This window comes from Paenibacillus brevis (assembly GCF_018919145.1).
GTDB lineage: Bacteria > Bacillota > Bacilli > Paenibacillales > Paenibacillaceae > Fontibacillus > Fontibacillus brevis.
This window is the reverse complement of the sequence record NZ_JAHLQJ010000020.1, coordinates 1-82,392: the sequence shown is the minus strand read 5'-3', so window position 1 is coordinate 82,392 and position 82,392 is coordinate 1. Positions and strand designations below refer to the sequence as shown.

The window sequence follows — 82,392 nt, the reverse complement described above, 5'->3', positions numbered from 1 at the left end:
AGGAGTCATCTCTTGGCCTGCTAAATAAAAGGCTGCTTTTAATCAGAGTCCACAAACCGGGTCACAGTTCATCCGATCAGCGACGGGCTGTTTCTATTTCTTCATGTTATAGAGCGGTATCCCGGCTCTTTTCCTCCCCGGGCTTTCTCCGCATCCGCTGCCGGTACTCGGTCGGCTGCATCCCCATGACCTCACGGAATGCCCGGGTAAAGCTCTTGTAGCTCTCATAGCCCACCATAGCAGATACCTCGATTATCTTGTGTTCAGTCTCTGCAAGCAGCTTCCGGGCCTTATCCAGACGGACATCGCGCAGATATTCGGCAAATCCCTTGCCGATGTTCTTCTTGAACAAATTTGAAAAGTAGGCGTAGTTCAAGGACACATGGTTGGAGACCATCGCCAGATCCAGCGGCTTGTGGTAATTTTCATGGATATACCGGATAGCCTCGTTTAAGTCCTGGGTATTTCGATAGCTGCACTTAAATTCATAATAGAACTGGTTCAGCCGAAGCATTTGCTGCTGCAAAGCCTGGATATAGTCCCGAATGCCCGGATAGTCGAACAAGTTCCGCAGGCATTCCATGTCCAAGGCTTCTTCTCCCATATAAGGACGAATCACACGTTCATATTCCTCCAGCATTTGTACCATAGCACGGCATAGCTGCTGGGTGTAGCGGATGTGATAACGCTGCAGCACATCCTTGTGGAATAGCCGGGAGATGCCCTCGGTCATTTTGCCGCTATTTTGTGTACCAATTAAGTGGAACAGCATATAAATCTCTTCATGGGGGAGCTCCCATTGCTGCTCTAGACCGGCAATATGTGCCGGCAGGAGGCAATGCCGATCCGGAAACAGGTAGCTATGATGATACAGCTCCATCACCTGCTCATAGCTGTTAGGGAGCTCGGCCAGTCCCTGCTGGGGATCGGTCATTACCATAATAGCTCCCATCTGCTGCTCCTTCAACATCGCAGGCAGTACTTCCGTGCTAATCGAGGCATCCACGGCCAGAATGAATTGAGGCCGGTATTGAAGACAGATGCAGCCGCTCTTGCCATAGACCTCATAAGCGATCGATTCCAAGCTGTGGGAGCTGACAGCACCCGGTTTATTAATCAGAAGATCTTCCCGCAGCAGGCACAGGCGATAATTGCGCCACAGCTCTGAATGATGCTGCTCGGTCTGTTGAATCCAGGTCTCGTCGGTAGCTGCCCCCTGCATGAACATGCGCAGCTCCTTGCGATCGGTCTCCCGGGCACGACGGGATAAATGCTTCATATTTTGCGAGAGCGCCTGACGGGTTCGAACCTCTTGCATGACATGCTCTACCGCTGATTGCAGATCCTCCCGCTTTACCGGCTTCAGCAGATAGCCCTTGGCGCCCAAAGCGATGGCCTTCTGGGCATAGGCAAAGTCGCTATATCCGCTGATGATCAGATAATCGACACTGATGCGCTCCTCCTTGGTTCGACTCATGAGTGTCAAACCATCCATATCAGGCATCCGAATATCTGTAATCACAAGCTGGATGCTCTGCTCCCGCAAAATCTGCAGTGCTTCAATTCCATTCACGGCGCAGAAAATATGATCCATCTGCATAGGGAACTGGTGCAGCATCGCCTGTAGTCCGTCACGAATATTCTTTTGATCATCCACAATCAAAATATTCATCATTCTCTACCATCCCCCCAGATTCACGTTTTCCCATGGCAAACGGATCGTTACACAGGTATAGGAGCCCTGCACGCTGTCAATCCAAAGACCGCAGTCCTTGCCATAATGAAGCTGCAAGCGTTTATGAACATTTTCCAGCCCCAAACCGTTCTTGCTGGCAACAATCGGCGTATCCGAATCCCCCTTCAAGGCCGCTTGCAGCGCAGCCAAGGTTCCCGGATCGACACCAATCCCGTCATCAAAAATCTCAATAAACAGCAAATGATTCTGTTCTACCCATACCGTAATCTGGATGCGTACATTTTTCCTCTGAGGTGCCGCATGATGAATGATATTCTCGACGATTGGCTGCATGCACATTTTCGGAATCGCATACCGCAGCACCTCTTGAGGAAACTCCGCCGTCAGAGCAAAGCTGCTGCCCTCCATAAAGTTAATAAATTGAACATAACTCTGGATATTGTCCAATTCCTCCCGAAGCGCGACAGTATCCCCGTTCCACTTCATGCTGTAGCGAAGCAGGGCTCCGAGCGATACAACCGCATCTGCAATCGCAGCCTGCTGCTGAATCTCCGCCTTCATCCGGATTGCCTCCAGCGCATTATACAGAAAGTGCGAGTTGATCTGCGAATGAAGCGAATGGAGCTGCGCGTTCTTGGCAATCAGTTGCTTATCCACTACCTGAGTCATTAAGCCTTGAATCTCATCCAGCATCTTGTTGTAGGTCACCGCGACTTCATCAATCTCATCGCCGGTCTCATCGGCTTCTAAACCGGTGTCGATCTTCGCGTCAAGCTGCCCCTTTCGCACCTGTCTCATCGAGGACAGCACGCTGTCCAATCGGCGGAACAAACGATGGGTCATCTGCGAGACCAGCACCATCATAAGCAGCAGCACGCACAACGTAATCGTTACGACGAGCACATACCAGCTCCGCGGACCTTCCATCAGTGCCTGATGGGAGGCGATATCCACCACATAGGCGTCCAGCGGAGAGATATAGCGGTATACCGCGTAATAGAGGTGATCTCCGGCCTTGACCTGAACCGGATTGTCCTGATCAAGCGGATCCAGGTACCGGTGGACACTGGCAAGGATATCATCCAGATTCTCTCCGGCTGTCTGGGCGAAAGAATGCTTCGGATTATATACATATCGCGAGGGACTTGTTCCTTCCATCACCACGGAAAAGAAATCCCCCTCGGTCTCTTCCAATAAATCGCTGAAAAATGCACTGTGCGAGGTGCGAATCTCCATAATGGTGGGCCGCTTTTGCTGCCCCCCCTGTAGCCGGACCAGCCGATAGTAAGATAGCGTGTGCTCCCCATTTTGGAACGCAAAAATCCGGTAGGCCGCACCGCCTTCATCCCGCAGCGTCTCCCAATAATCCTGCGGGAAGAACTTGTCATACTGATAGATTTCCGGCCAAATCTCATGCAGATTCGGATTGTCCACATAGAAGCTTAGCTGGCTGATCATTTCGTTGCTTTGAATGATATTATGCATTTGCTCATATTGATTTTGTCTAAACCTTACTAGTCCCAAGCCATCCGAGCGCATATTAGAATGGATAAAATCAATAAAGGCCTTCTGTGTCAGCGCAGTGGAGGAAGCGTTTTCAATGATGTTCATTTTACTGCGCAGCTTTTCGTTGATTTTGGTCACATGGCTGCTGCCGTTTGCCATCGCATCCTTATAGAGCTGATTCTCCTGAATCCGGATGAACAGAAAGGATACGATAATGGCAGGAACCGCGATCAGGATGCTAAAAGCCAGGAACAGCTTTTGTGTAATACGGGAATTGCGGTAAATCTTCCTCATCTTCTTCAGCAAGACCATCATCCCATTGCCTCCCTACGTTTGTAATATACCATATATTACAATCGGGCCGGCAGATATTAAGGAAAAGCAGGGATACCGGTCACCTTATTGGTGACCGGCAGCCCGGTTCTGCTATTTAAATTTTATTCAGCCATCTTCGCTTTCCGTACATCCAGCTCGGCCTGACGGAATTCCATCACTTGCTCGAAGCCATAGGCATCGCGACGGGCTTGGAAGTTCTCGAAGATCTTGTCGAATGCCGCCTCATCCTTCGCGGTAATCAACTCGGGCAGCACTTCCTCCCAGTTCTGCGAAATACGGGCAAAGGATACGGCTACATCCGAGTCGCCCAACGGATCAAGACCCTTATAGATCCCGCCGTCAATGTCGGCTTGACCGTTCGCAAAGTCTTCCATTTGCTTAATAACAGGCGCTTTCTCCGGTCTCCATTGGTTCACGATAACCGGGTTACGCATCATCCAGTACGTATCCATAATGCCGACTTCTTTTTCCAGCTTCTCTATGTCGTTCTCGAGCAATTGCTGCATCTCCGGCTTGAGCTGCGGCTTGCCGTCAACTGTCTCCCAAGTCTCGCCTTCTTGACCCAGGAACAGATCCTTCTGCCCTTCTTCGCTCGCCAGGTATGTCAGGAAGCGGATTGCACGCTCAGGGTTTTCACAGGATTTGCTGATCATCGTAACCATCCAGCCATCCATGTTGCCAGGGAACAGCTTGGCTGTATCTCCATTGCTGTTCTGTGGCCCATCTACAGCTATATAGTAGGAATCCGGATTGTCGCTGGCTGCCAGCATCGGATTGACAGCCGTCATTCCCGTCCACTCCCGTACCATCATGAAGTAACGGGCATTATTCGTCTTCTCTTCCACTTGCGTATCGGAATCTACGAGGAAGTCTACATTAATCAATCCGCGCTCGTAAGCTGTGCGGAAGGTCTTCAACCAAGTGACATAATCCGGGTCTGTAATACGGTCATAGACTTTACCGTCTTTCTCATGCGGTACGGCAAGCAGGTTCTGCAAATATTCCGTCATCCCGTAAGGCACGTTCCCTTGAGCGAAAAATGGGCTCATCGGCTGTCCTTTGTACTCAGAATATTGATCCTTCAAGAGCTGCAATGCGCCCAGGAAGCCTTCCGGTGTCGTCAGATCCGGACTGCCCATGTCTTCGTACAGATCCTTACGTACCAGGAAGGTCTGGTTCGCTGCCGTCATACCCGTCTCATGCATCAGATTCGGGCTATAGGAGTCGTTCGGAATGCCATAGGTATTGCCATTCTCTTGCTTATACCATTTAAGCGTACCGTCACCAGCCACCTTGTAGAAGTACGGATCATATTGATCGGCCAACTCGTTCAGCGCATACACATGGTCGCCTTCCCACAGCTTTTTGACAGCGGTTTCCCAAGAACCCATGCTAATGATATCCGGCAGCTTTCCGGAGGTCATCATCAGAGTAATTTGCTCATTCGCCTCACCCGATGGCACTTCGATCTTTACATTTACGCCTGTCTTCTCCGAGATATACTTGGAGTTCAAGCTTTCTCCCCAAGTGCGTCCATACCAGGAAGCGCCTACGAACCAGGTCAGGTCTACCGGGCTGGTGTCCAGCTTCCAGGCAGCCTCATCCGGATTCAGCGTAACTGCCGGTATCTCCGTGTTTTGCGTATTGTTTGCAGGGGTGTTCGTCGATTTGGCGTTGTTGTTACTTCCAGAGCATGCAGCTAGACCCAGCATGAGGACCATAGCCATAATGATGGCCATGCTTTGCTTCAAATTGCGTTTCATTTCCTCATCATCCTTTCTTGTATCTCTTTTGGATTTTGGTACATTGGTGCATTATTTCAATCATCCGCCTGTAAGTGCGTGTTCAAAAGTCAACTTTTCAGCACCGAGAAGGTTACGTGAACCCGGAGAAGGAGGAGCCGAGTGTAGGTGAACCCTACATGAGCGAAATACTTCCAAAGGAAGCATCCCTCGTAAGCATCCGCTTGGACTTCAAGGTGAACGCAAGATTCGATGCCGAATCAACCTCTTGAACCACTTCGTGATCCAAGATGACTTTTTGAACTACCTCTGTAAAAGATAGTATTTGAGCATGGTCTTTCAGGCGGATGAGACTTACCCTTTAATAGCTCCAATCATGACGCCTTTGACCAGATAGCGCTGAATGAAAGGATAGAAGGCCAGGATCGGAAGCGTAGCCACCATCATGGAGGCGAACTTGATCGAGTTGCCCGGCAGCTTGGCCCCAAACTGAGCCATGGCTTGCTGCTGCATGAACGACATCGAGTTCTCTGCAATAATCTTGTACAACATTGTCTGGAGCGGAAGCTTATCCTGCGAGCGGATGTACAGGACGCCTTGATAGTAGTCGTTCCAGTGATAGACGGCTGCAAACAGGGCAATTGTAGCGATAACCGCCATACTGTTCGGCAGCACAATCCGGAAGAAAACACCGTAATCGGAAGCGCCGTCCACCTTGGCCGATTCCTCCAGCCCCTCGGGAATGGTGCGGAAGAAACTCATAAAGATAACCATATCGAAGAAGGTGTACATGGCCGGGATGATGAAAACAAGGAAGTTATCATACAGCCCCAGCTTGGTCATCAAAATAAACGTAGGAATGAGACCGCCGGAGAACAGCATCGTGATCAACGCGATTTTCATATAAATCTTGCGGCCAATCAGGTTTGTCTTGCTCATTCCGTAGGCTACAATCGCGGTAAAGAGCACGTGCACAACAGTTCCGATCACCGTTCGGAGCGTCGTAATCAGGAACCCGTTCATCAGGTTATCGTCATCAAATACGACGCGGTAGCTGTCCAGCGAGACGGCCTTCGGGTACCAGTTGACCGTCCCAAGAATGGCTTGCTCCGGTGCATTGAGCGAGTTAATAAACACGAAGTACATCGGGTAGAGCGTAACGAAGCACACCGCCAGCATAAGCAGGGTATTGCAGATATCGAATATTCCGATGCGTCTCAAGCCTCTGTATTTGCCCATAGGTATCTGCCCCCTTTCTTAGAAAATGCCCTCGCCATTTAATTTTTTCGATGAGAAGTTAGCCAGGAACAGCAGGCCTAGCGCTACAATCGAGCGAGCGAACAAGGCAGCTGTTGAGAAGGAGTAGCGCCCGGATACCAAGCCCATGTTGTAGATGTAGAGGTCGATGCTCTCCGCCATCTTCATGTTCATATTGTTCTTCAGCATAAAGATCTGCTCGAAGTTACTGCCAAGCAATCCGCTGACGGCCAGAATAAACAGAATCGCGATGGTCGGCCGGATACTCTGCACGGTAATGTGCCACATCCGCTGCCAGCGGTTGGCTCCGTCCAGTTCCGCCGCTTCATACAATCCGGGATCAATGCCGGAGATAGCAGCTATGTAAATAATGGCGCTCCACCCTGTCTCCTTAAGCGTGTCGGAGAAGAAGGTGATCCACCAGAAATATTTCGCATCACTGTTGAACAGAATCTCCCGATCCTGAAGTCCCAGCCCCATCATTAATTGATTGATCACTCCGCCCTCGCCAAGCCAGTTCAGCATGATGCCGCCGAAAATCGTCCAGGCAATAAAGTGCGGCAGATACGAGATCGTCTGCACCGTGCGCTTGAAACGCAAGCTGCGTATTTCGTTGAGCATCAGGGCGAATAAAATCGGAATCGGAAATCCGAGCACCAGCTTGATCGAGCTCATCCCAAGTGTATTGCGAATAGAACGCCAAAAGCGGTCATCGGTTGCAAAGTCATGAAAATGCTTCAGCCCCACAAAGGGCGATTCCAGCAGCGGCTTCGCAATGTTATAGTCCATAAAAGCAATGATCAGCCAGATCATCGGAATATAGCAGAAGATGAACATCCAGACGATGCCTGGAATGACCATGCTTTGCAATTGCCATTGGCGCATAAAACTTTTGACGAGTCCATTTTTCTCTGAATTCATAGGCTGTGCCTCCTTCTCTATCATCGTAAGAAAATGCGCATAGGAAAAAAAGGCCAGGATTTTTGACCCTATCCCATTTTTTTGGATTCGTTTGACCGGGCATGTAAATCCGCTATGCTGGGAGTATGAAGAAGGGAGTGTGCATAAGGATGGATAAGCTGATCTGGCATCAGGACTATTTACATAGCAGTGCCGACCTGAGCTCATGGAACGTTCGTCTGGGCAATGATCTGCTAGATGACCAGGGCAATGCGATCTTCCCGGGCTGGGGAAACGGGGAACAGCAATTTTATACGGGGAATCCCGGAAATTTGTATCTAAATGAAGAGGGCTTGAATTTGTGCGCAAGACGTGAAGCCGTGGAGACGGTGGATGGGCGTAAATTCGCCTATACCTCTGCCCGTATCGATACTCGGGATATCTTCTCCTTCTGCTATGGGAAGCTGGTCGTTCGTGCCAGATTCCCGATAGGACAAGGCATGTGGCCGGCGATCTGGCTTCTGCCGCAAGACAAGAAATACGGCAACTGGCCGGCCTCCGGGGAGATCGATATGATCGAGGCCAAAGGTCGGCTGCCGCAGCAGGTATTTGGAACGCTTCACTTTGGATCGGATTGGGACCATAAGGTCACGGACGAGTTCTCCCATCAGCTGGAGTCCGGCACGATTAATGAATTTCATGATTATACGCTGGAGTGGAGTGAAGAATCGATTCGCTGGCTGGCAGATGGCCATTGTTTTGCAGAGCGCCGCATGGAGCCGGGAGTCACGCCGTTCGACGTGCCATTCTATCTTTTGCTTAATCTGGCTGTAGGCGGTTTTTACGATCATGTTCCGGTGGATGAGGAAGCACTGCCTGCCGTGATGACGATCTCAGGGATTTGGGTGTACCAGTAATCTGGTGTGCCAATAGGAAGGGAATGTACAAGAGGGTGTTCCGAAATCATCGAAGCAGATGATCAGGGACACCCTCTTGTATTGAGCTACGCCGTATGATGCGGCAAGTACGATAATAAGTGCTGATAAAACAGCCCGATCGATGATTGCGGGGAGGCGAGGTAGACAGCCTCCCGACTATCATGCCCTATCATCGATTAGCTACATCAAGGGTGCCACATTGGCGCACTGTCCGAGTTCGACCCGGTTGCGTCCCTTCTCCTTGGCTTGATAAAGAGCCTTATCTACGGCAGAGAAAAGCCGAACCAAATATTCCTCCGGACTCTCAGCCGGATCTTCCTCGCTAAAAACATCAATCGCTACAACACCCATACTGATCGTAACCGAAACCTCCTCCAACGCTTGTCCGAGCTCCACAGGCACCTGATTCAGCTCTACTGACAGCCTTACTCGTTCTGCCAGCTGCATGGCAAGCTGCTGCTCGGTATGCGGGAGATAGATCATGAACTCCTCTCCGCCGTATCGGGCAAGAATATCCGTGCTGCGAATCGCCTGCTTGACGACTTGTGCAGTCCGTAAAAGCACTTCATCTCCAACGACATGTCCGTAACGGTCATTCACGTTCTTGAAGTGATCAATATCGAACAGGATCAACGAGAAGGGGATCCGATACCGGGTATTGGTGCTCACCTCATGCGTCAGCTGCTGCGTCAAATACCGCCGGTTATAGCAGTCCGTCAAGCTGTCGGTCAAGACCAGCTCCTCCAGCTTTCGATTGGCCTCGGACAGCTCGGAACGAATATGATCGAGCGATTGATTGCGTTCCTGAAGTATTTCATTCTGCCGGTTCAGCTCATGCACCAGGAAGCGCTCTTGCGTTACGTCCTGGAAGGTCAATATCGATCCGAAGAACGACTGATAAGTATCCACGATCGGCGAAACCTGAAGGATAAAATGTCGCTCCGTCAGGCTCTCCACCTCGATCTCAATCCGGAAGGGCCGATATTCCTTCTGCTTGTATTGCTCCAAAAATGTCCCCACATCTCCAGTTACCTTAACCGTCTCCAGAAAGGAGGCAAGCTCAAAGCGATCCCCGACCCGAAGGTCCCGAATCAAAGATAAGGCTTTGTTGACCTTCATGATCAACCCTTGCTCATCCAGAACCAGGATACCGTAAGGAATTCGATTGATAATATCCTCTTGGGCGATCGATACAAGGTCAAACACATTAAATTTTTTAATAACGTAAACAAAAAATAGGCAGGACAGAAAAATCCCTAGGGATGTCAATCCAGGGATAATCGGGAGCCATTTGCCGAGCACAACGTTCAGAAAGCTATCCAGGCACGCAAATCCGGTTAGGACATAGATTCCCCATAGGGTAATCTTGACCTGCTTTCTGACCTCTGGCGATGTATGAGGGGAACGCATTGCCCGGAACAAGATGAAGAGGGAGGCAAAAAAGTAGCTTAACAGAACCGCAGTGACAACCCAGAACCAGGGACCATACGTCCGCTGGACGAAGCCCCCCTGGACCGGGAGCGCAAAATCACCGCCGATATTCAGAACCACGCCTGCGGCTGCAATAACGGCTGGGGCCAGAATCATAACGGTCTGGGACTTGCTTAATTGCGCTTCCGTTCGTGTCAGGAAGAAGGTAAGCAGGAACCATCCTCCCCCCACCAAAGATATGGCAACGAAGGATATCGTGACGAACAGCCGCTGCAGATCGGGGTTTCCCGTCATGCCCATGGCAAATTGACTGAACGGCCACAGCATCATCAAGCTATGAAACAAGAAGTAAACCTTATGTAAGTTCGTAACCCGGACGGAAATAAAGACATAGATGAACAGCACGAACAGCAGGATGAATAGAGCGAGGTCAAACCATCCTTTAGGGCTCATATTTAAACTCCTTTTTTGATTCCAGAAAGGCGACTACTATTGCTAAAACTGTAAAATTAATCACATCTTATCACAGAGGAACAAGCGTGAGTAGTCATATAATCCCATTTTATTCTGCTATTCACAAAAATATGGAGTCCTTATACCCGGAAATCTCCAAAAGCTTCCCTGCTTACAAAAGGTGCATCTTGGCTTCCGCCTCCTCCCAAGGCAAGGAGTAACCAGCTCCCTTGGCACAGAAAATCGAGGAGGAGGTGTAGAGCGGGTCGGCCTCCTTCCGGTAGCCTAGCCGTTCTATCACTTCCTCCGGATTATGGCACCGGTCGTAACCGCCGAACACACAGCGGATACTGCCCCGCCCATGTGTGAACGATGCAAATTCCGTGCTGTAGCTCATGAAGGTGGAGACGGGTACCCTCCCGGTGATGACCGCTTGACCCTCCGATGTCTGCGGCGGTTCAAAGGTGCCTGAAGCCCGCTGGATATCGGAAAGAACCCTGCCCATCTCGTCAATGCTCACTTTGATTTTGATATTATAAAAAGGCTCAAGCAGCACATTCTCTGCCTTCTCCAACCCTTGGCGCAGCGCGCGGAACGTTGCCTCGCGGAAGTCGCCTCCATGGGTATGCTCCTTGTGCGCAGCGCCCCGGAGGAGCGTAATCTTCAAATCCGTCACCGGCATACCGGTCAGCAGTCCATGATGCTCCCGTTCATACAGATGGGTTTGGATCAGGTTCTGGTAATTATAGCCTAGATTATCCGGATGGCACACGCTGGTGAACCCGAGACCGCTGCCCCGCTCTCCGGGCTCCAGCAGTAAATGCACCTCTGCATAATGCCTGAGCGGTTCGAAATGACCGTATCCTGTAACTGAGGACTGAATCGTCTCTTTATAAAGAATTTCCGGCTGGCCGAACGTGATGGCAAATCCGAACCGTTCCTTCACAAGCTGCTCCAGCACTTCAAGCTGAATCAAGCCCATTACGCGAATATGAATCTCCTGCAAGCTCTCGTTCCAGACAACATTTAATGAAGGGTCCTCCGCATTCAACAGACGGAATGCTCCCAGCACTTGCTGGACATGAAGCACAGCAGGGAATTCCACCTTCGCCTGCAAGGTCGGCTCCGAATCGTATACCAGCTTATCTTCAACCTGTCCCAGTCCTTGCCCGACCTCGGCTGCAGACAGACCAAGAACAGCAAACAAATCACCAGCCTCCGCCTGCTCTACCGTCTGGGTTTTGGCTCCATTCACCCAAAGCAAGCGAGTGATCTTCTCTTCAACCCGCTGTTCACCGGTAGCATAGACCAACAGGTCGCGAACTCGCAGCCGACCGCTTTCCGCTTTAATGAACGTGTGCCGTACCCCAGCTTCGTCGTGCTTGATCTTGTAGATTCGGCCTCCGAATGGAGCATCCCCATCATAATCAGCAACCGTAAGCAAATGCATCTGTTCAAGGAATTCCACAACCCCTGTATCCTGAAGCGCTGAGCCGTAGGCATACGGGAACAGACGGCCATCCCGGATCATTCCCCGTAAGCCGTCCAGCCAGAAATCAGGATCGTCTTTTCCCTCCAGAAAGGCTTCTAGCAGGGATTCATCCCGCTCCGCCATCATTTCCCTTAGCGGCTCAGCGACCCTGCCATCCACAAAGCCTTCCGTGAGACTGCCGATATCCCCTGTAAGCTGCTGGCGGATATCCTCCTCCACCTGCGAGATATCTGCCCCCACCCGGTCAGCCTTATTGATGAAGAAGAAGGTCGGGATTTCATGCTTTCGCAGCAGCTGCCAGACGGTCTCCGTATGACCCTGGACTCCTTCCACCGCACTGACAATCACAACCGCATAATCGATAATTTGAAGTGCCCGCTCCATCTCCGGAGAGAAGTCGACGTGTCCGGGCGTATCGATCAAATGGTACTTGTCGCCTTTATATTCCATAATCGCCTGGTCGGCGAACACCGTAATGCCCCTTGCCCGCTCAATTTCGTGGCTGTCCAGATAGGCATCCTGATGATCCACCCGCCCCCGCGACCGGATACTGTTCGTATGGTAGAGCAACTGCTCCGCAAAAGTTGTCTTTCCTGCATCCACATGGGCAAACAAGCCTATCGTTAGTCGTTTCATCTCTTCCGTTATCCCGCTTTCGTAAATCTCTGTAAAATTAGAAAAATGCCCCTAGTTTATCATAAGTAATGCGGATCATCCTTGGAAATCGTAGTTAAGGTGTGCCTGACATCTTCTCCCCTCCCCGATCTAGCCGAGCTCTGATGCAGCTTGACTCACCAGCGGGGACAGGAGATCACGATCCGCTTCCTGGCCCTTCTTCAATTTGAGCGTCTTACGCTCCGGCGGGCCTTCGAAGCCTTCCGGCAAAGTCATATTCACCGTATTAAAAAGGGTGAAGCTGACGGCATCCTTTGATGTAGAAATAACCGCCGCATACTTTCCGTTTTTTAGAAAATGAGGCTTCTTATATTGGATTCGCTCCTGGACATCGGGAATGGCCGAAATAACAATCTCTCTAAGCGTCGTGCACAATTGCTGTTGCCAAGGTTCCCTCACCGCATCAATAAATTCGATGACTTCTTGATTCATCCTAAACATCTCCTTATATTTAAACGCTTCATATCCTTTTCCCTTTAATTTCGACTTGAAAAAGATACGGCGAACCAAGGTATTAGACGCATTAGAAGCATCCCCCCATTCGCCGCTTGATATTTCTGTCATTTCTTCAATATATCCGCGCCGGCTATGCCGGGATGCGTCATCTCGAACGGGTCCAGAATCAGATCCAACTGCTCGCCGGTCAACACGTTATATTTTAGGCAGAGATCGCGGATCGAGGCTCCGGTGGCTATGGCCTCTTGAGCAATCTTTGCAGCAGTCTCATATCCGATATACGGGTTGACCGCCGTCATGATCCCTACGCTCTGCTCAACATACTCCCGCAGCTTGTCTTCATTGGCCTGGATGCCCTTGAGGCAATAATTCGTAAATGAGCGAAAGCCCTGAATCATCATACTGATGGATTGCAGCAGGTTAAATACAAGAACGGGCTCCATCACATTCAGCTCCAGTTGTCCCGCCTCCGAAGCCAGGCAGATGGTGTGGTCATTGCCGATGACCTGAAAGGCGATCTGATTAATCATCTCCGGCATGACCGGATTCACCTTGCCGGGCATGATCGAGGAGCCGGGCTGACGGGCAGGCAAGGTGATCTCGCCAAGTCCCGCTCTCGGACCGGAAGCCATCAGGCGCAGGTCGTTGGCGATCTTGGACATGTTGATCATGCTGATTTTGAGCGCGGCAGATACTTCCGTATAGGCGTCCGTATTTTGCGTAGCGTCCACCAGATGCTCGGCCTGTTCCAGCGGCAATCCGCTTAACGCCTTGAGCTGCTGCACTACGGAGGTCATATACCGGGGATCGGCATTCAATCCGGTTCCAACAGCGGTAGCCCCCATATTCAACTCATATAAATGCTTGCGGGACTGCATAATCCGCTTCATATCCCTTGCCACTACCCGGCTGTAGGCCTCAAACTCTTGTCCAAGCCGAATCGGCACGGCATCCTGCAGATGAGTTCTTCCCATTTTGATGACGTGACTGAACTCCTGTCCCTTCTGGTGAATCACATTATGCATATCTTCCATCACGGTAAGCAGCTTCTCCAGTTGCTTCAAGACGGCAATATGAATGGCTGTTGGAAAGGCATCATTGGTGGATTGCGACATGTTGACGTGGGTGTTGGGACTACAAAGAGAATAGTTGCCCTTCTCCCTTCCCATCAATTCAATCGCCCGGTTGGCAATGACCTCGTTTACGTTCATGTTGATGGAGGTTCCCGCTCCGCCCTGGATCGGGTCGACGATGATCTGATCCTGCCACTTCCCCTGAATAAGCTCCTCAGCCGCCTGGACGATGGGCTCGCCGATGATCGGGTCAAGACGGTTCGTCTCCATATTCGCCAGCGCGGCCGCCTTCTTGACCATCGCCAGTGCCCTGATCAATTCTTCATGAATTCGATAACCGGTAATCTGGAAATTTTCAACGGCCCTGAGCGTCTGAATTCCGTAATATGCATGGCCGGGAATCTCTTTCGAGCCTAGAAAGTCCTGTTCGATCCGCATGGCACCCATTCCGCAACTCTCCCTCCAACTGAAATCGCTTTCATTATATATTATATTTTAACCTTTTAAAACCGCGATACCTCCAAATTCCCATTCGACCTCAAAAAATTCCTTAATCAATAAACACCTATGTACTCCCTATCCATAAAAAAAGCGCTCCTCGAAAGGAAGCGCTAGGGTCCGCTTTAATGAAAACCTTGCGTTCCCGGCATTTGCGGTTGGGTCGGGCAAGGGGCATAACCATTCTGCATGATCTGCATGTCCTGTTCCGCCAGTTGCGGCACCTGATAATAACCATGCTTATTCTGGTAAAGCGAGATTTCATAAGCCATTTCGATGCAGTTGGGAAGCGAGTCAGCCAATACACGCCGAACCACCGGGTTAGTCACTTCCATCGCCGCGCTTGTCTTGATCGCGGCCCCGCCTTTCACGGCATTCAGCATACTTAAGGCAATCGTTCCGTCGTTGATTTCCGCTATGGACTGCAACGGCTTTTGCGGCGGGCTGGGCTTCATCCCGTAGGTGAAGTCGTTCCCCTGCTTCATGCTGTAGCTTTGTGTCGGTACGGCCGGATCTTGTCCTGTCTTGAAGCACTCCAGCGTGGTGTTATACTCGGTTGTCATGAATTGCTTCTGCCGCTGCAGAATGTCGCGAAGCTCAGGATCTTGAACGTGTCCGCTTAACATGGTGTAGGTGTTTATCGTGTTAATCGCGCCGGCCAGAACTTCATGAACGTCGAACATTTCATGTCCGCCGTGATTCAATTGCGGAGGAACGATGCCTGTATGAAGGTTCTGGTGATTTTGGGGCTGTTGGGATTGCATTGGATGGCCTCCTTCAATATTGATTGATTATACATCCGCCCTAGTTTGTACAGCCCGTTCTAAACTATGCATATTGCTTCACCATTTCACCAATCGCTGTCACAGCTATCCCTCCCTTGTCGTCTTGATTATTAGGAAAGAATAACAGGAGGTGTACCTTATGACTCACACTTGGGATGTTGTTATTGTCGGCGGCGGCCTTGCGGGTTTAGTGGCGGCTAATTGCTTGGCAGGAAACGGCTTATCCATTTTAGTATTGGAAAAAGGAGCTGAGGTTGGCGGAAGGGCGAGAACACAGCGGATCGGACATCAGTATTTCAATCTGGGTCCTCATGCGCTGCCCCAAAAAGGAAAAGCCGTATCCATTCTCGAAGAGTTGGATATAGAGTTCTCGGGCAAGCCGCCGAAGCTGGGCGGTCAGCTCATGAAAGAGGGGTTGGCTTATGCAGCCCCTTTCACGCTATCGGGCCTGGCTACTACACGTCTGCTTCAGGCAAGGGAACGCATGGAGTGGGCCAAGGTGCTGCTCCAGATAAGTTCAGCTGATCCTGGCAAACTATCGCATCAGACCTTTGAACAGTGGGTTCGGCGAATGACCGGCTCCGCCCCGGTGCAGTCCTTGCTCTATTTACTCGGAAGACTCGCTACGTATTGCCATGCTCCCGATCTGGCAAGCGCGAAGGTCATTGTATCCCATATCAAGACAGTCCTAAGCGGGGTGCTGTATCTGGATCACGGCTGGCAGAGTCTGATCGACCAGCTTCATAATCGGGCGGTGATCTCGGGCGTGCAGGTGCAATCGCAGAAGTGCTTTAAACAGATGAATACCGAACAGCACGGCCTTTTCAAAGTCATACTCTCCGATGACGAGAAGGTCTGGGGGAGAAATGTGTTATGGACAGGAGCCCCTCTTGAGCTGAGCCGCGTCCTAGCCGAACAACCGGCCAATTTCCCGGTGGATCCCTTGCCTGCCTTCGTTCCTGTGAAAGGAGCCTCCCTTGATGTTGCTCTCTCCCGGCTTCCGAATCCGAAGCAGCTATTCTCCATGAGTTTAACCGAGCCGGTCTATTTTTCTGTACACTCGAATTACGCAAGGCTTTCTGATGACGTATCAAGTGCGGTTCTGCATGTGTTGAGATACTATCATCCGGAGGAACACCCTGATCCGAAGCGGATTCGGACCGAGCTTGAGCAATTCCTCGAGCAAATGCAGCCTGGATGGAGGAATTACGAGCTGAACAGCCGTTTCCTCCCTCAAATCGCAGTGAATCAGCGCTTGCCGCAAATCGGAGACGAGCAGAGATTAGCCCGGTTCAAAAAGAGCATCCCGGGTTTATATATTGCCGGAGATTGGGCTTCTCCGGATTTCATGCTGGCGGAAGGAGCCCTTACCAGCGCAAAGCAAGCGGCCGAGGATATCATGGCCAAGGAAAAGAGGCGCTATCATGCAGATTAGTAACGAAGAATACCAACGATTCAAGCCGTTGTTATTTTCCATAGCTTATCGAATGCTAGGCTCCGTCACGGACGCCGAGGATATTGTACAGGATACTTTTTTAAAAGCGTACCAAATGGATGCGCAAAAAATAGAGAACAAGAAAGCGTATCTCTGCAAGGTTGTAACCAACCGCTGTCTTGATGAATTGAAATCGGCCCGGCACAGGCGAGAGCAGTATGCGGGGCCCTGGAATCCTGAACCGCTGCTGCTTGAGGAAGCAGACGGCACCGATCCGTCTGAAATTCTGTTGCAAAAAGAAGGACTGAGCATTGCCTTTTTACGAATGATGGAGCACCTGGCGCCGGATGAACGGGCTATTCTTCTATTGAGGGAGGCACTCGGCTTCTCTTATCCGGAAATTGCCGCAATCATGGATAAGAAGGAGGATAACTGCCGTAAGATACTCAGCCGTGCCAAGCGGCGAACCTCGCGGATCGAGGATGAAAGCTTGAGCTATGAGCGGAACAAATCCTTGGTCGAGCGCTTTATCCATGCCTTTCAAAAGCAGCAAACGGATATTCTGCTGGAGCTTCTATCTGAAAATGTCACTCTGTACTCCGATGGCGGAGGGATCGTCCGGGCCGCTCTTCGCCCAGTCATATCCTCCTCCAACGTGCTTTCCCTGCTATACGGCGTCATTAATAAGGCCCCGCAGGATTTCCGCTTTGAGATTAAAAATGTCAACCATCAACCCGCTATCGTGGTGGAACAGAAGGGCGCCCTCGCAGGTATCCTGAGTTTTTATATCTGTGACGATAAGATAATTGAACTGTATCTGACGATGAATCCCGAGAAGCTGCCTTGAGATGTTTTTCATAAAATTCCTTTGACACTTTAACACATAGACGCTAAAATGATTGAGAACGATTATCAATTTCATCACTCTGGAAAGGAAATGATTATGAGAACACATCGCAAAACCTCATTACTCACCCTGATCTTTGCCCTTGTCCTTGTAGTGGCATTGGTCGGATGCTCTAGCCAGACCAACAATTCAACTACGCCTGCGGCGCAAAACAACGCGGAGAACACACAGACTCCAGCAACCGATGAGCCTGCTGCTCAAGAGTCTGACGGAGCGTATCCGATTGTCATCAAGCATGCGCTTGGCGAAACTATAATCGAGAGCAAGCCGGAACGTATCGTGACCATTCAGTGGGCCAATCATGACGTCCTTCTCGCGATGGGCGTTGTGCCTGTAGGCTTCTCCGCTGCAAATTTCGGGGTACAGGATGACAGCGGGCTTCTCCCTTGGACAGCTGAAAAATTGCAAGAGCTTGGCGTAACCGATCCGAACGTCTTTCAGGATACGGACGGACTTGATTTTGAGGCGATCTCCGATGCGAATCCAGACGTAATTCTGGCCGCATACTCCGGTATCACCCAAGAAGACTACGATCTTCTGAGTGAAATTGCTCCGGTAGTTGCTTACCCGACATCTCCTTGGACTACGACCTGGCGGGAGCAAGTGCTGCTGAATGCCGAAGGTGCGGGAATGAAGGCGGAAGGCGAACAGCTGATTAAGGATACGGAATCCCTGGTGGCTGAAAAATTAAGTGCATACCCGCAAATCAGTGGTAAAAAGGTTGTATGGGTGAACTTCTCTGCCCAAGATATGTCCCAGCTGCATATTTACACACCAATCGATTCCCGCGTCTCCTTCTTGTACGAGCTGGGTCTGGAATATCCGGAGAGCATCACCTCCCAAATTACCGACCCTACAAGCTATTCCTTGAAGCTGAGTGCTGAAAATGCAGAAGCCTTGAACGATGCGGACCTGATCGTAGGCTACGGCAATGATGAGCTCCTGAAGGCACTGCAAGCAGATTCCCTGCTTGGCAAAATTCCTGCCATTCAAAGAGGCTCGGTAGCCTTTATTGACAGTGATACGCCGCTGGTTGCTGCCGGTACACCCAACCCGCTTTCGATTGCCTACACGATTGATGAATATTTGAAGCTAATTGGAGCAGCCGCTGACAAAGTAAATGAATAATTTTTCAGATATTTCAGAACAAAAATTAATTTCATCTGTACCGAAGAACTTCAAAAGAGTGCTATTTGTCTGCCTGGCTCTACTTGTGCTCTGCGCGATAGCCTCTCTGGTACTAGGCTCCCGGGTGGTGAGGCTTCAAGAATTACTTGACGGCCTCTTCCACCCGGATGTCGAGTCCTACGGCGCGAATATCGTCCGCAAGCGGGTTGCCCGTACTGTGTTCGCCTTATGCTGTGGTGCGGCTCTCGGGGTATCCGGCTCGTTGATGCAGTCCGTCACCCGTAACCCGATTGCGGATCCCAGTATTCTGGGCGTCAATACGGGCGCGTCGGTGTTCGTCGTCAGCGGAATTGCCTTCCTGAACATCAGTGCCGCTCACCAATACATTTGGCTGGCACTGGTCGGGGCTGCAATAACGGCAGTGTTCGTCTTCGGTATCGGCTCAATGGGGCGTGGCGGCGCTACGCCCATTAAGCTCGTTTTGGCAGGTGCAGCCACTAGTGCTGCCCTGTCTTCTGTTGTATCTGCCATCCTGATTCCGCGCTCCTATGTCATGGATCAATTTCGCTTCTGGCAAGTGGGCAGTGTCGGCTCAGGCAGCTGGAGCGTCGTGCTGACGCTTGCTCCGTTCCTGGTCATCGGCGTAGTGACGGCGATCCTCACAGCCCCGGCGCTGAATGCGCTTGCGCTAGGGGATGATGTGGCGACGGGGATGGGCGTGCGCACAGGTGTGCTGCGGCTGATCTCGGCTCTGGCCGGCGTGATTCTATGCGGCGCTGTTACAGCCTTAGCTGGTCCGATCGGCTTCATCGGATTGCTGGCGACGCATGTCATGCGGCTGGTACTGGGCCCGGATCTGCGTTTTGTCATCCCGATGTCCGCCCTTTCAGGCGCTATTATTCTTACGATATCGGACATTTTAGGCAGACTGCTCGGCAGCCCCGGCGAGCTGGAGGTCGGTGTGGTTACAGCCTTTGTAGGAGCTCCACTTCTAATATTCCTAGCGATTAGATCGAAAGTGCGTTCATTATGAGAAATGATACGATAGAATTCATTATGTCAGGCCGGCGTCAACGCCGTCGCCGCTGGGTACTTGTCACATGCAGCCTTGCCTTGCTGGCCGTGCTGCTCTGCTGCGCCATGCTCCTCTTAGGGAATACCATCTATCCGGTCAAGGAGATTGTCCGGGCACTGTTCGGAGAGCAGGTCAAAGGCGTCTCCTTCGCCGTCAATACGATCCGCTTGCCGAGAATGCTGGCCGGATTATTCTCCGGCATGGCCTTCGGGATGGCCGGGATCGTCTTCCAGACGATGCTGCGCAACCCGCTTGCGAATCCGAACATTATCGGTATTACCTCCGGTTCCAGTGCAGCTGCTGTCTTTTGTATAACCATTCTGCATTCCACCAATGCTGTAGTATCGGTCGCGTCCGTGGTGGCCGGATTGATTACGGTCCTTATTATGTATCTGCTGTCCCGAGGAAGATCCTTCTCCATTGGACGGCTGATTCTGATCGGTATCGGGATGCAGGCTATGCTGGATGCAGTGGTGTCCTATCTGATTCTGATCAGTGCGCAGCAAGATATCCCTTCTGCTCTCAGATGGCTTACGGGCAGCCTGAACGGCTCCCAAATGAAGGAACTGCCTCCGCTCTTGATCACGGTGATCATGCTGGCACCGATTCTGATTGCCCTCAGCAAGCATCTGAGCTTGCTGGAGCTCGGGGAGCAATCCGCTTCATCGCTTGGCCTGAATACGGACAAGACAAGAATCGTGCTGATTATCAGCTCTGTCGCCATGGTTGCTATTGCTACCGCAACGACCGGACCGATTGCCTTCGTCTCCTTCCTTGCAGGACCGATCGCAACCCGATTAGTCGGGGCCGGCCATTCCAATGTGGTGCCCGCCGGTCTTGTTGGAGCTAATCTGGTTCTGGGCGCGGATCTGATCGGGCAATTTCTCTTCGAGGTCAGATATCCTGTCGGGATTATTACAGGATTGCTCGGAGCGCCTTACCTGATCTTCCTGCTTATCCAAATGAATCGGAAGGGAGAGTTATGATGCCAGCCACACATCTGTTTCAAGCCGAGCAACTGGTTGCCGGCTATGACCATAAGACGGTAATTCACGGGATCGATCTTGTGATCCCCAGCAACAAAATCAGTGTCATTATCGGAGCGAACGGCTGCGGCAAATCGACGCTGCTCAAGACGCTGGCAAGGCTGATCAAGCCGATCTCCGGCCAGGTTACTGTCGATGGCAAGCCGATCAGCAAGATTCCGCCGAAGAAGCTGGCCCGTGTCATCGGAATGCTCCCGCAGTCTCCGATCGTCCCGGAGGGCATTTCCGTTGCAGACTTGGTCGGACGCGGAAGATTTCCGCATCAATCCATGTTTAGCGGATGGTCCAGGAAGGATTATGAGGCCGTCGCGGAAGCGATGGAAATTATGAATATCACCGAGTTCGCCAACCATGATATCGATGAGCTGTCCGGCGGCCAGAGACAACGTGTCTGGATTGCGATGGCCCTGGCGCAACAGACCGATATCCTGTTCCTGGACGAACCGACGACCTTCTTGGATATTACCTATCAGGTCGAGATTCTTGATCTGCTTACCGATCTAAACCGCAAGCACGGCACGACGATCATGATGGTGCTTCATGATATCAATCTGTCGGCGCGGTATGCGGACCATATCTTTGCGATGCATGAAGGAAAGCTGGTCACGGAAGGAACACCTTCAGAGGTCATTACAAGCACCATGGTCAAGGATATCTTCGGACTGAATTGCACTGTCATTCAAGACCCGCTGTGCGGTTCGCCCATGGTAGTTCCAAGAGGACGGCATCACGCTATCCTGTAGTGGGACTTGAATATAGAAAACCCGGTATCAGGGAGGCTTTGGCCTTCTCCCCCTGATACCGGGTTTTCTCGTTTTATCGGACTCGTTTGATATAGGAGAGCGCAAACAGCAGCACAAACCATAAAGGCGTAAGCAGCAGGGCCGGACGCGTCTCGTCAGCAATGAGCATAATGATAAGGATGATAGCGAACAGAACGAGGACCGCATAGTTGATGAACGGTGTCCACGGCGCCTTGAATTTCGAGGCTGCATGTAGCTGAGGCTGCTGCTTCTTGTACCGGATATGGCTGATCAGCACAACTCCCCACACCCAGATGAAGCAAATCGCGCTGATAGTCGTCACTACGCCGAAGGCTTGCTCCGGGATGAGCTTGCTTAAAAGCGCTCCCCCCGACAGGATGAGCGTTGAGATAAGCAGGCCGTTGCGCGGCACGTGATTTTTGTTCAGCTTGCCAAAGGATTTCGGCGCCTGATTCTTGTTCCCCAAATTGTAGAGAATCCGGCTGGTCGAGAACATTCCGCTATTGCAGGCAGAAGCCGCCGAGGTCAGCACGACGAAGTTGATGATCCCGGCGGCGACCGGAACCCCGACCAGGGCAAAGGTCCGTACGAACGGGCTCTCCCCTGCGGTAAGCTGAGTCCAGGGATTGATGCACAGCAAGGCTAAAATCGCTCCCACATAGAAGAACAAAATCCGCATCGGAATTTTGTTGATGGCAGACGGGATATTTTTCTCCGGATTGGAGGTTTCCGCCGCAGATACCCCTACCAGCTCCACTCCAACGAATGCAAAGACGACCATCTGGAAGGATAAGAGAAACCCGGTGATCCCATTGGGGAAGATGCCTCCATGGTTCCACAGGTTGGTCACTGACACGGCTCCCGCCTCGGTCTTGAACCCGATAACCAGCAGCACGATGCCCAGTCCGATCAGGGCCAGGATTGTAATGACTTTAATCAGGGCAAACCAGAACTCCAGCTCCCCGAAATTTTTGACTGTTAACAAATTCAGCCCGAGCAGCACGATCAGACAGATCAGCTCCGGCACCCATTGCGGGATATCGAACCAATATTTCACGTAAATGCCTACGGCAATGACGTCGGCCATCGCCGTCATAATCCAGCAGAACCAATAGGTCCAGCCGGTGATAAAGGCCACCCGCTCTCCCAGATAATCCTGGGCAATATCGGTAAACGACTGGTAGCCCGCCTTCGACAGCAACAGCTCTCCCAGCGCTCTCATCACAAAGAATACAGCGATCCCCACAATAAGATACGTAAGCACGATAGATGGACCGGCCTGTTGAATGGCCTTTCCGGACCCCAGGAACAATCCTGTTCCAATCGTTCCTCCTATAGCAATGAGTTGTACATGACGGTTCTCTAAATCCCGCTTTAATTCCTGCTGTGCCATAACTAAGCTCCCCCTTAAGATTGTTTCGCTCTCTGCAGTGAGGGGCAACAATGTCAACCAACAAAAAAAGAGATTGGATCACTCCAATCTCCGGGCACAAAAAGTAATACGAATCCTCTCTGCCCTGCCGCATCCCCGAATAAAGAGGGTCAACTGCGGTATGCAGATTTCGTTCGTTTCTACTCTTCTGTCCTTTTGCCTGAGATTGTGAACCCTTCGGCGCCGCGACATCCGCGGTCTCTCCAGAAGCTGCTCCTGCTATAGTGTGATCCATAGCATTCAAAGCACGCTGCGTATTGAATTATTGATACTATGCTAGTCGGATTGATATTGTTTGTCAATGATCTTTTTTTCACATACGCATTCGTCCACAGCTCAACGGCTCCTCTTTCACGGCCGCCAAGCAAGTATATTCCACGATTTGCTAAGAGAAATACAACGTAACTGTCGTGCCTTTGCCAAGCTGGCTGGCCACGGCAACCTTCCCCCGATGCGCGCTCATAATTTTCCTGACATAGAACATGCCCAGTCCAAAGTTATGTCCCGACTTATGTTTGGTGGAGAAGAACGGCTCAAACATCCGCTTGACCTGCTCCTTGTCCATTCCCTTGCCTGTATCGGAAAAAGAGACCTTCACCTTATGTTTGATCCTCTCGACCGTTACTGTCAGTGTTCCCTTGCCCTCCATCGCTTCCACGGCATTGCTGATCACATTCGAGAAGCACTCCGCGACCAGTGTCCGATCAAGCTCCATGATTGCGGGAGTAAACCGAGTCTCAATGGCAACCGCCGGGGTTGTCCACTGATCCAGCACCTCCCGAAGCAAGCCGGAAATGTCCAGGGTTTCCAGCTCAAGCGAGATGCGGCTGCGGGTCAGATAGGACAGCTTGGACACCATGCTCATTAGATGATCATTGGAGTTTAGCAGGTTGTTCAGATGATTTCCAGCTGCCTCATACTGCTGCGCCTCCAGGCTGCGCTGCATATTCAGCGCGTGGAGCTTGTTTTTGGATATGGCGTTCTTGAAGGCATGCTGCATCATGCTGGTCCCTATTTGCATCTTCGTAAGCACGGTAGCGGATTGAAAGCGGGCGAAGACATTGTAGACATAGAAGATCAACCCGAGCAGCAGGCTGATCAAGCATAAGATAGGAATAAAGGTCAAGATGGCTATAGGGAGCTCAAAATAGATGCCCTCCAGCTGCAGCAGCAGCAAAAAAACTTCGGGAATCAGGACGATCATCCCGATCCCGAAGTATTGGAGACGCTTATGCTTGATATTCTCGACCTTCAGCAGCCCAATCGCAAATAATGCAGCCGACGCCAGCATATAGGGAATCGCCCAGCTTAAAATATACGAGTAGTTCATCCTGGCCGCGGGGTATACATCGCTGAAAACAAAGGTCAGCAGAGCCGGAACGAGCAGCAAGCCAGTAGCAAGCGCGGTGGAATAGCCCGAGAAATACATGAAAAATACAAGGATCAAATAATAGGGAAAAGCATGGATAATGATATTTAAAAAGGCGGTGACGATATAGATCGCGTTAATCCAGGGATCACCGGCTCCGCTGGATTCCATAAGGGGAAGCGCCAGCTTCTCCAATCCGACCTGAAGGCCGCTTAATCCCACTGTAAGGATGATCAGGGCTCCCCAAAATAGCAGCCGGTTCTCTCTTTGCTTCACAAGCAAATAGATGCTGGTCGGCATCATGACTACAAACAGCAGCAAGAAGAACGCGATGATCATACGTCCCTCACTTCCTCAAACAGCCCCCACTTTTGGCATTTATCCGCTAATTCCTTGGTGGAGCGGCTCCATTGGAACTTATCCAGCACTCTGCTAACATGCTTCTTCACCGCGGACAGGCTGACGCAGTTCATATCCGCAATCTCCTGCTGCGTCTTCCCTTCGAGTATGAGCTTGAGCAGCACAACATCGTACGGGTTCAGCAGCTTTCTTTTCTTATCATAGACGAGCTTCTTCAGACGGGGACCATATTTGGTCTCCTGATCTCTTAACGCATTTGATATCACCGCAGGAATCTGTTCGAATTCATTCTTATATACAAAATCATAGGCGCCGTTCAGAAAGGCCTCGTTAAACACCTCATCATCGTTATCCAGGGAGCTGAGCATAATGACTTTGACCGCAGGATGTCTGTGGGCAATCTCCAGAGCGGCATCCAGTCCGGTCGCACCGGAGTCTCCCAGTATGATATCCATAAGCACGATATCCACGCCCAAATCATCGAGTGCAGCCAGACAAGCCTCCTTGCTGTCCACACATGAAATAATCTCGAACTCGGGTTCGTTGGCGAAAAAATTCCGCAATCCGCCGCTCCAGTCCAGGTCGTCCTCGACCAGCATCACCTTGGCGCGATTCAAGCCGCCCACTCTCCTTTTTCGATATATAAGGCTATTATCCTATACCGGAGCACAGAAAGGAAAGTGGACAGTTTCAAGTGTACCAGGCGCTTACTTGATGACTGCGTACTCCAGGTTCACCAGCTTGGCGTAAGTCACAATTTGATCCGTTGTCAGATTAAGAGATACAACTGTATGATGGCCGCCGCCGTTCTCGATCCAGGCCTTCACCCCGTCCTGGAAGTTCGGCTTCACCTTCCACAGCACGCGGGCTACCGGCAGCTTCGGAGCGGGAACCGTCGGTTCGAACGCTTCAACCTCGTTGATCAGCAGCTTGTAATGCGTACCAAAATCCGCCATCGATACGACGACGCCTTCTCCCGCCTTGCCGTCGAACACGAGACGGGCCGGATCTTCACGGTCGCCGATGCCCAGAGGGGATACGACAATCTTCGGTTTGTTGCCTGCCAGACTTGGATCGACCTCTAGCATATGGGATTGCAGGATCGCTTCCTGCCCTGGCGCCAGCTCATAGGTGTAATCCTCCATGAAGCCGGTGTTCCGGTTATGGCTCATCACCTTGAGCAGACGATCCAGCGCTGCCGTCTTCCAGTCTCCCTCACCGGCGAAGCCGTAGCCTTGAGCCATCAGGCGCTGTACGGCAAGCCCGGGCAGCTGCTTCATGCCGTGCAGGTCCTCGAAGTTGGAGGTGAAGGCATTGTATCCCCCATTGTCCAAGAAGCGCTTGATAGCAATTTCATAGCTAGCCTGCACCTTCACGCTGGCTTCCCAATCTTCCTTGCTGTAATCGCCATAATCGAAGTCGTACAGCTCGGCATATTCAGTGAACAGTGCATTTACCTCTTGCTCGGTCACGGCCTCTACGTACTGCACAAGATCACCGATGCCGAAGTAGTCTACGGTCCAGCCAAATTGAATCTGAGCCTCTACCTTGTCGCCTTCCGTCACGCCGACATTGCGCATGTTATCTCCAAAGCGGGCTACTTTGATATGGAAGCTCTCGTTGTAAGCTACCGCCACATCCATCCAGTCCGCGATTTGCCGCTGAACCTCCGGACGCTCCCAGTAGCCGACCACAATCTTGTTCTGCTTGTTGAGCCGGGCATTGATGAAGCCATACTCCCGGTCGCCATGGGCAGCCTGGTTCAGGTTCATAAAGTCCATGTCAATGGTGGACCATGGAATACTCTCGTTATACTGCGTAGCCAGATGAAGCAGCGGCTTCTGCAGAAGCTTCGTTCCGCGAATCCACATTTTTGCCGGGGAGAAGGTGTGCATCCAGGTAATTACTCCTGCCACCTCGTCCCGGTAGTTCACTTCCTTCATGATGGAGGTGATCTTATCCGCACTTACAGCCAAATCCTGCAACACCAGCGGATACGGCAGTACCCCGCTTCCGTTCAAGGCATCGGTCATCTTCTGAGCGTGGGCCTTCACTTCGGCCAAGGCTTCTTCTCCGTACAAATGCTGCGATCCCACTACAAACCAAAATTGCTTCGCTGCTGTCATTTTACTCATCCTCTCTTTTATTGAGAGTTCAAAAAGTCGGCTTTTCAGCACCGGGAAGGTTGCGAGAACCTGAAGAAGGAGGAACGGAATGTAGGCAAAACCTACATGAGTGAAATGCTTCCGAAGGAAGCATACCTCGTAAGCATCCGCTTGACTTCTAGGGTGAACGCAAGATTCGATGTCGAATCAACACCTTAAAATACTTCGTGATCAAAAGATGACTTTTTGAACAACTTCCCTTTTATTGTGAATCGGACTATTTTTGTCCGTAGTACGCATCCTTCCCGTGCTTGCGCAAATAGTGCTTATCCAGAATGCGCTGCGGCAATTCATCGGCAAAATGGTTCAATTCGCGCGCAAACAGGTTCATCTTCGCGACCTCCTCCAGCACCACACTGTTGACTACGGCCGAATTGGCATCCTTGCCCCAGGTAAACGGCGCATGCCCCTTGAGCAGCACGCCGGGGATAGCCATAACATCCAGTCCCCTCTGCTCGAATGTCTCGATGATCAGTCGCCCGGTCTCGATTTCATAGCCGCGGTCAACCTCCTCCTGCGTCAGAAAGCGGGTACACGGTACCGCCCCGTAGAAGGTATCGGCATGCGTCGTGCCCATCACAGGAACGTCCAGCCCGGCTTGAGCCCAGATCGTCGCCCAGGTGGAATGGGTATGCACGATGCCGCCTATTTCCCTGTAATGCTTGTAAAGCACAGCATGGGTCGGCGTATCGGAGGAAGGTCTAAGCTCTCCCTCGACCACATTCCCGTCCAGATCAACGACCACCATGTCGCTCGGTTTCATCTTGTCATAGCTCACCCCGCTGGGCTTGATGACGAACAGACCGCTCTCGCGATCCACCGCGCTTACATTGCCCCAGGTGAATTTGACCAGTCCATGTCTGGGCAGCTCCAGATTCGCCTCATAGACCTCTTCTTTTAATCTCTCAAGCATCTCAATCCCTCCCGTTCTCTACAAAGTAGTCAATGGCCGCCTGTTCGATAGGCAGTCCTTTGCTGTAGCGTTCCATAAACACTTCGAAGCCAGTAACGTCGGATAGATCCGGTTTGATCTCCTGCCCTTGCGCGTTCTTGAACACCTGCTCCGCAAGGAAGCTGTCCAGTGGCTCTTTTGTGTCCTTGTTCGTCATATATGAAGCCAAGATCGCCATGCCCCAAGCACCGCCCTCGCCTGCTGTGTCCATGACGGATACCGGAACATTCAGCGCCGCCGCTACAATCCGCTGGCCGACCTTCGGTGTCTTGAATAAGCCGCCATGGGCCAGAATACTGTCGATGGCGACATGCTCCTGCTTCGTCAGAATATCCATCCCCAGCTTCAAGGCCGCAAAGGCTGAGAATAGATGAACCCGCATAAAGTTAGCCAAGTTGAACCGGCTCTCCGGCGAGCGGACGAACAGCGGACGTCCCTTCTCCATGCCGGTAATATTTTCTCCGGAAAAATACCCGTAGCTGAGCAACCCGCCGCCGTCCGGATCAGCTGCCAGCGCTTGGTTGAACAAGACGCTGTACAATTGATTCTTGTCTGCCTTCTGCCCCATGGCGGTATAGAATTCCTGGAACAGTCCCAGCCAGGCATTAATCTCGCTGGAGCAGTTGTTGGCGTGCACCATGCCTACCGGGCTCCCATCCGGGGTTGTCACCATGTCGATCTCCGGATAGACGGCAGACAGCTCCTTCTCCAACACAATCATGGCAAATACGGAGGTCCCGACCGAGATATTGCCGGTGCGCTTCTTCACGCTATTGGTCGCCACCATCCCGGTTCCGGCGTCGCCCTCCGGAGGGCACAGCGGAATTCCGGCCTCCAAGTTCCCGGCTGGATCCAAAATTCTAGCCCCTTCAAGACTCAAGCTGCCTGCCTCAACGCCTGCAGTGTATACCTTGGGAAGAATGTTCCGCAGCTTCCAGGGATATCCCTTTTCTGCCACCAACTCTTCAAATTGCTGTACCATCTTCGCGTTGTAATCCTGTATCGTCTCATCGATCGGGAACATGCCCGAGGCATCGCCGATTCCCAATGCTTTGGTGCCGGTCAGCAGCCAGTGAATATACCCGGCTAATGTCGTCATATAATCAATCCGGGGCACGTGCTGCTCCCCGTTCAGAATCGCTTGATACAAATGCGCAATACTCCAGCGTTCAGGAATGTTGAACTGGAACACATCCGTTAATTGCCGGGCCGCCGCACCAGTCGTCGAATTGCGCCAGGTCCGGAACGGAACCAGCAATTCACCGGTACTGTCAAAGGCCATGTATCCATGCATCATGGCCGAAAATCCGATAGAACCGATTCGGGTAAGCTTGACTCCGTATTGCCGCTCCACCTCCCGGCTTAATTCGCGATATGCTTCTTGAAGACCCTTCGTAATGTCGGTCAGGTTGTACGTCCAGTATCCATCCACCAGCTGGTTCTCCCACTCATAGCTGCCGGAGGCGATCGTCTCGAATTGGCGGTTAATCAATACAGCCTTGATCCGGGTCGACCCTAGCTCAATGCCAAGCGAGGTCTCGCCATCAGTTACCGCTAGCTTGAGATTATGGTCATGGTTCATCAGCACGTAACTCCTCTCTATAGATCATCATTAAGTAGTATTGAAAGAATGCGCTTTCCTTATTATCAGCCCTAGTATAGTTTTTTGTTCGTACATTTGTCAATATTAATGAGTAGATATGCTTACAAATACCATGGGATATTTCCATCGTTAGTATAAGGATTCTGTGAACGGGGGAAAAATAGCCCGCTTACCATTTACGACATCCTCCGACTTCTCTCAACCTTTATTTGTTTATATTGCCGTATCCTCTTTACTTCTGGGGCTTAGGCGGTTCAATCTTCCAAGAAGATGGACAATCGATTATAATGAGAGTATTATTTAATTACAATATGTACGTACAAATTATAGTTTCCTATAAATTCGTATGAGGACAAGCAGGAAAGAAGTGAACCAGGTGAAGCCAAAGTATCAGATGATCCTTGAGGAGATTAAGAGTGATATTTTATCAGGCGTCTACAGTGTGGGCGAACAAATTCCGACGGAGTTAGCGTTGCAGGACAAGTACAAGGTGAGCCGGCAGACGGTACGCAAAGCCATTCTTGAACTGGCTAACGAAGGATTCCTGAGAAGCGAGAAAGGCTCCGGCACCTACGTAAGCCATCAATACCGTACCCGATCGGCAGGCACGACCGGCAAGAGGACGATCGGCGTTATTACCACCTATATTTCCGACTATATCTTTCCTTCTATTATTCGCGGCATTGAGGGGCGGCTGAACGAAGACAACTATTCGCTTCTGCTCGCCAGCACGAATAATGATGTTGAACAGGAAAAAAAGGCGCTGGAGATGATGCTGTCCTTCGGGGTTGACGGACTGATTATCGAGCCGACGAAGAGCAACTTTTACAACCCAAACATTGCCTACTATCTGGCGTTTAAGGAGCAGGATGTCCCGCTGATCATGATCAATGCGTATTATGAGGAGCTGGATGTGCCTTTCCTGTGCCTGGATGACGTTCAATCGAGCTATCTGGCGACCCGCGAGCTGATTGCCAAGGGCCATACCCAGATCGGCATTATTGCGAAAATGGACGATTTGCAGGGCAAATATCGGATGAAGGGATATATCAAGGCTCTAGGCGAAGCGAAGCTGCGGTTCGATCCGGCACAGGTACTCTCGTTCGATACCGAGACGAAGCCGGACCTGTCATCCCGCCTGCGGACATTCCTTACCGAGCACCGCGAGCAGCTTACGGCTATCGTCTGCTACAATGACGAGGTCGGACTGGAGGTCATTCAGGTATGCCGGCAGCTGGAGCTGTCGGTGCCGCAGGATCTGTCCGTCATTGGACAGGACAACTCCTACATCGCCAAGAATGCCAACATTAAGCTGACAACCCTGACGCATCCCCAAGAGCAGATGGGTCGCGATGCCGCAGATTGGATCATCAAGAAGCTGCAGGGCAAGCGGGATTTGAAGAACAACACCTACTACCAGCCTGTCTTGATCGAAGGAGAAACGGTGCAGGAGCTGAACTCTTAATAGATCCGTTTGCGTTGAGGAAATAAGTGCAGAAAGGCACTAAAATTGCGAATGTGGGAGCCCATGCGGTATCCCCCGCCTGTTCCCTGTAAAAGCGAATAACCTAAGATAACCGTGCAGAAAACATTAGGTTTTCCGCACGGTTTTTTAAAGAGCTTATTATTAGACAGCTCCGCTACCGCTTAGAACGGGTTCGTAGCAAGGAAGCCCGCCGATTTAATGTACACGCGGGGGTGCAGCTTCAATTGGCTGACGATGAATTCCGCAAGGTCCTCTGACTGAATGAACTTGACATCATTATTTTCCTTGATCAGATTCAAATCCAGGGCCAGATCGGTTGCAACCGTGCTAGGCGTCAATGCCGATACACGGATATTGTTGCGGCGCACCTCCTGGGCCAGGGATTCCGTGAACCCTATCACCGCAAACTTTGAGGCACTGTAGGCACTTGCAGTTGCGGCTCCGTTCAGTCCGTTAGTGGAGGAAATGTTGATGATGTCTCCCCCGTTCTTTTCAATGAATTGCGGCAGTACGGCGCGGGTAACATAGTAGGTTCCCAACAAATTAATATCGATCATTTGCTTCCATTCTTCCGGGTCCATCTCCATGACAGTACCGAAGGTAGCCACCCCGGCATTATTGATCAGAATATCGGCGGTGCCCAGCTCCTCGGTGATCGCCGCAATACCAGCCTCCACTTGCTCTTGGGAGGAGACATCCACAACCGCATAGGCCGCTTTTACACCAAGCTCTTGAAGCTCGGCAGCGACCTCCTTCAGTGTAGCCTCCGTTCTTGCCAGCAGACCGATATGTACGCCCTCCCTCGCCAGCGCGACTGCTGCCGCTTTACCGATTCCTCTTGCAGCCCCGGTGATGATGGCTACTTTTCCTTGCAAGCTTTGTCCCATATTCAAGCTCCTCTCGAATTAATGAATCTGTTCCTATTATAAACCCTGAGAGAAGATGTATCCTACTCGTTATGTTCCCTTTAAACCCGCCTTATATCACTTCAAACGATCAACATATTAATAAGCACGCGATAAAGGATCCCGTCTGCTCTTCGCAGAACGGGACCCTTTAGGCTTTGATTCGAGGATCAGATACGAACGTCAAAGCGGCCTTCTTCGTTCGTAGTCGTTGTGTTCGAAGCTGCAGAGGCAAGCACTGTGCTCAAGCTGCCGGAAACCTGCTGCGAAGCACTGCTGTTGTCTGACGCGGACGCAGTTTCCTTGCTTTGCTGCAGCTTGGCGATTTGAGCCTCAATTTGCTTGAGTTGCTGCTGAAGCTGCTGCTCTTGGGTCTGCTTGTCTTCACTACTGGAGTCCAGCCTGTTGATCTGGCTCTCAATCTGCGCCTTCTGCTTCTCCAGCGCTTTAACCTGGCTATCTGTGCTGCTCGAAGAACTGGTTGATCTGCTATAGGAAGCCGCACTGCTTCCGGAGATTGAAGATATGGACATCATAAATTCCCCCTGCTGGATTGGTCGGATACCTTCACTATAATCCTTTTTCCCAACAGGAAGGTTAAACCAGGCTGAAAGTTTGCTTAATGCTTGTCTAATCCCCGATTCATTTACGACGCTTCCTATATGTTCTCCGCTACATTCTTCGCTTGATCCTCCAGTTTCTCGGAGAAGCGGACAATATTATCGAAATCCTCCATCGTCACGCGAATCTGCCGCTGGCTCTCTTCGACAGAAGATTGTACACGGGTAATTCCTTCGGAAATTCCGAATATATCCTGAGTAATACCAAGAACGGTGCTTTGAATCTGAGCAATGGATTCCGATACCTCGTTCGACAGCTTTCGCACCTCTTCCGCTACGATGTTAAAGCCTCTGCCGTACTCGCCAGCATGGGCTGCCTCGATGGCCGCATTCAGCGCGAGCAGGTTGGTCTGTGAGGCAATATCGCGAATGGTCTGCACAACACCTTGAATCGCCTTGGCCTGTCCTTGCAGTTCTTCTAGGGCAGCCGTATTATTCTCCGATACCTCTGCGATCCGGTCCACGCTGTGCAGCAGCTCCCGGCTGCGTTCGACACCAGACTCCGCCCGGCGGTTCAAATCCAGAGAGGTCGAGCTCAACTCCTCAACTACTGTGGAAAGGCTCTGCTGACGCTTCGTAATATCCGTGGACACCTTCGACACACCGACTATATTAGTATGTTGCTCATCATAGATCGGCATATAGGTAGCCTCAAGCCACACCGTCTCGCCACGGGCATTCTTCCGCTCCACCTTATCCTGAAAGCTCTGTCCAGACAACAACGAGAACCAGAACTCCTCATACGCCGGCGATTTGCTAAATGAGTCAAAACAGAAATCGCTATGCTGCATATTCTGTAGCTCTTCCACGGAATATCCCATCGTGTTGGCAAAAATCTCGTTGACATATGCCACCTTTCGATCTATTCCAAACCGGATAATCGCCAGATTTTGGTTCAACGCTCTTAGCATTTCTTCATCCATCATGCTTCAACCTCCTGAGAAAAATAAAGAGGGCATCCTTCAGTAATAATATCTAGTTCAAACCCTTTAACTAACCTAGTATAACGCTATTTCGAGCTTATACCTAATCTTACAATTTTTCATGCTTATATCCCCTGAACATCTTAAAAAGGCGCCCCTTCCGGGCGCCTCAATAAGTACTATCAAGCTTGTGCTGTCTGCTGAAAGTTCTGGGAGGCTTCATCGAAGGCAACGGTGATTTCCGTTCCCTTTCCAAGTACGCTTTGGACGTGAATCGTTCCTTGATGCAAATCGATGATTTTTTTTACGATGGACAGCCCCAGACCGCTTCCTCCGGAATTGCGGTTTCTTGACGGATCCGCCTTATAGAATCGCTCAAAAATATGCATAAGATCCTCTTGCTCCATACCGATTCCGGTGTCTTTTACTTTGATAACGAGAGTACCGTCACTCTCCTGGAAGGCATGAACCGCAATGACTCCTGCCGCAGGCGTAAATTTAATGCTGTTATGAATCAGATTCATCCATATCTGGTCCAGCAAGTCCTCATCCGCAGTAATCGATAATGTCCCGAGGGAAATATCCATTTGTATTTCCTTCTCCGCCCATTGCGGCTCAAGAGCGAGGATCATGCGGCGAAGCTGGCGGTCTAACCGGTAATTTTTGCGTTCGAGGGTGAGGTGATCCGCTTCCAGCGAGGTAAGCTTCAACAGGTTTTCACTCAGCTTGGATAACCGGATGCTTTCTTCCTCAATAATCTGCAAATAGTGATCGCGTTCCTCCGCGGTCAGTTCATCGCTTCTTAACGCATAGGCAAATCCATTGATGGACGTTAGCGGAGACTGAATTTCATGTGAGACATTGGAGATGAATTCTTGCCTCATTTCCTCCATTTGTCCAAGCTTATCCGCCATTTCATGGATACTATCGATAATTTTGAAATAGGGGTGCTCGCCCCGGCCGCGCAGTTGAGCATCGTAGTAAGAAAGATCAATGTTGAAGTTCCCTTCGGCAATCATTTTTAAGGCATGAATGATGGGATGCAGGTTTTTGTCCTGCTGTCTCTTAAACCGGCCGATTCTTGTGATCAAGAATATACAGCATCCGAACAGAAGAAATCCCAATATCGAATTGATTAGCTGCCTGGCTAACTCATGGGGACTATATTCAATTGCCGTATATAACTTCGAAGTAAGCCAATAAGCCAGAGACCAGGCTGCCAGCAAGGAGACCATGACCGCCAGAGTGCCTAAAACGCGTTCCATGAATTCCTGAAGCTGAGGCTTCAATTCAGCACCTCCAAGCGATATCCCAATCCTCGAATCGTCGTAATTTTAAAAGGGCACTCCTCGTAAGAAAACCGCTGTCGCAAACGTTTAATGTGCACGTCGATTGTTCGTTCATCACCTTCATAATCAAACCCCCAGATATCCTCGATCAGTTGTTCTCTGGAGAACGTCTTTTGCTGATGGGTGGCCAGCTTGAACAGGAGTTCGAACTCTTTCAAGGGCAAAGTGCTGTCCTGTCCTCCAATGGATACGGTATAGGAAGCTCGATCAATGACGATATTTCCAACCTCTATTCGGTTGGACACAGCAATTTGATATCTCCTGAAGAGCACCTTTACACGGGCTACCAGTTCATCTGCGGCAAACGGCTTCACCATGTAATCGTCTGCACCCAGACCCAATCCTTTTACTTTTTGGGCCGTTTCGCCTTTTGCCGTTAACATTAAGATTGGAAGCGCGTCGGAATAGTAAGTTCGAACTTCCCGGCAGAAGGACCAGCCATCCATGTTAGGCATCATGATATCGAGGATAATCAAGTCTACTTTTTCCGTCTCCATGATGGATAATGCTGCTTGCCCGTCCGCTGCCGCTTCAATTACAAGGCCTTCCTTTTGAAGGATCACCCGAATCAATTCCTGAATATGCGGATCATCGTCGACTACCAGGATTTTCGCCATATTGTCCCTTCCTTACGTTCTTCTCATATAGGCACGCACTGTAATAGGCGCAAAGATGGCCACAATGACCAAGGCCCCGATCAGGGAAATCATAATGTCCCATCCTATCGTACCGGAATTGGTCAGCTCTCGAACGGCAGTTACAAGATGGGAGACCGGATTGATTCTCACGAACCATTGCAGCCAGTCTGGCATCGTATCTGCGGGTACGAAAGCATTCGACAGGAATGTCAGAGGGAACAGCACGATCATTGAGATACCTTGGACGCTTGAAGCCGTGCGCGATATGACACCAAAAAATGCAAAGATCCAACTGACCGCCCAGGAGCAGAACACGACAAGCACCCCGGCCAACATCACATAACCTAACCCTCCCTCCGGACGATAACCCATAATATAGCCCATGGTAAAGGTAAGTGTTGTTGCTATCGTATACCTTAACGTATCTGCCAGCAAGGCCCCGGCTAAGGGAGCAATTCGGGAAATCGGCAAGGACTTAAATCGGTCGAACACCCCTTTGTCCATGTCCTCCCGCAGCTGAACCCCGGTAACAATGGAAGTCGTGATCACCGTTTGGACCAGAATCCCGGGAATGATCACCGGCAAGTAGCTAAGAACATCACCCGAAATCGCCCCTCCAAAAATATAGGTAAACATCAAGGTGAAGAGAATCGGCTGAAGCGTGACATCAAATAATTGCTCCGGCGTACGGCGTACTTTTAATATTCCGCGATAGGCCATCGTTAATGAGTTCCTTATGGCTTGACGCAAGCTCGATTTGTTCGTTAATTGACTTTCTGCAATCTGCATATCGGCAGAAGTATTCATCCTCTTGCCCCCTCTTCTTTATGTCCGGTAATGGTTAAGAAGACCTCATCCAGGGTCGGCTTCTGCACGCTTACCTCCGCCAAATGGATGTCCGCTTCTCTCAGCACGATCAGCAGGTCCGCGACCTGGTTCGTATCGGTCAAGGGAGCCGTGATCTTGCCCCCTTCTGCGGAAAGTGCCGACTTCACCTGCAGGACTTCCTCTACCCGTCTCCGGGCATGCTGCACATGCTCCGAATCCCGGATGCTCAAGTGCAGCGACGAGGTCCCGACTGACTGTTTCAGCTCATCCGCAGTTCCTTCCGCGACAACCCTTCCCTGATCAATCACTGCTATGCGATCGGCAAGCTCGTCGGCTTCTTGCAGATATTGGGTCGTTAGCAACACGGTCGAGCCTGACTTCACCAGCTTTCGAATAGTGTCCCACATTTGATTGCGGGTTCGAGGATCGAGTCCTGTTGTAGGTTCATCCAAGAAAATGAGCGGAGGCTGAGCGATCAGGCTTGCTGCCAGGTCCAGTCTTCGCCGCATCCCCCCGGAAAAATGCTTCAGCGGACGCTTGGCAGCCTCGGTCAAGCCGAACTCTTCAAGTAATTCCATCGCCTTCTCCCGCGAAGCTTTCCTCCCTAAACCCAACAGGCGGGAGAAAATGATCAGGTTCTCCATCGCACTCAGCGACTCGTCGACTGATGCGTACTGACCGGTTACCCCGATCAGTTGACGAATGAGCTGAGGTTCCTTGACAACATCATGTCCAAATATTTGCGCTGTTCCCGAATCCGGCCTTAACAGAGTAGCAAGCATCCGAATCGTAGTTGTCTTCCCCGCCCCGTTAGGACCAAGCACGCCATAAATCGTTCCGGCTTTCACCCGAAGGTCCACACCGTCAACAGCACGGTTGTCACCGAAAACTTTGATAAGACCTTGAGCTTCAACTGCCCATTCCCTATTCATCATCTGTTTCTTGCTCATTGTTATCCACCCTTTATGAATCAATATGTCCTTCATTCATTAGGAACTATAGAGGGTGTTTATGAACTGAATATGAACAGCACGAAGTTGACATAACATGTATAACCTAGTATCTTGAATATAAAGAATCTTGATCATCAAGATTTATAGGAATATTATTTAAGGAGGACCCCTCGTGTCCACAGATCGACCAAAGCAAACTACCGAGCAGCAGGAAATCCTGACGATGAGCATGCGTGGCTTCGGATCCCGTACGGTACTCTATCAGCAAACGGTTGCCTCATCTTTGGGGCTAACGAATAATGACTTTTTGACCGTAGATATTCTGCACGAAAAAGGACCCGTCACCGCCGGGGAGCTGGCAAAATTGACAGGCCTCACGACAGGTAGTGTAACCGCGTTAATCGACCGGCTCGAAAAAAGCGGCTTCGTTCGCAGGCAGCCCGATCCCCGGGACCGCCGCAGGGTGATCATTGTCCCGCTGTATGAAAATATAAAAGAAATCAGCGATACGTATATGCTTCTCCATGAGGCCATGGTTAAGCTGGCTTCCGCCTATTCGAATGAAGAGCTTAGCCTCATCACGCAATTTTTGCACCAAGCAGGGACCGTCCTGGAGGAACAAATACTTCATCTCCATTCCCATGCACGCAATAACCCAAACCACTCTAAGGATAAGGGATGAATTCAATGGCCGTACTGCTTCTATACGCTACCAAGACAGGAGCCTCAACGCAATGCGTTAATGTTATCGCAGCAGAAATTCCGAACTGTACGATATGTAATATCGAGATGGAGAAACCCGCCATTGAAGATTATGATCGCATCATTCTTGGCGCTGGCGTCCGGGACGGAAAAATATACAAACCGATTCGTGACTTTATCAAGAAGAATCACCAGGAGTTGCTGACTAAAAAAATGGGATACTTTATTTGCAATGAGAAGCCTAAGGAGACAGAGGAAATCTTAGAGCGCAATATCCCTGCCGATCTTAAGCAAGCAGCGATTTGCATCGAATCATTTGGAGGATATAAGGCTTATAAAGCCCCTAAAGAAGGCGAGGATCAACTGAAGGGGATTTTTGTAGACCGGGTCAAAGCATTTGCCGAAGCTTTTATGAAATAACCTCAGCAGCAACCTAGTCTGTAGGGACAAGTTAAAGGCCCTCCCTTTCGGGAAGGCCTGTTCTACATGCTTATATCGCAGCCATCAAACCTTTTTCACCGCCTGGCTCAACAGAACTTTAATCACCATAAAGAGCTCTTCTTTACGTTATTTCCGGCCGGATAACTAAAGTTTATCACTGCCTTCCACATCTCGAAGCTCCAGTTAGCGCAGCATCAACCTTTCTATAACCAATACTGTTGTCATTTCATTGCCTCCTTATGGAGATTTATAAGTACGCAAAAAAGCCCCGTCCCTGAAGGGACGGAGCTTGCTCCATGTTACCACCCGGATTGATGCAATTACGTCCTCTTAGCCATCGTTCAACAACGGTATATATTCCCGTTATGATCTCTTTCAATGAGAAGTGTAACCGCCGCTCGCATCACTTTATCCTGATTCCGTACCAACCCTCACCCAGTTCATCCAGCACGTAGCCTACGGGTTCTCCGTCATACAGCTTTTTTACCATATCGCGGCTCTCGCAGTATACGATGTGATAGGTGCCGCCATCAGTCCGCTCCCAATCAAAAACAAACCGGAGGAAGCTCTTGCCATCCTGCTTGCTGTATCTCAAAAAACTCAGCTCGTCTCCCGACAGCGCTACAATCTGCTGAATCTTACCCTGCAGACCCGAACTCACAGACTCATGGAACTGATCGATAGCAGCATTACCGCCATTGGTGAAAAGGAAGATATCCCCGATATTCTGCAGATCATCCTGTTCACCCACCAGGTGCTCAGTCTCTTCCCTCACGGCTTCAAACAGCTCGCGATTCTTCGCAAAAATAGCATACTGCGTCTTGGAATGACCGTAATAGCTGATGAGCAATCCAACGGCCACAACCAGCACGGTTGCTGCAAGACCAAACAAAGCGAATTTTCTGCGACTCATAAGCCTCACCTTCACCTGCCCCATTGTACCCAGTAAGTTATTATACTTATTTTATCGAACCGCTAAAGGATACTTCGTAATCAATCGTCGTAATGAAAGGCACGTATTTTCCGTTAAAGCGCTCATAGTGCTGCAGCGTGAACCAATCGACAAAGCCCAGCCACACAATCTCATCATCGGCATCCAAGCCGAAGTGATCATAGAAATGGAACACGAGCTTCCCGCTGAACCGATCCCCGTCATTTTTGAAATCCTCAATCGCCACATTATGACCGTGAAAGGCGTGAATCGCAAGTGATAGAGCAAGATTGGTCTTCTCCGTAAATACCGGATAAGGGCTGCTCGAGAATTGATTCACGTAATTATTCACGGCATTCTGGTTCGAATCCGGTTTGTACTCCAACTTAGACAAATCCCCATGATTATTGCTCAGCTCCTGAACGACAAAATCCCGAATGAGGTCCACATAATCTTGCGTGCTGGAATCATTAATCACCGCATTGTCCAATTTGCTGTTCTTATACTTGATATATTTGTTAGTATCAAAAACGTCGCCGTAAGAGACGGAGGTCCCTTCATTATTACGATTGTCATATCTGAATGTCGAGACCAGGTCCTCCAGCACGAACTTCATGTCGTCGCTCGCTCCGGTCTTGCCTACAGAGAACAGGACAGCCATTTCTCCCCAGATCATGAATTCAGGAGTAATCCTGGCGACGGAGAAAACAGGACCCAAATCGAGCAATTCCCAATAGGTATAATCATTAAACGTCAGGTCGTCCGATACCGGATATTCGCCTTGCGAAGCCGACTTCAGGATACCCTCCCTGTAAGCAGACTGATGGATCAACGCCTCGTTGGCATCAGGAATCAGCCTTCTATTATCCACGGCATCGTTCAGACCATCGCCATCCGTATCTTCCATATTCGGATTTGAATACAGATAGGCATAGACCTTATCCCCTGCCTTGATAATCTTGATCTCTTCCCCGTCCTTGAGCCCGTCGCCATCGCCGTCCGCATCCAAATAATTGACTCTGATCATTGCGCCGCCTGTCCCCAGACGTAACCGACCGGCTTGCATTTCCTTTTCATGATAATCGCTGATGCCGTCTCTGTCTGTATCCTTGTACAGATCCGAGGTCTCTGCAATCGTATCGAAGATCCCGTACAATTGATCGGCATCGCTCGCAGGATAGTAGCTTCCGCCGGTGCCTTGTGCCATAGCCGTCAATACGCTCGTTGACACACTGCTTCCCAGGCCTACCGTATAGATCACGATCCCGTTGTCGGCGGCCCGCTTTGTCAGCGATGTATCATAGGAGCCCTCTCCATCCGTAAGCATGATAATATACTTCAGGACATCCTCTCTGCCGCTGCCGGTGAACAGATTAAGCGCACTGGCAATCCCGCTCGTCAAGGTGGTACCGCCGCTGCTGTCGATCTGCCCCGCCGCTCTGCTTAAGGCCTCCTTATCTGAACTAAAACCGGATAACACCTTTGCCGAAGAGTCAAAATCAACAACAGCACCCCGATCATTATCCGTCAGAATATCAATGAATTCCCTGGTCACGCTAATTCTCACATTGCTTCGATCATTGGTGCTCATGCTGCCCGATGAGTCGATGACGAAGACGATATCCATTCCGGCATACGGATCCTCACCATCCTCATCGTACAGAAATTTATACGTCCATACTTGATCGTACTCGGTTTTGTTCAGCAGAATATATTTCGAGAAATGCCCTGTCTCGACCGACACCGTATTGCCTGCAACCTGTTGATTAGGCAATTCTTCAAGCAGCTGCGTCATCTCGTCAAAATAGTAAATGCGCGGAACGAAATTTTCGGCAGTCATCGAGTCTTCGTCCCACTTGAAAGAGATCGTTGCCTTCTCGAACGTTCCGTTTATGGAGAAATTATACCCGGCATCGATGTATCCAGGGATGGTCGCATCATTCAGAATACCATCTTCAACCCGGTTCACAGCTAAGCTGTGAACCTGCTCCGCCTGGACTCCTTCGACAGTGACGCTAGGAACGGCCCTAGCATCGTTGTCCTCTACACTAACGGTTCTCGAGAATTTCTCCTCGGCTACCAGCGGATCGCTTCCGATCTTCACTTCCCAGCCGTCCGACAGCCCATCGCCATCGGTATCCGCCTTTAAAGGATCTGTCATATACGTATTAACTTCCTCGCCGTCCATGAGGCCGTCCCCATCCGTATCAGGGTTGACTAGACTCGTCCCGTGGGCCAGCTCGGCCAGGTTGCCCAAGCCGTCGTTATCCTTATCTTCATCCCCGTCGGGAATCCCGTTGTTATCACTATCTTGCTCCAAAGGATTCAGCTTCAGCGTAATGATCTCATCAAGGTCACTCAAGCCATCGCCATCGGTATCCTTGCTGGTAGCGGAAAGACCATAATGCTCTTCATAATAATCGCTGATTCCGTCGCCATCGCTGTCCTTCTCCCGATCAATCCCCAGATTGTCCAGATTGCTCTCGTCGAAGTTTACGATGATGTACTCTTTCATCACTTCCGTACCGTCATTGGCTTGTGCGCTAAGCCTCAGTAGATTGTATCCTACATCCAATCCGATGCCTTCCACAGACCAGACCTCATTCACAGGAATCGACCCTAGTTGGAGGATAGCACTACTTTTGTCAAAAATCTGGTACACGAATGAAGTGACGCTCGGCGCCCCTCCCAGTGTTCCCGACAGCCTGTCCATTTTCGTTCCGAGGAAGTAGTAATCGCCTTCCGGGCTTGTCTGAAGCTGTAAGCCGCTCGTATCGAGCTGCACGAAGATATCTTCTGGCTCGGGTTCATTCGTTTCCTGCTGAACTGCGATCTGCGTCAGCCGATAGTTGACAGGCTCGCTTACTACATTCCCCGGATTCCCGGCAAATCCAAGCGTCAGCGTCTCTCCGGGCAAAATATTGGCGTTATAGCCTGCATTATTTATGACGTAATGATTGCCGGTATGCTCCATGATCTCGGCCGTCCAGAACCGTTCAATATTCCCCTCATAATCAAATCCAAGCTTCCAATCTTCAATCGTCGTCTGCGAGACATTCTTGATTCGGATTTCCCCGTTAAAGGCACTCCCCCAATCGCTTGTCACTGCGAAGCTTGCCTCATATTGCCCGGCCGGCACCACCTGTTCGTCGCCCTGCACCGCGAACATCGCCGGCAGCGCCACTCCTCCGTCAGCATTTGCCGTGAAGCCGAAATTCACACTGCTTCCGACAGGAATGTCCTGATTGTTGCCCGTATTCTTGATTACATAAACATCGCCCTCACGGGATTGTACGCTTCCGTTCCAAATATTCGTGATCTCATGCGGCAGCGTAAATCGCAGCGCCCAGTTCTCGATGATGCGTTCGCTCGTATTCGTGATGGTGACATCGGCATTGAATGCATGCTCCCACTGGGAAGAAATTCTGTAGGTAATCTGATAGCCTTCTCCTGCATAGATGGTCTCCTGCGGACCCATGACATCCTCTTGGGCCAGCGCTGTAACCGGAATCGATGACAATGACAGAACCAGAGCCGCCATTAGAGCAACACTTCGTCTCATCCAACCTTTCCTGAACATCGCTACTAATCCTCCTCATATCATTTTTTAAATAATAGTTTGGAAAATTATGTATGTCATAGAGGTATTATTCATCTATCATATTTGCAAAGAGAGGATTAAGCAACAATAATTGGGAAAAATGTAGATGGAAGCAAAAACTGCTCTTCTGAAACCTATGCTCCGATCCCGATGTCCGGAATGGCCTCTGCCGGCTTCACGAGCGCCTTCTTCTCCCAAGCCCGGCTTCTCCAGCGAAGCAGCATGATAGTCCCGCGCAGCCACTCATCCACAACAAATGCGATCCAGATGCCAATCAGTCCATACCCGAGATGGACACCCAGCAGATAAGCCAGCGGTACAGACACTCCCCACATCGAGAGCACACCCATCAGGACGGGAAAACGGGCATCTCCGGCAGCCCGAAGGGAATTAATGACGACCGTATTGAACGTTCGTCCAGGCTCCAGCACAATGGACAGCAGGAAAATCGTTGCTCCAAGGGTAATGATTGCAGGGTCCTCGGTGAACATGCCGATCAGTTCGCGCCGGAATATTACTGCCGTGCCGACGATGGCAATGGTCAACACAAAGCTGATCCTGACGCTCTTTATCAGGCGTCGATAGGCTTCCTTCATCTCCCCTGCTCCGACCATCTGACCGACGATAATCTCTGTTCCTATGCCAATCGCCATTCCCAGCGCCATGAAATAGTTCGATACATTCATCACATATACATGCGTATTGAGCGCTGTGATCCCAATGATGTTGACAAAGCTGATGATCATCAAATATTGCGACTGCCACGAGAGATGCTCTCCCGCTGCAGGCAAGCCTACGCTCAGAATCTGCTTCACATAGGACCCGTTCCAATTCACATAGTCTTTCGTGCGAATCCGGGCAGGAGTCTTGCGATACAACAGGATGAACAGAACGATAACCCCAAGCAAGCGGCTGACTACCGTCGATACCGCTGCACCTGTGACGCCCCATTCCGGGAACCCGAAATTCCCGAAGATGAGCAGATAGTTCCCGGTCACATGGATCAGGTTGACGCCTAGCGTCACGAACATAACGCTCTTCGTCTGCCCGCTTGAGCGGATGACCGAAGAGAGCGCATAAGACAGGGCTTCGATCCAGATAAAGCCGCCGATAATCTTCAGATAGTGGCTGGCAATCCCGATTTGCTCCGGATCCAGCTTCATCAGTACCAACAGAGGCTCTCCGAAGAAAACAAGCAGAATGCTGACCAGGATACCAAAGATCAGGTTCATCGAGATTGCCAATGCCGCAATCCGGCTTGCTTCCTTCTCCCGCCCGGCACCAATATATTGGGAGACCGCCACGCTGGTCCCGATCCCCACGAATCCGAACATCAGAATGCAAAAATAAATAATTTCATTGGCCAGGCCTACTGCGCCTGTCGCCTTGTCAGAGATGCGGCTGAGCATGAATACATCCACCGTGCCAAGCATCATCCGCAATACGGAATCAATTAATATCGGCCAAGTCACGGCAAACAGGCTAAGCTTCTTCCATGATGGAATTTGATTTGTTGTCAGTGTCACGTTCTCCAGGCTCCTACCTATGTCTATTCTCGATTACTTTCCTAGTGTAGCGCCCTCGTGAACATTCGTCTATGGGGATATCAAGAGCAGCCTTTCTTTGAGCTTTGCCAGGATCTCCTCCGGCATTTCCCTAATCTTGAGATCCTCCCCCAGGAAAAGCAGCCAATCTGTTATTTCGCTCAATTCCTCTGCTATCTGAACCTGAATGAACGCCTTTAGAACCGCCGAGGTTTGATAAGGGCTCGTATAGGAAATCGTATATTTTAAAGGGTGATACTTGCGGAACTGGGCAATAGCCTTCGGGCCAAGCTCAAGCACCAGGTTGACTGCTTCATCCTGCTTGCTCGCTTTTTCCTCTATTTTTTTCCCGCTTAATTTAACCTTTGCTGCGTACAGCTGCACATCGACGAGATTATCGACGGGATACAGGCGCTTCTTCTCTTCATTGAGATCGAAGCCCTCAATCAGCCAGAAGCTCTTCTCCCGGTAAAGATGAAGGAGATAAATCGGATAGGTCTGGATTCTATGATCTTCTTCAATGGTGATGGATAAATATCTATCCGATAACAGAAGCTGAATCAGGGTTTCGAGCATCGGGTGAGGAAGATCGGACAGATCCAGCAGATCGGGGTTGTTCGGGTTAGTCCCTTCAAAGAGCAGGAGCTGATTTAATAGCACCAGGTCATCCTGCTGATTCTCCGAGATCAGGCCCAGTAATTTCTCTGCGAGGGACTGGCGGCTTTTCAGGTAGGGAAGCTGCTGATTTCTTGTTGCCATAAAGGCTATAAAAAGAGCCTTGATCTCGTTATCGGTAAATCGGACGGTCGGCAGGACCGAATTGCTCATGACAAAGTAGCCGCCATCCCTGCCCACTTCGGCTACCAGCGGCATGCCCATCGCTTCAATCTCCCGAATATCGCGGATTGCGGTAGAACGGGAAATATGGAACTCTCGCATGATTTCAGAGATGGTAAAGTGGGCGCGATTGTTGATATACCGCATGATAATATTTATTCGCTCAACCTTTTTCATAGGACCCCTCTAAACAGTTTCACTTTTTGACATGATTTAAAGTTATTATAAGCTCATCAAGTGAAAAGACCAAATCACTCGAACAAAATTAAAGCGAAGGCAGGTTTTGAACATGGCAAATTATACGCTCGAAGAGAAGAACAGCTTTACGGTATTAGGTTTTGGAACAGAGCTAAAGAGCAATTACACGGACTATGCCGGCATTAATAAAGAGAAATCTGACTTCTGGCAAGCTGTTCGAGAAGATGGAAGACTGGATACGTTGAAGTCTGTCGCCGAGAATGACTATATCTTTGCCGTAAACGAAGCGGTGAACAACAAGATGATGCATTATGCAGGGGTTCTGACTGAAAAGGTACTGCCGGAGGCTACCCGGGTGATCCAGTTCCCTCAAGGGCCGTATTTGGTAGTAAAAGGAGAAGCGGCTACATCCGGGGAGCTGAGCAACCAGCTTACCGGGATCGCCTTTGGCCAGGTGCTGCCGGCTGCGGAGCACTTTGCCTATGTGGGCGGACCGAACACAACAGTGGAGATGGAGCAGAAGAATGGCCTGATCCTCGGAGAACTGTGGATTCCGGTAGTTAAGAAATAGCGGTTCGGAAATAAAGGAGGGATAGCATGTCCTATACAGTTGATTTCAAACAAGTATCGACGGTTGGTCTGGAGTCTTCGCCTGTCGCTGAGGCTCTGGCTGGATTGCGGGCCAATGAAGCCCGTTACTTCATGAATAAATATAAGCATGAATTTACGGTGGTTCCCGCCAGCGAGAGCCAGGACACACTGGATTATGTGAGCCGGATTCTCAAGGAAGAGCGCGGGATCGAGTTTGCTGCCAAGCCGCTGGAGACATCCCGTTTTCAAGTAGAAAATATCGCATGGGCCTTTGTCTTTTATGAGGATGGTCTTGGAGTCAATGTGCTGTATACGACGGTGGATGATCCCAAGAAACGCGCGGTCGGGTTCAAGCTGTCCGAAGGGATGGACGTACCCAGGGAATTGGAAGGAAAGTTCAAGTTCGCCCGGCAGAAGTCCAAGCTGGCCGGCACCATCCGGGGCTCGTTCTTTGTGATTAAGGGAGAATACTGAACCCCGGCTCTGGTCAGTTTTACACTTGTTCCGTCTTAACTTAAATCAATGCGCACGATCAGCCCCCCGATTACAATGGAGCCAATCCAATCCGTTGAATGAGGGGGCTTTTACATGAGGAATGTATGGAGAGAATGGACTGGCTCATATATTTAGCTAGAATCGCATTGGAATTCATCAGGCTCTTCACCTCTTCTCCCTAGGCATCCTGTTGCTGCTCTATCAGATAAAAGAGATAGTCCGTCGGCACCCCGGCATACCCCTGCTGTCTCAGCATTGCCGTTATATTCCCCCGGTGATAGGTCCCGTGATTGACCACATGCTGCAGGATATCAGAGAAATGGGTATCAAGAGAACCATGTCTCGGATGTGTGATGGTCATCGCTCTATTTAAATCCGGTGTATGCGCAAGCAAATCACGGAACTGCTCCGTCACATCGGCAAACAATTGCTGCATCTCTTTTACGCTCTTCCCTTGCGTCTCCTCAGTCCAACTCGGAATTTTCGGAAAAATCTCCTCATTCGGAAGTTCTGAGAGCACGGACATATAGAGCCTTTCGAACATATACATATGCCCCAGCGTTTGGGCTACGGACGGGAACACACTCGTCACCTCTGCCTGGAACACTTCCTCCGGAAGCTGCTTCAGGTGGGCGAATAGCTGGCCGTTCGCCCAGACATGGTATTCGTATTGCCTTTTCGGGTCTTGATTCATCCTGAATTCACCCTTTCTTTATTCACCATTCGGCCGCCGGGATCACAGCCGCATTCCTAGCATATACCATGTTCACTGACAACTGCTGTCAGCGAAGTTCAGTCGGAGTCGTCTTCGTAGCGTAGTATTTCGTGATTCCATTCAGATGCAAGCGGGTCATGGGGTTATTGTTCAAGGAACACTATTGCTAATCACCGTCAGGAGGCCATTTTGGGCTGCTCTGTTCATCATCTGATTGACAGCATCTCTTGCGTCAATGCTAAACAAATACCATTGTTCTTCGGTGCCGTCATAGAGCAGAACTTCCGGGGACTCCGGCAGATGTTTACCCATGTTAACCAGAGTATAAATATCAAACCGCTGCACGCTGTCCCCATTCCCGTCCAAAAAATCATATTGTCCGATCTTATAATAAGAACCGGCCTCAGTGTCATGAACACTCCAAGAGAATTTGGCAGGTGCATCTACCTTGATCCGCTTGTTCTCAACGAAGATATTATAAATAGCTTCATGATAAGTGTTGGCTTTGATTTGTTGCACTACGCCGCCCATCGTCATGTGGTATTCGTGCTGCAAGGCTTTGATCTCGACCTGATCGATGAGCAACGGCGGAGTGTCGATGCTTACCGTAGCGTTGTTGTAACTGACTGTACAACCAAACGTTTCTGCGATAAAGCGAAGCGGGACAAGTATCCGATTGTTCTTGAGATAGGGCTTCACATCCAACTGTACAGACTCGCCGTTTTTTACAGCTACACTGCTGTTGAGCTTCAGAGTCACTCTTATATGGTTTTTAAGCAGTGTCACTTCCGAGGGTGACCAATTCACCTCAGCTCCCAAATTCTCGCTAATCATACGCAAAGGCACCATAATTCGACCGTTCTTCGTCTCCGGCTTTACATCAGATGCAATCACCGCACCATCAATCTGAATCTTATTGCCGGTTTCCGCATTCACGATAGACGCCGGTCCCATAACGATCATTCCCGCTAGTATAACGCCAAGAAAAGTAGAAGCGTACTTCAACATAAAAACACCTCTTCCCGCTGAACTCTGTGATCATGATTATACAAGTTTAGTATAATATACCACAGCTTAATAGGGGGAAGAGGTGTTATTAATTACAGATAACTAACCTGTTGCCGGCACCGCCAGCCAATGGCCTTGGCTGACTTCGACAAAATGAGACTGATTCAAATTGTAAGGGTCCTCTTGATCCAGCACTCGGATTGACTCCTTTGAATCTGCAACCCTCACACTAGGGTCAGGCACAGGCACCGCAGACAATAAGGAGCGGGTATAATCATGCAGCGGATTGGCATACAGCTCCTCGCTGTCCGCCAACTCAACCATTCTCCCCTTGTACATGACCGCTACCCGGTCGCTGATTTGCTTGACCACAGCCAAATCATGAGCAATGAACAGATATGTCAGTCCCAGCCGCTGCTGCAGATCCTCCAGCAGCTTGACGATCTGGGCCTGAATCGATACATCGAGAGCTGACAGGGGCTCATCGCACACGATGAATTCCGGCTCTACCGCCAATGTCCGGGCGATTCCGATCCGTTGCCGTTGTCCGCCGGAGAACTCGTGCGGATAACGCATGGCGTGGGACGGCTCAAGTCCGACGAGTTCAAGCAGCTCCTCTACCCGGCGCTGCCGCTCCCGTTTGCCCTTTGCCATCCCGTGCACATTAAGCGACTCTCCGATAATGTCGGCAATACGCATGCGCGGGTTGAGCGATGCATAGGGGTCCTGAAATATGATTCCCATATGTCTGCGCATGGTCTTCATTTCCGAACGGTTAAGATATTTCAAAGGAATCCCCTTGAACAATACCTCTCCGCCCGTCCATTCATTCAAACGAAGAATGCTGCGCCCCATCGTCGACTTGCCGCTTCCCGATTCGCCTACAATGCCCAGGGTCTCACCGGCGTTCAGTTGAAAGCTGATATTATCCACTGCTTTCAGTACCCTGCCCCTGCCCATATCAAAATATTGCCTTAATGCATTTACCTGTAGTAACGGAGGTTCACCTTCCGGCTGCTGCCTGCCTTCCTGCCGAGGCACCTTCGGTGCATCCAGTCTAGGCAAGGCATCCAATAGCCGCCGGGTATAAGGATGCTGCGGGGAAGCAAACAGCTGCGCCGTTGTGCCCGATTCCACAATCTCCCCCTCTTTCATGACGATGACCCGGTCACAGAAGCCGGCCACTACCCCCAGATCATGTGTGATAAGAACAATGGCCGTCCCCAGCTCCTGCTGCAGCTTCTTCATTTCGTCCAGAATTTGCGCCTGAATTGTCACATCAAGCGAAGTCGTTGGCTCGTCTGCAATAAGCAGGGACGGATTACAGGCCATAGCAATGGCAATCATGACCCGTTGCCGCATGCCACCCGAGAACTCATGAGGATATTGATTATAACGAACCTCACTATCCTGAATGCCGACCATTTCCAGCATCTTGACGGCTTCCTTCCTCGCTTCGGATTTGCTTAAATTCCGATGGCGAATCAGCCCTTCCTCAATTTGCGGCCCTACCCGCATGGTAGGATTCAAAGATGACATCGGGTCCTGGAAAATCATCCCGATATCGCGCCCGCGGACCTGCTCCATTTCCCGGTCTGACTTATCCGTCAGGCTCTCTCCCCGGAACATAATGTGTCCTTCCTTCACCATCGCAGGCGGAGACGGAAGAAGCCCCATAATGGATCGAGCGGTAACACTCTTGCCGCTACCCGATTCACCTACAATGCCCAGCGTCTCGCCCGCCCGCACTTCGAAGCTGACATCCCGCACCGCTTGAACTTCGCTATCTCTTCCATAGAACGAAACGGACAATCCATCGACTCTCAACAATACGTTCATGCTGCCACCTGCACTTCACTATAATTTGACCACGGATAGATGACCATCCGGTTATATATTAATTTTCTTTAAAAAATAAACAATTGACATGTATCCCCCTCTAAAAATATACTATACCCATCGGAATTATACAATTTAATTTTTTCTTAGAAGGGAGGTGAAGCGAATGAAGGGTCATATTGCCACAGGAATAACCCGCAATTCTGCAAACATCGCCGATGTGTTAGCAATATCCTTTCGCAAAATGCTGCAACAACCCGTCTATCGCCTGTTGTTATGGATAGCTGGAGCCCCGTTTATGATCATTCTCTGGATTGCACACCGTATTCGGGTTGTGAAAGAAAACCGCCACGGAGTTTCTAGCCACATCTTGCAGGAGCTGCTGGACCAAGGAGTGCCGCAGCAGCTCGAACAGGAGGCCCGGGAGCAGCTTATCCGTAAGCATGCCTTCTTCCAAACGACTCTTCCTCGGGAGGAATTGGAGAAAGAAGCGCGCAGCTTGGCCCAGATTCGGCTTAAAGAAATTCTGGCTGAACGGATCCATGAAGACGGTCTTGCTCCTTCAGCCGATCTGGCCAGCACCTATCACCAGGTACTCGGGCGTCCTGAATGGATCGTGCTTTCCGTTCTTCTTGGGTGGCCCCTGTATGTATTGATGGCCCTATTCGCCAACCCTTACCTGAGATATGTATTGGAAAGGCTTGTCATGGCTCTTGGCGTCATTATTGGCGTGGCTTTCCTGGTGTTCACCATACTCTATATTTCACCGATGAACCCTGCCGCCTCCATGCTGGGAGAGACGGCCACGGCAGAGCAAATTGCCGCGTTTGACCAGCTGCATGGGCTAGATCAGCCTTATTTCATACAGTTATGGCATTCATTAAAAGGCATCCTTACCTTCGATCTTGGCCGATCATTTGTCGGAAATGAATTAGTCACAACTGCGATGGCGAACAAATTTCCTATCACCTTGACCTTGACAGTGATATCAACACTTTTAGCCATCATCATTGCTTTACCGATCGGCATTATCTCAGCCACACGTCCCAATTCAATCTTTGACTACACCTTTATGTTCATTGCCTTGCTAGGCTTGTCCATTCCGAATTTTTGGCAGGGACTGATCTTTATTCTAGGCTTCTCCATCAAGCTGTCCTGGCTCCCTGCTACTTATAGCCCCGGTAACTGGCTGTCTGCCCTGATGCCGATCGTAGTGCTTGGCACAGGTTTTACGGCTGCAGTAGCCCGCATGACTCGTTCGTCGATGCTCGAGATTATTCATGAAGACTACATCATTACGGCACGCGCCAAAGGATTACCGCGAAACCGGGTGTTATGGAGACATGCGGTGACCAATGCATTGATCCCCATCGTTACCGTTATCGGCCTGCTGTTCGGCGGTCTGCTTGGCGGAGCGGCAGTAACCGAAAAAGTGTTCAACATTAGCGGTATCGGGAGCTACATTGTAGACCGACAATTTATTCCCGACATCCCAAGTATCATGGGCGGTGTGGTCTATACGGCGATTGCCATATCCATCGTCAATGTCATTGTGGATTTGCTGTATGCCTTTATCGATCCGCGTATTCGTTCCAAGATCAAACAAAATTAAAGCAGGTGTACTTCATGGCTGTTCATTCTCTGAGAAAAAGCGATATTCAATTCCGGCTTAAGACGCATGCTGAATATATGCAAGCCAGCTTCGCAGCGCTTGCATCCGCCGGCCTTGCTGTAATTCTCCTGGCTTCTGCTTATAGCGGCGATGGATTCAATCAACTGCTGGGCTCTGCCGGCTATGCCTATTGCGGCTTTACGCTGCTACAGACATTCATTTGGTATCGCATTCGTCAGGACCTGATTCAAAGCGGAAGCATTTCTCCGTATGTGAGATTACTGGGGTATCCGATGATGCTTAGCTTTGCTACAGGCAACATTTTCGCGGCGGCGGCGGCTTTTCACCTCATCAAGCAGAAGAAGCATACCGCATACACCCTGTCTGTTTATGCCCTGCTCTCTACGCTGCTCGTCATTGCGGTTACTGCACTGAATATGCTCAAGCCGTACGTAGCCAATGGCTTCATCGTCGGAGCACTGTTCCTGCTTCTCGCGGCAGGGTTGCAGCTCATCTCGCTGCTGCTGGCTTCCCGCCTCGATGAGGGGCGATTAAACCCTAATCTGATGTGGGCGATCATCATTTTGCAATTTATTGCAGCAGTAACCGGCAATTTGTTTTCTCTGTTCGCAGGAATCCTGCTTCTCGCAAAGTTGCGGGATAAGGGCTTCTCTGCCGGCTCAAGGTTCGGCGAGGTGCTGGAGCGAATATCGCATAACATGGCGGCGATGCTGGGCTTGCTCTTTGTCTCCGTACTATTGTCGCTATCCATAACCAGCGTACTGACCTTTGATTACAGTCTGGCCATCGACAATAATTACAGTGCTATTTTGCAATCGCCATCTGCCCAATATCCGCTGGGCACAGACAATTTCGGGCGTGATTTATACACCCGAATCGTCCTGGGTGCCCGCATCTCGTTATTCGTCGGGTTTCTATCAACCGCCATTCCGCTGGTCATCGGCGGCATGCTCGGCGCCTTATCCGGATATTACGGGAAAAGGCTGGACAACTGGATTATGCGCTCGCTCGACATCCTGTACGCTATTCCAGGCATCCTGCTGGCAATTGCCATTATTGCCGCCTTCGGCGCGGGAACCATGAATCTGATTCTCGCATTAAGCGTGGGCTCCATTCCAAGCTATGCGCGAACCATGCGGGCCAATGTGCTCCAGGTGTCTACACTGGAATATGTCCAGGCGGCCAGAGCCTTCGGCTCCAGCGACTGGGTGATCTTGACCAAGCACATTCTGCCGAATGCCGCGGCTCCAATGATCGTGCAGTGTACCTTGACGATCGGCACGGCCGTAATTTCAACGAGCAGCTTAAGCTTTCTCGGTCTGGGTGTAGAACCGCACATTCCAGAATGGGGCAATATTCTAAAGCTGGGCAGCGCTTATCTGGAGACGCATTCTTTTACCGCCATCTACCCAGGCCTTGCCATCATTCTGCTTGTGCTCTCTTTCAACTTTTTGGGCGACGGGCTGCGGGATGCGCTCGACCCTAAGATTAGCCGGAACTAGCCCTATTACGTCTTAACCTTCTATATGTTCTTCCATGACCGCGGGATTTTCGTTGAATGAAGAATGTAGGTTAACTATAAAAACTTTTAGATCATTCAGGAGGGGAAAACCATGTCAAGTAAGCTTAAATTCGCAGCACCATTATTACTCAGTCTTTCTCTACTGCTCAGTGCTTGCACATTAACCACTAAAAATGACGCCGCAAGCTCGAATGCCGAGAATAAGTCCACTAATGAACCCGTAGTGTCCGTGGATACTACTCCGGTAGATATCGAACTACTGGGAATGAGCTCATCGGAGACCGATCTGAATATCGTGCGGGATCAATTATCCAAGAACGGGTTTAACGTCAAATTAAATATTCAACCAGACTACGGCAGCTTCAAAACCCAGCAGGATGCCGGCAATTATGATATCGCATTGTCCAGCTGGACGACGGTAACAGGAAACCCCGATTATGCCGTACGCTCCTTGTTCATCACCGGCGGTGACTACAGCATTCTCTCCAATCCGGAGATCGACGCTTTGATTAACAAGGCGGCCACCCAGACCTCTGATGAGTATCAGGCCACCTACAAGGAGTTCGAGGAGAAGCTGGTCTTCGAAAATGCCTATATTGCTCCTTTGTTCAATTCCTTGAAGTCTCAGGTCTATAATAAAGAAGTACTCAACCAGGACAGTGTCCGCATCTCCAAGTCCCGCTCCTTACCTTGGGAAGAGCTGGACTATAATGATACATCCAAGCGCTCTACCGAGCCGCTGTTGCTGCAATCATCAACGCCAACTTTAACTTCTCTCGATCCGATCAAGGGGAATGATGGCTCCATCAATATTATCAACACCAATCAGTATGTAAGAATCGTGAATCTGACGGATGACGACAAGGTCACTTCGGAAGGCTCCCTGTCTCTTAATCATGCCATTGGAGAAGGCAACTCGGACTATTACTTTATTCTTCGCGACGATATTACCTTTGCCAAGATTCAAGACAAGAAGGCCATAGATTCCGGTGAACGGGTGGGCGGAAACGATGTAATCTTCTCCCTGCTGCGTGCCAAGGACAAGGACTCCGTGCCTGATCACAGAACCTATACGCTGCATGAGCATATTCAAAATGTAGAGCTGGTTACGGACATTGCGGCATTGGAGGGTCAAACGGTCTCCGGCGGCAGCGGAACGGTCAAGAGTGCTCTGGAGAGTGGATTGGATGTAGGAATTACTCAACTGGTAGCCGATAAGAACGAGGCAAATAACCAAGAAGGTAAATATCAGGTTATCAAGCTGACGACAACAGAACCTTTCCCGCAAGTACTAAACTATCTGGCGCATCAGTCGGCAGGCATCGTGTCCGAAAAGCAGGTAAAAGCCATCAATACCTATGATGTTGCCGCATTCGATGTGAATAAGGACATTCCTTACGGCGATCAGAACACCGTTACCGAAGGCAATCAATATAACAACACGCTGTACACAAGCGGACCTTACATTTTAGCCTATAAGAATGATTATGAAGCTATCTTCTATAAAAACCCGGGCTACATGAAGGGAACCGAGCACGAACCGCGTATCGAGACCATTAAGGTTAAATTTATCAAGGATGCGGACAGCGCTCTGTCTGCCCTGCGAAGCGGGGAAATCCACCTCTACTACGGGGTAAGCGAGACCAAATTTGATGTTGTGAAAAGCGACAGCAAGCTGATTCTCCAAACCATCCCGAGTAATGGTGTGAGTTATCTGCTGTTCAACACCAGCAACCGTCCGGTAGCGGAGAGCGCAGACCTCCGCAAAGCCGTACTGTATTCCATCAATCAGGATGAGTTCCTTGCCTACTATGGCGGCAACAAGTTCAAAGCAACATCCACGCTCAGCCCGCTGGTACAGACAGGACTCGAGCTGGTTGCCGACGCAGCCAAAGTGAAGGAACACCTGCAAGCTTATCAGGCCAGCAAGTAACTTTATTTATTAACTATGTGCTGATAACGGACCCGAGAGGCGCCCATGGGGGCGTCTCTTGGGTCTCCTACAAATTCAGCCGGGAGGGGAAGCTCGCCATGAGTACATCATCACAGCTGGAGAAGATCAGACTATCGCAATGGGACGCGCTATCGTTGGAATCATTGCTGTCTCTCGGGTGGACCGAAGAACAGCTTCTCAACCATATCCTTGAGGGAACGCTGCCGATAGATACTAGCCCGTTCAAGTTCGACTATGTGTCTTTATCAACATGGATCAGAGCCAACGAAATCGAATTCAAACGCGTGTTAAAAGAAGGCTATCAAATCAAGTACAATACGATTCGCGGCATAAGCAGCTGGATTAAACTGGCTTTGAAGGTTGAGGCGGAACTCGTTCTGGAGCCTGGGCAAGAAGCCGTTATCGCCAGATTGACACCGCAAGAGGCTGCGCGGCTAGCCTCCGTTCTTTCCCTGGGCTGGACGATAACACCCGATTCTGAAGCTTCGAATCCGATAGATCAGCAGGCCGGGAGCGGTGCTCGTTCACTTTTTCGGATCATTCTCTCTTCTCCTAAAAACACCCCTGCAGCCGGCGCTTAACGCCGATCGCAGGGGTGCTTCGTTTAATGACCATTCTCTACTGCTCTTCCTGCAGCATCAATCTTGCTTATATTGCTCCTTCAGTATGCTGGAGCCGATTCCGCCGCCCAGCATACCTATTAACGAGCCGAAATTCCAAAAGAATGAGCTCCCCTGTAATGCAATCTCCAGCGGTGTTACTTTGTTCAAAAGGAGGACGCCCAGCTTGATCACCATCAAAGCAAAACCTGCCAAGAACAGGACATCAAAAGCAAATTTCATTCTTGGATGAGCCAATTGCCTGCTTTCCTTGATCACCTTTTTTGCCAACTCGTCGTCGCCCTTTAATAGCTCATCGATCGTAACCTCAAAAAGATCGCTGATTTTAATAATGATCTCAATGCTGGGATAGTTCTGGCCATTCTCCCACTTGGAAACTGACTGCCTGCTCACAAACAGCTTCTCCGCCAGCTCTTCTTGGGACCAGCCTTTCTTGCTTCTCTCCGTTTTTAATTTTTCTGCAAAGATCATAGCAGCAACTGCCTTTCCGCAATTTATACGTCTATGATGATTGGCCGGATTCGATAAGTAAAGAACGCGGTCGTTGCACGGGCCTGCAACCTAAGGTTGCGAGGCCTAAAATCCCGCTAACATAGGCCCCTGCAAATATTAATAATCGAGCAACCGTCCCTGATCATGCCATTGACCGTACATTTTGTTTTCTCTCGTGCTTGCTATGAATTTCTCCAGCCTGCTCTTAAATAATTCCGGTTGATTCTTGTAGCTTTGGATCGTATCGATCCGAATTCTTGTATAAAGCTCTGGAAATGCCATGAAATGCCGATACACTCGCTCGTCCTCCTGTAATCTTTGCTCTATTGCCTCGTCTATCTGAAATGAACCGGAATCCATATCAGGAAGAACTCTTCTTCCTTCATCCGTCATGAACCCCAGCTTTTCGAGGCGGCGGGCGCGTTCCTTGTTCAGCTCCGTCCATGAACTTTTTTTAGTTCTAGGGGACAGTCTCTGCGCCAGCTCCGCTTCAGAAATTTTCTTCTTGACTCCATCAATCCATCCGAAGCACAAGGCTTCCTCGACTGCGTCCAAATATAACAACCTATCAGGATTAGGCGTCATTCTCACCACAACCCAGCAACATTTAGCTGTCCTGCAATGGTCCTGCAGCCAATTCCTTAGATCCTCTCTTGACCTTGCGGGAATTAAATTTTCGATTTCCATAGCTAGCGTAATGATCCTTTCCAAGACGAATCGATTTCCTTCATCATACCTATTCCGCAAAAGAAAATAAACTGACGCCGGTAGAATCCCGACGCCAGTCTCCCAATACTGGTTACGAAGGAGAGCACGCGCCCCAGTTTTTCAGGGTCATATGATTTCTGGATCATTGCCATATACGGTCCATTGAACAAAGGCGCTGCCGCTCCCATCAAGAAGGACAAGCCGACAAACGCCGCAAACGCACTGCTCCCGATAAGCCCGCACAACACGCAAGTTACTCCGATAACAAACAAGCTTATACTCATGTAGGTGGAGTCCCGCCATTTAGGAAGCAAGCACGTACAACAATCCGCCGCCAAGAATCATTCCAGCCCGAATACTGCCTCAATCAAGCTCGCACTGCAGCCGCCCCGGCCAAAATGAGACAGCGTCATCAAGGGGAACAGCATGGAGAGCGGCATGAACGCCACGCTAAAGACCGCCATAGCGATCGTAATGAAGACAATCGGCGGATTCCCCAGTCAATCGACCATTATTTCATAGATACGATTATTTTACCCTTGGCTCTTCCGCCTTCAAGGTATTCCAAGGCCTGAGGCGCGTCTGCAAATTTAAAGACCTGATCAATAACCGGAATAATATGCTCCTTTTCAATCAATTCCTTAATTTCCTTGAGTTGCGCCCCACTAGGCTTCATAAACAGGAAATGGTAGCTTGTCCGGGTCCGCTTCTCAAGTGCTGTAAGCTTATGGCTGACAATGGACAATAGGGCCGTCTTCAACCACCCCAGCCCCGCATCCTTCCCAAACCGGGCATTCGGAAGTCCGGAAATAGACACGATTTTGCCCCCCGGCTTCAAGACTTGAAATGATTTTTCTAAAGCCTCCCCGCCTAAAGTATCCAAAACGGCATCATATCCTTCAAGCCGCTGCTCAAAGTCATCTTGTCTATAATTGATAATCTGATCGGCACCCAAGGATTTAACCAGATCGTATCCTCGCTCGCTAGCTGTTGTCGCAACATATGCCCCCATCGATTTGGCCAACTGAATTGCAAATGTGCCTACCCCTCCGGAGCCCGCATGGATGAGGATCTTTTGTCCTTTTTGCAACTGAAAAATTTCATGAAATGCTTGATAAACAGTGAGTCCGACCAGGGGGATGGATGCCGCCTCTTCAAAGCTGAGATTACCCGGCTTAAGCGAAAGATCATCCTGATGAACGGCTATATATTCCGCCAAGGTTCCAATCCTGTTTTTGCGAGGTCTTCCGTATACTTCATCACCAGGTTTAAATTGATCCACCTTGTCCCCCACCTGGACAACAACACCGGAAAAGTCGTTACCAAGGATTAAAGGCATCTCATAATTTAAAAGAAGCTTTAGCCCTCCCGCTTTTATTTTGCTATCGATAGGATTTAGACTGGCAGCGTGAATATCTACCAGTACATCTCGTTCACCAAGAACTGGCAGCGGACGCTCTCTTAATACTAGCGGAACGTTCTTCCCGTATTTTTCAATGACCATAGCTTTCATTTATAACACTCCTCTTTATTAAGTTCATAAGTTCAAACATATAAACCAATTAGCTATAAAAAGTTATATTCACTCTGAATCCTTACACATCAAGCGTTGTTACATTGATCTTCAATAGCCGCTATTAAAGCTTTCAGCTGTTCAATCGGCTTGCGGATCGTTAACACATAATGATTCTCCACATTCTTTTTCTCATAATCAACAAAGCCCGCCTGCCTTAACACCTTCAAATGGTGAGAGATGGCCGGTCTGGACAATTGAATATGTTCTGCTATCGTGTTCACATTAAGTCCGGATTTATGTTGGGCGAGCAGCAGAATGATGGCATGACGCTTCTCATCCTTCAAAGCATCAAGTATAGGAATATATTGCTTGAATTGTTGTGCCATTTGCTCAAGCTCTTGGCTCATATCCTTTATCGCTCCCATCATTAGTTCATACGTTTAATCATTTAAACATAATGAGGGGCTGATGTCAAATTAGCAAACGGGGGCAATTTTACTTCTCCTGCTCCTGTATCACCTGTTCAATCCCTAATAGAATCAGTCTCAAGCCAAACTCAAACGCCGCATCCGTTCCCATCAGCTCGTAGATTCCCTTCATGAACATCCTCCGGAATAATCCCGCATCTGCCTCGCCCATAGAGTCCAGCAGTCGAATCATATCCTCCCCCGGAAGCGCCTCTTCACCTTGCTCCTTAACGATCATGGCAACATTGCGCTCATGCTGATACTTGTCCAGTACGAAATAGAAGACGTAGTTCATAAGCGTGGTTACCACTTGCATCTTCTGCTCTTGTTCAAGCGGAGTCGACTCCACGCAGAGCAGCATCCGGTTGGTAAACCGGATAATATCCGGCTCGTGGGGGAGCGTCATCATCATGAGCTGTGTGGAGCAAGGGTAGCGGCTGAGCACATTTTTTACGGTTACTGCAAGCCCCTCCAACTGCTCCTTCCAATCGCCTTCTGAGTGGAACTCCTCCAGAATGATTTTGGACACTTGATTGGCCAAGCGCTGGTAAAGATCCTGCTTGCTCTTGAAGTACCAGTATAAAGAGGGGGCTTGGATTCCAAGCCGGTCCGCCAGTCGCCTCAGGCTAAATTTCTCAAGGCCTTCCTCGCCCAGAAGCTCCCATGAGACCTCCAAAATCTTATCTTCCGAAATTTGAGGTTGCTGCTTTTTCATGGTATCCACCTTTTATCATTTATCTAACAGTGTAAGTTTGTTGTTTACAGGTCTATAGAATCATGATATCATCTAACACTGTAAGATTCAATCTAACACCGTTAGATTACAAATTGGAGAAAGAAGGGATTCCTGTGGATGCAGAAAACCTCCATTACTTTGAAAAAGCACCGATAGCCAAAGCCGTATCTCATTTCGCTGTTCCCATGATGCTGGGGACGTCAATGAGTGTGATCTATTCCATCTTGAACGCCTATTTTCTTGGCACACTCAACAATACAGCCATTTTAACCGCGCTGGCATTAACCTTGCCGTTATTCGCGATCATTATGGCCCTGGGTAATTTGATTGGGATAGGTAGCGGTACATTCATTTCCCGGTTGTTGGGGGAGAAAAATTATGAGGAAGTCAAGCATGTGTCTTCCTTTGCCTTTTATAGCAGCCTCGTTCTTGGTCTTATCGTTATGGCTGTCGGCCTCCCGTTAATTGATTCCATCGTCCGTGGGTTGGGCGCTACGCCTGACTCCTTCGGGTTCACGAAGGACTATGTCACCGTGATGCTTATCGGATCGCCGTTTGTTGTACTGTTCTTTACGCTGGAGAATATCGTTCGTTCAGAAGGGGCTGCCATTACATCCATGGCCGGCATGATTCTCAGCGTGCTCGTGAATATCATTCTCGATGCATTAGTCATTTACGTCTTCCATGGGGGCGTGATCGGTGTGGCCTCCGCTACGGTCATTTCCAATATCCTTGCGAGCGTGTTTTTCGCCTGCCATATCGGCTATAAGAGCAAGTTCTTAACGGTATCTGCAAAATGGTTCAAGGCTAACAAGATCATTCTGAGCAATGTGTTCAAAATAGGGGTTCCCGTCTTTGTCATGAGCGTCTTTTTGGGTGCCATGTCTCTCATCTTAAATCACTATCTTATAGAATACGGGGATCAGGCTACAGCCGCTTACGGGATCTCATCGCGTTTATTGCAGTTTCCCGAATTTATACTGATGGGCTTATGCGAGGGTGTTGTGCCGTTGATTGCCTTCTCTTTCACAGCGAATAAATTGCGTTTGAAGCAAACGATTAGCTTTACAGTTAAAGCCATTATGGTATTAGCCGTGTCGTTCGGGGTCATCGTCTATCTCGTCTCCGACCATTTGATCGGACTGTTTACAACCGATCCGCAGTTGATCGAGATGGGCAGTTATATTCTCCATGTCACTTTCTTATCTTTGTTCATTACGGGAATGACTACGTTGTTCACAGGAATATTCCAGGCCACCGCTCAAGGAACTGCAGCATTAGTTATGTCCGTCATTCAAGGGATTACATTGATACCGGTGCTGTATATGGCTAACCGGATCAGCGGCTTCCATGGAGTTGTGTGGTCACTTGTCATTGCCGATGCCGTCGCGTTCCTTGTTGGAGCGGTTATGCTGTATGCACTGCGAAAAAAAATGCAGCCGGACTTGGAGCTGCTGGCTCATTAAAGACAACAACTCCAGGTCTTATACTAGCGGCCTTCGTCCAAGGCAAAATCAACTGCGGCCTCCGCATGAAGCCGGGTTGTATCGTAGAGAGGAACCGCGCAGAGCTCTTGGGAGACGAGCATGGTTATCTCGGTGCACCCCAGTATTACAGCCTCGGCTCCCTGCCGGCTGAGCTCATTGATGATCCGCAGGTAGGACTGTCTTGATTCATCCTTAACGATGCCAAGGCAGAGCTCCTGATAAATGATGTCATGAATGATCACTCGATCTGCTTCGCTCGGAACTATAACATCCAGTCCGAACTTATCGGTAAGCCTGCCTTTGTAGAAATCCTGTTCCATTGTAAAAGCTGTGCCCAGCAAAGCGACCTTCTTTATTCCATCCTTCACCATCTCTTTAGCTGTTGCATCTGCAATATGGAGGAGCGGAATGGCAACCGACGCTTCCATTTCCTTTGCCATCTTGTGCATCGTATTGGTGCAGACGATGATGAAATCAGCTCCGCCGGATTCCAGCTTGCGTGCAGCATCAATCATGATGTCTGTAGCTTCATCCCACTTGCCCTGATATTGGAGATGCTTGATCTCCTCAAAATCCACCGAATACAGGAAGCATTTAGCGGAATGATGCCCGCCTAGCTTCTCGTTTACGCGCTGGTTTATGATTTGGTAGTAAAGCAGTGACGACTCCCAGCTCATTCCGCCAATTAGGCCTATTGTTTTCATGAAGCGCATCCTTTCAGGGAAAAATTAAGTTCTTCTCAAAACGGATCCTGCCCCCCGTCTCTGAACGGCAGGATTTTCTGAGAATATATCTAATTTTTTAATTATATCAATAAAATTTAAGGAGGAGCTACATGAACAAGCGACACGAGGTCTTATTTGAACAACTTCGCACCTACCGAGGCGAGCTGCTTGGTATGGTGGAGGGGTTATCGGAAGCAGAGGCGGAGAAAATTCCTGAAGGGTTCAACAATAATATCCGATGGAACCTGGGACATGTGTGCCTGGATCAATATTTATGGATTCAGGTCCTTACGAAGGAGGAGCCTCCGATTCCCCCGAGCTTTAACGAGTGGTTTGGATATGGAACCCATCCATCTCACTTTACGGAGGAGACACCCACGATCCACAAGCTGATCGAAATGTTAAAGGAACAGCCGAAGCTTATCCAAGAGAGATATCAGGATCGATTGGAAGAAGAATTTGCTCCCACAGAGATGGGGATGCATACCCTTGAGCAGGTATTCATTCGCACCATTTTCCATGAAGGACTGCATATGGGAGCAATTCAAGCGTTAAAAAGGCGGATCAAGCTCGAAGCGGTATAACTCAGGTAAACGGAGGCTCCCACAGCTTCTTTTTCCACCCGAGCGAGTTGCCGGTCACCTGCAAATGGTCATCCAGGAGGATATCCATGCCGAAAGGAAGCTTCTCGCCATGCCGAAAACGGACATCCCGCAGCTCTACCTTGTAACCGGTCTGAAGCTTCTGGCATGAAATGTGCACGCGATGCGCAAAGGCAAGGAAGCTGCGAACTCCGTCACTGCCCATGACCGCTTGAACGACATCGTTCTGCTCTCCCTTTTGGAATATGGTCTCCTCCTTAAGAAGGGTGCCGCAGATCGAACCGGCGATATAAGTCTGATCGGTTTCGTAAACGTAGCCCCATTTGTGGGGCAGCCACCCGGGAATCAAGAAGGAATAACCGCCGATGCCATAATGCCTTCGAATCGCTTGCAGCATCAGACGGTGAACAATAATACGGTATCCGATAAAGAGAAAGGTTAGAACATATACCAGAGGGAATACCACCTGTGCCTCCAAGACTCCGAACAGCCATAACAACAAAGCTGCTAGATGAAGTCCGAACATGACGGGATCAAAAATCGGAATGGTGTCGGCATGGAACCATTTCCTTGAGATCGGCCGAAAGCATTGTACACCATACGCATTGAAGAAATCGAGAAAGACATGAAACACAACGCCCGCCATGGTCCAAAGAAACAGCAGGAGCATATGATCCCAGGCCTGAAAGAGATACGCAATCAAGGGAGTAAGTAAAGCCGGCCAACCAGCCAGCATGGGCAAGGAATGGCTGAACCCCCGATGATGCAATAAATAGGACTCATAACCTCGTATACGAATGGCACTATCGAAATCAGGAGCATTCGAGCCGATGATCGCCGCCGCAAATAAGCCGTAAACCACGGACGCTTGGTCTCCGATTACTGGATCGGATACGGCCATTGCCAATCCGCCTAATGTCACACCGAGAAGAAGATGGCTTCCGGTATCCATAACAATCACCTCATCATTCAATTTTAGCTCATGATCGTCTATTCAGCCTATTGTTAATGGAACATCGGGTGCTATAGAAGGACGTCCCAGAGACATATAGTGCAAGCCATATCGTTTGCAGCTCTCTGTCATCACCGCGATATCCAACATGTTCCTTGCATCTAAAATGTAAGGCGATCTCATCACCTCCCTCAATCGGCCCCAATCCAAGCGGTTGAACTGATCCCAATCGGTTACAATCACCACGCAATCGCTCCCGTCGGCCGCCTCATACATGTCCATGGCCACATCAACCTGCCGATCCGGCAAGCCAGCGACCACCGGGTCATATGCCCTGATACGCGCGCCCGCTTCTTGCAGCATCGAACAAATCCTGAGCGCAGGAGATTCACGCGTATCATCGGTATTCGGCTTAAAGGCCAACCCGTAGATCGTAATCTGCTTATCCCCCAAAGATCCGAAGACACCTTCCAGCCTTCTGCGAATAACCTGGACTCGTTGCCTGTTGATCGCCTCGGTTGCTTTTAGCAGCTCCATATCCAAATGCTCTTTCGCCGCTAACACCATGAGCGCACGAAGATCCTTGGGGAAGCAAGAGCCGCCATACCCCGCCCCGGCGCGCAGAAACTCGGAGCCGATCCGACGGTCAAGGCCCATTCCTTCCGCAACCGCATCGATCGAAATCCCCAGTGCTTCACATAAGTCCGATATCATGTTGGCATAAGATATTTTCATGGCTAAAAACGCATTGGATGCACATTTAATCAACTCCGCTTCTTTTAGCCCGCATTTAATGACGGGCGATTGAATGGACGCGTAGATCTCTTCCAGCCGTCGATGCGCTTCCGGACGGGAAGCGCCAAACACGATACGATCCGGAGCAAGAAAATCCCGGACAGCAGATCCCTGCCGCAAAAATTCAGGATTATGTGCAACAGCAACGGATTTGGAGTCAGGAAATTGATGACGCAGATAGGATTCGATTTGTTCGCAGGTTCCTGCGGGAACCGTACTTTTAATAATCAAGAGTGTGTCTCCATGCAGCATCGGTGCAATCGAATGTACGACCGACCACAAGGCGGAAAGATCAACTTCACCCGAATCGGATGAAGGGGTGCCGATGGTCAAAAAGACAGCGTCGCTTACAGGCACGGATGCAGAGGCATCTGTCGAGTAATCCAGCAGTCCCTGAAGCTCCACGTCGCGGATCATATCCTCAAGCCCCGGCTCCCAGAGCGGCATGATACCGGATTTTAGCAGCTTGATCTTCTCTTCATTCACATCCACACATACCACTTGATGTCCAAGATAAGCCAACGCTGCTCCCGTGACCAGCCCGACATAACCCGTGCCGATGACTGTAACTCTCAAGCGGATTCCCCCTCTTCCCGCAGCTGCCCGTTTCTTGTTGCTTCCGGATTTTTCCCTGTTTTTATAATCTGCTGGCAGCAGGTGTATATCGGCCCCATGGCTTTTTCCCAAGTACGGGCTTGCGCTTGTTCTCTTGCTTCCGTACCGAACCTTTGCCATTTGTCCGGTTCGTCGAACCAGTTAGACAGTGCTGCAAGAAAGCTCTCTACATTTCCCGCTTGAGCGTGCAAGCCGGTAATTTCATGCTGGACAATCTCGGTTACGCCCCCTCTGTCGGCTACTATAGCAGGAAGGCCGGAGGCAGCCGCCTCCAACACGACGTTGCCGAAGGTTTCCGTAGCGGAAGGAAAAACGAATAAATCAGAGGATGCATACAGGGAAGCCAGCTCTTCCCCGCTTTGATAGCCGGTAAAGGTGACATTCTGCGGGGCCTCCCTGCGGCCTTGCTCCATCATCGGGCCATCGCCGACGACAAGCCAATGCACTTGACTGCTTATGCGTTCCGGCAATCGATGCATTAATTGAAGCAGCACATTCAGGTCCTTCTCCGGAGCCAGTCTGCCAACGTATAGCAGAAGATACTGCTCCTTGATTCCGTAAAGCTCGCGAACAAGGCCGGAACGCTGGGCGGGTGTGAACTTGTTGGAGTCAATCCCCCGCGACCATAGCTCTAGATTACTTAATCCATTGGATTGCAACAGTTGAATCGTCTCCTGTGAAGGGGCGAAAATAGCGCGGCAATGTCGGTGGAACCATTTCATATAGGACCAATACCAGGAATGCGCGAACGGAAACCAGTAAGACTCGAGATACTGATCGAAGTGGGTGTGATACGAAGCAACGATGGGGATTTGGAGCTTTTGAGCGGCAGACATACCAGCGAGGCCTACGCTAAATGGAGTGGCAATATGAACAATATCAGGCTTGAATAGAGAAAGCTCCTGTCGGATACGCAGCAAGTTTGGAATAGCGAATCGATACCCCGGATAAGCCCAAAACGGGATGCTAGCCAGCTGGAACACCAGGTCCTCATAGACAGGCTCCGGTTCCGTCGGAACGAACAGCTTGCATTCATCCCCCCGGATGGATAGGTAATCGGTCCAACGCTTCAAGGTTAGCGCGACGCCATTGACCTGAGGGACAAACGTGTCTGAAAAAACAGCTATCCTCATTTAGCCACTCCCTTTCTCAATACCTATCCCCAAAGTAACACGCCATCATAATCGCTGATTCATCGCAAAGTAATCTCTGTGAAAACTCGGGGCAGAATTTCCTGAGTATGGCGGAAAGATTATCGGAAGCGGGGGCGGGAAATAATACAACTAAAGGACGCCCTGATCGAGCGTCCTTTACATCAGGCTTTTGCCTTCATCATAGCCTTACTGTTGATCGGCTAACCATTTGGTAGCTTCCTCTTGAGCCTTCTTCATTCCTTCGGCCGAGCTTAGCTCACCTAACATTACACGCTCCACATTCTCTGACAGAATGTAGCGCGGTTGACCGGAGCGATATGGATAACGCGGTGTCCATAGCTGGCTCATTGACTTCAGGATAATATCCATCTGTCCAATCTCCTTCACGGAAGACCAATTCTCAGCTGCCTTGATAACCGGCATGCTCTGTGAACGCTGTTCATCCCACATATATTGCTGGAAGAACTCGCTACCGCTGAATTTCAGCCATTCCCAGGCCAGGTCCTTATTACTGCTGGATGCTCCGATGGAGAAAGGACTTCCGGCGAACATACCGCCCATTCCTGTTGTCTGATTCTTAAATAGCAAGGCTGCCTCGTAGCGGTCCTCCAGCCCGAGGTTGGCCAGCGAGTTGATGAAGCCCGGAGTTTGACGCAAGTTGATCGCAATGTTGTTCTTCTCCGTCAAGAAATTTTCGGCGCCTTGTCCAGCCATGGTTCCCTCTGGCGCATACTCGAGTGCTTCTTTCAGCAAATCGGTCGCTTGCACCATAGTCTCGCTATCGAATTCCAGCTTCATGTCCTTCCACAGAAACCCGGTGCCCCACTGTCCGCCCAACGATTCGTTAATATTCATGACCGTATCGGCTGCATCCCCGCCCTTGAAGGTCAGACCATAGTTCTGTTCGCCCGTCTTGGGGTTTTTGCCTGTCATCTTGGAGGCCTTCTCCAACACTTCCTCAATCGTCGGAGATTCGGAAAGGTATTCTACCCCCCAATCATCAAACAGTTGGCGGTCGTACACAATAACACGCGAATCACCGATAAAAGGCAGTCCATAAATCTGCAGGTCCTGATCATTCGGCCCCATGGCCATCCAACCCTCCACCTGTCCAGTCAGATAGCTTCCCATATCAAAGCTGTCCTTATCAATGTAGGGCTGCAACGGCTCCAGCAGTCCTTGCTCGACAAAAGTGGTAATCCCCGGCACTTGATATACATCGGCTGCCCCGGATTGAAGCATCGTTTGCGTCTTCTCGTTATAGTTATCCCAGCCCATAAGAATGAACTCGACTTCGGCTCCAGGATACTGCTTCTCGAACTCATCCTTCAGCACCTTTACGCCCTTGGAGGTTTGGCCGGAGACGGGATCGGTCTTGTCTTCCAGCGAGAAGTCGCCGACAAGCTGCACCTTCAATTTTCCAGTCGGTTTCTCATTCGTCTCCACTGCTGCATTACTGGTACTTTCTGTTGGTGCCGGCTGGTTGTTATTCTTCGCTGCCCCGTTAGAATTACCGTTTGTTCCACATGCGCTCAGAATCATAGTGGACGCCAGCAGCGTTCCTATCAACTTCAAGGTCAATTTATTAAACATGATCAGTTCTCCCAACTCCATTATATTTTTTACGAATTGCCGCTTGCCTGCTTACCAGTCCCGCCTCATTAAATACGTGTTCAAAAAGTCGGGTTTTCAGGATCGAAGCTTATGCTTCCGATGTGCGTTTTTTCAAAACGCTTTAGGTCGGATGAAGCTAGGGACTGAGTAGCGCAGCGTACGTTGGGTACGTGAGCAACTGAAATGTTTCCGCAGGAAACATACTTCGGAAGTATCCGCTTAGGCACGGCTGAATTCAAGATTCGACGCCGAATCCGCTTCATGATCTGCTTCGTCCTGGAAAGACGACTTTTTGAACAACCTCTTTAAGTGACCTCGCAACCTCCGCTATCACTCTCCCTTCAAGCCGCTAAGGGCAATGCTGCGGATAATGTATTTTTGTAAAAATAGAAACACAACCACGATCGGCAGAATACTCATTGCCGCAGTAGCCATCGTTACTCCCACCAACCGGCTGCCATTCTCCGAAGAGAAGCTGGACAGAAATAACGGCACGGTCTTCATGTCCTGATCGTTGATGACAACGAGCGGCCACAGGAAGGAGTTCCAGCTGTCCTGGAAGGCCAGAATCGCCAGCGTTGCTGTGATCGGCCCGGTCAAGGGAGCGAAAATACGGAAGAAGATCGTAAATTCATTAGCCCCATCAATCTTGGCTGATTCACGCAACCCTTCAGGAAGACGGTCAAAATATTGCTTCACCAGCACAATGCCAAGCGCATTAATGATCGCTGGAAATATCAGAGGGTATTTGGTATTAATCATCCCGAGATCATTGAACATACTGAACATCGGAATCAGCCGGGCCTCGAACGGGATCATCATGGTAGCCAGAACGGCAAAGAATAGAAACTTCTTGCCTCTGAATTCCCCTCTGGAAAAGGCATAGCCGGCCAGCAGGGCGGAAGACACACTGAGCAGGACGCTAAACAATGAAATGATGGCCGAATTGGCATAGGTCTTGAACAGGACCCCATTCTCGAATACCAGCTTATAGTTGAATAGGGAGAACTGCTCCGGAATTAGCCGAGGCGGAAACGGAACGGCTATGTTGCTGGTCCTCTCCAGGCTGACGCTGATCATCCAGAGGAAGGGGTACAACATCAGCACACCCAATCCAAGCAGGAGCAGGAACAACAATCCGTTAACCAATCTCCCTTTTCCAGTTACACTCAACATGCTATAGACCCCACCTTATATCTTCATCTTTGTGACTTTGGTATTGATGTAAGTGAAAATCAGAATAAAGAGGAACAGAATATATGACGCTGCAGAGGCCAGGCCATATTCATGACCTCCGAACCCCCTTTCGAAGATAAACCCGACAACCGTGTGCAAGGAGCGTGCCGGGCTTCCCTGCAAGCCGCCAAGCATATAAGCATCCGAGAAACGCTGCAAGCCGCCAATCCAGCCAATGATGAACAGAACCGTCAGACTTCCAACCATATTCGGCAAGGTGATGTACAACCACTGTTTAAAGCCGGAAGCCCCGTCGATAGCGGCCGCCTCATAGTAGTCGCTTGATATTGCCTGCAAGTTGGCCAGATTAATAATGATGACGAAGCCCAGCCAATGCCAGACCGAGAGAATGATTGCACCCCACTTGGCCGAGAGCGGCTGTGACAGCCAGATTACCTTCTCGAAACCCAACAGTTGCGCTGCATAGTTAAGGGGTCCATCCGGATGAAGAAGCGCCAGAAAGACAGTGGCAGCTGCAACAATAGAAGTGACGTTGGGCAGATAGAACAGCACCTTGAAGAAGTTGGAGCCACGACGTAAATTGTTGATCAGGCAAGCAATGATGAAACCGATCGGAATGGCAATCAGAAGCTGAAAGACCGTAATGTAAAGCGTGTTGTACACCGAGTACCAGAAGGTGCCTGACTCCAGTACGCTCGCGTAATTGTCCAGTCCAACGAATCGCTCGTCGGCCCCCTTGGTGAAGCTGAGCCGCAGCGACTCCGCCAGCGGATAGATCATGAACACCGCTATACCAAGCAAGGTGGGCAGAAGAAACAGATACCAGGCAAGCGTAGGCTGCCTCCGGATCCTTTTATTGCGTTTACGCAGGATGCTTTGGTCTAAGACGCCCAGCGGTGTAGCCTTTGACATGTGGTTGGACAAGGGAACCATCCTCCTTGCTGTTCATTTCGAAAATTAATCATTTTAGCGGTTGTTCAAAAAGTCATCTTTCGATCACGAAGGTTTTCAAGTGGTTGATTCGACATTGGGCTGCAATTCCGGACTACTGTATTTGGGTTCGAGAGCGGACAAGCGAATTTGCCGCCACTTCTCTAATTTCCAGCGTCGGAGCATGAAGTAGGCTCTAATCCATTCATCTATAATAAAAGCCAGCCAAATGCCGTATATCCCATAGCCCCATACGATTCCGAACAGATAAGCAGCAGGGACGCTCACTCCCCACATCATGATAAGGCCCAACATAACAGGATATTTCACCTCACCGCTAGCATTCAGCGAAGCAATCATAATGACATTGCAGGCACGGGCTGCTTCTAGCAGGACGGACAGCAGGATCAGGTTGGAAGCCATGTTAATAACATGGCTGTCCGCCGTAAACAAACCCATTAGCGGCTTGGACAACAGATACAGGAGCAGATTGACGGAACAGCTTAAGAATAGCCCAATTCTGAGATGCCGAAGCCCGGTGGTTTTCGCCTGCTCTGATTTTCCGGCTCCGATCAGATGACCAATGATGATCGAGGTCGCTTGGCCGATAGAAACCGATATCAGAAAGATATATCCGGTAAGCGTCTGTGTGTATATCTTGGTGTTGATGGCTGAAGTTCCAAGGAACGTCACGATCATCATAATGACTACCTGGGAAGCAGAATAGGAGAGATTCTCCCCGGCAGAGGGAATACCTAGCTTGAAGATTTCCTTCACATCAGCAAGCCGGAACGAGAAGCCCTTAACCCTGAACAAAGCTTGACCCATCGCACGAATCAACAGCACCACCGCCAACGCCACGCCAATCAGCTTGCTTCCAAAAGTCACCCATGCCACACCCCCGACCCCATACGAGGGCAGGCCAAAGGGTTCAAACAACACCAAATAATTGCCAAGCGTATTGAGAGTAACCATCGTGAAGGATAGCAAAAGCATCCGTTTGACCATGCCATTCATGCGCAGAACCATTTCCGCAGTCATAATAAAAGCCGTGGCAATTGAGGCTAATCCTGTAACCGACAGATACACCGTTCCGTATTGCATTAATTCCTTCGGCAAAGAGATGGTACGCAGGATCGGTTCAGTGAACAGGAACAATACGACGCTGGCTATACCTCCAAGCAGCAGATTCGCTATAATCGCAGTCCGGGCGACACCAGCCGCCTCAGCCCGCTTCCCCGAGCCGTTCAATTGGCTCATAATGATTCCGGCCCCTACGGTAGCGAATCCAAACAGCAAATTGACGGTTGTGAGCAATTGCGAGACCGTACCTACCGCGGCAACGGCAAGACCAGAATATTGGCTAAGCATCAAAGTATCGATGGTGAGGATGACCGTCTGCACGAGTTGGCTCAGAAACAAAGGTCCGGCCAAACCCGGCAAGGTCAAAGGGGCAGGGCTGCTTAGTCTTGGATGCTGCATGGCCCCCTCTTTCTTGCAGTTATTCTTCATTCGGCTGTTCATTTGCGAAATAAACCGCATTGGTGCAGGCTATGGTTGTCAGGATTCCGTTGATTGTGCCGAACAGCCGGGCGCGCAGCCACCGCAATCCTGCAGTTGTCAGGGAAATCGGCAGACCGTCGTACTCGAGGGCCGGTACTTTTGCCAGCTCTCCCAGATTTGAATCTATGATGATCAGGCTGCCTCTCTCCGCTCCCCAAGGTCGCTCGGGCTGTGTTGAACATGTGATCTTTACCGTCAACTCCGCTTCAGGGTGACCCTGCTTGATGGGCAAAGGAACCTCATTTCCAAGCCCGTATTGACCATCTCCCAGGTTGAGACGGATCTCCAAAAGCGGTCCCATGCTCAGGCAAAGCCGTCCCTGCCTGATTGCCGCAATAATATCGGTTAATGAATGCGGCAAGGGTGCATCCGGAAGACCGATATACGTGTAAGCCGCCAGAGGGGCGTCCGGATCCGATCTATGCCAATCCCGGCCGGCTGTAGCGGATATCCGGTACCCTTGGTTCAACAGCTCGGTCCATTGACTGAAAGCCGGTACATTATGATTCTTCATGGAAGGCATCGTCTCATGCCATACCTCCATATAGTCAATCTGATCCCAGTCGCTTACAGTGTAATCCCAATGGCAGCCTGTACAGATCGGACTGCCGAAGCTGTAGGGATGGGCAATGCCTACGATCCCGCCCTGCTCATGAACGCGGGCGATGCCTTTGTGAATGTCATGGGGACCGAGATCCCTCCATTCGCAATAAGGCGCGCCAAGGGTCAGCATGTGTCCGTAGAATGTCGTCCATTCCATGCCGGGAATGATGGTAATGCCTGTCTGTCTGCTAACCGCTTCGGCATCTGCCAGTCCCGATACGGTGTTGTGATCCGTAAGAGCGATCCCTTCAAGTCCAAGCTCTGCGGCTGCCCGGCACATCTCCAGCAAGGAATGTGTTCCGTCACTATGGGGCGTATGGGTATGAAGCTCGAATGGAAGCCATCTCATCTGCCAGTCCCCCTTACCGATAATTCATAACGGCAATCGGGTGTAACAACGCAGTGCACGCTAATCGTGATCTTCCAAATGCCGGAGGGGACGTCCCCGGCGATGAACCCGGGAGAGGTCTTGCTCACATCCGGGCAGATCAAATGCCGTTGCTCTGGGGCATGCCGGTGCGCCGAACCGCGGAAGCCCGAGGGGCTGTCCAGAGATAGGGTCAGCAAATTCTGCAAGGGATAGTAATTCTCCCATTGCTTCTTATACAGCTCCGCCCATGCCGGATCGGAGTAGCTCTCGATAGCTTCTAAAATAAGCGGCTTTGATGCTTCTTTGTCTAAAAAGGGCTTGGGCGCATACCTGAAGTCGATCTCCAGTGATGACAAGGCATCCTCCAAGTGAAATTGGTAAGTAATATGGGTTTTGGAACTAAGCGGAGTAAGCTTTCCCTCCACCGAGATAATATCTTTAGGCATGGGTCTATACCTCTTTCCCGCAGTATTCATCGATATGGTATCGATACCTGAACAACACTAGCATAATCATTGCTTGTTAAATAAACTCCTGATTTTTCGTCGATTTATGTTAAATATAGCGGCTTGATCGGTTCGTATATTGATATAAAGAAAAAGCAGGTCCGTCAACTTGGACGGACCTGATTATAGGGTGATTCATATTATATTCTTCGACAGCTGGCCCGCTCCATGATCCGATGCGGCAGATAAATTTCTTTGCAGCTCGCCTGCCCCCGGTCTTCAATCAAGTTGTGCAGATATTCAAGCGAAGTCCGTCCGAGCTCGCGGGCAGGCTGATGCATGGAGGTAAGCATGGGTCTGACCGCCTTGGCAATCAGACTATCGTCAAATCCCATAATAGATATATCCTCGGGAATGCGGAGTCCATAATCAAGGATGCAGTTCATGGCCCCCACGGCCATATCATCGCTTGCGGCAAAAACAACTGTAGGCCGCGCTTCTGTTCCATGCTCCAGAATCTCCTTCATGCTTAATCGTCCGCTCTCCTGCTTGTAGTTGCCGAATCTGATCCAATCAGGATTAAGCGGAATACCGGATTTGTTCAAGGCGTCCAAATAACCTTGATAGCGGCTTTGGCCTGAAGTCACATCCTCCAGATCCCCGCCCAGGAAGGCAATTCGGCGATGACCAAGGCCAATGAGATATTCAGTGGCATCCGATGCCGCCTGATAGTCATTAATCAGTACGGAGAACCTGTCCGGCAGCGGGGAACGTACGCACGAGAACAGGATGGGCATAGAAGCACCTTCTATAAAAGAAAGAATGCGTTCATCTACCTTTTGATGCATGATGATGATGCCATCTACCCGCATCTCCCGTACAGCATGCAGGTATCTCAATTCCTTATCCAGATTCTCTGCAATATTGCAGACGATCAGATTATAACCATATTCGCTGGCACTTTCCTCGATACTGCTTAATATCGTTGAACAGAAATAATTCGTTAAATCGGGAACAATGACACCAATGGTATTGGTCTTCTGCTTTTTTAAACTGCGGGCAATCTGGCTTGGGGAGTAGTTCAGCTCCTTAATCGCCTGATTCACCTTATCAAGAATATGCTGGCTAATATATTTTTCTCCATTCAGTACTCTGGACACACTAGTAACGGAGACACCCGCTCGTTCGGCTACGTCTTTAATTCTTGCGCCCATCTGTGATCACTCCTTGGCAACAGCAGTACGGATGAAACATACAGAAATTACATTTCATTATACAGACCCTTGCGACTTGAAGTGTAAAGCCTATGTTATTTATTCAGCATTTTTGTAAATTCCAGCAAAATCGGTTCGCCTGATAACTATCTCTTATCTCATCATAAAAAAAGAGGGTGTCTCTCCGTCTTTTTAGGACCTTGAGATACCCTCTTTAGAACAGCTATGCCAATGAACTACAGTACAATAATAAACGATAACGTTGTCTCTTTAAAACGCCTCGCCGACCAAATGTTGAAGGTTGACCGGCAGATCGTTCAGAATCCGAACCTCTTTGCCGTATTTGCCTAATGTTTTCTCAATGACAAGATAGTCAATATCCTTGATTACCGTATCATTCCAGCTGCTTCCATAGCCTTTGATTCCCGTGTCCATCATCATGACCATTCTGTTGGCCAGCGGCTTGTTGAAGTCAAGTGAAAGGGCACCATAAAATTCCTGGCATTCCGTATACCCGGAGTTATGGGTGGTCACATAGCCCTTAAGCTCAGCAAAATCCTTGAAGACAATGCCCGTCTTCTGGCTCATCTCCTCCGCCTTGCTGTTATAATAGTCAATCATGGCCTGTTCATGAGTATTACCGAGCAGGTCTTGTTCAGCAATCTTGCGGAACTGCGCAACTCCTGCGTGGAACGCCCCCTCCAGAAAATCAAACCATACCTTCTGTTCAGCAGGAACCAGCGATGGGTCCTTCACACAGACGACCGATGCCCGCTCTGCCGCACACAAACCATCCCGCTTCGGAGAAACGCCGATATGAACGATATCTCCTTCCTTAATAACATTGTTGGATGCGCGGCCTACCATCGTTTTATTGGAGTCTCCCGCGGTGACCATCACCTTGAATCCCATCTCTTCGGCGCCAAGCTCATGAGCAATCGCGTATCCCCACTGTGCCACCTGGGTCTCATACATCCCCGGGCGCAGAATTCTAAGCATGCCCTCCATCATCACATCACACATTTTACTGCCTTCTTCGATCAGACGCATCTCCCGCTCTGACTTCTCATATTTGATCTCGTGATATTTCTCGGAAATATCCTCAATGTTCTCTTCACCTACATAGTTTCGCAACACATTGTACAGGCTGACTGGGAACACGTACCGGGTGGTAAGCAGCCCGATTTTCTTTGGCTTCCTTCCACAGGCTGCTTCAATAATCTGCTCAGGGCGGACCAAGCCCTCAGGGTAGTGGGGATCGTCAATCTTTAAGATATCCACTTTATTCATCTTTGCCCCTGAACGGCGATAGAATTGCTCTGCTACCGTCCCGCTCTCCAGACCAGCGATAAAATGAAACCCGCTCTCCGTAATAACGCCTGCGATCGGCTCCACGATAATATTGTTATTCCCCCCGAGGTAGGGAACATCGCCACAGTAATGCTCATCTGAGTACACGATGCCGCAGTCAAAACCAGCCGCCTTGACGGCCTGCCATACTTTTTGCTGCCGCTCTGCGAATTCTTCCAAGGGCAGCCGGTAATCTTTATCAAATTTCGGTGCTTTTTCAAGTACCTTAGCAACAATCTCAGCCTGCTTCTTCCATAACGCGCTATTAAACATAGATAAATCCTCCTATAAGTCATACTGTATTTTTAAGAGTGAACGTTACTCCACCACAGGAATTCTCTTAATTTCAGGGTTCGTAAAAATATCGTAATCGTCATAACTTGTTGTACTGAACTCCGTAATAACCGCTCCATCTTCCCCGGCTCTAAACCAATGGAGCGTATCAACAGGGATGGTGTATTGATCTCCCGGGTACAAAATAATTTCATGTTGAACCGTGAAATATTCTTTGCCATTCTCGGGCGGTTGTGCCTGTGGATGATCTATCGCTTCCCCCTCCACAAACAGATGAACCTTGCCGAATCTGCACCTGAAGGTCTCCTCTTTGCCTATATAATTACCGAAAGGGGGATGGCGATGCTCCGGACAAGCTTGACCGGGCAGCATCACGAGCTCCTTCGCGCATACCCGGCTTGTATTGACATACTCCAATAGCTGCAAGCCGTTATTATAGATATCATTAAGCCCAAAATCGGCTACCTCGATCCGATCGCTTTCTTCCTTGGTAACGGCGATGTTTGCTTGGGCTAAGTACCCCAGCACTTGTTCTTTGATTTCTTCGTACTGTTGTTTACTGATCAATTTCAACGCCTCCTGCAATTCCTACCCAATCGATAATAAAGTTGGCTGTTGCTTTGATATGATCTATATATTGCCTAACTTCGAGATATTCGTTAATGGTATGCGCTTGATGAATGCGGCCCGGGCCGAAAATAATGACCGGCATCCGGCCTATATTAGCCAGGTAGACTCCGTCGCATCCTGCCGGAAATCCGGACAAGGTTACTTGGCCAAGTGAGCGTTTGATCGAGTCCAGCGCGGTGGTCACCAAGGGATGATCCAAGTCGGTCTGAAATGCCGAGGTCTCCTGGTACCAATGGATTTGGACAGGATGCTCACGCAGCCATTCGTCACCCTCGCATGCCCTTGTCAGCCAATCCTGCACCTCTTGCTTTACCTGGTTCTTATCAACAATCGACTCTTGCCCCTCGACATCATACTCACGCGGGAAGAATTCCACATCAAACCGTACAGTACACTCGCCTGCTACAATCGACGCGCCATCTCCGCCCATAATCTGGCCCACATTAATCGTGGGATTTGACAATAGCGGGTGTTTCTTGGTGAGCAGCCAGGACTTCTCCAGCTCATACAAAGCACTAATCAGCTTGTACGCCTTATCGATCGCATTAACACCGAATCCCTTCAGGCTGGCGTGAACCGGTCTTCCGACTACCTTGAATTCCGCCAGGAAGGCGCCTCGGTTCGCGGCGTGAACCTCCAGGCCGGTCGGCTCCATAATGATAGCCCCGTCTGCGCGATAGCCCTTCTCCACACAGGCCAATGTACCGTTTCCACCGGCTTCTTCGTCAACAACCGAGGTGAAGATAACATCTCCCGCCAGCTTGATCCCCAGCTCCTGAATTGCCTCAAGCGCCAAGATGGCTGCTCCCAGACCGCCCTTCATATCGGCCGTGCCTCTTCCAAACAAATATCCGTCTCTCTCCGCACAGGAGAATGGCCCGCTTGTCCAAAGACTCTCATTGCCCGTATCTACCACATCGCAATGGCCGTTAATCAAGAGAGACCTTCCGCCTCCGCTCCCTTTGAAAATAGCGACCACATTAGGTCTGTCCGTGTAATCATGATTTGGGTTGAACCCGGGTAAATCCTTGATTCTATCGTTCTCAGGTTCAAATATATCGAGCTCGTCCGCACCTATTTCGGATAGTTTATTGGCAATAAACCTTTGAATATCCCCTTCCTTGCCTGTCAGGCCATCGTTAACGATACGGCTGTCAAAGCCAACTAATTGCTTTAAGAAATCCACATGGTGCTCTTTTTTCTCCGTCAAATATTGATCCAGTTGTTGCCTGATGCTTGCGCCCATCTTATCTACCTCTTTTCTGCTTTTTGCTCTGTGACGCTACAGCAAGAGCCAAGATGATCCCCGTAAAGATCATTTGATAATAAGAGTTGATGTTCATGAGATCCAGTCCGTTGTTCAATACGCTCATAATCAGCGCACCGATCAAGCTTCCGATCACCCCGCCTACGCCCCCGGCTACACTTGCTCCGCCGATGACAACTGCGGCGATGGCATTAAGCTCCATGCCTTGCCCGGCAAGGGGCTGTCCCGAGCCTAGTCTCGATGCCAGAATCAAACCGCTGACAGCAGCCGTGATCCCGCTGACAACGTACACCCAAATCTTGATCTTGTTGACGTTCAACCCCGCAAGTCTCGTTGCTTCCTCATTTCCACCGAGGCCGAATACATAAGCACCGAATTTTGTGTGATTGAGAATGATATGGGCAACAATGTACATAAGCAGCAAAATGATGACCGGAATCGGCACTACCCCGACAAAACCTCTGCCCAACCAGGCAAAGGAATCCGGCAAGCCTGAGACGGGATAGCCCCCGGTGACTGCCAGTGCCAAGCCTTGGGAAACGCTCATTAATGCAAGCGTGGCGATAATAGGCGGCACTTTAAATTTCGATATAATCAAGCCGTTGATGAAGCCCACGCCAATCCCCACACCTAGTCCGGTTAACACACCAATGAACACTCCGCCACCGGAGGATATCATGACCTGGGCGGCCAGGGTTCCTGATATGGAAGCGATAGCCCCAACGGATAAGTCAATCCCGCCTGCAATGATGACGAAGGTCATGCCAATAGCCAAGAGGGCAATAATCGAGGCCTGTCTCATGATGTTCATCAAATTGTATGTCGTAAAGAAATCAGGGCTCGCTATGCTGAATCCAACAATTAATACAAGCAAGCCGACAAAAGCAGCAAATTCACGTTGTTTGGTCAGTTGAAGCCAGGCTGTCTTGGTGGCAGGCTCCAGCTTCTGCTCTTCTTTGCCATCGCGTTTAATGTTGATCTCCTCCTGTTATCAAGTGCATCATTGTGTTCATCGTCACGTTCTCACGGTCGAGCTCACCCGTGATCCGGCCTTTATACATCGTATAAATCCGATCGCTGACTCTCAGGATTTCATCCAGCTCAGAGGAAATGAATATGATCGATTTCCCGCTTTTCACGAGATTATTGATTTCCTGAAATATTTCTTCTTTGGCCGGTACATCAACCCCACGGGTGGGCTCGTCCAGAATCAGAATGTTGCATTCATTGCAAAGCCATTTGGCCAGAACAATTTTCTGCTGATTTCCACCGCTCAGATTGACCACCATGAACTCCGTATCCGGAGTTTTAATCTTCAGACGGGAAATGTAGTCTTTGACCTGCTCCTTCTCCCGCTGCTTTGAAATAAACGGCCCCCGTGAAAATTTCTTGAGCGTAGCAAACGTGGTGTTCCTGCGGACATTCAAATTCATCAGCAAGCCTTGCTCTTTTCTGCTTTCCGGCAGCAGCCCGATCCGGTGTTGAATGGCCTGCCGCGGGCTCGATATCGTTACGGATTTCCCATTGACGATAATTTGGCCTTCCCGAATCGGATCAGCCCCGAACAAGGCACGTACAAGCTCTGTTCTGCCTGCTCCTACCAATCCGGCTAATCCGATCACTTCGCCTTTTCTGACATTCAAATGAATATCCGTGACATTCTCATTGCTTAATCCTTTAATTTCAAGTGCCGTCTCGTCCTGCACATAATATCCGGGCTTTTCCGGCTTCTGCATCGCGTTTCCGATCATCATACTGATGATATTGTCCTTGGTGGCGTCCTTGATATCCATGCCGCCTACCATGGTACCGCTTCGCAAAACCGTAAGCTTGTCGCAAATTTCCAAAATTTCTTCCAGTCTGTGAGAGATATAAATGATGGATACCCCTCTGGATTTCAAATCCTTGATGATTTCAAACAACCTCTCAACCTCGTGGACGGTCAGCGTCGCTGTGGGCTCATCCATGACTAGCACCTCGGCATTAAGAGACAGGGCTTTGGCGATTTCAACCATTTGCTGTGCAGCCGTACTCAGCGAGGATACTCTGGCCGTCACATCTAAATTCAGACCGAATTTGTCAATCAACTTCCGGGCGTCCTCGTAAACCTTTTTCCAATTTACGAATAAACCTGCTCCATAAGTCGGCTCCGATGCGTAAAAGATATTTTTGGCAACATCCAGCTCCGGGAGGAGAGTGAACTCTTGGTAAATGACGCCAATCCCTCTTTTTTTGGCATCGGACGGGTTCTCGAAATACACCTGCTCCCCTTTCAATTCAATGGTGCCTTCTTCGGGCCGATGGGCTCCTGCCAGCACTTTAATCAAGGTTGATTTCCCAGCACCGTTGGCCCCTACCAGAGCGTGAACCTCCCCTTTTCCTAGCTGAAAATTGACGTTTGATAATGCCGTTACTCCAGGGAACTTTTTGGTTACCCCGGTCATTTTGAGCATATGGTCCCTCACCATGGTCACCTCATTTCATCTCGGGAATAGGTTATGCGGCAGCTTAGACAGCCGCATAACCTGCAACACCATAATTACCATGCAAAGAATTGCGCATTATCTTTCGTCAGAAGTTTAACGGGAACATCAATAACGGATGGCGGTGTTTTGCCGTTTAAATAATCAAGCGCGGTATCGATTCCTAACTTGCCCATTTCGGCAGGCTGCTGGGCGACCGAGCCTCCAACGACCTCGCCTTCCATAATTGCTTTGATGGCATCCGGCATACCATCCACACCAATGGAGAACACTTTGAACTCCTTCTTAGAGGACGCTACGATGCTGTCAACGGCTATAGCGCCAAAATCGTTGACTGCAAATATGGCATCAAGGTCTGGAATGGACGTCAGCATATTATCTGCCGCTTCCATAAACTTATCGGTACTGTTCTCAACCACATTTTTCTCGCGAACGATTTCAATGTCGGGGTGCTTGGCCATTTCTTCTTTAAATCCGGCAATCCGATCTGTAAACGAACTGATTGGAGGCCCGCCAAGGATAGCCACTTTGCCTTTTCCGCCCAGTCTTTCAGCCACATAAACTCCTGCTGTGACCCCTGCTGTCTTGTTGTTCGAAGCCACAAGCGACACGACTTCCCCCGATGACGGAGCCACATCCAGTGCGATAATCGGGATATTGGCATTGTTGGCCGCTTCTACTGCGGGAGCGACTGCCGCCGAATCGACTGCATTGAGCAAAATAACGTCAACCTTTTGAGCGATCAGGTTTTCAACCGTCGAAACCTGATCTGCAACTTTAAGCTGTGCATCTGTAACGACAACCTTGACATTTTTTTCAGCTGCTTGTTCTTCCAACCCCCGCTTCATGGCTTCAAAGTAGGGGCTATTGAGCGTCATAAGCGATACCCCAATGACAATTTGCTTTTGCGAATCAGACCCGCCCGTTGCATTGCTGTTCGGATCAGATGCTTTATTCCCGCAAGCAGATAAACTGACAGTAAGAAGTGCGAGGACGACAACGGCTACAAGCGACATGAACTTATTCTTGTGCATTTTGAACTCTCCCTTTTGATTTATTTATAGAAATGAAATCGATACCATTTATACCTATAAAATGACAGCGGTTTCATTAATATATAAAAAAGCGCATTGTACTATACAATGCTTTGATTCTGTTTTCTGGACGATTCTCTCTGTATTAAGCTTACAGGCAGTACGATTTCCTTTGGTGCTTCTTCATTCTTGTTTAAAATGCGGTCCATAAGCACAGTCATGGCGGTCAAGCCGATTTGATAGGTAGGTTGAGCCACAGCGGTGAAGCTTGGTTGAATATATTGCATCCACTCCACATCATCGAAGACGACCAAACCCACATCATCCGGAATCCTCATGCCTAACTTTTTCACCGCTTCAAGAACACCTAGCATAATCATATTGTTGGTTACAAAAATGGAGTCACAGTTCGCCTCCAGCAGTTCCTTGGTGAGTTGATCAGCCATATTGCCAAGAAAGTTGCCATACTTGATCAGGCTTTCATCCTCCGGGATACCTCTATTTTTAAGTGCTTTTTTATAACCCAGAAAACGTTCATAACCGGTGGTAGATTCATTGGAGCCCGCGATGACTCCGATTCTTTTGTAGCCAGAGTCAATAAGATGTTCAACAGCTTCCGCGCTGCCATTAATGTTGTCGACCAAAACGGTGTCGAAGCGGCCCTTGTACTTGTCGTCCGGTCTTCGGTCAACAAATACCGTTGGAAAGCCATTCTCCAGGCGAGTATAGTCATTCATTCCGCCTGTTCCCGCAATGATCAGTCCATCAACATTTTTGCTCAACAGCATGTCCAGACATTTTCTTTCTTTTTCCGGTTGTTCATCAGTGTTGCACAAAACGATATTATAGTTATAATTTTGCGAGACATCTTCAATCCCTCTGACCATACGGGTGAAGAATGGGTTAAGAATATTGGAAATGATAACTCCAATGGTCTTTGTTTCATTAATCCTCAAGCCTCTAGCCAAATCGCTGCGCTTATAGTTGAGTGTCTCAATGGCCTCTTGGACCTTGACCCTCGTCTTGTGACTTACTGAAGCGCTTTCATTCAGGACTCTAGAAACTGTCGTCACTGAAACTTTTGCCAATGCGGCAACATCACTAATATTTGCATTCGCCATCGTTAATTCCCCATTACAATTTGGTATCGATACCATTTCAATTTAGCCTATTTTATTAATACTGTCAACATCATAGCAGAAATTCCTTTCAGGAATTATCTGATAAATAAAAAAAGAGGGGCCCATTGGCCAATGTCATTAAGTTAGGGTAATTTCAAAACCAAGAAGTCAATGAAATTTAAAATGGCACGGGGATAACCCCTGTGCCGTTTGCTTTTGG

The 82,392-nt window shown here is 49.9% G+C and carries 73 protein-coding genes and 1 riboswitch; of the genes, 18 read left to right on the top strand and 55 right to left on the bottom strand.

The genetic code is table 11. From position 1 onward, the window contains the following. Positions 1-106: 106 nt before the first annotated feature. The 5 genes from KQJ23_RS19610 to KQJ23_RS19590 all read right to left on the bottom strand — a co-directional run bounded on the left by KQJ23_RS19610 (position 107) and on the right by KQJ23_RS19590 (position 7,458). Positions 107-1,675, bottom strand: coding sequence for a response regulator (locus tag KQJ23_RS19610; protein WP_216480602.1), 1,569 nt, complete (start codon positions 1,673-1,675; stop codon positions 107-109). Positions 1,676-1,678: 3 nt separating this feature from the next. Further along, on the bottom strand, positions 1,679-3,517 hold the full coding sequence (locus tag KQJ23_RS19605) for a sensor histidine kinase (protein WP_216480600.1): 1,839 nt from the start codon (positions 3,515-3,517) through the stop codon (positions 1,679-1,681). Positions 3,518-3,639: 122 nt separating this feature from the next. Continuing rightward, positions 3,640-5,301, bottom strand: coding sequence for an extracellular solute-binding protein (locus KQJ23_RS19600; RefSeq protein ID WP_216480598.1), 1,662 nt, complete (start codon positions 5,299-5,301; stop codon positions 3,640-3,642). A gap of 333 nt (positions 5,302-5,634) precedes the next feature. Further along, on the bottom strand, positions 5,635-6,519 hold the full coding sequence (locus KQJ23_RS19595) for a carbohydrate ABC transporter permease (protein ID WP_044481385.1): 885 nt from the start codon (positions 6,517-6,519) through the stop codon (positions 5,635-5,637). A gap of 18 nt (positions 6,520-6,537) precedes the next feature. Then, entirely contained in the window at positions 6,538-7,458 is a 921-nt protein-coding gene (locus KQJ23_RS19590) for an ABC transporter permease (protein ID WP_216480597.1), read from the bottom strand. Positions 7,459-7,607: 149 nt separating this feature from the next. Here KQJ23_RS19590 and KQJ23_RS19585 point away from each other — a divergent pair, with 149 nt between their 5' ends. Continuing rightward, positions 7,608-8,354, top strand: a complete 747-nt coding sequence (locus KQJ23_RS19585; RefSeq protein WP_216480596.1) for a glycoside hydrolase family 16 protein — start codon at positions 7,608-7,610, stop codon at positions 8,352-8,354. A gap of 201 nt (positions 8,355-8,555) precedes the next feature. On the opposite strand, the gene KQJ23_RS19580 is transcribed toward KQJ23_RS19585, so the two are convergent. From KQJ23_RS19580 to KQJ23_RS19560, 5 genes are all read right to left on the bottom strand, one after another. Next, complete coding sequence (locus KQJ23_RS19580; protein WP_216480595.1) at positions 8,556-10,259, bottom strand: histidine kinase N-terminal 7TM domain-containing diguanylate cyclase; 1,704 nt, start codon at positions 10,257-10,259, stop codon at positions 8,556-8,558. Positions 10,260-10,431: 172 nt separating this feature from the next. Then, positions 10,432-12,387, bottom strand: a complete 1,956-nt coding sequence (locus KQJ23_RS19575; protein WP_216480594.1) for an elongation factor G — start codon at positions 12,385-12,387, stop codon at positions 10,432-10,434. A 129-nt stretch (positions 12,388-12,516) separates the two neighbouring features. After that, positions 12,517-12,858, bottom strand: coding sequence for a DUF1801 domain-containing protein (locus tag KQJ23_RS19570; protein ID WP_216480593.1), 342 nt, complete (start codon positions 12,856-12,858; stop codon positions 12,517-12,519). Positions 12,859-12,986: 128 nt separating this feature from the next. After that, positions 12,987-14,402, bottom strand: coding sequence for an aspartate ammonia-lyase (aspA, locus tag KQJ23_RS19565; protein ID WP_216480592.1), 1,416 nt, complete (start codon positions 14,400-14,402; stop codon positions 12,987-12,989). A gap of 176 nt (positions 14,403-14,578) precedes the next feature. Further along, the gene (locus tag KQJ23_RS19560; RefSeq protein WP_216480591.1) at positions 14,579-15,217 is read right to left on the bottom strand and encodes a spore coat protein; all 639 of its coding nucleotides are present in this window, start codon (positions 15,215-15,217) and stop codon (positions 14,579-14,581) included. 160 nt (positions 15,218-15,377) lie between these two features. On the opposite strand from KQJ23_RS19560, the gene KQJ23_RS19555 reads away from it, so the two are divergent. From KQJ23_RS19555 to KQJ23_RS19530, 6 genes are all read left to right on the top strand, one after another. Further along, complete coding sequence (locus tag KQJ23_RS19555) at positions 15,378-16,673, top strand: phytoene desaturase family protein (RefSeq protein ID WP_216480590.1); 1,296 nt, start codon at positions 15,378-15,380, stop codon at positions 16,671-16,673. Continuing rightward, on the top strand, positions 16,663-17,520 hold the full coding sequence (locus tag KQJ23_RS19550) for an RNA polymerase sigma-70 factor (RefSeq protein ID WP_216480589.1): 858 nt from the start codon (positions 16,663-16,665) through the stop codon (positions 17,518-17,520). Before KQJ23_RS19555 ends, KQJ23_RS19550 begins: the two co-directional genes overlap by 11 nt. 96 nt (positions 17,521-17,616) lie before the next feature. Further along, positions 17,617-18,708, top strand: a complete 1,092-nt coding sequence (locus tag KQJ23_RS19545) for an iron-siderophore ABC transporter substrate-binding protein (protein WP_216480588.1) — start codon at positions 17,617-17,619, stop codon at positions 18,706-18,708. Continuing rightward, positions 18,701-19,741 (top strand): FecCD family ABC transporter permease, encoded by a 1,041-nt coding sequence (locus KQJ23_RS19540; protein WP_216480587.1) that lies wholly within the window; start codon positions 18,701-18,703, stop codon positions 19,739-19,741. The genes KQJ23_RS19545 and KQJ23_RS19540 overlap by 8 nt, the downstream gene beginning before the upstream one ends. Then, positions 19,738-20,769, top strand: coding sequence for a FecCD family ABC transporter permease (locus tag KQJ23_RS19535; RefSeq protein WP_216480586.1), 1,032 nt, complete (start codon positions 19,738-19,740; stop codon positions 20,767-20,769). The genes KQJ23_RS19540 and KQJ23_RS19535 overlap by 4 nt, the downstream gene beginning before the upstream one ends. Beyond that, a complete protein-coding gene (locus tag KQJ23_RS19530; RefSeq protein ID WP_216480585.1) occupies positions 20,769-21,572 on the top strand; it encodes an ABC transporter ATP-binding protein in 804 nt (267 codons plus the stop codon). The genes KQJ23_RS19535 and KQJ23_RS19530 overlap by 1 nt, the downstream gene beginning before the upstream one ends. 73 nt (positions 21,573-21,645) lie before the next feature. Here the strand turns inward: KQJ23_RS19530 and KQJ23_RS19525 are convergent, their stop codons facing one another. The 6 genes from KQJ23_RS19525 to KQJ23_RS19500 form a co-directional block, all read right to left on the bottom strand. Further along, the gene (locus KQJ23_RS19525) at positions 21,646-22,986 is read right to left on the bottom strand and encodes an amino acid permease (RefSeq protein WP_216480584.1); all 1,341 of its coding nucleotides are present in this window, start codon (positions 22,984-22,986) and stop codon (positions 21,646-21,648) included. Between the two features lie 177 nt (positions 22,987-23,163). Beyond that, positions 23,164-23,242: riboswitch (glycine riboswitch) on the bottom strand. A gap of 168 nt (positions 23,243-23,410) precedes the next feature. Continuing rightward, positions 23,411-24,733, bottom strand: coding sequence for an ATP-binding protein (locus KQJ23_RS19520; protein WP_216480583.1), 1,323 nt, complete (start codon positions 24,731-24,733; stop codon positions 23,411-23,413). Beyond that, on the bottom strand, positions 24,730-25,371 hold the full coding sequence (locus tag KQJ23_RS19515; RefSeq protein ID WP_216480582.1) for a response regulator transcription factor: 642 nt from the start codon (positions 25,369-25,371) through the stop codon (positions 24,730-24,732). Before KQJ23_RS19515 ends, KQJ23_RS19520 begins: the two co-directional genes overlap by 4 nt. 90 nt (positions 25,372-25,461) lie before the next feature. Continuing rightward, positions 25,462-26,880: an L-arabinose isomerase gene (araA, locus tag KQJ23_RS19510; RefSeq protein WP_430522321.1), complete on the bottom strand. Its 1,419-nt coding sequence runs from the start codon at positions 26,878-26,880 to the stop codon at positions 25,462-25,464. 256 nt (positions 26,881-27,136) lie between these two features. Continuing rightward, the gene (locus KQJ23_RS19505) at positions 27,137-27,832 is read right to left on the bottom strand and encodes an L-ribulose-5-phosphate 4-epimerase (protein ID WP_216480580.1); all 696 of its coding nucleotides are present in this window, start codon (positions 27,830-27,832) and stop codon (positions 27,137-27,139) included. A 1-nt stretch (position 27,833) separates the two neighbouring features. After that, positions 27,834-29,453 carry a xylulokinase gene (locus KQJ23_RS19500; protein WP_216480579.1) on the bottom strand — a complete coding sequence of 540 codons (1,620 nt, stop codon included), beginning with the start codon at positions 29,451-29,453 and terminating at the stop codon, positions 27,834-27,836. A gap of 397 nt (positions 29,454-29,850) precedes the next feature. On the opposite strand from KQJ23_RS19500, the gene KQJ23_RS19495 reads away from it, so the two are divergent. After that, positions 29,851-30,939 (top strand): GntR family transcriptional regulator, encoded by a 1,089-nt coding sequence (locus tag KQJ23_RS19495; RefSeq protein WP_216480609.1) that lies wholly within the window; start codon positions 29,851-29,853, stop codon positions 30,937-30,939. A 182-nt stretch (positions 30,940-31,121) separates the two neighbouring features. Here KQJ23_RS19495 and KQJ23_RS19490 read toward each other — a convergent pair whose 3' ends face one another. The 7 genes from KQJ23_RS19490 to KQJ23_RS19460 form a co-directional block, all read right to left on the bottom strand. Then, on the bottom strand, positions 31,122-31,847 hold the full coding sequence (locus tag KQJ23_RS19490; protein WP_216480578.1) for a 3-ketoacyl-ACP reductase: 726 nt from the start codon (positions 31,845-31,847) through the stop codon (positions 31,122-31,124). A gap of 188 nt (positions 31,848-32,035) precedes the next feature. After that, on the bottom strand, positions 32,036-32,398 hold the full coding sequence (locus KQJ23_RS19485; RefSeq protein WP_216480577.1) for a FlxA-like family protein: 363 nt from the start codon (positions 32,396-32,398) through the stop codon (positions 32,036-32,038). A 125-nt stretch (positions 32,399-32,523) separates the two neighbouring features. Further along, positions 32,524-33,411 (bottom strand): methyl-accepting chemotaxis protein, encoded by an 888-nt coding sequence (locus KQJ23_RS19480; protein WP_216480576.1) that lies wholly within the window; start codon positions 33,409-33,411, stop codon positions 32,524-32,526. 179 nt (positions 33,412-33,590) lie between these two features. Next, the gene (locus KQJ23_RS19475; RefSeq protein ID WP_346779432.1) at positions 33,591-34,697 is read right to left on the bottom strand and encodes a sensor histidine kinase; all 1,107 of its coding nucleotides are present in this window, start codon (positions 34,695-34,697) and stop codon (positions 33,591-33,593) included. Continuing rightward, entirely contained in the window at positions 34,694-35,374 is a 681-nt protein-coding gene (locus tag KQJ23_RS19470; protein WP_216480575.1) for a response regulator transcription factor, read from the bottom strand. The genes KQJ23_RS19475 and KQJ23_RS19470 overlap by 4 nt, the downstream gene beginning before the upstream one ends. Positions 35,375-35,386: 12 nt before the next feature. Beyond that, positions 35,387-36,184, bottom strand: coding sequence for an ABC transporter permease (locus KQJ23_RS19465; protein ID WP_430522320.1), 798 nt, complete (start codon positions 36,182-36,184; stop codon positions 35,387-35,389). Between the two features lie 14 nt (positions 36,185-36,198). Continuing rightward, the gene (locus tag KQJ23_RS19460) at positions 36,199-37,173 is read right to left on the bottom strand and encodes an ATP-binding cassette domain-containing protein (RefSeq protein WP_216480573.1); all 975 of its coding nucleotides are present in this window, start codon (positions 37,171-37,173) and stop codon (positions 36,199-36,201) included. 175 nt (positions 37,174-37,348) lie between these two features. On the opposite strand from KQJ23_RS19460, the gene KQJ23_RS19455 reads away from it, so the two are divergent. Together KQJ23_RS19455 and KQJ23_RS19450 are read left to right on the top strand one after the other, a co-directional pair. Further along, entirely contained in the window at positions 37,349-37,858 is a 510-nt protein-coding gene (locus tag KQJ23_RS19455; RefSeq protein WP_216480572.1) for a MarR family transcriptional regulator, read from the top strand. A gap of 5 nt (positions 37,859-37,863) precedes the next feature. Continuing rightward, positions 37,864-38,298 (top strand): flavodoxin domain-containing protein, encoded by a 435-nt coding sequence (locus tag KQJ23_RS19450; protein ID WP_216480571.1) that lies wholly within the window; start codon positions 37,864-37,866, stop codon positions 38,296-38,298. Between the two features lie 424 nt (positions 38,299-38,722). Here the strand turns inward: KQJ23_RS19450 and KQJ23_RS19445 are convergent, their stop codons facing one another. The 4 genes from KQJ23_RS19445 to KQJ23_RS19430 form a co-directional block, all read right to left on the bottom strand. Beyond that, on the bottom strand, positions 38,723-39,232 hold the full coding sequence (locus KQJ23_RS19445; RefSeq protein ID WP_216480570.1) for a hypothetical protein: 510 nt from the start codon (positions 39,230-39,232) through the stop codon (positions 38,723-38,725). Positions 39,233-39,278: 46 nt separating this feature from the next. Further along, positions 39,279-42,830 carry a DUF3289 family protein gene (locus KQJ23_RS19440; protein WP_216480569.1) on the bottom strand — a complete coding sequence of 1,184 codons (3,552 nt, stop codon included), beginning with the start codon at positions 42,828-42,830 and terminating at the stop codon, positions 39,279-39,281. 155 nt (positions 42,831-42,985) lie between these two features. Continuing rightward, on the bottom strand, positions 42,986-44,371 hold the full coding sequence (locus KQJ23_RS19435) for an MATE family efflux transporter (RefSeq protein WP_249529925.1): 1,386 nt from the start codon (positions 44,369-44,371) through the stop codon (positions 42,986-42,988). Between the two features lie 75 nt (positions 44,372-44,446). Beyond that, a complete protein-coding gene (locus KQJ23_RS19430; protein WP_216480567.1) occupies positions 44,447-45,409 on the bottom strand; it encodes a helix-turn-helix transcriptional regulator in 963 nt (320 codons plus the stop codon). A gap of 112 nt (positions 45,410-45,521) precedes the next feature. On the opposite strand from KQJ23_RS19430, the gene KQJ23_RS19425 reads away from it, so the two are divergent. Both KQJ23_RS19425 and KQJ23_RS19420 read left to right on the top strand, forming a co-directional pair. Then, complete coding sequence (locus KQJ23_RS19425) at positions 45,522-46,001, top strand: GyrI-like domain-containing protein (protein WP_216480566.1); 480 nt, start codon at positions 45,522-45,524, stop codon at positions 45,999-46,001. A 26-nt stretch (positions 46,002-46,027) separates the two neighbouring features. Then, complete coding sequence (locus KQJ23_RS19420; RefSeq protein ID WP_216480565.1) at positions 46,028-46,495, top strand: phage tail protein; 468 nt, start codon at positions 46,028-46,030, stop codon at positions 46,493-46,495. Between the two features lie 199 nt (positions 46,496-46,694). Here KQJ23_RS19420 and KQJ23_RS19415 read toward each other — a convergent pair whose 3' ends face one another. The 3 genes from KQJ23_RS19415 to KQJ23_RS19405 all read right to left on the bottom strand — a co-directional run bounded on the left by KQJ23_RS19415 (position 46,695) and on the right by KQJ23_RS19405 (position 50,078). Continuing rightward, positions 46,695-47,210, bottom strand: coding sequence for a DinB family protein (locus KQJ23_RS19415; RefSeq protein ID WP_216480564.1), 516 nt, complete (start codon positions 47,208-47,210; stop codon positions 46,695-46,697). A 171-nt stretch (positions 47,211-47,381) separates the two neighbouring features. Then, positions 47,382-48,239, bottom strand: coding sequence for a copper amine oxidase N-terminal domain-containing protein (locus KQJ23_RS19410; protein WP_249529922.1), 858 nt, complete (start codon positions 48,237-48,239; stop codon positions 47,382-47,384). Positions 48,240-48,341: 102 nt separating this feature from the next. Beyond that, entirely contained in the window at positions 48,342-50,078 is a 1,737-nt protein-coding gene (locus tag KQJ23_RS19405; protein ID WP_216480563.1) for an ABC transporter ATP-binding protein, read from the bottom strand. 166 nt (positions 50,079-50,244) lie between these two features. On the opposite strand from KQJ23_RS19405, the gene KQJ23_RS19400 reads away from it, so the two are divergent. The 4 genes from KQJ23_RS19400 (at position 50,245) to KQJ23_RS19385 (ending at position 55,768) form a co-directional block, all read left to right on the top strand. Then, on the top strand, positions 50,245-51,690 hold the full coding sequence (locus KQJ23_RS19400) for an ABC transporter permease (RefSeq protein WP_216480562.1): 1,446 nt from the start codon (positions 50,245-50,247) through the stop codon (positions 51,688-51,690). Positions 51,691-51,704: 14 nt separating this feature from the next. After that, positions 51,705-53,213, top strand: a complete 1,509-nt coding sequence (locus tag KQJ23_RS19395) for an ABC transporter permease (protein WP_216480561.1) — start codon at positions 51,705-51,707, stop codon at positions 53,211-53,213. Positions 53,214-53,324: 111 nt separating this feature from the next. Then, the gene (locus KQJ23_RS19390; RefSeq protein ID WP_216480560.1) at positions 53,325-55,166 is read left to right on the top strand and encodes an ABC transporter substrate-binding protein; all 1,842 of its coding nucleotides are present in this window, start codon (positions 53,325-53,327) and stop codon (positions 55,164-55,166) included. A 98-nt stretch (positions 55,167-55,264) separates the two neighbouring features. Continuing rightward, positions 55,265-55,768 carry a hypothetical protein gene (locus KQJ23_RS19385; RefSeq protein ID WP_216480559.1) on the top strand — a complete coding sequence of 168 codons (504 nt, stop codon included), beginning with the start codon at positions 55,265-55,267 and terminating at the stop codon, positions 55,766-55,768. Positions 55,769-55,825: 57 nt separating this feature from the next. Here the strand turns inward: KQJ23_RS19385 and KQJ23_RS19380 are convergent, their stop codons facing one another. From KQJ23_RS19380 to KQJ23_RS19355, 7 genes are all read right to left on the bottom strand, one after another. Then, complete coding sequence (locus KQJ23_RS19380) at positions 55,826-56,278, bottom strand: helix-turn-helix domain-containing protein (protein ID WP_216480558.1); 453 nt, start codon at positions 56,276-56,278, stop codon at positions 55,826-55,828. A gap of 138 nt (positions 56,279-56,416) precedes the next feature. After that, positions 56,417-56,986, bottom strand: coding sequence for a YdeI/OmpD-associated family protein (locus KQJ23_RS19375; RefSeq protein ID WP_216480557.1), 570 nt, complete (start codon positions 56,984-56,986; stop codon positions 56,417-56,419). A 2-nt stretch (positions 56,987-56,988) separates the two neighbouring features. Continuing rightward, entirely contained in the window at positions 56,989-57,291 is a 303-nt protein-coding gene (locus KQJ23_RS23850) for a hypothetical protein (protein WP_249529921.1), read from the bottom strand. A gap of 57 nt (positions 57,292-57,348) precedes the next feature. Beyond that, on the bottom strand, positions 57,349-57,471 hold the full coding sequence (locus KQJ23_RS24030) for a hypothetical protein (RefSeq protein WP_283571212.1): 123 nt from the start codon (positions 57,469-57,471) through the stop codon (positions 57,349-57,351). Positions 57,472-57,518: 47 nt separating this feature from the next. Continuing rightward, positions 57,519-58,520, bottom strand: coding sequence for an NADP-dependent oxidoreductase (locus KQJ23_RS19365; RefSeq protein WP_216480556.1), 1,002 nt, complete (start codon positions 58,518-58,520; stop codon positions 57,519-57,521). An 89-nt stretch (positions 58,521-58,609) separates the two neighbouring features. Then, positions 58,610-58,930, bottom strand: a complete 321-nt coding sequence (locus tag KQJ23_RS19360) for an ArsR/SmtB family transcription factor (protein ID WP_216480555.1) — start codon at positions 58,928-58,930, stop codon at positions 58,610-58,612. Positions 58,931-59,018: 88 nt separating this feature from the next. Beyond that, complete coding sequence (locus KQJ23_RS19355) at positions 59,019-59,705, bottom strand: TetR/AcrR family transcriptional regulator (RefSeq protein ID WP_216480554.1); 687 nt, start codon at positions 59,703-59,705, stop codon at positions 59,019-59,021. 134 nt (positions 59,706-59,839) lie between these two features. Here KQJ23_RS19355 and KQJ23_RS19350 point away from each other — a divergent pair, with 134 nt between their 5' ends. Further along, a complete protein-coding gene (locus tag KQJ23_RS19350) occupies positions 59,840-61,192 on the top strand; it encodes an MATE family efflux transporter (protein ID WP_216480553.1) in 1,353 nt (450 codons plus the stop codon). Positions 61,193-61,215: 23 nt separating this feature from the next. On the opposite strand, the gene KQJ23_RS19345 is transcribed toward KQJ23_RS19350, so the two are convergent. Next, the gene (locus KQJ23_RS19345; protein WP_216480552.1) at positions 61,216-61,917 is read right to left on the bottom strand and encodes an aspartate/glutamate racemase family protein; all 702 of its coding nucleotides are present in this window, start codon (positions 61,915-61,917) and stop codon (positions 61,216-61,218) included. Positions 61,918-62,048: 131 nt separating this feature from the next. On the opposite strand from KQJ23_RS19345, the gene KQJ23_RS19340 reads away from it, so the two are divergent. Further along, positions 62,049-62,522 carry a DinB family protein gene (locus KQJ23_RS19340; protein ID WP_216480551.1) on the top strand — a complete coding sequence of 158 codons (474 nt, stop codon included), beginning with the start codon at positions 62,049-62,051 and terminating at the stop codon, positions 62,520-62,522. Position 62,523: 1 nt separating this feature from the next. Here the strand turns inward: KQJ23_RS19340 and KQJ23_RS19335 are convergent, their stop codons facing one another. From KQJ23_RS19335 to KQJ23_RS19255, 17 genes are all read right to left on the bottom strand, one after another. After that, positions 62,524-63,492, bottom strand: a complete 969-nt coding sequence (locus tag KQJ23_RS19335) for a metal-dependent hydrolase (protein WP_216480550.1) — start codon at positions 63,490-63,492, stop codon at positions 62,524-62,526. A gap of 42 nt (positions 63,493-63,534) precedes the next feature. Continuing rightward, complete coding sequence (locus KQJ23_RS19330; RefSeq protein ID WP_216480549.1) at positions 63,535-64,863, bottom strand: UDP-glucose dehydrogenase family protein; 1,329 nt, start codon at positions 64,861-64,863, stop codon at positions 63,535-63,537. Further along, positions 64,860-66,035 carry a glycosyltransferase family 4 protein gene (locus KQJ23_RS19325; RefSeq protein WP_216480548.1) on the bottom strand — a complete coding sequence of 392 codons (1,176 nt, stop codon included), beginning with the start codon at positions 66,033-66,035 and terminating at the stop codon, positions 64,860-64,862. The genes KQJ23_RS19330 and KQJ23_RS19325 overlap by 4 nt, the downstream gene beginning before the upstream one ends. 207 nt (positions 66,036-66,242) lie before the next feature. Next, the gene (locus KQJ23_RS19320) at positions 66,243-67,649 is read right to left on the bottom strand and encodes an extracellular solute-binding protein (RefSeq protein ID WP_216480547.1); all 1,407 of its coding nucleotides are present in this window, start codon (positions 67,647-67,649) and stop codon (positions 66,243-66,245) included. 351 nt (positions 67,650-68,000) lie between these two features. Further along, positions 68,001-68,846, bottom strand: coding sequence for a carbohydrate ABC transporter permease (locus tag KQJ23_RS19315; RefSeq protein ID WP_216480546.1), 846 nt, complete (start codon positions 68,844-68,846; stop codon positions 68,001-68,003). Positions 68,847-68,861: 15 nt separating this feature from the next. Then, complete coding sequence (locus tag KQJ23_RS19310; RefSeq protein WP_216480545.1) at positions 68,862-69,779, bottom strand: carbohydrate ABC transporter permease; 918 nt, start codon at positions 69,777-69,779, stop codon at positions 68,862-68,864. A 96-nt stretch (positions 69,780-69,875) separates the two neighbouring features. Continuing rightward, positions 69,876-71,279: an MATE family efflux transporter gene (locus KQJ23_RS19305; RefSeq protein WP_216480544.1), complete on the bottom strand. Its 1,404-nt coding sequence runs from the start codon at positions 71,277-71,279 to the stop codon at positions 69,876-69,878. Between the two features lie 19 nt (positions 71,280-71,298). Then, positions 71,299-72,312 (bottom strand): CehA/McbA family metallohydrolase, encoded by a 1,014-nt coding sequence (locus KQJ23_RS19300; RefSeq protein ID WP_216480543.1) that lies wholly within the window; start codon positions 72,310-72,312, stop codon positions 71,299-71,301. After that, positions 72,309-72,779, bottom strand: coding sequence for a hypothetical protein (locus tag KQJ23_RS19295; RefSeq protein ID WP_216480542.1), 471 nt, complete (start codon positions 72,777-72,779; stop codon positions 72,309-72,311). The genes KQJ23_RS19300 and KQJ23_RS19295 overlap by 4 nt, the downstream gene beginning before the upstream one ends. 200 nt (positions 72,780-72,979) lie before the next feature. Continuing rightward, entirely contained in the window at positions 72,980-73,993 is a 1,014-nt protein-coding gene (locus tag KQJ23_RS19290) for a LacI family DNA-binding transcriptional regulator (RefSeq protein ID WP_216480541.1), read from the bottom strand. A 270-nt stretch (positions 73,994-74,263) separates the two neighbouring features. Next, on the bottom strand, positions 74,264-75,616 hold the full coding sequence (locus KQJ23_RS19285) for a M24 family metallopeptidase (RefSeq protein ID WP_216480540.1): 1,353 nt from the start codon (positions 75,614-75,616) through the stop codon (positions 74,264-74,266). Between the two features lie 45 nt (positions 75,617-75,661). Continuing rightward, complete coding sequence (locus KQJ23_RS19280) at positions 75,662-76,204, bottom strand: cupin domain-containing protein (protein WP_249529920.1); 543 nt, start codon at positions 76,202-76,204, stop codon at positions 75,662-75,664. Beyond that, positions 76,194-77,513 (bottom strand): ArgE/DapE family deacylase, encoded by a 1,320-nt coding sequence (locus KQJ23_RS19275; protein WP_216480539.1) that lies wholly within the window; start codon positions 77,511-77,513, stop codon positions 76,194-76,196. The genes KQJ23_RS19280 and KQJ23_RS19275 overlap by 11 nt, the downstream gene beginning before the upstream one ends. A 1-nt stretch (position 77,514) precedes the next feature. After that, positions 77,515-78,345: an ABC transporter permease gene (locus tag KQJ23_RS19270; RefSeq protein WP_216480538.1), complete on the bottom strand. Its 831-nt coding sequence runs from the start codon at positions 78,343-78,345 to the stop codon at positions 77,515-77,517. A 157-nt stretch (positions 78,346-78,502) separates the two neighbouring features. Continuing rightward, a complete protein-coding gene (locus KQJ23_RS19265) occupies positions 78,503-79,999 on the bottom strand; it encodes a sugar ABC transporter ATP-binding protein (protein WP_216480537.1) in 1,497 nt (498 codons plus the stop codon). Positions 80,000-80,073: 74 nt separating this feature from the next. Continuing rightward, on the bottom strand, positions 80,074-81,051 hold the full coding sequence (locus KQJ23_RS19260; RefSeq protein ID WP_216480536.1) for a sugar ABC transporter substrate-binding protein: 978 nt from the start codon (positions 81,049-81,051) through the stop codon (positions 80,074-80,076). Between the two features lie 101 nt (positions 81,052-81,152). Further along, positions 81,153-82,172: a LacI family DNA-binding transcriptional regulator gene (locus KQJ23_RS19255; protein WP_216480535.1), complete on the bottom strand. Its 1,020-nt coding sequence runs from the start codon at positions 82,170-82,172 to the stop codon at positions 81,153-81,155. Between the last annotated feature and the right edge of the window lie 220 nt (positions 82,173-82,392).

What these genes read in the sequence shown, in the direction of transcription:
- KQJ23_RS19270 (WP_216480538.1), bottom strand. Translation starts at nt 78,345, where the DNA reads ATGAACATCATGAGACAGGCCTCGATTATTGCCCTCTTGGCTATTGGC.
- KQJ23_RS19580 (WP_216480595.1), bottom strand. Translation starts at nt 10,259, where the DNA reads ATGAGCCCTAAAGGATGGTTTGACCTCGCTCTATTCATCCTGCTGTTC.
- KQJ23_RS19415 (WP_216480564.1), bottom strand. Translation starts at nt 47,210, where the DNA reads ATGAATCAAGACCCGAAAAGGCAATACGAATACCATGTCTGGGCGAAC.
- KQJ23_RS19425 (WP_216480566.1), top strand. Translation starts at nt 45,522, where the DNA reads ATGGCAAATTATACGCTCGAAGAGAAGAACAGCTTTACGGTATTAGGT.
- aspA (WP_216480592.1), bottom strand. Translation starts at nt 14,402, where the DNA reads ATGGGTGCCATGCGGATCGAACAGGACTTTCTAGGCTCGAAAGAGATT.
- KQJ23_RS19590 (WP_216480597.1), bottom strand. Translation starts at nt 7,458, where the DNA reads ATGAATTCAGAGAAAAATGGACTCGTCAAAAGTTTTATGCGCCAATGG.
- araA (WP_430522321.1), bottom strand. Translation starts at nt 26,880, where the DNA reads ATGACAGCAGCGAAGCAATTTTGGTTTGTAGTGGGATCGCAGCATTTG.
- KQJ23_RS19325 (WP_216480548.1), bottom strand. Translation starts at nt 66,035, where the DNA reads ATGAGGATAGCTGTTTTTTCAGACACGTTTGTCCCTCAGGTCAATGGC.
- KQJ23_RS19305 (WP_216480544.1), bottom strand. Translation starts at nt 71,279, where the DNA reads ATGCAGCATCCAAGACTAAGCAGCCCTGCCCCTTTGACCTTGCCGGGT.
- KQJ23_RS19260 (WP_216480536.1), bottom strand. Translation starts at nt 81,051, where the DNA reads ATGCACAAGAATAAGTTCATGTCGCTTGTAGCCGTTGTCGTCCTCGCA.
- KQJ23_RS19395 (WP_216480561.1), top strand. Translation starts at nt 51,705, where the DNA reads ATGGCTGTTCATTCTCTGAGAAAAAGCGATATTCAATTCCGGCTTAAG.
- KQJ23_RS19440 (WP_216480569.1), bottom strand. Translation starts at nt 42,830, where the DNA reads ATGTTCAGGAAAGGTTGGATGAGACGAAGTGTTGCTCTAATGGCGGCT.
- KQJ23_RS19430 (WP_216480567.1), bottom strand. Translation starts at nt 45,409, where the DNA reads ATGAAAAAGGTTGAGCGAATAAATATTATCATGCGGTATATCAACAAT.
- KQJ23_RS19465 (WP_430522320.1), bottom strand. Translation starts at nt 36,184, where the DNA reads ATGCAGATTGCAGAAAGTCAATTAACGAACAAATCGAGCTTGCGTCAA.
- KQJ23_RS19390 (WP_216480560.1), top strand. Translation starts at nt 53,325, where the DNA reads ATGTCAAGTAAGCTTAAATTCGCAGCACCATTATTACTCAGTCTTTCT.
- KQJ23_RS19275 (WP_216480539.1), bottom strand. Translation starts at nt 77,513, where the DNA reads ATGGGCGCAAGCATCAGGCAACAACTGGATCAATATTTGACGGAGAAA.
- KQJ23_RS19470 (WP_216480575.1), bottom strand. Translation starts at nt 35,374, where the DNA reads ATGGCGAAAATCCTGGTAGTCGACGATGATCCGCATATTCAGGAATTG.
- KQJ23_RS19335 (WP_216480550.1), bottom strand. Translation starts at nt 63,492, where the DNA reads ATGGATACCGGAAGCCATCTTCTTCTCGGTGTGACATTAGGCGGATTG.
- KQJ23_RS19520 (WP_216480583.1), bottom strand. Translation starts at nt 24,733, where the DNA reads ATGATCATCGCGTTCTTCTTGCTGCTGTTTGTAGTCATGATGCCGACC.
- KQJ23_RS19290 (WP_216480541.1), bottom strand. Translation starts at nt 73,993, where the DNA reads ATGGGCGCAAGAATTAAAGACGTAGCCGAACGAGCGGGTGTCTCCGTT.
- KQJ23_RS19460 (WP_216480573.1), bottom strand. Translation starts at nt 37,173, where the DNA reads ATGAGCAAGAAACAGATGATGAATAGGGAATGGGCAGTTGAAGCTCAA.
- KQJ23_RS24030 (WP_283571212.1), bottom strand. Translation starts at nt 57,471, where the DNA reads ATGGCGGTCTTTAGCGTGGCGTTCATGCCGCTCTCCATGCTGTTCCCC.
- KQJ23_RS19365 (WP_216480556.1), bottom strand. Translation starts at nt 58,520, where the DNA reads ATGAAAGCTATGGTCATTGAAAAATACGGGAAGAACGTTCCGCTAGTA.
- KQJ23_RS19295 (WP_216480542.1), bottom strand. Translation starts at nt 72,779, where the DNA reads ATGCCTAAAGATATTATCTCGGTGGAGGGAAAGCTTACTCCGCTTAGT.
- KQJ23_RS19505 (WP_216480580.1), bottom strand. Translation starts at nt 27,832, where the DNA reads ATGCTTGAGAGATTAAAAGAAGAGGTCTATGAGGCGAATCTGGAGCTG.
- KQJ23_RS19360 (WP_216480555.1), bottom strand. Translation starts at nt 58,930, where the DNA reads ATGAGCCAAGAGCTTGAGCAAATGGCACAACAATTCAAGCAATATATT.
- KQJ23_RS19355 (WP_216480554.1), bottom strand. Translation starts at nt 59,705, where the DNA reads ATGAAAAAGCAGCAACCTCAAATTTCGGAAGATAAGATTTTGGAGGTC.
- KQJ23_RS19255 (WP_216480535.1), bottom strand. Translation starts at nt 82,172, where the DNA reads ATGGCGAATGCAAATATTAGTGATGTTGCCGCATTGGCAAAAGTTTCA.
- KQJ23_RS19340 (WP_216480551.1), top strand. Translation starts at nt 62,049, where the DNA reads ATGAACAAGCGACACGAGGTCTTATTTGAACAACTTCGCACCTACCGA.
- KQJ23_RS19525 (WP_216480584.1), bottom strand. Translation starts at nt 22,986, where the DNA reads ATGGCACAGCAGGAATTAAAGCGGGATTTAGAGAACCGTCATGTACAA.
- KQJ23_RS19410 (WP_249529922.1), bottom strand. Translation starts at nt 48,239, where the DNA reads ATGTTGAAGTACGCTTCTACTTTTCTTGGCGTTATACTAGCGGGAATG.
- KQJ23_RS19570 (WP_216480593.1), bottom strand. Translation starts at nt 12,858, where the DNA reads ATGAATCAAGAAGTCATCGAATTTATTGATGCGGTGAGGGAACCTTGG.
- KQJ23_RS19490 (WP_216480578.1), bottom strand. Translation starts at nt 31,847, where the DNA reads ATGGGACAAAGCTTGCAAGGAAAAGTAGCCATCATCACCGGGGCTGCA.
- KQJ23_RS19320 (WP_216480547.1), bottom strand. Translation starts at nt 67,649, where the DNA reads ATGTTTAATAAATTGACCTTGAAGTTGATAGGAACGCTGCTGGCGTCC.
- KQJ23_RS19585 (WP_216480596.1), top strand. Translation starts at nt 7,608, where the DNA reads ATGGATAAGCTGATCTGGCATCAGGACTATTTACATAGCAGTGCCGAC.
- KQJ23_RS19400 (WP_216480562.1), top strand. Translation starts at nt 50,245, where the DNA reads ATGAAGGGTCATATTGCCACAGGAATAACCCGCAATTCTGCAAACATC.
- KQJ23_RS19375 (WP_216480557.1), bottom strand. Translation starts at nt 56,986, where the DNA reads ATGGAAATCGAAAATTTAATTCCCGCAAGGTCAAGAGAGGATCTAAGG.
- KQJ23_RS19600 (WP_216480598.1), bottom strand. Translation starts at nt 5,301, where the DNA reads ATGAAACGCAATTTGAAGCAAAGCATGGCCATCATTATGGCTATGGTC.
- KQJ23_RS19535 (WP_216480586.1), top strand. Translation starts at nt 19,738, where the DNA reads ATGAGAAATGATACGATAGAATTCATTATGTCAGGCCGGCGTCAACGC.
- KQJ23_RS19480 (WP_216480576.1), bottom strand. Translation starts at nt 33,411, where the DNA reads ATGATGGATGAAGAAATGCTAAGAGCGTTGAACCAAAATCTGGCGATT.
- KQJ23_RS19560 (WP_216480591.1), bottom strand. Translation starts at nt 15,217, where the DNA reads ATGCAATCCCAACAGCCCCAAAATCACCAGAACCTTCATACAGGCATC.
- KQJ23_RS19610 (WP_216480602.1), bottom strand. Translation starts at nt 1,675, where the DNA reads ATGATGAATATTTTGATTGTGGATGATCAAAAGAATATTCGTGACGGA.
- KQJ23_RS19485 (WP_216480577.1), bottom strand. Translation starts at nt 32,398, where the DNA reads ATGTCCATATCTTCAATCTCCGGAAGCAGTGCGGCTTCCTATAGCAGA.
- KQJ23_RS19380 (WP_216480558.1), bottom strand. Translation starts at nt 56,278, where the DNA reads ATGATCTTTGCAGAAAAATTAAAAACGGAGAGAAGCAAGAAAGGCTGG.
- KQJ23_RS19315 (WP_216480546.1), bottom strand. Translation starts at nt 68,846, where the DNA reads ATGTTGAGTGTAACTGGAAAAGGGAGATTGGTTAACGGATTGTTGTTC.
- KQJ23_RS19420 (WP_216480565.1), top strand. Translation starts at nt 46,028, where the DNA reads ATGTCCTATACAGTTGATTTCAAACAAGTATCGACGGTTGGTCTGGAG.
- KQJ23_RS23850 (WP_249529921.1), bottom strand. Translation starts at nt 57,291, where the DNA reads ATGAGTATAAGCTTGTTTGTTATCGGAGTAACTTGCGTGTTGTGCGGG.
- KQJ23_RS19285 (WP_216480540.1), bottom strand. Translation starts at nt 75,616, where the DNA reads ATGTTTAATAGCGCGTTATGGAAGAAGCAGGCTGAGATTGTTGCTAAG.
- KQJ23_RS19445 (WP_216480570.1), bottom strand. Translation starts at nt 39,232, where the DNA reads ATGAGTCGCAGAAAATTCGCTTTGTTTGGTCTTGCAGCAACCGTGCTG.
- KQJ23_RS19300 (WP_216480543.1), bottom strand. Translation starts at nt 72,312, where the DNA reads ATGAGATGGCTTCCATTCGAGCTTCATACCCATACGCCCCATAGTGAC.
- KQJ23_RS19385 (WP_216480559.1), top strand. Translation starts at nt 55,265, where the DNA reads ATGAGTACATCATCACAGCTGGAGAAGATCAGACTATCGCAATGGGAC.
- KQJ23_RS19540 (WP_216480587.1), top strand. Translation starts at nt 18,701, where the DNA reads ATGAATAATTTTTCAGATATTTCAGAACAAAAATTAATTTCATCTGTA.
- KQJ23_RS19500 (WP_216480579.1), bottom strand. Translation starts at nt 29,453, where the DNA reads ATGAACCATGACCATAATCTCAAGCTAGCGGTAACTGATGGCGAGACC.
- KQJ23_RS19310 (WP_216480545.1), bottom strand. Translation starts at nt 69,779, where the DNA reads ATGTCAAAGGCTACACCGCTGGGCGTCTTAGACCAAAGCATCCTGCGT.
- KQJ23_RS19595 (WP_044481385.1), bottom strand. Translation starts at nt 6,519, where the DNA reads ATGGGCAAATACAGAGGCTTGAGACGCATCGGAATATTCGATATCTGC.
- KQJ23_RS19530 (WP_216480585.1), top strand. Translation starts at nt 20,769, where the DNA reads ATGCCAGCCACACATCTGTTTCAAGCCGAGCAACTGGTTGCCGGCTAT.
- KQJ23_RS19405 (WP_216480563.1), bottom strand. Translation starts at nt 50,078, where the DNA reads ATGAACGTATTGTTGAGAGTCGATGGATTGTCCGTTTCGTTCTATGGA.
- KQJ23_RS19550 (WP_216480589.1), top strand. Translation starts at nt 16,663, where the DNA reads ATGCAGATTAGTAACGAAGAATACCAACGATTCAAGCCGTTGTTATTT.
- KQJ23_RS19545 (WP_216480588.1), top strand. Translation starts at nt 17,617, where the DNA reads ATGAGAACACATCGCAAAACCTCATTACTCACCCTGATCTTTGCCCTT.
- KQJ23_RS19450 (WP_216480571.1), top strand. Translation starts at nt 37,864, where the DNA reads ATGGCCGTACTGCTTCTATACGCTACCAAGACAGGAGCCTCAACGCAA.
- KQJ23_RS19575 (WP_216480594.1), bottom strand. Translation starts at nt 12,387, where the DNA reads ATGAAACGACTAACGATAGGCTTGTTTGCCCATGTGGATGCAGGAAAG.
- KQJ23_RS19345 (WP_216480552.1), bottom strand. Translation starts at nt 61,917, where the DNA reads ATGAAAACAATAGGCCTAATTGGCGGAATGAGCTGGGAGTCGTCACTG.
- KQJ23_RS19605 (WP_216480600.1), bottom strand. Translation starts at nt 3,517, where the DNA reads ATGATGGTCTTGCTGAAGAAGATGAGGAAGATTTACCGCAATTCCCGT.
- KQJ23_RS19555 (WP_216480590.1), top strand. Translation starts at nt 15,378, where the DNA reads ATGACTCACACTTGGGATGTTGTTATTGTCGGCGGCGGCCTTGCGGGT.